The organism is Fodinicola feengrottensis (genome assembly GCF_039530045.1).
Taxonomy (GTDB): Bacteria; Actinomycetota; Actinomycetes; order Mycobacteriales; family HKI-0501; genus Fodinicola; species Fodinicola feengrottensis.
On sequence record NZ_BAAANY010000038.1, the window covers coordinates 93,002 to 208,344 of the forward strand.

The following is a 115,343-nucleotide window of genomic DNA, read 5'->3' on the forward strand; positions in this document are numbered from 1 at the left end:
CGCGCGGGGTGGCGCGTGGTTCCGGATGCCGGCGCTGGGCGGGGACATCGAGGTGCATCTCGGCGTCGAAAAGGACTTTGCGCCGGCTCGCAAGGCGCATCCTGGGCTGCTGGTCGACGACCTCGACGCGTACGCGGCTCGGCTCACCGCCGCCGGCTATCCGGTCGCCTGGGACGACGACTTTCCCGGGATGCGCCGGTTCTACTCCGCCGACTGCCACGGCAACCGGCTGGAATTCCTCACACCTGCTCCCTGACGACGGCGGACTGCCAGGAAGGGGCGAGGGACTCGGCGAGCAGCCGCCAGTGCGCGGTGCCGCCTGGATGAGGCCAGGCCGCCGTGCGTTTGCGGTCGCTCTCTATCTCGACAAGTGTTGAGCCGAAATACCGCTGGTTCCGCGCGTCGGCCTGGCCGATCTTGCGTTCCTCCAGGTCACGGCGGGGACCCGCGGGCATGATGTCGAGCCGCGAGGCCATCTCCCGCACACCGTCGGCGATCTTCTGTTGGGTCGCCAGCGCCCACTTCGTTTGTTGGGCGCGCTCATCGGCGGTCGCCGTCCGGTGCAGGATCAGCAGCGGGGGATCGGTCTCCTCGGCAAGTGCGGCGATCAGCCGATCGTGGCCGTCCAGCAGGACATATCCGTCCAGGCAGCTGGCCCACATCAGCAAGACGGGCGGCAAGGTGCCTTCTCGTACGAGTTTGCGATGCGCCTTCACTCGGGCGGCGTCCGACTCCGAAAGCCGGCGCAACGGCAGGATTCCTGACCAGCCGAGGCCGAACCAGTCCAGCTCGGCGGCTGGATGGTCGCGTACCAGCTCGTGTCGCAGCCAGGCGCTGACCGAGTGGCGGTCATGTCTGGCTGGCATCCGGGCCCGCAGGATCCAGTCGCCGCGATGCAGCGGCGTCAGCGCCGAGTCGAAGAGCCAGCCGGCGAACCGGTGCGCCCAACGTGCGTGCCATTCGGGCGTACGCGGCGGTGGGAAGCGACGAGCCTCGTCCGCTCGGATGGGCGGGATCGGGGACGAGTACGCGCCGGTGGCGTGCACGTCGACGCCCGCGTAGTGCCGCTCGATCACGCCCAGAAGTGCCACGTTTTCCGGCTGGGTGAGGAGAAACCGGTTGCCGGTGGCCACCTCGAACCGGGTCGACGGTAACCGCGGCTCGCCGACGGTCAGCCGTATCGCGTACTCATCGACGCCGGTGACCGGCACGCTCTCCCATCGCACGTACGACATTGTCTCCCAGATCGCCTTCTTGAGTGCCGCCGTGCTGGACTATTTTTCTTTATTGGCTGGCCGCTTCCGCTGACGTAGTTTGCCCGCTGTTGTTGGGGTCTTGACAGTGTGAGCCGAAACGCAGAGCATGGACGGCGGCCGATCCTATAGGCCGTACGATATAGCTTCCATCGCGCTGTTTTGGCTGCCCTCAACGACACTGATCGGATCGCTCCGGTCATGGAACGGGAGGAACCGTGACGAACCACCCGCGACGCCGCGTGCTGGGCATGGCATTGGGGGCGGCCGCTCTGGCTGGTGTCCCGGTGTTCGCCTCCGAAGCAGCCTCCGCCGAGGTCGTCGATCCGGTCCAGGGCCGGCCAGAAGCGGCCATTCCAGATCCGGTGCCGGTGTCGCTCGCGAGTTATTTCGACAGCGACGGCCTGGACACGGCGTCCGCGCATGACGGTGATTTCGACGGCTCTGGCTACTGTTTTCCCGGTGATCAGCTGCCGAGTGGGCGGGTAGTCGTTGACGGAGTTCCGTTCGACTTTCCGCTCTCGACGGCCGGTGTGAAGAACAACCTTGTCGCCCTCGGGCAGGTGATCGCGCTGGCGAAGGGAAACTATGTCAGCGCTGAATTCCTGGTCGCTTGTTCGTACGGCAGCACCGGCGGCCCGGCGATCGTGCATTACGCCGATGGGACCACGACCCAGGCTTCGCTGAGTGGCGCCGACTGGTATAGCGGCGACGGCCCGATCACCGCGCCTTTCCGTTACACGCCAGGCGGCGGCACCGATCAGCATCCGGTGTCCATTGGGACCGGCAGGGTGTGGATCGACCCGACGCGGGAAGCGGTCAGCATCACCATGCCCATCACGAACCCGGCCGTCGCTGGCCAGTCGAGCCTGCATGTTTTCGCGCTGAGCCTGCAAGCCGCGGTGGCGGGCAAGGCGATCGCCGTACGGGTGGCGAAATCGACGACCAGCCGGCTGACCGACGGCGGTGCGCAGGTCGTTGAGGCTACCGTGCTGAATCTGGGCACGACCTGGATAACCCCGGTTGACCGCGCGATGGTGACCGTGCAGGCGAAGAACACCTTCACGACGGCTCCCGCACTTGTTGCCTGGTTGGCGCCCGGCGAGGAGGCGCGCGTACGCATCGGCATCAGCAGCCACCCGTCCGTACCGGCCGGGACCGCCGTTTCGGGTCAAGTCATCGGGTACGACCGTGGCGGGATTCTCGACAAGCGACCGACTTCCCTGACGCTGGGGGTGCCGGACTACCAGCCGACGGACGCCTCGCTGGGAACGCATCAGTCGCCTTACTGGTTCAATGACGCCAAATTCGGCATTTTCATCCACTGGGGCGTCTACTCGGTGCCGGCCTGGTCGCCGCCAGGAAAGCAGTACGCGGAATGGTACTGGAACTGGATGCAGGACCCGAACAACGCCGTCTACCCGTACCACGCGGAGACCTATGGCAAGGATTTCAACTACGACGACTTCATCCCGCGGTTCACCGCGGAGAAGTTCGACCCGCGCAGCTGGCTGCAACTTTTCGTCGACGCTGGCGCGAAATACTACGTGCTGACCTCCAAGCACCACGAAGGTTTCGCGTTGTGGGACTCGCAGGTCTCCGGTCGTACGGCCGCCAAACTCGGCCCTCAACGCGACCTGGTGCGCGAGCTTTTCGCCGCCTCTCGGCGATACACCCCGCAGCTGCACAATGGCCTGTATTTCTCGATGCCGGAGTGGTTCAACCCCGACAACCCCTGGATGGGCCACCCGCCGCGGAACCCGTACACGCTGGAACCAGTGCCCTACACCGGCTATCAGTCCGGCCGCGACTTCGTTCACGACTATCAGGCACCGCAGATGCTGGAGTTGGTGCACGGCTACGACCCGGACATTATCTGGTGTGACATTGGCGGAGTCAACGACAGCCACCACGTGATGGCTGAGTATTTCAACCATGCCAACAAACCCGCGGCAGGTCGGCGTACGAGCAAAGAAGTGACGATCAACGACCGGTCCGGGATTTCGGTGCATGATTTCACCACACCGGAATACGCCACTTACTCGAACACCGTGGTGGCCAAATGGGAGGCCAGTCGCGGGCTGGATCCACGCTCGTACGGCTACAACCAGGCGACGCCTGACGACCTTTACATGACAGCCGAAGAAGTCGTGCACACCCTGGTGGACATCGTCTCGAAAAACGGGAACTTCCTGCTGGACATCGGCCCGCGCGGCGACGGCACGATTCCGGAGATCATGCAGCAGCGGCTACGAGAGACCGGCCGCTGGCTGAAAGTCAATGGCGAGGCCATTTACGGCACCACGTACTGGTCGCGGATGGCCCAGCTCGGCGATCTCCGTTTCACGGTCAAACAAAACGAGGCCTTCTACATCCATTCGCTGGTACGCCCCGGCTCGCAGCTGGTGGTGAACGCGCCGGTCCCCATTCGCGGCAGCGCCACGGTCACGATGCTGGGCTATCACGGTCGGCTGTCCTGGTCGCAGCACAACGGTTCGCTGCTGATCGACGTACCAGCCGCCGCTGCCGCCGCCGGCAACTATGCCTGGGTTTTCAAAATCGCCTGGCAGTGAAGCTGTCGCCAGCGGGCGGTCAGCCGGTGAGGCGGAGGCGGCGGGTGATGCGGCGCCGGCGGCGGTGGTCGACGGTCTGGTTGGCGAGTTCCGCGATCACGTCGGCCGGGTCGGTGGGCGGGTGGGCGGCGGCCCGGGCGGCGGACGTGGTGGGTACGCCGGTGAGCGCGGCCTGCAGGGCGGCCGGCAGGTCGCGCACGTGGCGTACCCACGGCACCCAGCCGGCCTTGTCCAGCGCGGCCGCGTTGGCGGCGCCGTGGCCCGGCACCGAGCGGTAGGTCACCGTCGGCAGGCCCGTGGCCAGCGCCTCCAACGAGCTGAGCCCGCCGGCGTTCTGGACGGCCACGTCGCAGCCGCGCAGCAGGGTGGCCATGTCGTCCACCCAGCCCAGCGCGATGGCACCGTCGGCTTCCAGATCCTCCCGTACGGAGGCGTTGCGGCCGCAGACCACGACAGCGCGGGCGAGGCCGGTGTCGGCGACCTCGCGGGCGGACTTGCGTACGTCTCCCATGCCACCAGCCCCGGAGACGAGCACCGCGAGGGGTTCATCCTGGGGGAGGCCGAACTGCGCCCGGGCCTTGCGTTTCTCCTCTTCAGAGGCGGCGGGGTGGAACGCGGCGGGCACCGCCGGTCCGCAGACCTGCACCCCCTTCGCGCCCCGGCCGCGGGCGTCCTCGGCGGCCACCTCGTGCAGCGCGAGGTGGAAGTCGACGCCGCTGGAGATCCACAGAGGGTGCACCGACATGTCGGTCAGGAAGGTGATGGCCGGGGCGTTCAGCCGGCCGCTTCGGCGCAGCCGGCCGAGGGCCTGGCTGGCCAGCGGGTACGTGGACACCACCGCGGCCGGCTCGGCGACCAGGTCGGCGGTCCGGCCGATGCTGCGCCGGGTGTCCTTGCGAGCCAGCGCGGCCGATGCCGCCCGCAGCATCCCGGCCACCGGGCGGCGCCCGGTCACGTTGGCGACCAGTCCCCAGGTGAAGGGCGCTACCCGCAGCGATGTCGTGTAACTGTCCCGCAGCAGGGCGCCGAAGCGGCCCGGCAGGAAGTCGAGGTAGTCGTACGTCTCGACGGTGAAGTCCATCGCGCGGAGCCGGTGTTCCAGCTCGTACGCCGCGCCGTCGTGGCCGCCGCCGACGCTGCCGGTCAGGATCACTATCCGCCGGGAATGCCGCGGATCATCGGAGCTCATGATCTGACACTGTGCCTTGTCCATCCGTCCCAGGTCTATCCGGGAGGACCCTGATTAGGAGGGTTTACGGCTGGGAGTCGCCGTTCGTTCACCCGCCGGCCGTCAACACGTCCGGCGGGTGTGACGAACATCTCGGACTCAGCCCGGCAGTCGGATCCCGGCGGCTCGCTGCTCGGCCATCCAGGTCTCCACGTCCGCGGACGTACGCGGCAAACCGGCCGACAGGTTCTCGGCGCCGGCCGCGGTGACCAGGATGTCGTCCTCGATCCGGACGCCGATGCCGCGCAGTTCTGCCGGCACCGTCAGGTCGTCGATCTGGAAGTAGAGGCCCGGCTCGACGGTGAGCACGTGCCCAACCGCCAGATCGCCCTTCGTGTACGCCTCAGCGCGCGCGTGCGAGCAGTCATGCACGTCCAGGCCGAGCGAGTGGCTGGTGCCGTGCAGCGTCCATCGCCGGTGCAGGCCGCAGTCCTCCTGCAGCGACTCTTCCGCGCTGACCGGCAGGATGCCCCAGTCTTCGAGACCCTCGGCGATGACCTTCATGGCGGCCTCATGGGCGGCCTTGAAGGGCGCGCCCGGCTTGACCGCCTCAATGCCGGCCTGCTGAGCCGCGTAGACGAGGTCGTAGACCCGCCGCTGGGTGTCGCTGTAGCGGCCGGAGATCGGCATCGTACGAGTGACGTCCGCGGTGTAGAAGTTGTGGTTCTCCACGCCCGCGTCCAACAGCAGCATGTCCTTCGGGTCGACGGTGCCGTCGTTCTGCGTCCAGTGCAGCGTGGTCGCGTGGGCACCGGTGGCAGCGATGTTTCCGTAGCCGACCGCGTTGCCGTCATGTCTGGCCCGCAGCCCGAAAACGCCGTCGATGAGCCGCTCGGAGAATCCGCGGTCCGAAGGCATCGCTCGTACGACATCGCAGAACCCGTCGACGGTCGCGGCGATCGCGTTCCGCAACTGCCCGATCTCCCAGTCGTCCTTGACCAGCCGCAGCTCGCTCAGCGCGCTCGCGAGCTCGTCGTCCCGCTGACCCTCGTCCGCGGCACCGACAATGCCGTCCACGGTCTGGTCGTACCCACGCAGCACGCGGGTGTGCGAAGGATCCAGCTCGGCCAGCGCTTTCTCCAGGTCGGCGATGTGCGCGGTCTCCAGGCCGAGCTGTGCGGTGGTCTCGCCCAGGCTTGGCCGCCGGCCGACCCATAGCTCGCCGTAGAAGCGGTCGCGGAAGAACTCGTCGGTATCTCGCGGCGAGCGGGGGTGGATGTAGAGGACGGGCGTGTGGCCGCCTTCGCTGGCCGGGTGCAGAACCAGCACCGCGTCACACTCGTGGTAGCCGGTCAGCCAGACGAAATCGCTGCCGGGCCGGAACGGGTAGTCGCAGTCGTCATTGCGCACCTTCAGCCGGCCGGTCGGGATCACAAGGGTGTCCCGGCCGAAGACGTGGCTCAGCGACTCCCGGCGGCGGCTGTGGTGCGGAGCTCCCTCGGTACGGGCCAGTCCGCGCAGCTCGGTGTCCGCCCAGCCGGTCCGCATGAAAGCGGCGAGCCGGGCGGGCAGGCCCTGGTCGTGGCTCGTCGTCCCGGTCTCTTCTTCTGTCGGCTCGTCGGTCATAAGAGCAACGTTATCGCGAGAGTTGGGCGTACGGCCGGAGAGAAGTCGACAGCGCCGGGCCAGAAATACCGGGTACGCCGCGTACCGGGAATTTTTCCCGGCTCGGACGGGCCGCTGACCCCTTCCGCCAGCGCCTTGGCTGCCCGACCATGAGCTGCGATCGCGTATCGACACAAACGTCGACAAGGGTGGCGAGAACGATGTTCAAGCTCATGCGCGCGTTCCTGGTTCTTGTCCTCGCGGCGGCACTGCTGTCCGTCACCGCCTCCAGTGCCTCGGCGTCCTGTGGCATCACGCCGTACGGCTTAATCGGCAACAAGTGGTACGCGCTCGGCGGCGAGGGGAGCCCGCTGGGCTGCGCCACCGAGGCCGAACACGACACGCCGGGTCGCAATGGCCGGACCCAGACGTTCCAGTACGGCCAGATCGTCTGGTCGCCCGACCAGGGCGGCAACATGATCGTCGCGACCTGGTCGATTGGCACCCGGGTCTTCGTCGACTGGGGTCCGACGGATCCGTTCGGCTACGATTTTTTCATCGTCCGCTGGGATGTGAATGGCTCCAACGTGGGTCAGACGGACATCAACAACGGGCCGCGCGGGTACGGCAGCTTCAGTTTTGACTCGGCGCAGGGCTGGTCGACGGTGGTGGTCGAGGGCTGCGACTCGCACGTCATCGGCTCGTCGACGTGCCGGCAGGGCTGGACTCCGCCGGCTGGTACGTACACGGCGCCGCCAGGTTCGTTCGGCATCTCCGCCGCGACCGATCCGGCGCACGCCTTCGACGGCCTTGACCAGCGTCGGGCCGCCGCCGTCGAGCACTTGGCCTGCACGCGGCTGTTGAACCCGGGTGGAGCGCACGCCGGCGAGAACGAAGGCGTCGAGATGGCCGCGCAGCTGGAGATGGCTCGCCGCTACGGCACCGGCTATCACTGTCGAGGCCAGCTGCCGAGCGTTCAGCTGGTCAACCAGTCGCTGATGGGCACCGGCGCCCATCCGACCGGATCGTCGTTCAGTTCGGCGATCTGCTCGCGAGACGGCGACTATGACACCTTCCTCAAGGGTTTGATGGTCGTCATCTACAAATACTGGGATCTGTTGTACGCCAACACTCGTACCCACATTCTGAACGACCTGCTGACCGAGAACGGGGCACATTCGGTCGACGACGAGAAAACGCCGGTCTGCGGTTACATCGATCTTCCTGAGTCGGAAAACCACCGGCTGCTGATCGAAAGTGCGCGCTATCTGTCGAATCAGAAGCTGTACGACGCGACCGGCAACGCGGCGTACGACAACAACGCCAACGGGATGCGCGCCTATCTTTTGGGTCAGCTGCAGAACTTCGCCAAGTTCGATTTCCTGGAATACAACGCGCGCCCGTACCAGCGCTATTCGATGGACGCGCTGCTGAACCTCTTTGACTACGCCAGGGATCCGTCCGTACGCACCGGTGCCCGGATCGTTCTGGACTACACCACCACGAAGTTCGCGGTGTCCAGCAACCAGCTCCGGCGGGCCGGGCCGTTCCGCCGGCTCACCAGCCGTACGGACGCGGTCAACCAGTGGTACTACGGGAACCAGTCCGATCCGCAGACGGCGTTCTTCCTGATGTGGACGGGACTCGCCGGCAATCTCGGCAACACCATCCCGGACTGGTTCACCAACGAGGCGGTGATCGTCGGGCTGTCGTCTTACCTCCCGCCGCCGGCGGCTGTCTATCGCGCGATGAACAAGGCGACCGGGCCGTACCAGGAGACGTTCTTTGGTGGCTATCGGCCACAACTGAGCTACGCCGGCGAGGATGCCGCTCCTGGCATCGAAATCTACTCCAGTTCGCCGTCTTTCCTGCTGACCGCAGGGGGAGTGTGGCTGCCCAGCGGCTACGGTCGGGACGAGTGGTACGACCGGATCGGCACCAACGAGAACTATGGCGTGCCGCAGTCGACGACTTTGATGCCCAGCGGTAACCATCCGTCCGTCTATCTGACCCGCGACCAGTTCATTCGCTTTGACGGCTACAGCGGCCGATCGCCCGAGGGCCGCGACAAGGTGAACACCTGCGTTTACGGCGGGTTCGCCTGTGGACTGCAACTGCAGGTGCCGCAAGTGTGGTGGAACTGCGCCGAAGTCTCGACCAGCGGAGTGTGGCAGTTCCTCAACCTCAACACGCCCGCCTGCGGCAATCTCGGCTTCTACGTGGTCGTCCACGGCTCCGCGCCGACCACGAACCCGGAGTATGGAACTGTCGGCTTCTTCGACGCTGTCGAGGCTTCAAGCATGAGTTTCGCTGACTTCCGTACGCACACGCTCGACCGGAACCCCGGTATGCCGGCCCAACTCGACCCGCACGCGCAATACACATTCGGCACCCCGGACGGCCACTACTACACCTTCCGGCTGGTGTCGCCCGGCGGCACGAACAACGAGCAGTTGGTGACGTGGGCCGATGGTCAGCAGCTGGGCGACTTCGGCAGCGCGCCGCTGGCCCAAGGCCCGTATCTGAGTTCCTCCGGGCACAGCGGCTACTTGGAGCTGTGGTGGCCCGAAGGGGGAGTACGAACAGTGCTCGACTTCAGAGACGCCCTCAATCCAGTCATTCGCTGATTTTGCGGCATGGACTGCGGTTGGGGTGGGGGTTGGGTTCGAAACCCTTAAAGGATTTTCGTCGAGTGCGGGACTTTATCCCGCACTCAACAACGGACCTGTTGCCGGTGGGACTGAATTACCCAGCCTCCAACTTTCGGGGTTCCTGGGCGCGAATTCGGTCAGCGAGATCAGGGCGGTTATGGCTGCGGAAAAGCTGGAAAAGTTGCCGGCTGACCTGTTCGCGGGCGGTGGGGTCGAGGTCCTGGTGGTCGAAGTCCGCGACGATTTGGGCCAAGCTGTCGCCGGGTTCGGCCGAGACGGCGGGTTGGCGTTGTTCGGGGGCGTAGCCGGTGGGCTGGGGTTTGCGGGCGAGTACGTCCCGTAGCTGGCAGAAGTGTTCGGCCACTTCCACCATTTTGTCGACTTTGTCGCGTTCGCCGTTGAACCACCAGGCGGTGGCGTGTACGGGGTCGCTGAGCAGGTCGGAGAGGTAGTTGATGGCGGCGCGTTCGTCGTCCCACTGCCACGTACGCTGCCAGGCTCTGCGCTCTGCGTCGCGGCGGCCTTGGGCGGCCTTGCGGTCCTCGTCGGCGACCAGGACGCCGGTGCATTCGGCCCAGGCGGCGACGCCGCTTTGTTCGACTGGGCGGGCCTGGCTGAGGTCCTTGCTGAGTTTGGCGCGCAGCTCTGCGGTTTCCAGCAGGGACGCCTTCGCGGCGATCGCCTTGACCCGGTCGGCGATGCCGCCGCGGGCGATCCACAGCGCGTTGCCGGCTCGCTGCACGGACGACTGCTGCTGGCGAGCGTTCCAGATCAGCAGCTCGATCTGGAAGGTGAACGGTGACTCGGCGCTGGGCGCGATCATTTCCCACTCGTCCGCGGCCGCCTCGATCTGGTGGTAAGCGGCCGCGTGCGGGACGGCCACCTGGGGCGCCGGCGCGGGCGTACGGTGCTCCGGCGGCGTCCCGGAGATCCGCTCCCACCACTGGCGGAGGCGGACGCTGCGGGGTTCAGGGGCGCTCTGCGGTTGCATCGGGGTCTCCTGACCGGGCGGGGAAGAGCTACCCGACCATCGTCGGGGCCTGGGCGGCCACGTTCTGTCCAGAAGTAGACACAACGGGTGAGAGTTTCTTGGTCGGTTCAGACGGCGTGTCGACTCAGACGCGCGCAGCCTCTCGCTCGATTGCCTCGACGTCAAGAAGCACTATGTGCGCTCGCCCGGTTTCCACCACCCCCTCCCGGCGCCAACGCGCCAGCGTGGACGCCACCGAGCTGCGGGCCAGCCCCAGCGCCACCGCGAGTTCGGCCTGGGACATCGGAATCCGGGCTGGCGACGGGTGCTCCGGACCTGCGCTGGCCAGCACCTCCAAGAGCAGTGAAGCCAGCCGGGCGGCGGTCGGCTGGTGGGCCAGCCGCCAGGTGTGCGCGGCGCTCTGCCGGACCTTGGCCATCAGGTAGCGGTCCAGCTCACGGTAGATCCGGTGAGTACGCAGGAAGTCCGCGAAGCGGTCCTGCGGCAGCGCGTACGCGACGCAGTGCTCGAGCGTCTGAATGGTGGCTGAGCGGGGCGCGTCATCCCGTCCGGAGAATTCGCCGATCAGGTCACCGGGTCCGCGTACGGCCAACAGCAGTTCATCGCCGGCCCGCTCGGCGTAGGACACCTTCACCCGACCGGCGACCAGCACCAACAGCCAGCCAGACTGGTCGCCCTGGCTGAACAGCCGCTGTCCCGGCTCGTACTCCCGATGTGCGCCGGCCTGCACCAACGCCGACCAGACCTCCGGGCGTACGAGTGCGCGGAAGCCCTGGACGGCACGTTCGGTGGCGGAGATGCCGCTCACCGCACGCACCGGTGAGCGCTGGCCATGCTGTCTTTCTATCGCTTCTGCGGGGCCGCCGACAGGACTTGCACGGTACGCATATCGGCCATGATGTCCACCTCAGCCGGCGCTCGGCCGCACATCTCGTCCGTACGCTGGGCACATGGCGTGGGCGACGGCTGATGAACCGATCCGGCCGGACACCGCCCTTGACCTCAGCCCGGCCCGGCGCGCGGTCGATGGGTTGGCCCGGGCCGGACAGCGGATCCCTGGCTCCGGACTCTTCCTGATCGGGGCCTTCAGTCAGTACGTCGGCACGGCGATCGCGGTCACGCTCTTCGCGGTGATCCCGGCACCGTCGGTGGCCTGGGCCCGCCTGACGGTCGCGGCGCTCATCCTGACGGCCTGGCGGCGGCCATGGCGGCTGCGCTGGCCGGCCCGGCGGTGGGCGTTGGCGGTCGGCTTCGGGCTCGCGCTGGCGTCCATGAACGTCCTCTTCTACCTGGCCATCGACCGGCTGCCGCTGGGCACCGCGGTCGCCATCGAGTTCAGCGGGCCGCTGGTGGTCGCCGCGGTGGGTGCCCGCCGGTGGCGGGACGCCGGCGCTGTCGTGCTGGCCATCGTCGGGGTGCTGCTGCTGGCCGACGTGAGCTGGGCGGGCAGCGCCCTCGGGGTGGTGTTCGCGCTGGGCGCGGGCACGATGTGGGCCGGCTACATCGTGCTCGGCTCGCGGGTCGCGGCCGCTGGGGACGGCGTCGACGGGTTGGCTGTCGGGCTGCTGGCCGGTGCGGTCGCGATGGCACCACTGCTCGCTGCCGGCGCGCTGCCGGCGATCCAGGACGGGTGGCTGCTGGCCGCGTGCGCCTGTGTCGGGCTGCTGTCCACAGCTGTTCCGTACGCGCTCGACCAGATCGTCTTTCGCCGGGTGGGGCGAGCACGGTTCGCGCTGTTGCAGTCGATGCTGCCGGCGACCGCCGCGGTGGTCGGCGTACTCGTCCTGCGGCAGATCCCGTCGCCGCCGGAGCTGGTCGGGGTGGCTTTGGTCGTACTGGCCGTCGCCACCAGCGCCAGCGGGCGTACCGAATAGCGCAGTGACGTACGCCCTTTCGCGGCGCCCCGGCCCGTCGGGGCGGTCCGGAGCCCGTGCGAGGATGGTCGAATGTGCGGCCTGCTTACCTTCATCAGCTCGTCTTCGGCTGCGGTCAGTCATCAGGACTCGATCGCGCAGGCGTTGGAAAGTCTGCACCATCGCGGCCCGGACGAGACCGGCGTGGTGCTCTCCGGCGACGACGTGGTGCTCGCGTTCAAGCGGCTGTCGATCATCGACGTGGGGGACAGTCACCAGCCGTTGGAATACCTCGACGGCCGGTATGCGCTGACCTCGAACGGCGAGATCTACAACTACCTTGAGCTGCGCGAGGAGCTGACCCGCGAGCACGGTGCCCAGTTCGCCACCAACGGCGACATGGAGACGGTCGCCGCCGCCTATCACTACTGGGGCCCGCAGGGCATTTCCCGGTTGCGCGGCATGTTCGCGTTTATCCTGTGGGATCGGCAGGAGAAGGTCGCGTTCGGCGCCCGTGACTTCTTCGGCATCAAGCCACTGTTCTACCTGGAGACCGAAGACGGTTTGTACGTGGCCAGCGAAAAGAAGGCGCTGATGCCGTTCTCCGCCGCCGCCAAGGCCGGCGACGCGGGCATCGACGCCGCCTCCTTGTCGCATTACCTGACGTTGCAGTATGTGCCGGAGCCAGCGACGATGCACCAGGACATCAAGCGCCTGGAGTGCGGGGAATCGTTTAGTTGGTCGCAAAAAGACGGTCTGTCGATCCGTCGCTACTACCGGCCGAGATTCCGGCCGGCGCCGGTTTCCGAGCCTGACAAGCTTTTCGGCAAGATCCAGGACGCCCTGCGAGAGTCGGTCGCGCTGCACCTGCGCTCGGACGTGCCGGTCGGCGCGTTCCTGTCCTCCGGCATCGACTCCACCGCGATCGTGGCGTTGGCCCGTGAGCACAAGCCGGACATCCTGACTTTCACGGCCGGTTATGACGTCGAGGGTTATTCGGAGATTGAGGTCGCGCAGGAGTCTGCCCGCTATCTCGGTGTCAAGTCGATCCCGGCGTATGTCACCGCGGACGACATGATGAGCCAGTTTCCGCGGATGATCTGGCATTTGGACGATCCGGTCGCCGATCCGGCGCTGGTTCCGCTTTACTTCGTCGCGAAAAAGGCCGCTGAGCACGTCACGGTGGTGCTTTCCGGCGAAGGTGCTGACGAGTTCTTCGGCGGCTACGGGATTTATCGCGAGCCGCTGTCGCTGCGCCATCTGCAGGCGCTGCCTGGCCCGCTGCAGCGCGGCCTGAACGCGCTGTCGAAGGTGATTCCCGAGGGCGTACGGGGAAAGTCGTATCTTGAGCGCGGCACCACGCCGATCGAGGAACGTTATTACGGCAACGCGCGGATCTTCACCGAGCGGGAGAAATCCAAGCTCATGAAGACATATGACCCGTCCGTCTCGTACACGCAGGTGACGGCGAAGCACTACGAGGACTCCGCAGGCTGGGACGACAGCACCCGGATGCAGTACATCGACCTTTACACCTGGCTGCGCGGCGACATCCTGGTCAAGGCCGACCGGATGTCCATGGCGCACTCGCTGGAGTTGCGAGTGCCGTTCCTGGACACCGGCGTTTTCGACGTGGCCGCCACGATTCCGCGCGAGCTGAAGGTCACCGACGAGGGCATCCGAAAGTACGCGCTGCGCAAGGCCCTGGACGGCGTCGTGCCTCCGCAGATCGTGAACCGCAAGAAGCTCGGTTTCCCGGTCCCGACCCGGGTCTGGCTGAAGACGCTGATGTACGACTGGGCCGCCGACATCCTTTCCACGTCGGCTGCCGGCGAGTTGCTGGACCTTCCGTACGTGCTGCGGTTGCTGGAGGCGCACAAGCGCGGCGACGCCGACTACAGCCGGAAGATCTGGACCGTGCTGGCGTTCTGTGTCTGGCACGCGATCTACGTGGACGGCAGCATCGACCCGCGTCCGGAGCGGGCCGTCTCCCGGTTGGCCAGCTAATACCTCATCAAGCAACGTGACATTCGTTGTTGATCTTGCATAGTTGGTCTACCTAAAACGGACATCGGTCTGAAATGTTCTTTTTGGGTAGACCAACTAAGCAAGATCAACAACTTCGAGGCCGTGACGGGGTAGGTCCGACAGTCGAGACGCAAGATCGAGGTCAAGCTGGCAGTCCTACGGCAGCCGTCCGTCGAGGGCGGCATAGGCGCGGCGGATGGCGACCAAGGAATGGTCGGCATTGAAAGGCGATCGCGCCGCGAGTTCGGCAGGACTCCGATCGTCCCCGTAGCCCTCGCGACATAGCCACTCGAGGGCGGCTAGCTCGGAGTGTTGGCGGTGCAGGAAGGAGAGGTCGACGACGGCGCCGTGGCCGGGAATGAGCTGCCAGGAGCCGGAAAGACGGCTGCCGAGGGCGGCCAGAGTGGCGGGCCATTCCAGCGGCCAGGCGTCGCCGAAGGAGGGCGGGGCGCCCTGTTCCAGGAGGTCGCCGCAGACAGCGACGTGGGCGTCCGGGATAAGGGCGACGAGATCGTGGTCGGTGTGGCCGCGGCCAAGGTAGGCGAGGGTGACTTCGCGGCCGCCCAGGTCGAGGGTGCGTTCGGTGGGGACGGCGTCGGTGGGCGGGATGGGCTCCACGCCGGCGAGTTCGTCGGCGAAGCCAGCGCCGGCGTGGCCGTAGTCGCTGATGGCCGCGGCGACCGGTTGGGCGGTGATGTCCCAGCGCCGGTGGGCCCAGATGTGGTCGGCGGCGAAGACCTCGTTGCCGTACCAGTGGTCGAAGTGGAAGTGCGTGTTGACCAGCTGCAGGGGCGCGGTGGTGGTTTCCCGTACGGCAGAGGCGAGCCGGGTGGCCTGGGCGGGGCTGGAGAGCGTGTCGATCACCAGCGCGGCGGTGTCGCCGACGACGACGGTGGCATTGACGTCCAGCACGGGTTCGCGCCAGACGTAGAGGCGCTCAGCGATCTCTTCCAGCATGGAAGGCAGTGTCTCAGGCTCGCCGAAGAAACCAGTCGCGATCGACGATGACGCGCTCGATGAGGCCCTCGGCGACGGTGCGGTCACCGTCCCGGACGGTGACGTTGAAGCGGAGCGTACGGCCGTCGACCTCGGTCAGTGCGGCGATCGCCTCGACCCGCCGGCCGACCGGCGACGGGGCCCGATGCCGCAGCGACACCTGTGTCCCGACCGAGGTCTGGCCTTCTTCGAGATGGCCGTCGAGGGCGGCGATCGCGGCCGCTTCGGCCAGCGCGACCACACGGGGAGTGGCCAGGGTGGGCACGTCGCCGGAGCCGGTGGTCAGCGCGCTGTCGTCGTCGGAGACGACGATGCTCTGCTGGCCGGACAAGCCGACGTACGGACCCATGAGGCCACAGCCTACTTAGTTGTCCGACAGTTGCCAGGCGACCCGTCGGGTGCTGGCCGACCTGCTGGAATCCGTTCAGCGGAACATCATGAAACGCCTGTTTTGCGAAGATATGGCGCAGCTTTTACCACACCGTCGGAGGTCGACACGCGCCGACACGCGCGAGAAAAATCGGACATTGTGTCGAATATGGGACTTAGATTGTCTCTTTGGTCGGATATGTGGTCTCCTGTCAACCACTGTGACAGGAGGTGTCTATGCGAGAGAACAGTAGACGAGTGCTGGTTGTGGCACTTGGGGTCTCTCTCCTCGGACTCTTCAGCGGGTTGCTTCCCTCGGTGGCGTCAGCCGCCCCCACCCCGCCGAACCCGACCAACCAGCAGCTCGACGCCAGCAGACAGCAGGTCGCGGCCGCGTCCGCCCAGGTCGGGGTGATCAACGGCAAGCTGGCAGCCGCCCAGTCGGCGCTCGCGGCAGCGCAGGTGCAGACCGAGGCCGCGATTGAGGCGTACGACACCGCTGTCTATGAGCAAGGCGTCGCCCAGAAGGCGTACACGACGGCCGCGGCGGCCCTGAAGGCTGCCCAGGCGGTGGTCGCCGCGCAGCGCACCCAGATCGACCATCTGGTGGCGGCGACCTACATGACCGGCGGTACGGACACCGCGGCGCTGCTGATGACCGGTGGAAACCCGGCCACCTACGGGCACGAGCTGGCGGTCCTCAACATCGTCAGCGGCGACCAGTCCAGCGCGCTGGCGAAGATGCAGCAGGCCCAGGGCCGGCAGCAGGAGTCCGCCAACGCGGCCACCGTCGCGCTGCGGGCCAGCCAGGCGGCCGCCAGCAAGGCCGCCGCGGCCAAGGCGGCTGCCATCGCCGCCATCGGTCAGCGCCAGCACCAGCAGGCCGCCATCCAGGCCCAACAGGCCACCCTCAACCAACAGCTGGTGGCCGCCCAGCGTACGGCCGGCCTGCTCAATCAGGCCCGTGCGGCGGCTAACGCGCGCGCTGCCGCCGCGGCAGCAGCTGCTGCGGCAGCGGCGGACAACGACAGCCCGCCGTCTCGCGGTGGAGGCGGTGGCGGTGGCGGTGGCGGCTACTCGGGCAACATCGGCGGCGCTCGCGGCACCATCGTCTCGGCGGCGATGAGCCAGCTCGGCATGCCGTACGTGTGGGCCGCGGCGAGCCCGCGGGTCGGGTTCGACTGCTCGGGCCTCTCCCTCTGGGCGTACGCGAAGGTCGGCATCTACCTGCCGCACTCCGCGCACCTGCAGTACAGCCTCGGCACCCCGATCTCGCGGAGCCAGCTGCAGCCCGGCGACCTGGTCTTCTGGTCGTACGGATCGAGCTGGACGACCATTCACCACGTGGCGATCTGGGCCGGCAACGGCAGGATCATCGAGGCCGCCGACTTCGGCATCCCGGTGCACCGGCGGACCATGTACTGGGGCGGCTACTTCGGCGCGGTAAGACTCCTCTAAGAACTCGGTTAACAGCCACGACCCATCGCGTTCGGGCTCCGGTCTTCTGGCCGGGGCCCGAATGTCATGTCCCGGGGGATTTGGGCAGGTCAGCGGCCCGGTATCGGCCCCATCGGATTCCGATTGTCACAGTGTCGTCTGTTCACAGTCGACCGTACGAGCCGGCGGCTGGTCTGATATTCAGACAGGAGGCCCCAAAGGACCCACCCCGACGCCGGCCGCTCCCAGCCAAACGTGTCAGGCTTGACGCCACATGCACGATCGGGGCGAGACACTTCTTTCTGGAGGGCCGACGGTGACTGAGCAGCACACCCCAGCGCAGGACGCGACCGAGCTCGAGCGGGTGCTCTTCGAGATCAAGAAGGTCATCGTCGGGCAGGACCGGATGGTCGAGCGGATGCTGGTCTGCCTGCTCTCCCGGGGACACTGCCTGCTCGAGGGCGTCCCTGGAGTCGCCAAGACGCTCGCTGTGGAGACCCTGGCCCGGGTCGTCGGCGGCACCTTCACCCGCATCCAGTTCACCCCCGACCTGGTGCCCGCCGACATTCTCGGTACGCGCATCTACAAGGCGTCCAGCGAGGCGTTCGACGTCGAGCTCGGACCGGTGTTCGCGAACTTCCTGCTCGCCGACGAGATCAACCGGGCGCCCGCCAAGGTGCAGTCGGCGCTGCTGGAGGTGATGGCCGAGAAGCAGGTCTCGATCGGCGGCAAGACGCACAAGCTGCCGACCCCGTTCCTGACGCTGGCCACCCAGAACCCGATCGAGCAGGAGGGCGTCTACCCGCTGCCCGAGGCTCAGCGTGACCGGTTCCTGATGAAGATCGTGGTCGGCTACCCGACCGACATCGAGGAGCGGGAGATCGTCTACCGGATGGGCGTCCGGCCGCCGCAGCCCAAACAGATCATCGACCCGGAGTCCTTGCTGCGCCTGCAGGCCGCCGCCGACGAGGTCTTCGTGCATAACGCGTTGGTGGACTACGCCGTCCGGCTGGTCCTCGCGACCCGGGCGCCGGCCGAGCACGGCCTGTCCGAGATCGCGAACCTCATCTCGTACGGCGCGAGCCCGCGCGCCTCGCTCGGCCTGGTCGCGGCGACCCGCGCGCTGGCCCTGATGCGAGGACGGGACTACGCGCTGCCGCAGGACCTGCAGGACGTGGCGCCGGACATCCTCCGGCACCGGCTGGTGATGTCGTACGACGCGCTCGCCGACGGCGTGCCCGCTGAGTACGTCGTCGAGCGAGTGATGGCCAGTGTGCCGCTGCCGACGGTGGCCCCCCGACAGAGCGCCGCTCCGCGCCGGCCGGTGCCGGTGTCGGCCCTGCCAGGTCAGCCGGCCCTGCCAGGTCAGCCGGCACTGCCGCAGCGGCCGGGGCCACAGCCGACCCTGGGCGGGCCGCCGCCGGTGCCGCCAGCGCCCGGCGCGCATGCCCGGCCGACCTCCGGCCAGCCCACCACTTCGCTGAACAAGACCGCTGACGGCGGTTGGGCAGCGGACACCGAGCGGCCGGCGTGAGACGACTGCGCTCGGTCGGCGCTGGTCGGGCCGACCCGCCCGCGGTGCCTTCGGCGCGACCCGGAAGCCGCCCACAGGACGCGATTGGCGGTGGCCCGCCGCGGCTGGACGACGACCGCGCCGAGGTGGTGCTGCGCCGACTGCAGCTGATGGTCACCCGCAAGCTGGATGGCCTGCTGCAGGGCGACTACCTGGGCCTGTTGCCCGGTCCCGGCAGCGAGAACGGCGAGTCCCGGGAATACCGGCCAGGCGACGACGTGCGCCGGATGGACTGGGCGGTCACCGCTCGTACGACCGTGCCGCACGTCCGGCAGACCATCGCCGACCGCGAGCTGGAGACCTGGCTCTGCGTCGACCTGTCCGCGAGCCTGGACTTTGGCACCGCACGCTGCGAAAAGCGTGACCTCGCCATCGCCGGCGCGGCGGCCATCGCGCACCTGTCCGTACGAGGCGGCAACCGGCTGGGGGCGGTGGTCGTCAACGGCGAAGGGTCCGTAAGACTGCCGGCCCGGCCGGGACGGCAGGCCGCGCAGGGCCTCCTGCGGCGGATCGCCCAGGCGCCGCGGGCCAAGCCGGGGGAGCCGACCGACCTCGCCGGCGCCGTCGACATGCTCAACCGGCCGCCGCGACGGCGCGGCCAGGCCGTGGTGATCAGTGACTTCCTCACCCCGGACGCGGTCGACCCGGCCACCGAGCCGAGCTGGGAGCGACCGCTGCGCAAGCTCGCGGTCCGGCACAACGTGTTGGCCATCGAGGTCGTCGACCCGCGCGAACTGGAGCTGCCGGACGTGGGCGTGCTGACCGTTATCGACACCGAAACCGGGCGTACCCATGAGGTCCACACCGGTGACAAGCGTTTTCGGGAGAAGTACGCTGCAGCGGCACTTTCGCAGCGTGCGGCCATCGCGGCGGCCATCCGCCGGGCGGGGGCCGGGCACCTGCGGCTGCGTACCGACTCCGACTGGCTGGTCGACATCGTCCGCTTCGTCGCCGCGCAGCGTCGCGGCCAGACCCGTGGAATGACTCGATGATCCGTTTTCTCAGCCCGTGGTGGCTGTTGCTGGTGCTCGCCGTGTTGGCGCTCGTCGGCGGGTACGTGTGGATGCAACTGCGCCGCAAGACGTATGCGGTCCGCTTCAGCAACGTCTCGATGCTGGCCCGGATCGCCCCGAAGGCGCCGGGTTGGCGCCGGCACCTCGCCGCGACCGCGTTCCTGCTGTGCATGCTGGTGCTCTCGACCGGGATGGCGAAACCGTCCGCGGACGTAAGGGTGCCGCTGGAGCGGGCGACGATCATCCTCGCGCTGGACGTGTCGCTGTCGATGCAGGCCACCGACGTGACGCCGAACCGCATCGACGCCTCGAAGGCGGCCGCGAAGCTGTTCGTCAATGAGCTGCCGGACACGTACAACGTCGGCCTGGTGTCCTTCGCGAAGGCGGCTTCGGTGAAGGTGTCGCCCACCAAGGACCATCAGCAGATCATGGCCGGCATCGACGCTCTGCAGTTGCAGGAGTCGACCGCGATCGGTGAGGCCGTTTTCACTTCGCTGGACGCGATCGCGAGCGTGCCGGCTGACGGCGCGCAAGGCCCGCCACCGGCCCGGATCGTGCTGCTCTCGGACGGCTACACCACCTTCGGCCGGCCGAACGACCAGGCGGCCGCGGCCGCCAAGAAGGCCAAGGTGCCGGTGTCGACGATCGCGTTCGGCACCCAGGAAGGCACTGTCGAGCTGTCTGGCCGTCAGGTGCCCGTACCAGTTGATCAGGACGCGCTGCACAAGCTGGCCACCGACACCGGCGGCCAGTATTACGACGCGGTCAGTGCGGACGCTCTGAAGAAGGTCTACAACGACCTGGGCAGCTCGATTGGCTACCGCACCGAGTCCCGCGAGATCACCCAGTGGTTCGTCGGCATTGCCCTGCTCTTTGGCTTCGCCGGCGCCGTCATGTCCCTCATCTGGACGCAGCGTCTGCCCTAACCGCACGGAGTCGGCGAGGGGACAAGGGGCGGATCGACAAGGTGGACGGCGCAGGTTTGTAAATCCCCTGACCATGGGGCGCGGGGCGTACGGATAGCCTGGCAGGTGGACTGAGCTGGGATGTACGTACGAGTGGAGGCGCATTGAGCCGGACCGTCCTTGTCACCGGAGGCAACCGAGGCATCGGACTCGCGATCGCGCGGGCGTTCGCGGAGCGCGGCGACCAGGTCGCGGTGACGCACCGCGGCAGCGGCGCGCCCGACGGCCTGTTCGGCGTCCAGTGCGACGTGACCGACGCGGCTTCGGTCGACGCGGCCTTCACCGAGGTCGAGGAGAAGTTCGGGCCGGTCGAGGTGCTGGTGTCCAACGCCGGCATCACCGCGGACACGCTGCTGCTGCGGATGAGCGAGGACCAGTTCAGCTCGGTGCTGGACGCGAACCTCACCGGTGCCTACCGGGTAGCCAAGCGGGCGACCTCGAAGATGCTGCGCAAGCGCTGGGGCCGGCTGCTGTTCATCGGCTCGGTCGTTGGTCTGACGGGTGGACCTGGGCAGGCGAACTACGCCGCTTCCAAGGCCGGGCTGGTCGGGCTGGCCCGATCGCTGGCTCGCGAGCTGGGCAGCCGGAACATCACCGCGAACGTGATCGCGCCCGGGTTCATCGAGACCGACATGACCGCGGTGCTCGGCGACGACCGCAAGAAAGCCATTCTCGAGCAGATCCCGCTTGGCCGGATGGCGAGCGCCGCCGAGGTCGCCGAGGTGGTCACCTGGCTCGCCTCCGACTCGGCGAACTACGTCACCGGCGCGGTCATCCCGGTCGACGGCGGCCTCGGTATGGGTCACTAACTCTTCTTCACTGACAACGAAAGGTGTGGCCCGTGACGGGGTTGCTCGAAGGCAAGCGGCTGCTCGTGACCGGTGTGCTGACGGAGGCGTCGATCGCTTTCGCGGCGGCCCGGATCGCCCAGCAGGAGGGCGCCCAGGTGGTGCTTTCCAGCTTCGGTCGGGCGCTGAACATCACCCGCCGGATCGCCAGGCGGCTGCCCACCGAGGCGCCGGTGATCGAGTTGGACGTGACGAGCGACGAGGACTACGCGGCGCTGGAAGGGCGCCTGCGTGAGCATGTCGACGGCCTCGACGGCGTCGTACACTCCGTGGCTTTCGCCCCGCAGAACGCCATGGGCGATGGCTTCGTTGACGTGCCGTGGGCCGATGTTGGCCCGGCCGTGCAGATTTCGGCCTGGTCGTACGCCGCCGTGACCCGCGCCTGCCTGCCGCTGTTCGGCGAGAAAGCCGCCGTGGTGGGGCTGGACTTCGACGCTACCAAGGCCTGGCCGGTGTACGGCTGGATGGGCGTGTCGAAGGCCGCCCTTGAGTCGACGAACCGCTATTTGGCTCGCGATCTCGGGCCTCGGGGCGTACGGGTGAACCTGGTCGCCGCTGGCCCGCTTCGTACCATGGCGATGCGGTCGATCCCGGGTTCGGAGCAGTTCGAGACCCTCTGGGAGACCGGCGCCCCGCTGGGCTGGAGCCTCACCGACACCGAGCCGGCTGGTAAGGCGATCGTGGCGCTGCTGTCCGACTGGTTCCCGGCCACCACCGGCGAGATCGTGCACGTCGACGGCGGCTTCCACGCCGTCGGCGCGGAGCCGCCGAAGTAGCCGTCCTGGCCCCGGTCCACCCGAGGTCGTTCGACCAAAGGGCCTTCTATATCAGGAACCAAAAAGCCCAGAATTGAACGGGAGAACCGTGCCCATTGGCTGCGGCGAACTCGGGTGTCGTGGTCCCGATCTCGCGCGACCTTCCCCATTCGTCGGTCGAAGGTGCCCTCGCGAAACGAGGGGAAGGAATAGGCATGAGCGACTTCACGTTACCCGAGCTTGCCAATAGCGTCGTAGACATAGTCAAGGCAATCATCGCAGATATCCGGCCTCGGCTGATCGAGTCCGCAGTCACGGGCAAACACGGCGAGAAAGACAACCTGCGGCACGACGATAATTTTCTGTCGGAGTTCGATATTCGGTTGCATAAACTCTATCGAAGCATGCTCGAGGAACGGCTGCCCGAGTTTATCTATGCATCGGAGGAGGCCGACCCGGAGGTCGTCGGCAGCAATCCGGATCCAGATCTGTTGGTCTTAATTGATCCGCTTGACACGAGCGAACTTGCGGTTCGCGCACTGCAAGGATACACGCACATAATGGTGTACTCGCGAAAACTTGCCAGGCCGTTAGTTGCGGTTGTTGGTGACATTTTCCATCACGTTCAATTGTACGTAGCCGCTCGAGATGTAGGCGGGGAAGATCACGCATGTATAGTCATGGCTGGAATGGACCCCATTCCAATGAATGTCCATCCGCTATTAGACGTGCCCTCAGCACTAGTGACCAACTATCTCATGCGACCTTTGGAAAGGTTTTTGCCACTGGCGACGCAGCGCCGCCTTATGGAAAGGCTAAGCGAGACGTCAGGCGACGGTAAGAGTCGTGGACGCATTGGTGTTGACTTCGGTTCCATCAGTCTCTGCCACGTCGCAGCCGGATTCACGGACGCTACGATCGAATTCGCGAAAGGGTTCGCCGTCTGGGATCTCTATCCAGGTCACTATATATTGCACGCCGCTGGAGGGGTCGTCATCGATCTGACGGGCCAGGCGATCCCGCTTAATTATCGTCTCGAGTCGCCTGGAGACGTTGCCGCCGCCATGGATCGGCGCCAAAAATTCATCGCCGCCAGCACGCCAGACCTAGCGAGCGACCTCCTGCACCTCCTCGACATCTGAGGGTGCGGCGTTATCCATCGTCGAGCATCGCGCGTACAAGTTCGGCTGCCTTCCCCAGGATGTTGGAGACCGACCCGAGTCGGTAGATCCTGGCCAGACGCACGCGATGAGGCATTGCGGCCGCTTGGCCGTCAGCGGGCGTGCCACATCTGGCGGGTCATTTCGTACTCGACCTCACCGTGGTCCGCGCCGGGCAGGGGCTCGTCCCAGTCAGGGAAATACGTACGCACATAGCGCATTCCGATGCGTTCCATCACGCCACGGGCCCCAGCGTTGGTGGCCATGGTCTGGGCGATTACCCGGTTTTGCCCGATGGTGTCGAAGGCGTGCTGCAACAGAACCAGGGACGCTTCGCTGGCCAGGCCCTGTCGCCAGAACCGCCGGGCGAGGCGGTAGCCCAGATCGCTGACGGTCGGGTCATCGGGCTGGTCGGGGCCGTGCGCCGGCGGCAGCATGAACAGCCCGACGAACTCGCCGTCATCCTCGCTGGCCGGCGGTGTCGAGCCACCGAACGCCATCCAGAACCCCAGGCCGTCCACCTTCTCCGTCAGGGCCATCCGCCGGCGGTGGGACGCGATGACCTCGTCCCTTGACCGCGGATGGCCGCCGAGGTAGCGGAGCACTTCCGGGTCGGAGTCGAGCTCGATCTCCAGTTCCAGGTGCCGGTCGGTCAGCGGGACCAGCAGCAGGCGGTCGGTACGCAGGATCGGTTGGGGCACCCGAAGACGATCGCAGATCGCGGTGCGGGCCGCGAGCGATTTCTACTGCGTGTAAAACTTGTGGGGTGACTGAGTCGTACGACGCGCTGCTGTTGCTGTCCTTCGGTGGCCCGGAAGGGCCGGACGACGTGATGCCGTTCCTACGGAATGTCGTCCGTGGCCGGGGAGTCCCAGACGAGCGGCTGGCCACGGTGGCCGAGCATTACCACCACTTCGGCGGGGTCTCGCCGATCAACGGGCAGAACCGCGAGTTGCTGGCCGCGATCCGCGCCGACTTCGCGGCCAACGGTCTGGAACTGCCGGTTTATTGGGGAAATCGAAACTGGAATCCCTACCTGGCCGACACCCTGCGGCAGATGCGAGAGGACGGCATTCGCCGGACGCTGGTTTTCGTCACGTCGGCCTATTGCTCGTACTCCAGTTGCCAGCAATACAAGGAAGATCTTGCCAAAGCGCATGCCGAGATCGGGCCGGGTGGACCGGAAACCGTGGTGCTGCGCCGATTTTTCAATCACCCCGGTTTCATCGAGCCGCACGTGGACGCCGTACGAGGTGCGTACGCGTCACTTTTGCCAGCGCGGCGGGCGAAAGCGCGGCTGGTTTTCACCGCGCACAGCATCCCCAGCCGGATGGACGCGCAGGCCGGACCGGGTGGGCACCTCTATTCGCGGCAGTTGCGGGAGGCGGCCCGGCTGGTCGCCGAAGAGGCCGCGCCAAACGCCCAGTGGGATCTCGTGTGGCAGAGCCGCAGCGGGCCGCCGCACGTGCCATGGCTGGAGCCGGACGTGAACGACCACCTCCAGGCGATCGTCGCGGACGGCGTCACCGATGTGGTGATCAGCCCGATCGGTTTCGTGTCCGACCACCTTGAGGTGTTGTGGGACCTGGACAACGAGGCCAAGGACACCGCGTACAAACTCGGCCTGGGCTTCGCGCGAGCCGCCACTCCTGGAGTGGACCGGCGATTTGTCGAGATGGTCCGGGAGTTGGTTCTGGAGCGTACGAGCGGGAGTGAGCCTCGTGCGCTGGGCACCTTCGGCGCTGGGCCGGACGCGTGCACCGAATCGTGCACAGTGGCGCTACTTGGCCGCTGAGTTCCGTGACCAGGTGTGACATCTGCGGCGTAGATGCGTTCTCTGTGGCGATAAGGGAAATCGCCTGACAGAAGGGTCGCATCATGCGTACTCGAGTCTTCCGTTCTACCGCACGTGCGGCGGTTGCCGCGACAATTGTTGGATTCGCCCTGTTGCTGGCTCCGGCGGCCTCGGTGGCAGCGCCGATCAATGCCAGTCAGGTGGCGACCAAGGACGTCAGCCCGAATATCTACGAAGCACCCTGTGACCAGGTTTCGGTGACCTTCCAGGTGCTTTCCGGTGGTAGCAAATGCTATGCGCTGGCCGGCTCGATAGGGACGGACTTCGTCTCCTATCGCATGTACGGCGGCGCGTTCTACGGCTACTTCTCGGTCAACACTCCGAACGGCTGCTACGTCATCAATTTCGCGCCGGATCAGCAGGTCGACATCCCGGACGGCTACGGCGTGGTCACCAGTGTCGTGATCACCAGAGGTGACTGGTAACCACGATTGACGTTTAGCACCTTGAAACCGGCGTTTCGCTCGTTTTTACCGATACAAGATGACGAAAACGTCATCTTGTATCGATAAATTATCAAACGGTCAGCGCCGACCCAGCGACGTCACATTAATCCGAAGCGGTGCCGGCGTGTCCGTGCTGAATACACCGCCGACCATGTCGTTGGTCAGCTGGTACGCACGATCGAACAGCTCGTACGTCCGCACAGACAACGGCGTGGTCAGATCGAACAGCCAATACCGGGGGATGCCGGCCTCGGCGTACTCGACCAATTTGGTGACGCGATCGGCGCAGCGCGAACCGGACGAGATGACCTCGACGGCGACGACGACCTGGTCCGCTGGTAGTCGAGGCGGATTCGTATCAAGAATCTCCGATGACGTGATCACCACGTCCGGGGCGCGGACGGTGGGTGGATGGGTCGCGTCGACGATGACCTCGACTTCGGGGATCGCCACCCATTCGACCGGCAGTTGACTGTTCAGCACTGCGGCCAGTTGGTGTCTGACGAATTGATGTCGCGGGGTTGCTTTGGGCGCCACGACAAGCATTCCGTCAACCAGCTCGACATGGCGGCTGGTGTCCTCAGGCAGCGCGTCCCACTCAGTGAGAGTCAGCAGATGGTTCGGCCACGCGACCATCACTGACATCCCGTCTTCGAGTTCTTGGTGCTTTCGCAAGGGAAGCGACACTACCAGGCCCACCTGGCCGGATGCGGTCAGCGAATGGGGGAGTTGTACGCGGCCAGTCGTGCCTGCCGGGCGGCGGCGGCGAGTGGCCGAAGCGCCTGGGCCCGCAGGTTGGCCTCTTGGGTGCTGGTCGCGCCGCCGTCGTCCTCGCCGGCCAGATCGACGATCCCGGCGACCAGTTCGGCCCGATGCAGGACACGCTCCGCGCGTGGCGAGTAGCCCGGCGGCAGCTCATGCGAGCGGCCGGCCTTTCGGAGGTCCATAAGGGCGTCGGCGAGCTCCGGCCGCCAGCGGGCCACGTCGAGGTCGACCAGCAGGTCGGTGGTCTGCAGGAGGGCTTGGGCGAGCTGCATTTCGGCTTCCCCGACCGTGCAGAAATCGTCCACCAGCGGCAGCGGGTTGAGCGGGTCGAAAACGATCGGGTGGCAGCGCCACACCACGGTCTCCCACTGCACCCCGGACCCCGACTCGCGCGAGGTCACCTCCGGGATCAGCCCGAACTCCGGGCAGCGAACCACCTCGCCGACCGCGAGGCCTGCCCGGGCCAGCCCGGAGGAGGCCGGCAGGCCACGCGGGTCACCGGGCACCGGCATCACCAGCCGGATGCTGTCCGGCGAGATCCGGGACAGCTCTTTGAGGGCATAGGGCAGCGGCACGGCGTGTGCCGCGCCGGGAAGGTCGGCGACCTCGTGCTCGCCGTCCTCGCCAAGCACTGCCGACACCACGTCGTCGTACGGCACCAGTCCGGTGCGCCACGACCGTAACCAGGCCACCATCCGGCCGGACCGAAGACTCACGTCATCAAGCGTAAGCAATGACGGCGCGTCAGCGTCGCTCCCGTCACCAGAATCGTTAGCGTGATTTCCGTGCGCAGCATGGATTACGGACCGGACATTATGGGCAAAGACCCCAAGGACCCGCGCCGTCGACGGATCGAGACGGTTCCGGCGGAGCGTGACCTGGTCGTCGAGGAGGCTGAGTCGGGCTTCTGCGGGGCCGTCATCTCCTGCCTCTCGGACCAGGTCGTGCTGGAGGACCGGCGCGGCAACCAGCGGATTTTCCCCTTGCTGCCAGCGAGTTTTCTGCTCGAGGGCAAGCTGGTGACACTCCAGCGGCCGGTACGTGAAGTGGCCGCGCCGCAGCCTCGGCGGACCGCGTCCGGATCGGTCGCGGTGCCGAACGCGCCGGCCCGGGTGGCACGGGCCGGCCGGATCTATGTCGAGGGCGTGCACGACGCGCAGCTGGTCGAGCAGGTCTGGGGCGACGACCTGCGGGTCGAGGGCGTGGTCGTCGAGCCGCTGCACGGCGTCGACGACCTGCCCGCGGTGGTGGCCGACTTCGGCCCCGGCAAGGGCCGGCGGCTCGGCGTACTGGTCGACCATCTGGTGGCCGGCAGCAAGGAAAGTCGCATCGTGGCCGAGCTGCGCAACCCGTACGTGCTGGTCACCGGCCATCCGTACGTGGACATCTGGGAGGCCGTGAAGCCCGCCTCGGTGGGCATCCGGGCCTGGCCGAAGGTGCCCCGTGGCCAGGACTGGAAAGAGGGCGTCTGCGCCGCGCTGGGCGTTTCGGACGTGCACGAGATGTGGCGCCGGGTCCGCTCTTCGGTACGCGATTTCAACGATCTGGAGTGGGAACTGCTCGGTGCGGTCGAGCGGCTCGTCGACTTTGTTCTCACAGAGGACTGAAGCCATTTTGTAAGAGCACAGCCGGGCCTGCGGTGGGATGATGAACTATGGCCTGGTTGATTTGGCTCGTGCTCGCGGCGGGGTTGGCAGTCGTCGAGATTTTCTCGCTCGACTTCGTCTTCATCATGCTCGCGGCCGGTGCGCTGGCCGCCGCCGGTGGCGCGGCGCTCGGCGCTGGTTTGCCGATCCAGCTGGCGCTGTTCGTGGCGGTCGCGGGTCTCGCCCTGGTGCTGGTGCGCCCGATCGCGAAACGGCAGATCAGTCAGGGACCGACGCTCCGGCATGGCGCAGCGGCCCTGGTGGGGGAGACCGCTAAGGTGCTCCAGCGGGTGGGACCGGAGTCCGGACTGGTGAAAGTGGCCGGCCAGGAATGGACAGCACGTCCTTTCGACGCCACCCAGCAGATCGAGATCGGTGAGACCGTACACGTCCTGAAAATTCAGGGCGCCACAGCCTTGGTGTGGAAGGAACCGTAATGGACTCTATCCTGGGTCTTTTGCTTCTGCTTTTGGTCGGCATAGCCGTAATTTTTGTGGTGGTGTCGCTGCTCCGGTCGGTACGGGTCATCCCGCAGGCCAGGGCCGCCGTGGTCGAGCGCTTCGGCCGCTATCTGCGCACTTTGGAGCCGGGCCTCGCGTTGGTGCTGCCATTCGCGGACCGGGTACGCCCGCTGGTCGACCTTCGCGAGCGAGTGGTGTCTTTTCCGCCGCAGCCGGTGATCACCGAGGACAACCTGCTTGTCAACATCGACACCGTCATCTACTTCCAGGTGACGGACGCGAAAGACGCCACGTACGAGATCGAGAACTTCATTCAGGGCATCGAGCAGTTGACCGTCACCACCCTACGAAACGTGGTCGGCTCGATGAACCTGGAGCAGGCGCTGACCGGCCGCGACCACGTCAACGGCCAACTTCGGGCGGTCCTGGACGAAACAACGGGTCGCTGGGGCATTCGGGTCAATCGGGTGGAGCTGAAGGCGATCGAGCCGCCGGCGTCCATTCGGGACTCGATGGAGAAGCAGATGCGCGCCGAGCGGGACCGGCGAGCCGCGATCCTCACCGCGGAAGGTGTCAAGCAGTCCAAGATTCTGACCGCACAGGGTGAAAAAGAGGCCGCGATCCTGCGGGCGCAGGGTGACCGGGAGTCCCGGATCCTGCAAGCCGAGGGTCAGGCGCGGGCCATCGAGACGGTTTTCCAGGCGATTCATGACGGCCGGCCCGATCCTGAGCTGCTGGCGTACCAATATTTGCAGATGCTGCCGCAGATCGCCCAGGGAGACGCCAACAAACTGTGGATCGTGCCGTCCGAGCTGGGTCGTGCGCTGGAAGGTCTGGGCAATGTCGTCGGCAAGCTCGGCGACGCGGCGAGTCAGCCGGCGGCCGCGCAGCCGGCGGCGCCACGGCCACCGGCCCTGAAGGACTCCGACGCGTATGTGGAGCGTCCAGAGGTGGTGGCGGCGGAGAAGGCGGTCGCCGAGGCAGCCGCGAACGTGGGCGGTCCGGCGATGGGAAAAGCCGGTCCGAACGGCCAGCAGGACTGACGTAGGGGTGGCCTTCGAAACCCTGACCGATCCGGACGATCCGCGGCTGGCGGATTACCGCTGCCTCACCGATGTCGACCTACGGACGGCTTTCGAGCCGCCGCACGGACTCTTCATTGCCGAGGGCGAGTTGGTGCTGCGCCGGGCCGTACGAGCCGGATACCAGCTTCGGTCGATTCTGGTGGACAGCAAGCGAACCGACGCGGTGGCCGATCTCGGCGCGGTCACCGGTGCGCCGGTCTACGCCGCCGACCAGCAAGTTTTGCAGGCCACCACGGGTTTTCACGTACATCGCGGGTTGCTCGCCTCGGTGCACCGGCGGCCGTTGCCGGCGGTCGCCGACCTGCTGGCCACCGCTGGCCGGATAGCGGTCATGGAAGATGTCAACAACCACACCAATATCGGGGCGATCTTTCGATGTGCGGCTGCTTTGGACATCAACGCCGTCCTGTTGTCGCCGTCGTGCGCTGATCCGCTTTACCGCCGGAGCGTACGGGTAAGCATGGGCGAGGTCTTCGCCATCCCGTACGCCCGGCTGGACGACTGGCCCGGTGGGCTGAAAGTCGTGCGGGACGCTGGTTTCCGGGTGTTGGCGATGACTTTGGCGCCGGACGCGGTCGATCTGGACAAACTGAGCGCCGACGATCGCCGGCGACCGGCCCTGCTGCTCGGCGCGGAAGGCCCCGGGCTGACTGCTGCCGCGGTCGCGAATGCCGACGTGGCGGTGAAAATCCCGATGAGCGGCGGCGTCGACTCGCTGAATGTCGCCGCCGCCGCCGCGGTCGCTTTTTGGGAAATCAGCCGCGACCGCTGAGCGTGCGAACGCGGACGCCGCAGGCGAGCGTGGCGGCGGCGAGCGCGACGACCGGAATCCAGTAGGTGCCTTCCAGTGCGGTGGTCAGCCCACTGCTGGCGATCCGCAAGCCGGTGGGTACGTTGGCCAGCCTGATCTGCAGCCAGGCCGCGACCACCGCGCTGGTGAGTGAGTTTCCCAGCGCCCGCAGGGTGTTCATGGTGCCGGACGCGGCGCCGGCCAGCGCCGGGTCGATGTGCGCCATCGCCAGGGTGCCCGGCGGCGCGTACACAATGCCCATGCCCACACCGAAAACTGTCAGTGCCGCCACCAAACCCTGCCAGTTCGTCAACGCCAGCGGCAGACCGGCGAGTCCGGCCGTCATCAGCAGCAAGCCGCTGAGCAACGGAAGAAATCCGCCGTACCGATCGGTGAGCCAACCCGACAGCCACGCGAAAGGCAGCGAGATCATCGGCGCGACCGCGATGATCAGGCCGGCCTCAAAAGCGCTCAGGCCGGCCACTGACTGGAGATAGATCGCGGTGAGGAACACCATTGCGGTCACCGAGCAGGTCAACGCCGCGCCGACGGCGGACATGAGCGCGAAACCAGGGGATCGCAGGACGGCCAGCGGGACCAGCGGTTCGCGGTCTCGCCGCTGGAACTGTACGACCGCAAAAACCACGAAGATCCCGAGCCCCACCGCGATGATGGCTCCAATGGGCTCAGCCCATTGCCGCGGTTCGCCTTCGATCAGCCCGAAAACGACCAGTGACAGGGCCGCGGTCAGCAGGACCGTACCCAGCAGATCCAGGCGCGGCCGCCGGACGCTGACCAGATTCGGCAGCCAAACAAAGGAGAACGCGAAGGCAACTGCCGCCACTAGGCCAGCCGCGCCGTAAATCCAGCGCCATCCGAGCGTGGACACGACCAAGCCGCCCAGCATCGGTCCGGCCGCGACCGCGAGGCCGGCGACGACGCCCCAGACTCCGAAAACTCGACCGCGTCGCTCCGCTGGGAAAATCCGGGCGATCATCGCGATGGCCTGGGGGGTGACCAATGCGGCCCCGAGGCCCTGCACAGCCCGGCCGAAGACCAGCCAGCCGACATCGGGCGCCAGGAAGCCCAGCACTGAGCCTGCGGTGAAACTCGCCAGCCCCAGCAGCTGCAGCAGTTTCGGGCCGTACAGGTCGCCGAGCCGGCCCGAAACTGGCAGGAGTGAGACGAAAGCCAACAAATATGCGTTGACAATCCACAGACTTCCGGACAGCGACGCGCCGAGGGACTCCGTGGTGGGCTGAATGGCGACGTTGACCATGGTCGCGTTCGCGCCGACCACGAAAACGCCCATCAGCAACATGGTGACCGTGATCCACGGATTCCGGGTCGGGGCCGTGCTCGGTCGGGTTTGGACGATGACGTTCATGAATAGAGGGTGCGCGTCGAGTGGCACATCTTTAAGATCCACTCTTATGGAGGAGACTTGGTCCACTTTTCGGGAGTTACTGCTGCCGGCAGTGGACGGTACGCGACCGGGGCGTGGCTTGGAGCGTACGCTGCGTGACGAAATCCGGGCCGACCGTCTGCACGCCGGTACCCGGCTTCCGTCGTCGCGTGACATGGCTGGGCAGCTCGGAGTCGCGCGCGGCACGGTCTCGGCCGCATACGACCAGCTGGTCGCTGAAGGCTATTTGGTCGCTCAGCGAGGTTCCGGGACGCGCGTCGCACCGCCCACAGCGCCGGAGCGTACGGACGACTCAGCGCCGACGCCAACCGCGCGGCGCGGTTCGTGGCGCTACAACCTCGGCCCGGGCCTGCCGTCGCTGGCGGCCTTCCCGCGGTCGGCCTGGTTGGCGTCCGTCCGCGCCGGGATGGCCGAGCTGCCGGATGCTGGCCTTGGCTACCCGGACCCGGCCGGGCTGCCCGGACTGCGTGCTGAGCTGGCGAAATATCTTGGCCGCGTACGAGCCGTGGTAGCCGGCGCGGACGACGTGATCGTCACGCATGGCACCTTCGATGCGTTCGGCTTGCTGTTCCACAGCATGCGTACGCAAGGTCACCGCCACGTCGCGGTCGAGGATCCGGGTGGCCCGGATCTGGCCGAGTTGCTGAGATTTCACGGTCTGGCGCCAGTGCACGTGCCGGTCGACAACGACGGTCTGCGAGTTGATGCGCTGGCACGTACCAACTGTCGCGCGGTAGTTGTCACCGCGGCGCACCAATACCCGCTCGGAGTCGCGCTTAGTCCCGAACGCCGGCGTGGACTTCTCGAGTGGGCCGGTGCGGTCGACGGACTGGTCATCGAAGACGACTACGACGCGGAATATCGCTACGACCGCGCTGCTTTGGGCTCTGTGCAAGGAATCGACCCGGGTCGGGTCGCGTACGTCGGCACTGTCAGCAAGACCCTCGCGCCAGCGCTACGCCTGGGTTGGTTGGTCGCTCCGCCGGCATTGCGTGCCGAGGCGGTGATCGCGAAATGGTTCGGCAGCCGCGGGTGCGGCACCTTCGAGCAGGCCGGATTCGAACATTTCCTGCGTACCGGCGGATATGACCGGCATTTGCGCAGCACACGGCCAGAATACCGACGGCGCCGCGACGCTTTCCTCGCGGCGCTGGCGAAACACCTGCCGGACTGGGAGCCGATCGGGATCGACGCGGGCCTGCACCTGGTGATCAGGTTGCCGGCCTCGTACGCGGACGCGGAAGTGGCCGCGTTGCTGGAAAGTCGCCACCAGATTCACCTGGCGGCGCTCTCGTCGTACACATCTGGCGAACCGCTTTTCCCAGGCGTGGTCACCGGTTTCGCCGCGCTGAGGCCGGATCGCTTCGACGAAGCGATCGCGGCCGTTGCCGCGGCGGTTAAAGCGGCGTGATGCCCCAGTTGCCGGTCCAGCGGTCGCCTGGCGCCAGAACGACGAGCCCGTCACCGGAGTTGAATGCGTTGGCAGGGCAGCTCATCGGCTCGATGGCGACCGAGGCGGGATGGTCTCCGAGCGCGTCCGGGGTGAAGAGCTGGATCCAGTCGAAGGCCGGGCCGAACCAGATTTTGGCTCCGCCTCCGGGATGTTTGACGCCGCCGACAGCTCGTCCGTCGGAATCTCTTTCCAGCGCGGCCAACCCGAGATCGAGGCCGACCTCGGTCAGCGGCCGGCCGGTACGCAGATCGTCCGGAGTCCCGTCGACCGGCTGGGTGCCGGTCGGGATTTTGTTGTCATCGACCAGAACCCTGAGCTTCGCCGGCACTCGTACGGTCACGTCCGCCCGGTCGGCGCCGTTGATGGACAAGTACGGATGAACGCCCAACCCGAAGGGTGCCACCTTGTCGCCGACGTTGACGGCCTCGTGCTCGGCCCGCAGGCCATCGGCGTCCAGCGTCCACGTGGTGCGTACGTCCAGCTGGAACGGATAGCCACCCTGCGGCGGCACGGTCCACGCCAGCGTCACCGAATTTTCGTTCTGCGAAAGACAGGTCCACCGCGACCAGCGGCCGAGGCCGTGGTTCGCGTTGTGCAATGCCGGCTCACTGATCGCGGCCTGATGCAGCTGTTCCATAAAGATGTAAGAGCCGCCGGCCAACCGGTTCGGCCACGGCACGAGAACTGCGCCCGCGGCACGTGGTGACAGCGCGTTTTCTGGGTAGCCGGCGACAATGTCCCGGCCGGCGGCGGTGTACGTCCGTAAACCGCCGCCGACTTCGACGATGACCGCCTCGGCGTCGCCGTACTTCAGGACAAACTGCTTACCCGACAGTGGTTCGCTCACGCTGACCACATTAGACGGTCAGGAGGAGCTTTCCGGTGGTGTGGCGGCCTTGCAGGTCTTTGTGCGCCTGACCGGCGTCGGCCAGGTCGTAACGGTGGCCGATCCGGATGGTCAGGGAGCCGTCGGCGATCCAGCTCATCAGCTCGTTCGTACGGGACAGCAGCTCAGCGCGGTCGCGGGTGTAATGCGGCAGCGATGGCCGGGTGAGGAAGAGACCCCCGCCGCTGTTCAGCCGCTGCGGGTCCAGTGGTGGAACCTGGCCGCTCGCGCCGCCGTAGAGCACCATGTAGCCGCGGATCGCCAGCGCGGACAGGCTCTCGTCGAAGGTTGTCTTGCCGACACCGTCGTAGACCGCCGCGACGCCTTTGCCCTCGGTCAGTTCCTTGGCTTTAGCGGCGAAATCCTCATATGTGGCGACCTCGTCGGCGCCGGCGCCGCGGGCCAGCTCGGCCTTCTCTGGAGTCGAGGTGGTGGCCAGTACGTGCCCGCCGCGCTTCTTGATGATCTCGGTGAGCAATAGCCCGACGCCGCCAGCGCCAGCGTGCACGACCGCCCAGTCGCCCTGCTGGATCGGGTACGTCGAGGTGGCGAGGTAATGCGCGGTGAGGCCTTGCAGCATGACCGCCGCCGCGTTCTCCGCACTGACCCCGGCTGGCACCGGCACGGCTTCGGCGGCCGGCACGGCGACCTGCTCCGCGTAGCTGCCGGCGGCTTGTTTCCAGGCCACCGTGTCCCCGACGGCGAAGCCGGACACCTCCGCGCCGACCTGCAGCACCTCACCGGCGCCTTCCAGACCGAGCGTGAACGGCGTCGGGATCGGGTAGATGCCGTCCCGTTGGTACGTGTCGATGTAGTTCACTCCGGCCGCCGCGGTGCGTACCAACAGCTGGTCCGGCCCGATCGTCGGCGGATCGAGGTCGACCACGGTCAAAACGTCGGCTCCACCGTGCTCAGGCACCCGCACTGCACGCATCTTCTGGCTCCTCCTCGATAATCGTCTCGCCAGGGCAAACACTACGACGGCCGGCGGTGTTCCGCCGCCGCGGTGCCTTACGGTGAGCATGGGAGGGTGCGTGCAGGAAGAACCCATCGATCCGGACGTCGACCTCAAAGTGCGGACCCGCCAAGGTCCGATCTTGCTGGCGATCGCCGCGGGTGGGGTAGTCGGCGCCGAGGCCCGCTATCTGCTGTCGGTCGCACTGCCGCACCAACCAACGGGCTTCCCGCTGGCCACCTTCATCATCAACGCGCTCGGCTGCCTGCTCATCGGAGTTCTGATGGTGGTTGTCACCGAAGCCTTCACGGTCAATCGGCTCGTACGACCGTTCCTGGGCGTCGGCGTGCTCGGCGGCTTCACCACCTTTTCCACGTACGCCTCGGATGTCGTGGCGCTCGCCGATCATGCCGCGGTCGGGGTGGCGGTGGCCTACCTGGTGACGACGCCGCTGGTAGCGGTGGCGGCCGCGTGGTGCGGTGTCGCGGTGACCCGCCGGGTGTTCGGGAAGTCTGCCGGATGACGGGCTGGAATTTGTTGCTGGTAGCCGTCGGCGCGTCCGTCGGTGCACCGCTGCGCTATCTCACCGACCGGTTCGTGCGGAGCCGGCATCCGTCGCTGTTTCCGTGGGGGACGCTGACGGTCAACGCGGTGGCGTCGTTCGTGCTCGGCGTGCTGGCCGGCGCGGCTCTGTCCGGTCCGGTGTTCGTGCTGGTGGGGACCGGTTTCTGTGGGGCGCTGAGCACGTACAGCACCTTCAGCTACGAGACCGTGCGGCTGTACGAGAAGCGGGCGAGCGGGCTCGCGCTGCTGAACGTCGGCGGCAGCATCTTCGCGGGAGTGATCGCGGTGGTGCTCGGGATGCTGCTGGGTGGGCTGCTGCGCTGAGGCGTTGTTCACGTCACTTACCTAACGATCGCTAAACGCGATACTGTGCGCTCCATCACTTCCAGCGGCAGGGAGCGGGCAATGACAGGTGAGGAACTGCTCGTCGAGCGGGATGGGCCGGTGTTGCGGGTGACGCTGAACCGTCCCGACCACCTGAACGCGGTTACCGCGTCGGTGCTCGACGGGGTGACCGAGGCGGTCAGCCAGGCCGCCGCGGACCAGGCGATCCGGGTGCTGGTGCTGACCGGTGCCGGCCGAGCCTTCTGCTCGGGCGCGGACCTGGCCGGCCCCAGCGGCGGCGACAGCACGCTGCATTCCGCGAACAGGGCCGTGCTTGCCTTGCGCGAGCTGGGAAAGCCGGTCGTCGCCGCGGTCAACGGGCTGGCCGCCGGGGTCGGTTGTTCGCTGGCATTGGCCGGCGATCTGGTGATGGCCAGGAATTCGGCCTATTTTCTGCTCGCTTTCGTCAATATCGGGCTGATGCCAGACGGCGGCGCGACCATGCTGGTGCCAGCCGCGATCGGGCGCGCGCGAGCGATGCGGATGGCGTTGCTGGCCGAGCGGATCCCCGCCGCGCAGGCCGCCGACTGGGGCCTGATCAGTCATGTCGTCGACGATGACTCGTACGACGAAGAAGTCGCCGCGGTGGTGGGAAAACTCGTGCAGGGACCGCCGCTCGCGTACGCTGAGACGAAACGGGCCATTAACGCGACCACCATTGACAACCTGTTGGCCGCGATCGATCGGGAGACGGCGGGACAGGCGGATTTGCTGCGCAGTCAGGATGTCGCCGAAGGGGTCGCCGCGTTCCTGGCCCGCCGGCAGCCCAAGTTCAGCGGCTTCTAGGCGATGCCGAGCCTGTCCGGTATCGAGCCGGCGACGGTGGGCCGGTGGCTCGCCGAAAATATCGACGGCTTGGTCGAGCCGGTCGAGTTTTCGTTGGTGTCCGGTGGACGATCGAACCTGACCTATCGCGTCACCGACGCCGTTGGTGTCGTACGTGCGCTGCGCCGTCCGCCCACCGGTGGGGTACTCAGTACTGCCCATGACATGCGCCGGGAGTGGCGGTTCGTGACGGCTCTGGCCTCGACCGAGGTGCCCGTACCGGAACCGTTGGCGTACTGCGCCGATCCGGCTGTCACCGGCGCCGAGTTCTACGTGATGGGATTCGTCGATGGGCTGGTGCTGGCCGACGAGGAAGCTGCCGCAGCACTCGCGTTGACTGCTCGACAGCAAGCGAGTTTTGGTCTGATTGAGGTGATGGCGAGGCTGCACGCGGTCGATCCAGTGACGGTCGGACTCGGTGATCTCGTACGCGAGGAGGGCTACGTCGAGCGGCAGCTGCGACGGTGGCGGCGGCAGCTGCACCAGTCCGGTTCGCCGGACCTCGTGCTGCTGGACCGTGTCCATGACGCGCTGTCCACGCACGTACCAGCGCAGCGAACGGGGATCGTGCACGGTGATTTTCGGCCTGGAAACCTGTCTTTTGGTTCAGACGGCCGGGTTTTGGCGGTATTTGACTGGGAGCTCGCGACAGTGGGTGAGCCGCTCGCCGATCTCGGCTGGCTGAGTGCGTCCTGGGGCCAGCCCGGCGATGATGTGCCGCCGACCATTGAGGGCCCGAGTACTGCGCCAGGTTTTCCCAGCAGGGAACAACTCGCCGAGCACTATGCGAAACTCTCCGGCCGGGATGTGTCGGAACTGCCGTTCTACGAGGCTTTCGCGCGCTGGCGAGGGGCGTGCATCGGCGCTGGCGTACGAGCCAGATACCTGGCCGGCGTGATGGGCGCTGACGGGTTTGACGCGGACGTACGAACCGAGCAAGAGCACACTCAGGCGACGATCGCGCTGGAGCTCGTGACCGCCATGGGTTACCTGTCCTGAAAGGATTTTCGATGGCCTGGGATTTCAGCACCGAACCGGAGTTCGCCGCGAAACTGGCCTGGATGCGTGATTTCGTACGAGACGAGATCATGCCGCTGGAAACGCTCGAGCCGGATCGTGAGCTGTTGGCGAAACTGACCGAGCCGTTGAAGGAAGAGGTGAAGCGGCAGGGGTTGTGGGCCGCGCATTTGCCGCCCGAGCTTGGCGGTGGTGGCTTCGGGCAGGTGAAACTGGGGCTGATGCACGAAATTCTCGGTGCTTGTGCCTATGCTCCCAGCGTTTTCGGGAACAACGCGCCGGATTCCGGCAATGCCGAGCTGTTGGCTTTGGGCGCCAACGAAGAACAGAAGCAGCGCTGGATGTATCCATTGTTGGAAGGAAAACTGCGCAGCGCGTTCTCAATGACCGAGCCGGGCGCAGGCGCCGACCCGACCCTGCTGACCACCCGGGCCGTACGGGACGGCGGCGAATGGGTGATCAACGGCCACAAATGGTTCACGTCCAACGGCTCGACGGCCGATTTCCTGATTGTCATGGTGGTCACCGATCCGGACGCGGCACCGCGTCGGCGGGCGTCGATGATCGTCGTACCAGTCGACACTCCTGGAGTCCGGATCCTGCGCGACATCCCGACCATGGGGCACCCGTACGAACGGACCGGCGAGCCCGGTGGGCATGCCGAGATCATTTACGAGGATGTCCATGTGCCGGTGGAAAATCTGATCGGGGAGGTCGGCGACGGTTTCGTACTGGCGCAGAAGCGGCTGGGACCGGGCCGGATCCACCACTGCATGCGCTGGCTCGGCCAGTCGCGCCGAGCGTTCGACATGCTCTGCGAGCGGGCGGTCAGCCGCTATGTGCACGGGTCGGTGCTGGCCGACAAACAGCTCGTCCAGGACTGGGTGGCCAGCTCCGCGGCGGAAATGCAGGCCGCCCGGCTGATGACGTTGCACGCGGCCTGGAAAATGGACACCGAGGGCGTAGCTGCCTCGTTAAGCGAGATCGCGATGATCAAGTTCTGGGGCGCTTCGGTGCTCTACAACGTGATCGACAGGGCCATTCAGGCGCACGGCTCGCTCGGCTACACCACCGACCTGCCGCTGGAGGCGATGTATCGGCACGCTCGCGCGGCCCGGATCTACGACGGCCCGGACGAGGTGCACAAGGTGACGGTCGCCCGTCGGATCCTGCGCGACTACCGACCAGCCGACGTGCCGACCGAGCACGTCCCCACCCGCCGAGAGGCGGCCCGCGCCAAATTCGGCTCCCTGTTGGACACGTACGCGTCCAACGAATAAAGCGGGACTGTGCCATGAACGGTGTTTTCGGCCTGACACGCAGGGCGACTCTCGCTGGCGGTGGTGAGCCCGGGTTCGCGGGGCGCCGTTCCTGCCGTTAGAACGGTGGTGGTGGGTATTCGTCGTTGGGTGTGACGTCGTACGTTCGTCCGGTGGGGCTGGTCCACAGGAATCGTCCTGGTGTGGGTTGGGTGACGGTCCAGCCGTGTTCTTTGATGTCGTTGTGGAATTTGCATGCTGGTCCGGTGCTGTCGTACGCGGTTTTACCTTCTGGGTCGCGGAAAGGGATGGTGTGGTCGAACTGGCACGTCGCCGCCGGCCTGTTGCAGGCTGGGCCGCAGCATCGCTGGTCCCGTGCGTTCACCAAATCCCGTAGTGCCTTGGTGGGGCGATAGCGCGTACGGCCATGGTCGATGACCACTCCGCTGACGGGGTCGGTGAGAATTCGGTACCACTCACTGCTTTCATCTCCAGCCAGTTCGCGGGCGCGTTGCGCGGTCATCGGACCATAGCCACTCAAAATAGCTGGGTTGTCGTCCAGACCCATCAGCGTGGTGGCGTCGACACGGAGTTCGATTTTGGTGCGTACGTTGCTGGGCACGCCCAGGCACAGATCGGTCAACGCATCCGCTCGCAAAGCGTCCATCGTCCGAGTCTCGTCTTTGGTTTTAAGGCTGCGGGCGATCGTGTCGATGCGACGGTAGATCGCCTCTGCGGATTCGGCGGGCAGGAACGCGCCCAGTAGAGCCATGCCGTCTTCGCAGGGTTGTTTTTCTACTCGCCTCTCGGCGACTAGTTTCTTGCGGCGGGTTTCGGCGGCGGCGGGGTCGATTTTGATGACCTCCCGGCGGGCCCTGTCTCGGATCGATCGAGGCGTCTTGGAGTCGGCGCCGGGTAGCACTTTCTCTTCGACTTTCTGTGCGTCTTCGGGTGAGAGGTGGCCGACCTGGTCCGCGAACGTGAACGCTTTACGCAGGTCAAGGTGACCGTGGGACATCCCGGCCATGGTGCCGGGGAGTTCGTGGACGAGTTGGTACGCCAAATTCAGTCGTTTCTGGGCCGCTGACAGGCTCCAGGTCAGCGAGGCGGCGATTTCACCGGCCGCGTATTTGGAGAATGGTGCGCCTACGGCGGGGCGGGCGTTGGTGAAGCGGTTCATGAACCGCATCTGCATCGCCTGGGTGTACGAAATCACCTTATCCAAGGTTTCGATCGCGGCCAGCGCGGTGTCCGCGTCGGCCCGGCCGTACCGGTCGAGTTCCTCCAGCATCTGCAGAGGAACCCAGCTCGGTGGCATGGTCCGCCACGGCTGCTTGTTCGGGTCGGTGAATTCTGGTCGCCTTCGTTTTTTGCTCATGACCCAATTTTACTGGTCGCTACCGACAGTCGGGGCGTCAGTTTTCGTTTCTGTGGATAAGAAACGGACCACTTAACCCCCCTGTGGACAACTTCCCTTTTAAAGCGCTCTGGCCCGATACTCAACTGCTTGTTTTCTACGAGGCGGTAATGAGGCCGCCCATACGTCTCCACGTGGTGCCACTGTGAAAATCAGACCTGACCCAGGACCTCGCCGGGCGACGTACACCACCGCACCGGTCTTCTTCGCAGCCGCGACAGAGGCGGAATATTCGTCGCTCTTCCAGCTCTGCCCGCCACAAACGGTCGCCCCGGCGACAGGCCCAGGTTGCGCAGCTTCATCTTTTCGTACGAGCCAACTAATCAAGATCAACATCTCAAAACAGTGTGGCGGTTGACATGCAGCCGTTCGGCTGCCTATCCTCTGAGGCAGCCGAACGGCTGCATGTGAGGATGGCGAATGGATGAGGTGTTCAAGGCGCTGGCCGACGCGAGCCGGCGCCGGCTGCTGGACAATCTGAACGCGCGGAACGGCCAGACGCTGCGTGAGTTGTGCGCGGGGCTGTCGATGGCGCGGCAGTCGGTCAGCAAACACCTGGCCGTCCTGGAAGCGGCGAACCTCGTCGCGATCGTGTGGCAGGGTCGGGAAAAACTGCATTACCTGAACGCCGAGCCGATCAACGCGATCGCCCAGCGATGGATCAACCAATACGACCGCGAGCGAGTTCGTGCGCTCGCCGATCTCAAGACAGCATTGGAGCTCGAGCCGATGGACGAGTTTGTCTATACGACGTACATCAAAACCACTCCGGAACGGCTGTGGCGGGCGTTGACGGAGCCTGCATTTACCCGTCGATATTGGCAGGCAAACTTTGAAACCGACTGGAAAGTCGGTTCGACGATGACCTGGGAGCAGAATGGCGCGATCATCGCCGATCCAGCCCAGGTCGTCCTCGAGTCTGATCCGTACCAGCGACTTTCGTACACGTGGCACACCTTCACCCCGGAGTTCGCCGAGGCGGTGGGGTTGGCCGAGGACGTACGGGCCGCCCTTGCCGCCGAGCGCCGGTCGAAGGTGACATTCCAGCTCGAGCCACTCGGTGAACTCGTGAAGTTGACCGTGCTCCATGACGGTTTCGAACCCGGTTCCGCGCTGCCGGAAATGATCGGTGGCGGCTGGCCACATCTGTTGTCCGGTTTGAAAACGTTGCTCGAAACGGGTGATCCGCTGCCAGCTATCCCATCAGGAAAGGATGAGGTGAATGTCTGATCTGCGATTGACGACCTGGTCGGCGACGGAGACGAGATGGAGCGCGGGATTGAGCTGAACGCTGTCGGTGACCGGCATCCTCGCGGGGTCCACTGACGCGGCAGTCGAATGGCCTACCTCGCTGCTTTCTGGCCGATGGCAGAGCCGCTGCGGGCGGTATCCGTTTGAACGCTAAACCGGCGGCCGGAAGGGGACACCGCTCGGGTGGTGGGTGGCGCAAAAGCGGCATGTCGTACGACGAGTATGGACACCCTAATGACCCGCCTATAGTCTGACGGCTGGTGACTTCGTCGGGTGAGCCACCTTCGGCCTTCCCGTGTTCAAAGGAAAAGTCGATGACATTGATCATGGGTGCGGTCGCGTACGATCCGAAGGTCGTCACCATCTGGAACGGCTTCCGGACGTGGCTGCGGGACCACGACTTGCCGTTCGACTACGTGCTCTACTCGAACTGTGAGCGGCAGGTGGAAGATCTGGTCGCTGGCCGGATCCAGGCGGCCTGGAACTCGCCGCTGGCATGGATCCGGTCCCAGCGGCTGGCGCGAAGCGGTGGCCGGGCCGTGCGCCCGCTCGTCATGCGCGACACTGACCGCGATCTCACCTCGGTGATCGTGGTGCGGAGCGACTCCGCGTACGAGAAGCCCGCCGATCTTAAGGACCAGGCCGTCGGGGTCGGTGCGGTCGACTCGCCGCAGGGTACCCTGATCCCGCGTTCTTTCCTGCGTACGGCCGGATTGACGCCTGGCGAGAACGTCACTATCCGGCGATACGACGTGGGTGTCGGCCTGCATGGCGACCACATCGGCGGGGAGCGGGACGCGGCTCGGGCGTTGATCGCCGGCGAGGTCGAGGCTGTCGCGGTGATCGACGCGAATCACCTGCTGTTCGGCCGGGAAGGCACTTTCCCCGCCGGTAGCACCAGAATCATCGGTCAGACAGCACCGTACGACCACTGCAACATGACGGTGGTCGACGGGTCCACGCCTGAGCTGGTGGCGACTTTTGGCGAATTACTGCTGTCCATGTCGTACGCGGACGCGGAGGTCAGGCCGTTGCTGGATCTGGAGGGTCTGACCGCCTGGCGGGAGGGGCGTGAGTCCGGCTACGTGCTGCTGGAAACGGCGGTGGACGAGGACGGTTTCTACGATGAGCAGGGGCGGGTGACCGCGGCGGAATACACGCCATGACCGACCACCTGCTGGACCTGGAGAACCTCGGTTTCGAGCGTGGGGCGCACATCCTGCTGCAACAGGCGCTGAAAACCCTGGATCCAGGCGAAGAACTCGTCGTCCACGGCACGGATCCGGCTCTGCGAGTGCATGTGGAGGCCTGGTGCCGGCGGTCCGGGCATCGGATCAGCCAGCGGCTCGACCCCGGTGCGGGAGAACCGGCGCGGATCGTACGAGGGCAGGCTGATCTGGATCGTTGGGCGGGGGCCCAACGAGCCGGCGGTGCGGCCGTCGAGGGCATCGTCAGCAGTCCGCCGACAGACTGGGGACTGGCCGCGCGAGGAGCCCTTGTCGAGGGTGGCGGACCGAAGACGCCCTTCGACATCACCGATCGCGACTTGGTGTGGGCGGAGATCGCCCCGGCACTCTACGCCCACGCTGCCTCCGCGCAGTGGGATCCGAACACCGCTGTTGACTGGAATGCGGATTTCGTGTTGCCGTCAGAGATCGAGCAGGCGGTCGTACAAGTGATGACCTATTTGGTAGAAAACGAGCAGGCCGCGCTGGTCATCCCGGCCAAGCTGCTGGCCCGGATTCACCCGCATTTCCGGGAAGTTCTGCAGCTGCTGGCGGTGCAGGCCGCCGATGAGGCGCGGCACATGGAGGTTTTCACCCGGCGAGCGTTGTTGCGTGGTAAGGAAATGGGTACGTCGTCGGCCAGTGGGCGAGAGTCGCTGGCCACCCTGCTGACCGAGGCCGAGTTCTCGATGGCGTCATTTTTGTTGTCGGTGCTGGGGGAGGGGAGTTTTCTCAATCTACTGGAGTTTCTCGACCGGCACGCGCCGGATCCGGTGACGCGTCAGGTCACCCGGCTGGCCCGCCGAGACGAAGCCCGGCATGTGGCTTTCGGAGTCGCACATCTCCAGCACCAGGCCGAAAAGGACCCGTCGGTGCGAAGCCGCATGCGGGCGGCGGTGGAGCGCAGGTACGCGGCGCTGGTGGACACCGCTGGGCTCAACCAGGACGTTTTCGACTCGCTGGTGATCCTCGCGGCCGGCGACTGGACACCGGCGGCGATCGCCAACGGCTATGACGCCGTACAGAAGCTGCAGTCGGAGATGGACGATGGACGCCAACGCCGGTTGGTGCACCTGGGTTTCCCTGCCGACGAGGCGGCCGACCTGTCCGCGCTGCACACCCGCAACTTCATGTGACGCCGGCGCGGTCCATGCGGGAGTTTGTCGCGGCTCGGGTGGATCAATTCAGCTGAGCCGAAATATTCAGTCCGCTGAACAGTGAATTCATGGGTGTGAACGTCTTAGTTTTTGTTGAATAAAAAGGGTGCTCGAAGGTCTTGACGGCCGATGTCCTGGACATGAAACTGAGGCACGTCATCCACGGGTGATCCGGGTCACTTTCAGCCTTCGCCGTCACCGGGGAGTGCCATGTCCAGGAAACGTCCCGCAAAGATCTTCTTGCTCCTGATCGCGATGCTCGCGACCCTGTTCACGGCTCCGCTGGCGACCACGCCCGCGGTCGCCGCGCCGGCCACCTTCGTCCATCCCGGCGTGCTGGTCAGCCAGGCCCAGCTGGACTTCGTACGCACCAAGGTAAACGCCAACGCGCAGCCGTGGAAAGCGGCCTACGATCAGATGATCGGCAGTGCGTACGCGTCTCTTTCGCGTACGCCAAAGCCGCGCTCGGTGGTCGAATGCGGCCCCTACTCGGACCCGAACCTGGGCTGTACGGACGAACGGCAGGACGCGATCGCCGCCTACACCGATGCGCTCGCGTGGTATGTCACCCGCAACACGAGCTATGCCACCGAAGCCATCCGGCTGATGGACGCGTGGTCGGCGACGATCACCAACCACACCAACAGCAACGCGCCGCTGCAGACCGGTTGGGCCGGCTCGGTGTGGCCGCGGGCCGCCGAAATCATCCGCTACACGTACACCGGCGGCTGGCCGAACATGAACCGTTTCGCCACCATGCTGCGCAATGTCTACCTGCCGGTGGTGATCAAGGGCAGCAACAGCAACGGCAACTGGGAACTCGCCATGATGGAGGCGGCAGTTGGTATTTCGGTGTTCCTGGACGACAAGTCGAACTACGACAAGGCGATGGCCAAATACCTGCTGCGGGTGCCTGCGTACGTTTACCTGACGTCGGACGGTTCGCTGCCCAAGACCGTCCCGGGTAGCGGGCTGAACACCAGCGCGCAGATCATCGGCTATTGGCAAGGTCAGAGCACCTTTGTCAATGGTCTGACCCAGGAAACGTGTCGGGACTTCACTCACACCGGCTACGGGATCGCTTCCATTTCCGATGTCGCGGAGACGTCTCGCATCCAGGGCACTGATCTCTACACCGGTGACACTGGCACTCGGCTGCGGTATGCGCTGGGTTTCCAGTCCCTGTACGAGCTGGGCACCGGGCCCCCTTCATGGCTGTGCAAAGGGTCGGTGAACCGTGGCCTCGGCCCAGTCACCGAGGTCGGCTTCAACGCGCTCAGCTTCCGGTTGGGCAACGCCATGGCCAACACCCAGACGCTGACGGAAAACAACCGGCCGGCGGGTACGAACAGCCTGTTCGTCGCCTGGGAAACCCTGACCCACGCACAGAATCCCAACTAGCGGTCAATGCAGCTGGGCAGCTGGGCGGGACATCTGCCCAGCGGCCCGGCTACATTGCCTTGTGACCTCAGCATCGTTCCGGCCACTCGCCGGCCCAACGCTAGAGTAGTGCCATGGGCCAGCCTTTCCCGCTTCCCAGGATTCTTGTGCCGGTGAAGCACATCGCCGGGATGGGTGTGCTGCTGACCGTGGAACTCTGGCCCCATCGGGTGAACCTCCGGATGACCGCGAGCGACGGCCGATCGGCGCTTGGCGTTGCCGATGATGGGGGGAACGGCATTTCGCGCTGTGTCGGGAGCTGGCTGGAGCTCGCATACTCCGGAGGTAATGGATCGGGTTTTCGTCCCTGGAGTCAGCGAAACGGCAACTTCACTGATAGTCCGGTCTGAGGATGAGGCGTACGGCAAGACTGTTGTGCCGATAGACGAGACCTCGACTCGGCTTCCCAGCGGCGCGAGCCTGCCAAGGGTTTTCGTTTGATGGAAGCACTGCCGGAGAGTGCGCTCACGTTCTTGACGATGGAGCTCTGGACGGACCGCATTCTGTTGCGCGCCGCACTTGAACCGACGGCTGCACGCGATCTACCGCTGTTGACAGTTTTCGATGATCTGGATACGGCCTATCGCCTGTCGGCAGGGCAGGTGGGTGGGAGTGGCTCTGAGGAGATAGTGGAGTGGAATTTGCGGCCAGGTATAGCGGCGGGGCGAGCTGGCTAGTCGTCGGATCCGTTCCCTTGGGCCGGCAGATCCGAATTCCCGTTTGAGAGCGGTGGGACAGCGATTAGCGTAGGTGGCATGAGTGAAGTCGAGATTCGGCCGGCTGTGCCGGCGGATGTGGCGGGGTTTGTGGCGTCTTCGATCGCCTTGTTCGCGGAGGACGCGGGCACCCGCGACCCGACGGTCAACACCGACTGGCCGCGCCAGCACGGTGAGCGCAGGTTCGCGGAGAATCTGCCGGACACCAACAGGCTGACGCTGGTCGCGGTGGCGGACGGGCAGGTGGTGGGGCATCTCACCGGGCTGTGGGCTGAGCCGAGCGAGATGCGGCCGGTCAGTGTCGCGACGCTGGCCAGCCTGTACGTACGGCCGGAGCATCGCAGCGGTGGCGTTGGGTTTCGGCTGGCGGACACGTTCCGGCAGTGGGCGCGGGAGCGCGGTGCCGATCGGATCGCGGTGACGGCGTACGCCACAAATCACGATGCGATCCGCTTCTATCAGCGGTTCGGATTTGTGCCGCTGACGACGGTGCTGGAGATGGCGCCCTAGTCTCCCGCTAGCGACTGTTGGAGATGCCGGCGCGGTCGAAGATCTGGTCGCCGCTGCGTTCCACCGCGATGGTCGCCGCGGCCGTGCAGGCCAGCAAGACGATGACCGTGCCGAGCAGGATGGGCCGCCGGCGAGGGGGTGGTGCCAGCAGCGCTCGTACGCGCCGGGGCACGTGCCCGCCGGCGGCCGCGAGGCCGGGGGAGACGCTGCGCCGGCGGGCGAGGGCTGCGGTCGCGACCGCGGTGGCGACGAGGCGGCGGTCGCCGACGACCGTGGCCGCGTCTTCGTCGGCCCACCGCTCCACCGCTTGCGCGATGGCCGTGGCAGTGGGTCTGAGCAGCGGGTTCACCCCGGCGGCAAGGTCGGCGACGAGCAGCCACCAGCTGTGTCGATGAGCCAGGTGCGATCGCTCGTGGGCCAGCAATGCGTGCCGCTGCTGGGCGGTCAGGACCCGTAGGAGGGCCGTGGTGATCACGATCCGGCCGGCCATTTCGGGCGTGGTGAAGGCATCCGCGGTGTCGCTCTCCACGACCGTGACGCTGCCCGGCGAGCCGAGACCGGCACAGCAGCGGCGCACCGCGAGCAGTGCGCGGCCTCGTTGGACCGCGACGACGACAGCGCACCCCGCGGTCCCCAGGACGACGGCGCCACAACCGGCGCTGACGATCGGTGGGAGGTCGGTGCCGGCGCGTACGACCGTGGGCGACCAACCGCCCCATTCCGCGACCTCGCTGAATTGTGCCAGCCCGAGGAAGGCCATCGCGCCGAGCGCGAAAGCGGATGATCCAGCGGTCAGCACGCTGCCGCAGACCAGTAGTCGTACGCCGCCGGCCGGTGGCAGTCGAGGTCCGACTATTGGCCCCACAACAGCGAAAATCGCAGTGGCGGCCAGGCAGGCGAGGACCGCGACGGTCATCGGTCGTCCGGTCCGAGCAGGTCGCCGAGCAGCTTCTCGTCGTCGGCGGACAGCTCATTGACAAACCTGGCCAGCACCCGGGCCCGGTCGTCGCGGGCGTCCAGCAGCCGGTGCATCCGCCGCGCGGTCAGCTCGGCCTGGTCGGCGACCGCGGTGTACGCGTACGCACGACCGGCTCGCTCGCGAGTGGCTATGCCCTTCTCCACCAGCCGGCCGAGCACGGTCATCACCGTCGTGTAGGCCAAGTCGCCGTCGAGGGCCGCGCGCACCTGGGCGGGCGTGAGGGGGTGTTCGGCGGCGACGAGGACCTGCCACACCTCGTCGGCCAGCCGCCCGTAGCCGCGACGATCGGTCGGCACCTGCGGTCCCCTTTCGACAGCGCCGAGGTTACCGGCTTTCGGCTTCCTCGACGTAAACACGCGCCGCGTACTTCTCCAGTGCCGCCTCGCAGGTTTGCAACGCCTCGGCGGTCGCCGCGCGGCCGGGTGCGCCGAAGACATCCCGGTCGACGATCTTCGCGAACCAGTTTCGCAGCTTGATCAAGTCCTCTTCGTTCTCTTCCAGCTCGGCGAAGGTGAAATGATTTGCCACGTATTCCTTTTCCAGTTGTGCGAGGAAATCCTGGCATTTGTCGGCGATTTCCTCGTACTCGTCGTCGCGCGCCGCCTGGAAGGCCGCGTGTACGTCGTGCTCGCCCACCAGCACCGAGCAGTTCATCAGCACGGCCGTGCCGGACATGCCGACGATCTCGTGCTGGAGTTTGCGCAGCGCCCGCTCAGCGGCCGGTCCGGCCGGCAGCGCGGCGGCGGCGCTCTGCAGATAGATGGCGCCCATGCCCTTCAGCCGCCGCCACACGGTCGCGCGCAGCCGAGTCGGCTCGGAAGGCACCTTATAAACCAGCAAAAGCCAGCCACGACTCTCGGTCACGGCCGCCGCCGCGCACGCCAGAGGCTCCAAGGGAGGACGAGCGCGACGGCCACCGGCAGCACCCACCAGGCGGGCAGGCCAAGACGGCTCAGTCCGTACGTGAGTGCCAGCGCGATGACGACCGCGACGGCGACTCGCCAATCGTCGCCGACCACGAAGTCGTACCAGAAGGCGGCGAATTTCCTCACGGGATGACCTCCAGCGGCGGTGAGGTGCGGTGGAGCAAGGCGGTCAGGCCGAGCGCGAGCAGCGCGATCACCGGAATGATGACCAAAAGCGCGGTGTCCGCTCCCGGCCATTGCGCGCCGGCGCCTTCGCCGGCCCAGAAAATCCCAAAGCCGGTGAGCATCACGCCAACGACGAATTTGAGGGTGTTCTCCGGGACACGGGCGAGCGGCGCCCGAATGGCGAAACCCGCGCTGGCGACCAGGGCCACGGCCACCAGTGCGGCGGCTGCGGCCAGCGGCACATTGTGCTGGTTGCTACCGAAAGTGAGGGCGATGAACGCGACTTCCAGACCTTCCAACAGGACTCCCTTGAAGGACAGGATAAAGGCGTACCAGTCCTTGACAATGCCGCGGGACTGGACGGTCGCGGTGGCCGCGGATGCCAGCTGCGTACGGAAAATCGCGTCCTCGTCGTGCAACGCCTTGTGGCCGCTGGCGCGGAGCACCGCTTTTCGCAGCCATTGCAGGCCAAAAACCAGCAGCAACCCGCCCACCACCAACCGCAGGCCGTTGAGTGGGACGGCTGTGAGGGCTGGCCCGAGGGCCGCGACGATGGCGGCGAGGGTGAGCAGGGCCGCACCAACGCCGAGGCCGGCGGACCGCCAGTGTCGGGCCGTGCCAGCGGCCAACACGATGGTCACCGCCTCGACCGCTTCGACGGCGCAGGCCAGGAACACCGCAACGAACAACGCTCCACCGGTCACGAGCACATCATAACAGTTGTTATATGTACCTGATGACGACCGTTCGGTATGGCTCTCAGGCTACTACAAGGTTCGTCGTAGTACAGTCTACGACAATTGTTGTAGTAACACTGGTGGGGAGTCGCGTCTATGGGGCCTGACAGCACGCTTTTCTTGCAGATCAACCAGTTCGCCGCGGCCACTCCCTGGGTGCACGGCTTTATGGCCGCGTACGCGCTGTGGGGCGGCTTGGTCGGGCTGGTCCTCGTGTTGGGGTGTTGTTGGTGGCGGGTACGCCGCGAACGGGATGGCTATCGGTCGATGGCCGGCGTACTGGCCACCGGTCTTTCCGGCGTGGTCGCGCTGGCGGTGAGCAGCTACCTGCTCGGCCCGCTGATCAACCGGCCGCGCCCGTTCGTGGCGATGCCGCATGTCCTGCAGCTGCTGCCGCATGCCGCCGACAGCTCGTTTCCCAGCGATCATGCGATGGTCGCCGGGGCGCTCGCCGCCGGCATCTTGCTGATCCACCGCCGGCTCGGGTTGGTGGCGGTGGTTTTCGCCTGCCTGCTCGCATTCGCGCGGGTCTACGTCGGCGTGCACTATCCGAGTGACGTGATCAGCGGGCTGCTGATCGGGTTCGCGGTGACGGCGGCGCTGATGATTCCGCTGGTCGCCGCGCTGGCGCCACTACTGGTGAGGCTGGCGCGTACGCCACTGCGTCCACTTTTGGTGGCCGGCGTAGTACGCGACGAGTAGTACGCGACGTGTACTATCCCTCTCGAGCCTCACCGGTGAGGTGTCCTTTCGAGAGAGGGTTTCCTTGACTCGCACCCGACTGGCCTTGTTCGTGTCAACTGTCACAGCGGTCCTGTTCACCGTCTCCGCGTTCGTGACGACGCAGGTCGATTCGGTACGTGCGGTGAGTCCGTGGCAGGACGACCCGTACGACTCTGTCGTGTCCTTTAGCGAATTTTTGGTGCCCACACTGGTAGTTCTGCTAGTGGCGAGAATGTGTCTCGGTCTGTCCGGCCGGATCTGGCAGTTATTGCGGTCCGTCCTGTTGGCCACGCTGCTGGTCGCGCTCACGGTTGCCGCGGACGCGATGGCCGTGCTGGCCGGCGCTGATCGAGTTCACTGGACCGCTGGAACACAGTGGCTGGGGTACGGTCTGGTGGCCTTGGCCGCGCTCGCGGTCGTCAGCTTTTTCCTGCAGAGGTTGGCGTTCCGGGGCGCCGAGCCGGACGGCGACTGGCTCGGGGATGCGGTGACCGTGTTGGCGTGGCTCCGGATCCCGGCGGCCGGCGCCGCCGGGTTTGTGCGGCGGCACTTCACCTTCAGTGCTCTGTTGGTGGCCGCGGCGGCGAGCCTAGTGGTGACCGGCGCGCTGGCGGTGGGCGAAGGTGGCCTCGATCCGCTTCTCTTCGCGGTAGCGGTCTTGACTTACGCGGCTGGGCTGTTCGCCTTCTGCATGATGGCGAATGGGGTTTTGCGGATCGTTCCACGTCCGGCAAGGCTTGGCCGTACGGTCGTGGGTTTCGCCGCGTTGGGTGCGCCGGCGGCCTTCGCGTTGCGCGACGCCGGCTGGGTTTTGATGGGCCACGACAGTGAAGTTCGTACGGCTGCGCAGTTGGCTGGGATCGTGGCCGTCGGCGCGGCGAGCGGGGCGGTGGTGGGATTTCTCGGCTGGTGCGTGCGCGGTTGGCGGATAAAACGCCGCTGGGTCAGGGTGGTGACGGCTGTGGCGCTGACGCCCGTGTTGCTGATTGCCAGCTATGTCGCGGCGGTGACCGTCGCCCGAGCCCAGCCGTCTGCGCTGCCGGCGCCGACGGGTTTCTTTACAGTGGGTCGAAAATTGCTCGACTGGACGGACGGCAGCCGAGTCGACCCGCTCGCGCCGGTGCCAGGAACCCGGCGGGAGTTGTCGGTCTGGCTGTGGTATCCAGCCGCGCGAGCGACCGGCGCCGCTGGGCCGTACGCACCGGGGCTGTGGTCCCAGCTGCATTTTCCGGTCCTCGGGCCGGGCCTCTTCGAAGGGAGTTTCGGCCTGCTGCAAGGTCATTCGTACGACGGTGCGCCGGCCGCCGGCGGAAAGTTTCCGCTGGTCGTGCTGGAGCCCGGAATGGGTCTGTCCGCGGCATATTTCACCACGATCGCGGAAAACCTGGCAAGTCACGGATATCTGGTCGCCGGCATCACGCCGACCTACAGTGCCAATCTGACGGTCATCGGTGGTCGTACGGTCACCAGTACCACCGCTGGCAATCCAGATGACCCAGATGCGGTCCAGGGGACCCGACTCGTTGACCTCTGGGCCGCTGACGCCCGTTTCGTGGCGGCGAAACTGGGCGGTGGCCGGGTCGTCTACATTGGACACTCATTTGGCGGCGCCGCTTCGCTGCAGGCATGTCATCTCGATGCTCGATGCGGCGGTGCGGTTGACCTGGATGGTGCCCAGTTCGGGAGTGTCGTCAAGGGCGGCGTGCAGGCGCCGATGATGATCCTGGGCAGTGCGAACTCTTGTGTGACCGGATTTTGTCAACCGGCCAACGGGCAGGAAAGTGAGCAGCGCACGATCGCCCGGTCGCTGCTGACCGCGAGCACTGGCCCGACCTGGCGTTACAGCATTTCCGGCACCCAGCATTTCAATTTCACCGACTACGCGGCCTTTTATCTGGCGCCGCCGGTGAATACGTTGATCCCGCTGGGTCCCATCGACGGCGATCGAGGGCTGACCATCGTGAATGCGTACGTGGTCGCATTCACGGACCATGTCGTTCGCGGCACGGCCGAACCACTGCTCACCGGTCCGTCCGCACGTTATCCAGAGGTGCTGCCGTCCGGGCGGTGAGGTGAGGTGAGGTGGCGCAGATCGCGCAGAGTAGCGACGAATGCCAACACCAGCAGCAGGATGCCGGTCCCGAGGGCGGCCCCCAACAGGTCGAAACGGCCGCCCGCCACCGAAGAAGCCACGATCACCGAGCCGGGGACGGCGAGCGCCACCGCCACCACCGTGATGCCCAGCAGCAGTCGGGTGGGAGAGGGCGGCACCGTGACTTCGTCTTGCAGTTCGGCGAAAATCCGGCAGCTCTGGATGCCGCCGGCGATCAGGGCGAGCCACCAACACAGGAGGGCGGTGATGCGTACGACGGCCGGCACGGTGGCGGCGTCCACCGAGTTGGCGAGCACGGCCACCGCGGCTCCGAGCGTGGCCGGCACGGCCAGGCCGCGGGTGGCACGCCGCGCGATCGTGGTGATCGTGGCGAAAGTCCAGTGAGGCATGGGCGCGAGCAGGGCCAGCCCGACCAGCATGGCCACGTCGGCGGTGGCCAGCGGCCAACCACGCGCCGTCCCGGTGGGGAACACAGCGTCCAGCTCGCCGACCACATGCCCGAGCAGCCAACCTGAAAACGCGACAATGAGCGCCATCGCGGTCGCGCGATATCGACGCTCCACATTCGACGTGGCCGGCCAGATCACTGGATGCAGCCAGCTGTCGGCGATCCCGAAGAGCAGGCTTGGCCACGACTTCGGTCCGGTACGGCCGGCTTCGGCCGCCAAGTCGGAGCCCCAGCGGTCCCGAAAAGGCCCCGGATAGAGCCTGACCAGCAGATGGATGACCGTCATGCCGGCCGCAACCCGAGCTGGCGCAGGCCCACCTCGGCTACCCGTGCCATCGACCGCAGTTCACGTTCGAGCACCTCGCGACCGGCGAGGGTGAGCCGGACCGGACGCTGACGGCCGCTCTCGCCGAGTGCCTCGATCAGCTCTTTCGCCTCCAGTCGGGCCAAAGCACCATAAAGACTGCCCGGCCCGAGCCGCTCGCCGTTCAGTTCCTCGATCGCCGTATTGATCGCGTACCCATGCAGCGGACCACCGGCAAGCGCGCAGAGCACCAGCGTCTGGGAGTCGTTGGCCTGCAATGTCCTTCTCTTTTCCTCGGCGGACCCTCAGGTCATGGTACGCCCCAAGTAGTACGTGGCGAGTATTAGCGTCGCGACAGCACGCGGACCGCCCATGCCGTCGCCGTACCCAGCAGCGCGGCGAGAATCAGCCCGGCGACGAGATGGAAGAACCCAGCGCCCCAGAAATCCTGGAGAACGAAGGCCCGCAGGTCCGTCATCCCGCTGCGTGCGAAGTCGTCGTACGTGCCCTCGGCTCGCCAGACCCGGTCGATGTTCGTGCTCGTACGGAAGAAGTAGTAGCAGAGCAGCACGGTCGGATACCAGACGAGATATTCGGTGATGGCGTTGGAGAAAGCCGCGGTCACGCCGGCTCGTACGGATCCGGCTCGTACGCTCGCGATCACAGCGGCGACAACGCTTGATCCGGCGAAACCCGCCACGATGATCCAGCCGATCGTGACGCTGGCGTCGGTTACCGCTGGACTCAGATATTCCGCCAGGCCTTCGGCGCCGTAGAGGAGCCCGGCGATCGCCCCGACCGTCACGCCGGTCCGCACCGCGACCGGTTCGGCGCGCCGGAGCGACACCGGCCCGTACCCGACCGCCAGCACGCAGAACGCCTGGGCCACGGCCACTCCGGCGAGGCCGAGCAGGCCGCTGCCGCGGGCCGCGGTAGGCGTGAAAACGAGGCCGAACGCGGCCAGTGCCAGTTCCGCGCATGCCGCCACCAGAACCCATGCGACCGGCGGGGCTTTCATGGCCGGCACAGTACCGCCCTGGCCGGACGCGGCCAGGTGCTGACCGGTGCTGTCGTCGGGGGCGGTCAGTTGCCAGGATGGAAGGCGTACCGCCTGGTCGCCAAATGTGGGTGAGCCTTGGAGGACATCGACGTCTGTTCCATGACGTCACCCGGGAAGTGGGTTCCCGGTGCCTTCCTTGGTCAGTCGTGTCCTGCGGGTTTTCGCCGTCAACCTCAGCACTCTCGGCGCCGGTTTCGTCGCGTACGCATTTTTCCAGTGGTATTCCGGCTAGCTCAGAGCTGGCGGACACGTTTCTCGTACGCGCCACGGGCGGCCTGGTCCGGGGTGGCCAACACCCGCGCGGCGCCGGTGGCCCGTCCCAACGCTTCGGCCCAGCGGCGCGGAAGCAGGGTCGCGGACAAGTAGAGAAAGCGGCCCGAGCGGGGAATCCACCGGTCGAAGCGCGGTTTTTCGATCGTCTTCGCGATGGCCGCAGCCACGTCGGCGGCCTGGACCGTACGAGCGCCGCGGACCCGAACCAGGCCGGCGCCGAGTTCGGTGTTGACAATCATCGGGATAACACAGGAAACATCGATGCCGGTGTCGGCCAGTTCGGCGCGGGTCGCCTCGGTCAGGCCAATCACCGCGTATTTGGTCGCGCTGTAGGTGGCGGCGCCGGGAAGCGCGACGCGACCCACGCCAGAAGACACGTTGATGATGTGGCCGCTGCGGCGGGGAAGCATCCGGGCGATCGCGAGTTTGCTGCCCAGCAAAACCCCGTGCAGATTCACGTCGACAATCCGCCGGGTGAGGTCGTCGCTTTCCTCGGCGAAGGATCCCAACGGCATGATGCCAGCGTTGTTGACAAGTACGTCCAACGGTCCCAGTTGGTTTTCGGTTTCGTCCAAGAAGTGAGCGAAAGACGACCGATCGGTGACGTCGAGCTGCATGCCGACGCAGCCCAGCTCGGCGGCGACCTTGCCGGCCAGCTCGCCGTCCAGGTCGCCGATCGCCACCCGCGCGCCAGCGGCCAGCAACGTCCGTGCGGTGGCGAGGCCGATACCGCGAGCGCCGCCGGTGATCGCGACGGTCTTTCCGGTGATCACATGAACCTCCGCAGCATCCGCAGCTTGCTTTCCGTGTACGGCGGATAAAGAACGGCGAGGTCGGGCCAGATGGGCTTGCGTAGCACCGATTTGCGGTGGCTGAACGTCTCGAATCCCCATTTGCCGTGGTAGCTGCCCATGCCGCTGACGCCTACCCCACCGAACGGCAACTGGCTGACCAGCACGTGGAACATCAGGTGGTTGATGACCGTCCCGCCGTTGCTCACCTCGGCGAGCACTCGCCGCTGCGCCTGTTTGGAAGACGAGAAGAGGTACGCGGCCAGCGGTTTAGGTCGCTGACGTACGAAATCAATGGCGGTGTCGAGCGAGTCGACGGTGAGAACCGGCAGGATCGGCCCGAAGATCTCCTCGGTCATCACCGCGGAATCATGGTCCGGATCGACGATGATCGTCGGCTCACACCGGCGAGTCGAGGAGTCCAGGGTGCCGCCGGTGACCGTACGGCCGCCAGAACTGTCCAGGAGACGTTTCAGCCTGGTCGCCTGCCGGTCGGTGGCCAGCGGCACGCCTTTGCCATCATCCGTACGGAAAGCCGTGATCGCGGCGGCGATCTTGTCGACCAGTTGGTCTCGTACGGGTTCTTCGACCAGCAGGTAGTCCGGTGCGATGCAGGTCTGGCCGGAATTCATCAGCTTCGCCCACGCGATCCGCTTGGCCGCGACCGCGATGTTGGCGTCCGCGGTCACAATCACCGGGCTCTTGCCGCCCAGCTCCAGCGTCACCGGAGTGAGGTGTGGAGCGGCCGCGGCCATCACGGCCTTGCCGATTTCCGGTCCACCGGTGAAGAAGACGTGGTCCAGAGCCTGATCGATCAGTTCCTGTGTCTCGGCGACGGCTCCTTCCACCACGGTGACGGCGGTCGGGTCGAGATATTCCGGGACCAGCCGGGCCAAAGCCGTGCTGACGTGTGGGGCGTGCTCGGACGGCTTGAGGATCACGGTGTTGCCGGCCGCGAGCGCACCGACCAGCGGCGCGAGCGTGAGGTGCACCGGATAGTTCCACGGCCCGATGATCAGGACCGTCCCCAGTGGCTCGTACGCATACCAGGCACGGCCCGGAAGTGCGCCAAGTGGCAGCCCCACCCGTTGGTCGCGCATCCACTTTCGCAGGTTCCCGCGGGCGAACGCCGACTCGGCCGTGGTCGGCGCCAGGTCGACCAGCCAGGACTCGGCCGCCGACCGGCCCAGGTCTTTCTCCAGCGCCTGCGCGAAATCGCTTTCCCGCTCGGTGAGCATCCGCTCCAGCGCGGTGAGCTGCGCGAGTCGCCAGGCAGGGTGTCTCGTACGACCACTGCGGAACGTCGTTCGCAACTCGCCGACCCGATCGGCGATGGACGACGACGTTTCTTTGGTCAGCATCAGGACCTCCTGGGATGGCCGTCGCGGGCGAAAGCCTTTCGCGCCTGCGGGAGATAGCGTACGGCCTCGGGCAGCAACCGCCAGACCGGATCGGTCCGCCGGACCAGCGCCCCGAAGCGTCGATAGCGCCGCTCGTCGGCGGCTGTCCAGGGCAGCTTGAGTTGTTCGCGGGTGGAGGGTGGCATCCCGCCGGTGGTGAGGAACGCGGCCACCGCATTGGCCGGCGGCCGGACCGTACGCCACAGCCAGCCCGGCATTTTCGGTGGCGCCGGCAGCCCTTTGGTCACGTAGCCGACACCGTAGCGGGCCGTTTTGTGCGCCACGATCCCGTCGTCCAGCATCTTCTGCCAGTACGCCTGGAAAGCCGTCCAGTCAGCCGGCATTGTGCGATCGCTCACCCCGTACATCCGAAACCAGACCTTGGACTCCCGATAGATCTCCTCCTTCTCCGTCAACGAAAGGGGGCGAACGAAGGTCTCGATCCCGTAGATCATGTTGTCCAGAAACGTGGCGTGCGCCCAGTAGTACGTTTCTGGGTCGAGCGCGTGATATCGCGTGCCGTCCGGCATTTCGCCCTTGATCTTCAGGTGAAAGTCGCGCACTTGGTGCCCGGTCTGGCGAGCCCGGGAACCGCCGTAGACGGTGTTCAGGATCGGGCCGACCGAGCGGCGCAGGCGAGCGAGGGTCTCGGAGAAGAAGACTGAATGATCCAGCACGCCCTGGCCCAGTGCGGGCAGCATGTTCTGCAGCACGCCGGCTCGGGGCCCGACCAGCAGCATCCGGGTGTCGCCGAAATACCGCCAGGTCAACGAATCCGGGCCCAGTGGTGCCGTCTCGCCAGTCGGGTTGGTGAAATCGAAGGGCATCCGCTTTATGCCGTTGATGAAGTTCGACAGCAGCGCCTCGGGCTCGCCGACCGTACGAATATCCGGCAGCCGGGTGAAAACCTCTCGCAGCAGCACGGTGATTTCCCGGCGAGCCAGGTGCGCGCCCAGGCAGTAATGCGGGCCGGGGCCACCGAAACTCAGGTGCCGGTTGGGGGAGCGGGTGATGTCGAAGCGGTCTGGATCCTCGAATACTCTTTCGTCCCGGTTAGCCGAGTTGTAGAACAGGACGACCTTGTCGCCGGCGTGGAATTGCGTGCCGTTCAGGTCGCAGTCCTGCGTGACCGTACGACGGAACTGGATGACCGGCGTGGCATACCGCAGGATTTCCTCGACCGCGCCGGCGATGTGGCCGTCGAAGTTGGACAGCAGCAGGTCGCGTTGATCCTGGTGGATGGTGAACAGATGCAGGGCGTGCGCGAGCGCGGTCCGCGTCGTTTCGTTGCCAGCGACCACCAACAGGATGAAGAACGATCCCAGTTCCTGCGGGGTCAGCGACTCGCCGTCGACGTTCGCGTTCACCAGCCGGGAAATCACGTCATTGGTGGGCTGTCGTCGACGCTCCTGGCCGAGCCTGCGCACCAGCCCGAAAAGATCCCGCCCGGCCCGGATCAGCCGCGCTGAGGCGAACATCATCTCGGTGCGCCCGACAGTGCCGGCCAGCAGCCGGTCTCGGGACAGGCCGATGTACTCCGGATCGGTGTTGCCCAGGATCACGTTCGTACGGCTGACAATCCGCCGGTGGTAGCGCTCCGGGATGCCGAGCAGGTCGCAGATCACCTCGACCGGCAGCCGGGCGGCGACCTGCTCGACGAAGTCACGCGGTCCGGTGGCGATCAGGTCGTCGACGATCCGGGTCGCCCGCCGTTGCAGGTCCGGTTCGATGTTCTCCAGCGTGCGCGGGGTGAACGCCTGCGCCACCACCCGGCGGATTTGCGCGTGCCGCGGGTCGTCCATGTTGATCATCGAGCCGAAGTACGGCGCGAGCCAGCGCGGCATATCGACCATCGCGTTGGCCGTCGGCTCGTTGCTGAACAGCTTCGGACGGTGGCTGGCCTCGGTCACGTCGGCGTGCGTGACCAGCGCGTACGCCCCAGTGCCAGAAGGGAACAAGGGCACTTTGGGGATGTCGAAAAAGGCCGGTTCGGGCTCGGCGCGTAGTCGCGCGAAAGCCGCCAGCCGCTCCGCTTGCGGCCGAACCCAGAACGCGAGCGTCATCAGGTCCGGCTGCGGCCGGGTCGAAGGAACAGCTGTCGCCGTCATCGTCGCCACCTTCCTCTCGTATACAGATATCAAACTTTGTCTCTCTGTATCAAGAGGCTGGTCGATCCGATATGCTCGGACCCCCATGAACTCGTACGACGCACCCGCCGACGACGAGCTGACCGCCCGGATCCTGGACGCGGCGCTCGCGGAGCTGCGTGACTACGGCCTGAAACGCACCAGTGTGGAGAACGTGGCCCGGCGGGCCGGTCTGGCCCGCGCCACCATCTATCGGCGCTTCGCGAACAAACCGGAGTTGGTACGGGTAGTGGCCGTACGCGAGGTGAGCCGGATGATGGAGCACGTCACCCGGCGAGTGGCCAGTTTGCCGACGGTCCAGGAACGGGTAGTGGAGGGTTTCGTGGCCGGCGTACGGCTGGCCAGGGACGACTCCCTGCTGACCAAGCTGCTGGCCTCCGAGCCGGAGACGACTCTTCCTTATTTGACGGTGGATTCCGAGGGCGCTCTCGCGGCGATCCGATTGTTGCTGGTCGCGCAGCTGATGGACACCCCGGAGCCGCTGGGCCTGGCCGACCCGGAGGCGACCGCCGAGGTGATGGTTCGGCTCGGCCTGTCTGTTCTTTTCGCGCCCCGCGGCCACATCCCGCTGGATACCGAAGAGGATCTCCGCGCCTTCGCGACCACTTTTCTGCTTCCGCTGCTGCGCTGAGGTGACGCCTGTACCTACTGGTAGGTATAGTGGCCGTCATGAGTACGTCCGAGCGCCTGATCGAAAGCACCCGCGAACTGCTGTGGGAGCGCGGATATGTCGGCACCAGCCCGAAAGCGATCCAGCAGCGTTCTGGTGTCGGCCAGGGCAGCATGTATCACCATTTCGACGGCAAGCCGGACCTGGCTCGCGCCGCGATCAGCCGTACCGCGGCGCAGATGCGCGCGCAGATCGACGCTCAGCTTTCCAGGCCCGGGACGGCGATGGAGCGGATCACCGGCTATCTCCGCCGCGAGCGGGACGTGCTCAAGGGCTGTGCGATCGGCGGCCTCACCCAGGACCCGGAGATCATCGCCGACGACTCCCTGCGCCAGCCGGTCGACGAGACGTTGCGGTGGCTGCGCGGGCGCCTCGCCGAGGTGCTGGCGCAGGGGCGTGACCAGGGCGAGATAGCCGCGACGCTCGATCCCGCCGCGACCGCCACCGCGGTCGTCGCGGTCCTGCAGGGCGGCTATGTGCTGGCCCGCGCGGCCGGCTCGGCCGAGCCATTCACCGTTGCTGTGGACGGCATCCTCGGCTTGCTCGCGTCCGCGTGAACCACCGGGCGGTTCGGCGGGACGACGATCGATCGACCGATCAGCGATAGCGGCAGATTCGAGCTGTGAGGTTTGACCCGGCCGGTTGGCGGGAACCCCCAGAGCGAAGGCGAGGCTTCGCTGAAAGGGGTGGCGCGTGCCGGCAACGAGAGCCGCGAAGGGGGACCTGGTGGCGGGTCGCTATCGGCTCGCCCGGCGTGTCGGCAGCGGCGGGATGGCCGAGGTGTGGCAGTCGGTGGACAGCCGGCTCGGCCGGCAGGTGGCGGTGAAACTGCTGCATGAGGCCTGTTCGGCCGACGAGCAGTGCCTGGACTGGTTCCGCCGGGAGGCGCGGGCGGCAGCGCGTGTTCACCATCCCGGCGTCGTGCAGGTGTACGACTACAGCGAGGGCGACGAGGTGCCGTACCTCGCGATGGAGCTGGTCGACGGGCCGACGCTGGCCGGCGAGCTTGGGGTGCAGGGGCCGGTGGGCGGCAGCCGTACGCTCGGCATCGTCTGTCAGGTCGCGGAGGCGCTGCAGGCCATCCACGATGCCGGGGTCGTGCATCGCGACATCAAGCCGTCCAATCTGTTGATCGCCGCCGAAGTCGCCGTGAAGATCGCCGATTTCGGCATCGCGCAGGCAGTCGACGAGTCGCCAGTCAGCGGACCCGGCCAGATCACCGGCACCGCCACCTATCTCAGCCCGGAACAGGCCCGTGGCGAGCAGACCACGCCCGCGTCCGACCTCTACTCGCTCGGCGCCGTGGCGTACGCGTGCCTGACGGGTGAGCCACCGTTCGTACGCGACACCCAGACCAGCACCGTGAAGGCGCACGTCGAGGAGGATCCGCCGATGCTGCCGCTGACCGTACCGGCACCGCTGCGCCGGTTGGTGACTTCCTTGCTACGCAAGGATCCCCGGCATCGGCCGACGTCCGCGGCCGCGGTGGCCGGCGCCGCGGAGAGGCTGCTCGCCGCCGAGCAGGCCGCTGGCCGGCACCGCCGCTCGTCGCGCCCGCCGCGGCCGGTGGCCCGGCTGCGGCACCGCCGGATTCGCTCGCACGCGTGTCAAATCAGCGCTTTCTGACAGATGTCATTTGTTTTCCCTGTGATTCAGGAGTACGTCAAGGGCACACCGCCTAACCTGAGGAATGGGGATGCGAATGTCCACTGCAGTCGCGCCTGCGTACCGTCGAGGCAAAACCGTCCTGCGCTGGCTCGTGGTGGCCGCCGCCGGGCTGATCATGGCGATCCCGGCCCAGCCGGCCGCCGCCGCGCTGGGCGGGCCGCCGGGATTGGACGTGTCCAACAACAATCCGCCAGTGAACTGGAGCTCGGTGAAAGCCAGCGGGCAACAGTTCGCGTATGTCAAAGCCACCGAGAACCTTAACTTCATCGACGGGACTTTCGGCGCGAACTACGTCGGCGCGTACAACGCTGGAGTCCCTCGCGGCGCGTACCATTTCGCCATCCCGGACGCCTCCACAGGCACTGCACAGGCTGACTATTTCCTTGCGCACGGTGGAAGATGGTCGCGAGATGGGCTGACCTTGCCGGGCGCGGTCGACTTGGAATCCCGCAGTGGCCATGCCACGTGCTATGGCAAGAGCCAGGCTCAGATGGTGCAGTGGATTCGGGATTTCACCACCGAATACAAGGCGGTGACCACCCGGGACGCGGTGATCTATACAAGTAAGGGCTGGTGGGACCCGTGCACCGGCGGCAGCAACGCCTTCGCCGCCACCAATCCGCTCTGGGCGGCCAGTTGGGGCGGTTCCAGCCCCACAATGCCCAGCGGCTTCGGCGTCTACACGTTCTGGCAGTGGACCTCGACCGGCAGCGTTCCCGGCACATCTGGCAACACCGACCTGGATGTCTTCAATGGCGACAGCGCCGGCCTCGGCCGGATGATCAACGGCGGCTGATGCCGTACGTTCAGCAGGATCCACGCGAAGGTGACGTTGTGGGGTGGAAAAATGGGCATTCCATCCCTGCAACGTCACCTTCGCGGTGGGTTTAGAGCTTCTTGAAATACCAGCGCTGGCAGGGGCCGCCCCAGTACGTCCAGGTGATCACGTCGGCGCCGGGGTTGGCGTCGCAGCCGGCGACGTCCATCGAAAGGCCGGTGCCGAGTGAGGACACGTTGTAGCTGCCGGTGGTGCCGCTGGGCTCGATCCGCCAGAGTTGACAGTCGTCCGCGTCATTCTCCGTCCAGATGGCGACTTCGCCATGTGGCAGTTTCGAGCAGCCGGTGATATCCAGTGGTTTGTTGGCGTCCGGGTCGATAATTCGGTAAACGTCGTCGCCGAGGCTCTGTAGTTCCCAGCCCTGGCACGGACTTCCCGGCACCCAGTCCCACATTCGTACGTCGCCGCCATCTTGTTGCTGGCAGTTTGTCACGTCCAGCACCATGTTGTGATTGGTGTCGGTCTCGATCCGGTAGCGGGCGGTGCCGTTCTCGCCGAGTTGGGTGGCGTTGTACGTCGGGCGCAGAATCCACTGCTGGTTCGAAGCCTGACCGCAGGTGTCCTGCTGCACCAGATCGTAGTCGTCGAGGCCGGCATTGGCGACAGTGGCGCACTTTCCACTGTGCGCGAACCGTAGTTGTACGACCGTGTCGGAGCTGGCCCCTTCGACGTACTCGATTTTCACCTGCTGCCAGGCGAACGGCTCACCATTGCCGGCGCCGCAGTCATACTGCTGGACCTGGACGTTGTCGTCCTGGCTGCCGTTGACCACATCCGCGCACTTGTTTTGGCTGTGCATCGGCATGATGCTGTATTGGTCTGTGCCGCCGATGGAATCGAGCCGGAACCGGGCGTTCAGGTCGACCGGCAGGCAGGTGTATTGGATAAAAGGTGCGCCATTGTCCAGGCTCACGTGCGAAACATTCAGGCACTTGCCGCTGTTACGGTTGACCAGCTCGTATTCTCGGTGTTCCAGGTCGAACTTCGGCCCGGCCGAAGCATCTACCTCACCATCCCACCCGAGGGTGGAATCAGCGAACGATGTTCCGGTGGAATGGAAGCTGTAAACCTGTTGGTGTCCGGCCGCGCCGCCGCCAAGGACGATCGCCGCGTCGGCTTTGCCGTCTCCGTCATAGTCACCGGCGGTGAAGATGGCCTGGGACAGGTCCGTCGCACCGCTGCGGCGCAGCCAGGAGGAACTCGTCAGGCTGGTACCGGAGGACTGGAAGACGGTCAAGCCGTAGTCGGTTGCCGCGTATTCGTAGAGCGCGACAATGTCGTCCTTGCCGTCGCCGTTGACATCGGCCACCACTGGTTTGGCCTTCTCCCAGCAGAATCCGTTCGCGCCGGAGTCGTAGACCTTGCTGGCGGCGGAAAAGGAGGTGCCGGTGGAAGTGTAGAGGTCGACCTCGGTCTGGCAGTTACCGAGGCTGCGCATACTCATCAGGTCGGCTTTGCCGTCGCCGTTCATGTCGCCGATCAGCGGGCTGCTCTGCGCCCAGGTGGTGCCGGCCGCGGACATGCCCCAGTTGGCCGGTGCGGAGAAATTGTTGGAGGCCAGGAAAACCAGCGCCTGCCAGGTGCCGTCGGCGTTGGCGTTCTGGACCACCAGGTCGGTCTTGCCGTCGCCGTCCACGTCACCGCTGACGATCCGGGCGGTGCTCAGTGGGAAGCCGTTCGGTCCGCTGGTCCACGAGTATGGCATCGCGTTGTAGCCGAGGCCGTCGGACATCAGCAAATAGAGCCAGATCTGCCGGCCGGAGCCCTCCCGGAAGATCGCCATGTCCGTTTTGCCGTCGCCATCGAAGTCACCCTGGACCGTACGAGTGCGATAGAGCGCGAAGCCGCCGCCTTCGTTGCTGTGCCAGCCCATCACGCCGTTGACGAAGCCGCTGCCTCCAGACGTGACGTTCCACACGGACGTACTTCCGAAGCCTTGGTCGAAAACCGCGGTCACGTCCGCTTTCCCGTCACCGTTGGTGTCGCCGCGTACGTGTTTTACCGTGCTGTTGCGCAGTGCCACCAACAGCCAGCCGTCGCTGACGTCGCTGACGTTGCCGGCCCTGTCGACGGCCTGCACGTAAAGCCGGGCCGTCGGCAGGCCAGTGGTTGGCGGGGTGACGGTGATCGGCACGGTCGCGGTGCCGTCGGTGGCGGCGTTGACGCGCTCGTTCACCTTGTCACGTGAGAAACCGTAGTTGTACGCGGCGACATCGGTGTCGCCAGTGGCCGGACTGAAGGTCACCTTGCCGACCGTACGGGCCGGAATGACCGCCGAGCCATTCGGATAGTCGGTCGATTGGATCTGCGGAACGTTCGGACTCACCGAGTCGACGAGAAAATAGCAGTCGTCAGTGGAGGGTCCTTGGACCACGGCGTCGGTGGTAAAGGCGTGATAGTGATAAACCGTGTTTTCGCCGAGGGTCGCGGCGGGCACCGGTGCCCACGAAAATGACGCACCGCTGACTGTCGGACCCACGTGGTCCTGGTAGACAACGGCTCCTGATGAATTGAGAATCTGCAGCGTAGTGGTAATGGAGTCGCCGGCGTCGGGATCGTCTCCGGTGGCGGCGAACTGCGGGGAGGCGGTGTCAATCGCGGTCGGTGCTGTCGCGGTTCCGCAGGGCATCGGCCGTACGAGATTCAGTCCGCGCGGGACTCGCGGCGGATTGTTGTACGTGATGGACATGACCGCGGAGGCTGGGTCGAATTTCTTCCACTGGGATTCGCTGGCACTGTTGCAGCCGCTCTCATTTGGCGCCTTCAGCCCCAGCGAGATCGAGGTGGCTCGGCTGTTCGCCACCGCTTGTACGCTGTTTTTCAGGTTGTCGCCAAGGAATGACATCGGAGTCGTGGTGTTGTGCGCGGCCGCGGACCGCTCGTCGAGATAGGAACCCCAATAGCCGCCGGTGTTGTCCCAGTCGAGTGCGGCATTGGGATCCAGGTCCGGCAGCTGGAAGAGGTCGACCGGGGTGGCGCCGCTGGTCGGACTCCAGGTGAGGTTGACAAACATCTTCGCGTCGGTGATCTGGCTGCCGGCAATGGTCTGGGCGCCGTTCACGGTGGAGAACTGGAACATCGACCGATAGATGTAGCTGGAGCAGCCCCATGCATAGCCAACCTTCGCGCCACCGTCGCTGCGATCGTAGTTCCAGCCCGACTGGTTCCCCATCCCATTGCTCACGTGCAGCCAGCGGATCATTCCACCGCTGAGTGATGGGTCGATATAGAGCGGAAAGTGGGCCGCAGGATTGGTCAGCATGGTTTTGTCCGGTGACACTTGGAATGCGTAGTTTCGCGAAGGGGCCGTGCCGGCTTTGACTGCCTGCTTGACCAAACCGCCGCCACTTAAAGTGAGCGCGACCGGTGCGTGCCGAGGGGCCGGCAGCCCGCCGAGTGCCGCCGCGGCAGCTTTCTGGTCGGCAGTGGTGGGAGCCGGTGGCGTGTCCCACATGTTCGGTGTGGCTGAGCTGAACACGACCTTGCCGGAACTGTCGGCCGCAATCGTCGTTCCGTCTGGTTTTCTGGTCAGGGAAAGCCCGGTCGCGGTCATCGGATAGCTAAGCGAGGTTAATGCCGGATTTACCGCGGCGGCCCGATTTCGTACGACCAACAGGTGCGAGAAGCCGCCGTCGGCGTAAACCTGCACCTGGAGATCCACACCGGGCAGGACGTTCGGATAGGTGGCGGTGTCGCCGGCCAGTACGGGTGTGGGAAGGCGGCCCGACCATCCCAGCTGGATGTGCGCGTTTGGATTGCCGAGGGTCAGCAGGGAGGTGCTTCCGCCTCCGGTAAGGACAATCGGTGTGACGGTGGCCGCTGGCCGGATCGTTCCGTCTGGCAGTTTATGCAGCGTGGTGTCGGGCGCCACCCAACTGCTGCCGCGTCGTACCCGTACCGGTACGGCGTGTTGTTCGAGCGTCTTCGTGCCGTCCGGATTGGCGAACACCTCGCCTGTTTCGGTACGCAGCGTGGTCATCTCCACGCGTTTGCCGGTTGTTCGCGCGGCTGTCATCGCCGTCGCCTCCGGCGAAGCGTGCGACGGAGCCAATGGGGCGCTCGCCGTGCTGTGTGTCGAGCTGCCGGTGGAATGAGCGCCCACCGATGAATAAGTGGCGGTTGGTGATCCGGTAGCCGGAATGGCGAGTACGATTGCCAAAACTCCGGTCATTAAACGCCAGCTATACTTGGCCATACGGGCGCCTCACTTCAGCCGTTTTTTACTTGTCTCGCTGGGTGTTCTTCCCAGTGGACAGTTCGCTGACCACTGTGCCGCTGATCGGTGTTAAGCGCTAAAGCTCCGATGATTATCGAAGTAATGGAACCTGGCCGATCCGAATGCGACCCTCACGACCGTGCCTTGTCGGCCGGTAGGAGGACCGCCATGCCCGCATTTCCCAAGACAACCCATCGACGGTTTTACCGTTTGGTTCAGGCGAGCGTCGCCGCGCTCACAGCCGCGGCCCTGATCCTGCCCGCACCGGATGCGGCGGTGGCCGGCCTTCTCGGCAGTTCGCGAGATCAGGTGGCAAAACCGCAGCACGAGAAGTCTGTTCCGATCACCAAAACAAGCGTCAAGCCACAGCCTGTGGACGCTGGCGCCACGCTGGACGTGAAAAAGGCGCCCACGGTGAGCTGGCCAGCGCCGGCCACCGCCGACGCGACGGTTGCTCCGGCTGTTCAGCCAGCGGCCAAGTCCGCGAACGCGGTTCCGCAGTCGACCACCGCGGCGAGCCAGGCCGGCGCTTTGCCGGTGTGGGTGAGTGCACCGGCGAAGGCCGCCACCGCCGCCACCTCGGCAGCGACCGCCTCGCCCCCCAGTCGGGTACGAGTGGAGTCGTTGGGCCGCAAGGGAAACGCCCTGTGGCTGCGGGTGGGCCGCAGTGATGGTGTGAAGCAGGATGGGCAGGTCCACCTGCAGGTCAGCTATCAGCAGTTCCGGAATGCCTTCGGCGGCGACTGGGCCAGCCGGCTGCGGTTGGTACGGCTGCCGGACTGTGCGGTAGCGGCCCAAGCCGCGGTGGATGCTGGAAAGAAGGCGCCTACGACAGCTGGCTGTGTGCCGCAGACACTGCTCACCCAGAACAACGGAGCCGGTGTGTTGAGCGCGGACGTGGCCGCGACCGCGGATGGCGCCACGCCGGCGACCTACGCCGTCCAGGCGGCCGCTTCCGGTGGCTCTGGTGACTTCACCTCGACCGCCCTGAGCCCCAGCGCCACCTGGCAGGTGGGCGGCTCTTCCGGCGACTTCAACTGGTCGTACCCCATGGGGGTGCCGCCGAGCGTTGGCGGGCCGGCGCCGCAGTTCGGCCTGGACTATTCGTCGGGCGAGGTGGACGGCCGTACGTCCACCACGAACAACCAGCCGTCGTGGGTCGGCGAGGGTTTCGAGCTCGCGCCGGGCGGATCGATCGAGCGCCGCTATGCGAGCTGCTCGCAGGACACCGGTGGCAACAACGGCACCAAAACTACCGGCGACCTGTGCTGGAAGACGGACAATGCGACCTTTACCCTGAATGGCAAGGGCGGCGAGCTGATCCAGGACGACAAGGACCAGTCGTGGCACCTCGCCAACGACGATGGTACGAAGATTCAGCGAGCCACTGGCGCCGCGAACGGTGACAACGATGGCGAATACTGGATTGTCACCACCAAGGACGGCACGAAGTACTACTTCGGCCTGAACCACCTACCCGGATACGATAATCCGGCTATTCCGGCGGCGCAGAAGAGGGAGACGAAGTCAGCGTTCACCGTGCCGGTCTTTGGCAACAATGCGGGTGAACCCTGCAACAAGCCGGCGTTCGCCGACTCGTCGTGCTCGCAGGCGTACAAGTGGAATCTGGACTACGTCGTGGATCCGCACGGCAACACGATGAGTTTCTTCTACGACACCGAAACGAACAACTACGGGCGCAATGACACCGCGACCGCGGTCAGTTCGTACGTACGAGGCGGCAACGTCGCCGAGATCGACTACGGCCAGCAGGACGGCCAGGTCTACAGCCAACCGGCGGTGGCGCGCGTTTTGTTCACCACCGAGGAACGCTGCGTGCCGGGCAGTGCCTGCACGTACAGTCAGCCGACCACCTATCCGGACACACCGCTCGACCAGATGTGTACGAGTACGACCAACTGTGACCTTAAGTTCAGTCCCACCTTCTTCACCACCAAAATGCTGTCCAAGGTGACGACTCAGGTATGGCGAGGAACGGCGTTCGGGGACGTGGATTCCTGGACGATGCGGCATTCCTTCCGTGATCCCGGTGACGGCACTCGGGCCGGTTTATGGTTGGAAGCGATCACCAATGCCGGCCTGGTGGGCGGCAGTATCCAGACACCCGAGGTGAATTTCGACTCGGTGCAGATGGCGAACAGGGTGGTCGGTACGAACAATGACAACCTGCCGCCGATGAACTGGCTGCGGGTACACGCGGTGAACTACGGCACCGGTGGCAGCCTGACCGTCACTTACTCCGATCCTGACTGTTCCGCGACCGACCTTCCAACGCCGGACTCGAACACCCGACGCTGTTATCCGATGCAGTGGACGCCGCCGACACAGACCACCGAAAGAACGGACTGGTTCCACAAATACGTGGTCACCCAGGTGGTGGAGACCGACCGGTTCTCTGGAACCCAGCCCATTGTGACGCAGGTGCAATATCCGGGTCCGGCGGCGTGGCGGCACGACGACGAGGACGGGTTGGTCCCCATTGGCCAGAAAACCTGGGCACAGTGGCGCGGTTACAACGATGTGATCGTGCTGAAGGGCAGCAATCCGGCCACTCAGACCAAGACCGAGTCGCGGTATTTCCGTGGCATGGACGGTGATCTCAAGTCGGACGGCACCCACAAGTCGGTTTCCATTACCGACTCGACTGGCGGGCAAGTTCCTGACCAGGCACCGCTGGCCGGCCAGATGCGGGAGCAGCAGACATTCAACGGCACGGCGATGCTCGACCAGACCATCACCGACCAGTGGGTGTCCGCGCCGACCGCGACCCGTGTTCGCCCATGGGCGACGACGAGCGCGTTTCAGACCCAACAGGCCGGAAACCACCAGACGGAGAGCCTGGACACTGGCGGCACCCGGCAGAGCGCGGCGACCAACACGTACGACGGAAACGGCGTGCTGACCGCGTCGAATGACCTCCATGACATCAACAATCCGAACGACGACACCTGTACGCGCTACGAGTACGCGAGTAACGCCACCCTGGGGATCGCCGAGAAGCCGACCCGACAGACAGTGGCTTCGGTTTCGTGTGACAAGACTCCGACGCAAAGCCAGATTGTCAGTGACACCAAGACCTTCTACGACAACGCGACCTCGTCTGACACCCCGCCCACCAAGGGAGACGTGACCAGGACCGACCGGCTCTCCGGCTTCGATTCCAGCGGCAATCCGACCTACCAGACGGTAAACACCGCGAAATATGACGCGCTCGGCCGGTCCGTCGAGGTTGATGACGCTTTCAACAACAAAACGACGACGACGTTCACGCCTGCTGGTGCCGGGCCGCTCACCAAGGCGGTGACCACCGATCCGAACGGTGGGGTCACCACCACCGAGCTGGAACCGGCCTGGGGCAAGGAAACCGGGATGACCGACCAGGGCGGCCTGCGTACCGAGGCGACTTACGACCCACTTGGTCGCACCACTGACGTGTGGCTGCCGGGCCGCGCTGGTTCCAGCACACCGGCCGGGGATCCAGCCGCCAAGGCAGGTAAGAACATCGCCGGCAAGGCGGTCACCGCGGATGACCCATCGGTGCCGAATATGCACTACTCGTACACTCTCAGCGACAGTGCGGCGAATGTGGTGACAACCCAGACGTTGCAGACCGACGGTTCGGTGCAGACCACCTACGACCTCGCCGACGGCCTGTTGCGGAAGCGGCAGACCAAAGAGCCGGCTCCTGGCGGCGGTCAAACCCTGACCGATGTCTATTACGACGACCGCGGCCTCGAGGTCAAGGACAACGGTCCGTATTACAACTCCGAACCGCCGACCGACGTGTTGGTGGTGCCGGACGACAAGTCGGTGCCCACTCAGAAGACCCTGCAGTACGACCAGGCTGGCCGACCGACTGTGGAAAGCTTCGTGTCGCTGGGGAAGACGCAATGGTCGACGACGCACACGTATGCCGGTGACCGGGAAAGCGTGACGCCGCAGCAGGGCGAGACGCCAACCACCAGCATCAGCGACGTGAAGGGGCAGTTGACCGAATACCGGGAGTTCAAGGGAAGTACGACGACCGGGAGTTACGACAAGACCGCCTACACCTACACGCCGACGGGACAACTGGCCAGTGTCACCGACCCGGCCGGGAATGTGTGGAGTTTCAAGTACGACGTACGGGGCCGCAAGATCGAGGACTCGGACCCGGACAAGGGCGACACCAAATACACGTACAACGATCTTGACCAGATGACGAGCAGCACCGACGCGAACGGCAGCACCGTCGCGTACACGTATGACAGCGTTGGTCGCAAAACCGGGGAGTACGCGGGATCGACCAGCGGCACCAAGCTGGCCGAATGGACTTACGACACCTTGGAAATGGGATCGCCGAGTTCGTCTACCCGGTGGGTGAACGGAAACGCGTACACGTCCCGGATCACCGGCTACAGCCCGCAGGGCAAACCGTTGGGTACCGAGGTCACCATTCCCGCCTCGGAAGGAAAACTTGCCGGCACGTACGCGACGAGTTCCACCTACAACCCGGATGGCGAGGTCAAGACCTCAACGCTTCCCGCGGTGCCGGAGGCCGGCCTGCCGGCCGAGACCATGAGCTATGGCTACGATGACAACGATCTACCGACGACGGTGTCATCGAACCTCAGCACTTACGTACGGGACACCAGTTACACGCCGTACCAGGAGGTCAGCACCATCGCTTTGGGCTCCACCAGCGGTAAAGAGGTAGACCTTCTCTACGACTACGAAACCGGCACCCGCCGGCTCAGCCACGCCACCACGCTCACCGAGTCGACGACGGCTTCGGACGTGCATTATTCGTACGACCAGAGTGGCAACATCACCAAGATCGCCGACACTCCGTCGCAGACCCCGCAGGCGAACGACACCCAGTGTTTCAACTATGACAACCAGCGGCGGCTGACCTCGGCGTGGACTCCGTCCAGTGGTGACTGTTCGGCCGCGCCGAGCGCCAGCACCTTGGGTGGCCCAGCACCGTACTGGGAAGGGTGGTCTTACGACGTTTCGGGTAACCGCAAGACCGAAACGAACACCTGGGCGACCGGCTCGACGACCGCTACCTACAGCTATCCCGCGGTTGGGCAGGCCCAGCCACACGGGGTGAACCAGGTGACCACCACCGGCACTGGAATGCCGGCCGGCGGCAAGGTCGACAACTATTCGTACGACGCCACCGGAAACCAGATCCAACGCGTTCTCGGAGGTGCGCAGGAGAAGTACACGTGGGACGCGGACGGCAACCTGACCAGGGTCGCCAACGCGGACGGCCGGAACACCGACTTCGTGTACGACGCGGACGGCAACCGGCTCCTGCGTCGGGACACCAGTGGGACCACGCTTTACCTCGGTGACACCGAAATTCTGTTGAAGACCGACGGGACCACGCTCAGCGGCACTCGCTACTACCGGCACGGTCAGCAGGTGGTGGCGGTACGGACCGACGGCAAGCTCGACTGGCTCGGCGCGGACCAGCACGGCACCTCGCTCACCGCGATTGACGACACGCAGGACCAAAACATCACCAGGCGGTGGCTGGACCCGTTCGGCAACACCCGCGGCGCGGTCGCGACGAACTGGCCCGGGCAACGCGGATTCGTCGGCGGGACAACGGATCCGACCACCGGGTTGACCGATCTCGGGGCCAGACAGTACGACCCGACATTAGGCCGTTTCATTTCTGTTGACCCGCAGGCGGATTTCACCAACCCGCAGAGCCTCAACGGTTATGCGTACGCGAACAACAACCCGGTGACCTTCACCGACCCGTCCGGGACCTCGTGGTTCAGCAGCATTGTCTCGGCCGTGACCACCGTGACGCAGGTGGTGGTCGACCGTGTGGTGGACACGGTGAAAGCGGCGGTGCAGGTGGTCGCCCCGGTGATCAACTGGGTGCAGAACAAGGTGAACCAGGCCATCGAGGCCGTCAAGACCTTCGTGCAGAAGACGATCGAGGTCGTCAAACAAGTAGTCAAGACGGTCAAGAAAATCGTCAAGAAGGCCATCAAGATCGCCAAGAGAGTGGTGAAGGAGGTCGCGAAAGTCGCCAAAAAGGTGGCGTCCGCGACGAAGGACTTCATCAAGACGGCCGCTAGACAGGCCGGCGCGTTGGCCACCAAAGTCGCTGGCTCGATAGCCAGAGCGGCCACTGATGCGGCCCAATGGACGTGGAACCATCGAAACGAGATCCTGCACAAGGCGGCGAACATCGGCGCCGGCATTCTCGCCGGGGTCGCGGCGACCGCGATCTGTGGGCCAGCGGCACTGCTGTGCGCGATGGCGGTGGGTGCGATCGCGGGCGGGATCGGCAGTGCCGTGCTCAACACCGCCGCTGCAGAGGCGACCGGGGAGAAGGTCGACGCGGACAAGGTCGCGGGGTGGGGACTTAGCGGGATGATCAGCGGTGCCCAGTCCGGGTTGATGAGCGCGGCCGGCAGCAGTTTTGGTTCGAGTGCCTGGAAGTACGCCAAGGCTCCGTTTGCCCGCGGATCCACTGCCAAGGAGGCATTTGGGGCCGCCACGAAAGCCATCGGTGAGGGCTGGAAGAAGATGGCCGACATCAGCAACTACAAGTGGATCGCCCCGAAGGAGATCGACTCGTTCCTGAAGTAGCCAGATATCGGCGGCCCCGGACGTGTGTCTCACGTCCGGGGCTGTTCGTTGTCAGTCGCGCCGGGCTTTGATCGTCAGGTATCCCACAAAAACGGCGATGATGATGGTCAACCCGAGGCTGACCGTGCCGGTGCCCCAGTCCAGGCCGCCACGGCTGACCGGGAGGCCCATCCAGTCGGCGACAGACGCGCCCAGCGGCCGGGTCACGATATATGCCAGCCAGAAGGCAAGAATGCCGTTCACCCGCAGTTTCCAGTACGCGAGTGCCGGAATGGCGATCAGGACGGCGAAAAGACCCGCGGACGCCAGGTAGCCCAACCGCATGGTCGTGGCGGTCAGGTCTCCGGCGGCGGTGCCCAATGCGAACGTGGCCATCACGGTGGCCCAGTAGAAGACCTCCCGGCGGCGGGTGAAAATGCTGTGGATGGAGAGGGTTTTCTCACTGGCGTACCAGGTCGCGAAGACGGCTGCCAATACGAGGACGAAGAAAGCGGTCGACACGGCGTACGGGACGCCGAGCACGACATGCAGCACATCGGCCGCCATCGTCCCGAAAACGCTCACCATCACCACGGCGAGCCAGTAAATCCAGGGGACGTAACGCCGGAGCACCAACTGCAGCAGCAGCGCGGCGACCAGGCCGGCGCCGGCGATGCCGACCGCGATCGGCGGATCCACGTGATGGGCCAGGTAGTCCGATGTCGTCTCGCCCATACCGGTGGTCAGCACCTTGACGATCCAGAAGATCGCGGTCGCTTCCGGGACTTTCTGGATTAGCCGGCTGGTCGGCGACAGGCGGGGAATCTGTTCGAGATCGCGACTGGTCACCACGGCAGAATGTCACCGCTCCAAGCCCAACCGGTGATCAGGGTCTGAATTGACCTTTTCTTTGGATAGTCAAAGGTGACCGTCAAGCCAGTCGGCTCGGTCTGAGAGAATGGCTGGCGAAACAGTGCATTGAGGGGGTGCGGAGAGGAATGCAGGGCGGTCTCCTGGTAGTTGAGGATGATCAGGTCATCGGTGACACGTTGGTCCGGAGCCTGACGGCCCACGGGCACCGGGTCGACTGGGCGGTCACCGCGGCCGAGGCCCTCGATGCCGTACGAACCACCGAATACGCTTTGATATTGCTCGATTTGGGGCTTCCCGACTTGGACGGTGTGGAGGTCGCCCGGCGGGTACGGGCGCTGCGGCCGGCCTGCGTGATCGTGATGCTGACCGCGCGGCAGGACGAAATCGACGTGGTGCTCGGGCTGGAGGCCGGCGCGGATGACTATTTGCCGAAGCCGTTTCGGCTGGCGGAGCTGCTCGCGCGGGTACGGGCTCACCTGCGCCGCGGGCCGGCGACCAGGCCCGACGAGCGGTTGCCGGACCGCGTCCAGGTGGGCGCCTTGACGGTCGACACGGCGGCCCGCCGCTGCCTGGTCGGCTTGACCGAGGTGCTGCTGCGGGCGCGCGAATACGACGTGCTGGCCCGGCTGGTCTTCTCGGTCGGTGAAGCGGTCAGCCGGGAGACCCTGATGAACGACGTGTGGGACGAGAACTGGTTCGGTTCCACCAAAACTCTGGACGTCCACATCGCCGCGGTCCGACGCCGGCTGGCCGATGCCGGCGTACGCGCCGGGGTGAGCCCGCCGACGATCAGCACCCTGCGCGGGCACGGATACCGGCTGGAGAAAACGGAATAGGCGGGGACGGGTGAAATGGCCACCCGCCCCCTCCGGCCCCGGGTCGTGGTGGCTTCCTTCCCCCGGGGTGGTCACCAGTGGACGCTACAAAGAGGCCGGCCAGCGGCAGGTTAACGGACGGCAAGAAAATGGCTCGCAAGAGGCGAAAGGCGGGCAGCGGATGCGCCAGCAGGTGAGGCTCGCCGCGGTGCTTGCCGCCCTGATCGCGGTCGCGGTTTTCGCCGTTCCGCTCGGTGCGGCGGTCTATCGGCTGTTCGTCGACGAAGAGCGCGGCGAGCTGGCCCGGATCGCTGGTACGAGTGTGGCCGCGGTCGCCGCCGATCCGGCCTTCCGGCGTGACGAGGTTTCGCTGGGCGGGCTGCGGCTGCCGCCGGTGGAGGGCGACATCACCGTCGCCGTTTACCGCCGCGATTCCCGGCTGCTGGCCGGGCCGCCCTCTGCAGTGGCCGGCGGCCTGCTGCCGGTCGCAGCCGCTGGCCAGACCGCCGAGGTTGAGACGGCCGGGCAAGTGGCCATCGCCATGCCGGTTCCGGGCGCCGGGCGTACGGCCGCGATCGTCGTCGTCACGTCGTCCAAGCACGATGCGGTGACACGTACCGGCTGGACCTGGGCCGCGATGGCCTGCCTCGCGCTGCTCGCACTGGGCACGGCGAGCCTGGTCGCGGGCCGCCGGGCCAGCCGGATCTCGGCACCGCTGGGCCGGCTCGCTGGCTCGGCGCGAGCGTTGGGTGACGGCGACTTCAGCGTACGGTCCGCCGGCAGCGGCATCGTCGAGATCGACACCGTCGCCGCCGCTCTCAACAGCACCGCGGAGCGTCTGGGCGACCTGTTGCGGCGGGAGCGGTCTTTCTCGGCGAACGCGTCGCACCAGTTGCGTACGCCGGTGACCGGCCTGCGGTTGCTGCTGGAGTTGGCGCAGAGCGACCCGGATCCGGCCACGGTCGTACGCGCCATCGGTGTCGTTGACCAGCTGGAACGGACTATTGATGACTTGCTCGCGATGGCCCGCAGCGGTGCGCCCCGGGTGTTGCTCGACATTGATGCGTTGCTGAAAGAAGTGCGGGATGCCGGCATCGGCCCGTTGAGCGCGGCCGGCCGCGGCCTGCGGATCGAACGCGACCCGGAGTTGCCAGCCGCGACCGGAACCCTCGGCGCGGTCCGCCAGGCGGTCGCGGTGCTGGTCGACAACGCGACCGTGCACGGCGCGGGAACGATTGTCGTACGCGCCCGGGATGCCGGCGGTGCGGTCGCCATCGACGTCCAGGACCAGGGATCTGGCCTTGAGCAGGACGCCTTTGACTCGTTCGGCGACGGCCTGCGGCTGGCCCGGGACCTGGTCGAGGCGGACGGCGGCCGGCTGGCGCTCACCAGGTCAGGTCCTCAGCCAATTTTCACCCTGCTGCTGCCCGCTTAACCGAGCGTTAACCATCGGCTGCCCGAGCGTTTACTAAGCGCTCGATAACCTCCCAAAAATAAGCTGAGGCTAACCAACCTGTGGAGGGCCGATGTGGGCTGACGCGTTGCCCAATCTGGTGATTGGGCTGCGGGAAGGGCTGGAGATCGGGCTGGTGGTGAGCATTCTGCTCGCCGCAGTCCGGCGCGTCGGCGGGGGCGCGACAACCCGGCCAGTCTGGCTCGGAGTGCTGGCCGCGGCCTTGCTGAGCCTGGGCTTTGGTGCGGTGTTGACCTTCTCCCGGGCCGAGCTCAGTGCTCGCGCGCAGTCGATCTTCGCCGGGTTGTTGAGCGTGGCCGCGGTGGCGCTGGTGACTTGGATGATTTTCTGGATGCGCCGGACCGCCCGCGGCCTCTCCGGACAGTTGCGGGCCAAGGTGTCCGATGCAGTGACGGTCGGAGCCGGTGCACTGGCCGCGACCGCATTCATCGCGGTCGCTCGGGAAGGCCTGGAGACGGCGTTGTTTGTCTGGACGACTGTGCAGGCGTCCGGCGACACGGTCGCGCCGCTGGCCGGCGCGGGGGTCGGGATCGCCGCGTCTATCGGCCTGTGTTGGCTGCTCTACCGCAGCAGCGTCAAGATCAATATCGGCGTTTTTTTTGCTCGTACGGCCATCTTGTTGATCCTCATCGCGGCCGGCGTGCTGTCGTACGGGCTGGGGGAGTTGCAGACCGCGGGATGGTTGCCGGGTCACCTCTGGGTCGCCTTCGACCTCTCCGGAGCGATTTCCACCGACGCCTGGTGGGTGTCGATCATCGCCGGCATCACCAATCTGGCACCGGCGATGACCTGGCTGCAGGTCGGCGCCTATGTCGCGTACGGGACGGTCGTCCTCGCGGTTTTCCTGCGTGGCCCAGTCAACCCGCCGGTGCCAAGGACCGCTTCGCGGCCGATCCGTCGCCGCCGGTGGGCCATCGTCGCGGTCGCGATCGTGCTGCCCCTGCTGGCCGTAGGGGCATTCGCGGCCCTCGCTCCCAGTGGAGTGGGGCCAAGCCAGCAAATCACCATCACCGCGTCGGGGTGCGCCTCAGACTGGAAGGGTGGCACCGCCGGCCCGCAGACCTTCACGGTCGTCAACAAATCCGGCCACGGCGGCGAAATCTACCTGATCGAGGCGATCAGCGGCGCGGTCATCGGGGAAATCGAAGGCCTCGGCCCCGGCACCCGCCGGTCGCTGTCGGTGAACGTCGGCGCCGGCTCGTACGCGTGGCGATGCCTGATCCCGGGCCAGTCGAGTCAGCTTTCGCCGGCCGCCCAGCTCCGGGGCCAGGCCGCCAGTACGGGCGCACCGGCCGCCGTGCTGCCAGTCACCGAAACTGACCTGCGCGGCCCGACGGACGCCTACCGGTCGTACGTCGAGCCGCAACTTTCCCAACTTGCCAATGAAACCAGCATCCTGGAGCAGCAGATCAGTGCCGCAAACCTGACCGCCGCCAGGGGGACCTGGCTGCAAGCGCAGCTGACCTGGGAGCGGGTGGGCGCCGCGTACGGGAGTTTCGGGGATCTGGCGGACGCGATTGGCGGGCTCCCGCACGGACTGCCGACGGACCCGAATTTCGCCGGGTTGCATCGGATCGAATACGGGCTGTGGCACGGCCAGAATGCGGCCGAACTGAGTCCGTACGCGGTGAAACTCACCAGCGAGGTGGCCCAGCTTCGCCAGCAACTGCCGAAGCTGACCGCGGACCCGACCGATCTTCCGTTGCGGGCACACGAAATCCTTGAGGACGCACAGCGTTTTCACCTCACCGGGTTGTCTGATTTCGGGGCCAGCGCCGGGTATCGGAAAACGCTCGCCGACGTGGACGCGACCAATGCGGTCCTGGATCGGCTGGCACCGCTTTTGCAGGCCCGTCGAGCAAACTTGCTGCCGCTCGCGCGTACGCAGCTGGGGGAGTTGGGGACGGCATTGATGGCGACTCAGATCAACGGCGATTGGTTGGGTCCGATGCAAGTGCCGTTGGCGACTCGGCAGCAGGTGGACGCCCGGCTCGGTGCGGTCCTGGAGACGCTGTCCGCGGTGCCGACGCTGCTCGAAGTCCGGCAAAACTAGTGACCGACAGGAAAGGACGATGATGAGCGTCAGTAGGCGGCGGTTCCTGCAGGGAGCCGGGGCCGGCGTCGCCGGCACCGCGTTGACCGGCGGACTGCTCGCGGCCGGCGCTCAGGCCGATGCGCAGGCCGCGACCGTGCCGACGGTTGGCGAGGTCGTTCCTTTTCACGGCCCCCATCAGGCCGGCGTCTTTACTCCACACCAGCGGTCCGCGGGGTTCGCCGCTTTCGACGTGACCGCGCCGAATCGTGCCGCTGTGGTGGATCTTTTTCGTACCCTGACGGAAAGAGCCCGTTTCCTGACAGTCGGCGGTACGCCCGCGGACCTCGGCATCGGCTCGCCGCCGTCAGACAGCGCGATCCTCGGACCGCAGGTGCCGGCCGACGGCCTGACCGTGACAGTCTCCGTCGGCGCATCCCTTTTCGACTCCCGTTTCGGCCTGACAGCGAGGAAACCGGCCAAACTCGTCCCGATGCCGGCATTCCCGAATGACGCGCTCGATCCGGCCTGGTGTCACGGCGACCTGATGCTGCAGATCTGTGGCAACGGCCCGGACACCGTGCATCACGCCCTGCGGGACCTGATGAAACACACCCGCGGCGGTCTGCAGCCACGCTATCGAATGGACGGTTTCGCTTCGGTACCACGGCCGGCTGGCACGCCACGCAATCTGATGGGCTTCAAAGACGGGATTTCCAACCCGACCGTGACCGACGCCGACCGACTGGTCTGGGTGCCACCGGGGAACCCCGAGCCGGCCTGGGCGGCGGGCGGCTCGTACCAGGTCGTCCGGTTCATCAGGATGCTGGTCGAGTTCTGGGATCGGGTGTCCATCAACGAACAGGAGTTGATGTTCGGCCGGCGGCGCGACACAGGCGCGCCGCTGGACGGCAGCGCGGAGTTCGACCAACCTCGGTTTTCCGCCGATCCGCACGGAAAAGTGATCCCACTGGACGCGCATATCAGGCTGGCCAACCCGCGTACCGCGGCCACCGACACGACCCGCATTCTGCGTCGGCCGTACAACTACGACGCGGGCGTGCTGGCCAACGGAAACCTCGACGCCGGCCTGATTTTCTGTTGCTACCAACAGGATGTGCGGCGCCAGTTCGAAACCGTGCAGAGCCGGCTCAAGGACGAACCGCTGGTCGACTACATCCTTCCGTACGGCGGCGGCTATTTCTTCACGTTGCCTGGTGTGAAAGACAGTTCGGACTGGTTCGCCAGCGGTTTGTTCGGCTGAGGCAACCGGCTGTCACCGCACGTGGATGACCGGCAGCAGCTCATGGAGGTCCGTGATCGCGAGATCGCCCGGGTGGCCGCGCAAGGCGGCGACCTGGGCACCGGCGCGGCGACCGGCCTCGATGCCCGGCAGCGAGTCCTCGACGACCAGACACCGCCGCGGCGACACGCCAAGGTGAGTGGCGGCGAGCAGGTAGCCCTCAGGATCGGGCTTTCCGACACGTACGTCGTCGGCCGTCACCAGGATCTGTGGGGTGATGCCAGTCGCCTGTAACCGGGCCTCCGCGAGCCGCCGTCCAGCGCTGGTCACGACCGCCCACGGTGTCCCGAGCCGGTCGAGTTCGGCCAGCAGCTCGTACGCACCGGGCAGCGGCTTTGTGCCGTCGGCGTCCGCGACCTCGCGGTCGTTCTGCCGATCCACCTCGAGGCGTACGGCATCGTCGTCCAGCCACGGTGCGAGGTGGCGAATGGTGGCGCTGATGGGCCGTCCGTACGCGGCGGCCAGCACCGGCTCGGGCGGCAGGTCGTGGTCCGCTGCCCACTGCCGCCAGGCCAGCTCGACGGCGGCGTCTGAGCCGACCAGGGTGCCGTCCATGTCGAAAAGCACGGCGTCGATGTCTCCCATGCCGGCAATTATCCCTGTTCGTAGCGCGCCGGTCCGGGCGCCTTCGCATCGGGAACCGCCGAGTGGCTGACGTACAATTTCGCCGAATTGCCACCCGAAGCGAAATGGCGACATCAATGAGCGTGTTGGACGGCATTGTGGCCGGCGTACGTGTGGATTTGGCGCAGCGGGAGGGCGAGGTGACCCTCGCTGAGCTGCGGTCGCGGGTCGCCGACCGGCCCGCGGCGCTGGATCCGCTGCCGGCCTTCCGGGCGCCCGGGGTGTCCATCATCGCCGAGGTGAAACGCAAAAGCCCGAGCAAGGGCGCGCTGGCCGAGATCGCCGACCCAGCGGATCTGGCTGCCCGCTACGTGGGCGGCGGCGCGGCGGCGATCAGTGTGCTGACCGAGCGGCGGCGGTTCGGCGGCAGCCTTGCGGACCTGGACGCGGTCCGAGCGGCGGTCTCGATTCCGGTGCTGCGTAAGGATTTCATCGTCACGCCGTACCAGCTGTGGGAGACGCGTGCGCATGGCGCGGACCTGGTCCTGCTGATGGTGGCCTGCCTGGAGGGCGCCGCACTCGGTGACCTGCTGGGGCTGGCCACCGAGCTCGGGCTGACCGCTTTGGTGGAGGCTCACACCGCTGACGAGCTGGACCGAGCCTTGGAGGTCGGCGCTCAACTTGTCGGGATCAACGCCAGAAACCTGAAAACACTCGACGTTGACCGCGCGGTCTTTGGCAAGCTCGCGCCCCGCATTCCTGAGGGTGTCGTACGGGTAGCCGAGTCAGGCGTGGCCGAGCCGGCAGACGTCGCCGAATACCACGGCTGGGGCGCCAATGTGGTGCTGGTGGGCGAGGCGCTCGTACGCGCGGGTGATCCAGGAACGTCGATCGCGCACTTTATCGCGGCGGCTGAACGCTGATCAGCCGTTGCCCAAGACACCGCCGACGGTCTTGAGAAGCGCCTGCAGCATGCCAATGACCTCACCGAGGACATCGCCGAGGTTGGGCAGGCTGGGGACGTCCGCCTGAACGGTGTGCACGGTGCTGACGGGCGCCGCTTCGGCCGGCGTTGCCGTCGCTCCGACGAACAGCACTGACACCAGGGAAGCTGCCACGATCGCTTTGCGCGCTGTCTGTCTACGCACGGGATGGGTCCTTTCCGTGAGCGGTCATCGGGATACAACATGCGATATGCAGGGAGTTCCACCGAGGCGGTGAAGTGCTCCTGCCTCGCAACTGACGCTTACGTCATACTCAGCGTAACCGAGCTGCCACCATTTGTCTGTATTTCTGGGGCACTGAGATGTTTAATGATGATTGTCGGGTTGGCTATTCGGACAATTAACAACATTTCGGGCAGCGGCTCGACGGGCGGCCCAGGCGGTGACTCCCACGCTCACCAAAGCGGCGGCCAGAATCGCGCCGCCTTCGGCCGGGGTGAGCAGCCGGGTGCCGGTGCCGATGGCCACCGCGGCGACCGGTACGCCCAGTTGCGCGCCGGCCAGGATGGCCAGCGGGAGCGGCTGGCCGAGCAGCCGGGCCATCGCGTGCACGCTGATAGAGGCGATCGCGAGCAGAGTGGCCAGCCCGAGCATCCGCGGATCGCCGGCCAGCGCCCGCAGATCGAGGGACGCGCCGAGCCACACGAAGAAGACTGGGCCGAGGAAGCCGTCCGCGACGGCGAAGAGCTGCCGGGCCAGCCGGCGGGGCTCGCCGGTGGCAGCCAGCCCGAGCCCGATCACGAAGCCGGCCAGCATCACCGAGACGCCGACCAGCTGGGCGAGGCCGGCGAGCCCGAAGACCGCGATCAGGGCGACTCGCAGCTCCAGCCCGAAATTCCGGTTCTTGCTGACCTCGTGCGCCTTCCCGACCAACCCACGTTTGCGCAGTTGCCAAAGAACGAACCAGAAAACGGCGCCGCCGCCGGTCACCGCGAGCACCCCGAGCGCGGACCGGCCGGCGTTCCCGGGATCCTCCGCCAGCGGGAGCGCGATGATGCAGACCGTGTCGGCGATCGCGACGTGCACGATGGTCGCCAGCGCTGCCGGTGTGGACAGCTCGTACTCGCTGATCACCGGCATGATCAACGCGGCCGAACTGGAGGCCAGCAGGACGGCGTAGAGCAGTCCGTGTCCAGTGCCGGTGATGGCCGCGACGCCGAATCCTGTCGGTACGGCCAAAACGCCGACTCCAGCGGCCAGCAGCGCGCCTCGTCGCAGGGCCACTCGCAGCGCCGGATCGCGTAACGGCACATGGCTGCCGGCCACCAGCATGACGAGCGCGAAACCGGCTGAGGCCAGGAACGACAGCACCGGCTCGGTCGGATCCACCCACTGTAAGCCGGTCCGGCCGACCAGCACGCCGACCACGATTTCCCCGACAACTACCGGCAAACGTGCGCGTTTCGGCGCGGCGAGCAGCGGGCCGGCCAGCCCGGCGGCCAGCACCAGGGCAATGGTGAACAGATTCAAGAGCGACGCCTGGGCCGGACGAAACCGCGGACCACCGAGCGCAGGATGAGGACGAAGCCGAAGAACCCGATCACATATCCGGCGAAGGCGTCCAGCCTTACGTTCGGCGCGATGAGCGGGCCGGCGTCGGTGACGACCAGCACGATCGCACTGACCACCGCGGCCACCGCGACCAGCGCGCTGACGCCGTCGGTGACCAGGCTGGCGAGGAACACCCGGTCGTCCGGGTCGGCGAAGGGCCGGAACCGGACCGCCAGCCGGCCGCTTTCCAGATTCGCCGTGATGGCCTCCAGCCGGCCCGGTATTCGCCTGCTGACGGCCAGAAAAGCGGCCATCCGGCTCTTGGCCGCAGCGGCCAGCTGTTCCGGCGGGAAGAGTTCTTCGCCGAGCCTCGGTGCGATCGAACGGGCGTAGGCGACGAGGTCGAACCGCGGGTCGATCAGGGTCAGCGCGCCTTCAAGGGCGGTGATCGTCCGGAACGCGGCCGCCACATAAGGCGGGACGCCGAGCCGGTAGACCCGTACGACGTCCAGGAACTGGGTGAACACCCCAGCGCCGGTCTGGTAACGCATGGACGTGACGACCGCGCCGAGATCGCGGCGCAACGTCCGCATGTCCAGGCTCTCCGGCGCCTCGGCCAGGAGCAGCAGCGCGTCGGTGGCGGCCGCGTTGTCGTCGTTGTCCACCGCCTGCAGGAAAGCGGCCAGCGCTTCCCGCGTCTCGCGGTCCAGAACACCGACCGAACCGAAGTCGAGCAGCCCGATCGTGCGGTCCTCGCGCAACATCAGGTTGCCCGGATGCAGGTCGGCGTGAAAGACGCCGTGCACCAGGATCTGCCGGAGCACCTCGTCGCACAGGTTCGCGGCGAGCGCCCGTCGGTCGCTGTCTGGGATTTTCGCCAGGGCGGACGCGGCATCGCCGACCGGCACACCGTCGAACCGCTGCATGGTCAGGATCCGTTGGCCGCACAGTGTCGGGAAAACCAGAGGGACAGCCAACAACGACTCGCCGGACGCCTTCCGGATCATCTCCATGTGCCGGTGTTCGGTGCGGTAGTCGAGCTCGTCCCGCAACGACTGGGCGAAGCCTTCGGCGAGTGCGACCGCGCCGAGGTCACGGCCCCAGTCCGTCCGGGTCTCGATCCAGCTCGCCAGCCTGACGATGATGTCGACATCGGCGCGTACCTGCGCCTGCGCGGTCGGCCGCTGCACCTTCACCACGACGTCAGTGCCGTCCGCCAGCCGGGCCGCGTGCACCTGGGCCACCGAGGCGGCGGCCAGTGGTTTCGGATCTACCTCGGCGAAAAACGTGTCGATCGGGCCGCCCAGCTCGGCTTCGATGACAGCTCGGATCTCGTCCCATCGCACTGGCCGAGCCCGGGTCTGCAGGTGGGACAATGCCTCTACATACCGATCGGGCAGCAGGTCGCGGCGGGTGGACAGCAGCTGACCCAGCTTCACGAAGGTCACGCCGGCCTCGTTCAGTGCGGCGACCAGCGCCACCGGAGTCCGCTCCAGCTCCGGCTGGGACACCCGGCGACCGCGCAGCACCCGGGACAGGCCATGCCGGGAGGCGATCGACAGGATCGCCAGATATCGCCGGGTCCGGCGCCGCCGCCCGACCAGGTCGCGGACCAGCCTGAGTGGGTTGGGAACGCTGCCGGTCGGCCAGATCGCCTCCACCGCCACCAGCGCGGCCACTCCGAAGGCGAACAGCCAGCCGAAGGCCAGCAGGATGAAGGCGGCCGCGACCAGCACGGACACGCTGAGATGGTCGGGCCCGCCGCGCAGTCCAGCGGCGGCGGCCACGAAGGTCGCGAACGGCGAGCTGCCGGCGTAGACGACCAAGCCGACCACGAACGTACGCGGCCAACCGACCGGGGTGCCGAGCACCCGGCGCGCCACCATCCCGGCGCAGACCGCGAAGAGGGCCGCCGCGGCCACCACCACGACCGTCTCGATCACCACCGCGTTCCCCCTGGTTCGACGCCTGAGGACAGTTTGTCGCAGGGGTGTGACCTTCCGGGCGCGCACCCCGGGCAGTGGCTCAGATGAGGAACCAGCCGAGGCTGAGCAGGCCCGCGGTCACGCTGTAGATCGCGAACGGCGTGAGCGTACGAGTCTCGAAATACTTGGTGAGGAAACGGAGCGAGACATACGCGGCCACGCCGGCGACCGCGCTGCCGGCGAGCACCTGGCCGAGGATGCCGTGCCCGGTCGGTCCGGCCAGCTCGGGCAGCTTCAGGACCCCGGCGGCGAGGATGACCGGAGTGGCGAGCAGGAAGGCATACCGCGCGGCGTCCTGGTGCGGAAGCCCGCGCAAGAGGCCAGCGACCATCGTCGAACCGGACCGGCTGATGCCCGGCAGCAGCGCGAAAACCTGCGCCGCGCCGACGCCGACGGCCTCCCACCAGGTCAGTCGGGCAAGCCGCCGGTCCGACTCCAGTGCGGCGGCCGCGTCGCCGCCGTGCGCGGACACACCGCCCTCACCAGCGACACTGTTCGAGGAGACATAAACCTGCGCTCGAGCGCCCCCCGGTGGGTGGTTGGCGGCGCCGACCGGGGTCGGCCGCGGCGACTCCGTCGGTTCGGTGGACAGCGACCGGCGGGTGCGCAACCGCTCGACACTGAACAAAACCAGCCCGTTCAGGGTCAGGAACAGCGCGGCCGGGATGGGTTTGCCGAGCGTACTGCGGAAAAGGTGGTCCAGTGCGAGGCCGGCCAGACCCACCGGGATGGTGCCCACGATCAGCAGCCACGCCAACTTCTGTTCGGTGGTCACTATCTGGCGGTAGCGCAGCGAGCTGAACAGGCCGCCGGCGATCCGCAGCCAATCCCGCCAGAAGAAGATCACCAGGGCCGCCGCGGTGGCCACGTGCGCGGCGATCAGGAAAGTCAGATAAGGCGAGTCTTTGGCGGTCACGTCCAGGTTCGTCGCCCAGTCGCCGCCAATCCAGGCCGGGATCAGAATGCTGTGTCCGAGACTGGACACCGGGAACAGTTCGGTCACCCCCTGCAGCAGCCCGATCACGATCGCCTGCAGGTAGGTGAGGTGCGGCATATCAGCTCCATTGCTGCAAAAAGTCGTTCCGTCCGGGTGACGTTCGGCGCCGAGCAGATGGTACCTAGTGGTCAGGCCGAGCCCAGGGCGGCCCGTACCCGCTCCTGGAGCACCGGGATCACGTCACTCTCGAACCACGGATTCCTGGTCTGCCACCGGAAGTTCAGCGGTGACGGATGCACCAAGGGAATGATGTCCGGCAGATATTCCTGATAAGCCTTCACTGTCTGTGTCAGGTTGGGCTTCAGTCGGTCACGCAGGTAGTAGTTTTGGGCGTACGAGCCGATGAGGATCGTCAGTCGCCGGTGCGGTAGCTCGGCCAGGATCCGCGGGTGCCATTTCGGCGCGAATTCCTTGCGTGGCGGCAGATCGCCGTGATCGCCTTTGCCGTGGTAGTAGAAGTCCATCGGCAGCAGCGCGATCAGCTTCGGGTCGTAGAACTCCTCGTCGGTGACCCCGAGCCACGAGCGCAGCTTGTCGCCGCTCGGGTCGTTCCACGGCTTGCGGCTTTCCTGCGCCCGTTTTCCTGGCGCCTGACCGATGATCACTATCCGCGCGGCTGGTGCCGCGGTGTAGAGCGGAAGGTAGCCGGCCGTGCCCACCGCCGCGTTCGCGGGATCGTCAACGATCTCCTGGTAGATCCTGCTCAGCCGGCTCATCCGGACAATATGCCACGGAGCCGGCAGCGGCCTATGCGTTGGTCCCGCGTACGACCTCAAGGTATTCGGCGATGGCGTCCCGGTTGCGGATCAGGCACTCGACCCGGGCCGTCATCCGGTCCCGCTGGTGCTCCAGGGTGGCGATCATTTCCGGTGTGGCGTCTGGAAAGTAGATCACCCGCGGCTTGTCGAGGCAGGGCAGGATCTGCTTGATGATGCGGGTGGGCAGGCCGGCGTCGAGCAGCCCGCGGATCTGCATGACCCGGTCGACGAACCGCTCGTCGTAGTCCCGGTAGCCGTTGGCGCAGCGGTTGGCGACAATGAGCTCCTGTTCCTCGTAGTAACGCAGTAACCTGCGAGGCGTGCCGGTACGCTCCGACAGCTCTCCGATGCGCATGTGCGCCACCTCATATCCGGGCGGATTGACCCTCACATCAATGTGATGGTTCGAGCATACTGTCATGCGAACCCACACCGTCGTACGAGCCGATCCGACCACCAGGTCGGCCCTCCCGTTAGCCGCCTTGCTGGCGCTCGCCACCGCCGTTTTTGTGACCAGCCTGACCGAAACGCTGCCGGCCGGCCTGTTGCCGGCGATGAGTGCCGATCTTGGGGTCAGCCTGTCCGCCACCGGCCAGACTGTCACGATCTACGCGGTCGGCACGGCTCTCATGGCGATCCCGCTGACCGCGGCCACCGCGCGTTGGCGGCGCAAGCGGCTGCTGCTGGCGGCGATGGCCGGATTCGCGGTCGCCAACACGGTCACCGCGGTCTCGACGAACTACTCGCTGACCATGGTGGCGCGGTTCGTCGCCGGAGTCGCCGCGGGCGTCGCCTGGGCGCTGCTCGCCGGCTACGCTCGCCGGCTCGCGCCCGCACACCTTCAGGGCAGGGCGATCGCGATCGCGATGGCCGGAATTCCGGTCGCGCTGTCCCTCGGGGTTCCGGCTGGTACGTTCCTCGGCCAGGCGTTCGGCTGGCGACTCGCGTTCCTGCTGATGACAGTGCTGACCATCGCTTTGCTTGTTTGGATCGGCTGGGCGGTCCAGGACTTTCCTGGACAGCAGCAACGAGAGAAGTCCTCGATGTCGCAGGCGTTGCGCGTACCAGGAGTGGCGCCGGTCCTGTTCGTCACGCTGTTTTTCGTGCTGGCCCACACAATTCTTTACACGTACATCGCCACTTTGCTGGCACGGCTGGGATTGGGCGGCTCCGTTGACCTGGTGTTGCTGGTCTTCGGCGCTGCCTCGCTGCTGAGCATCTGGCTGGTCGGCGTCCAGATCGGTCGTCGGCTGCGTACGCTCACCGTTGCCAGCGTTGTTCTTTTCGCCGCCGCGGCAACCATTTTGGCTCTGTTGGGCGGCAATCCCGTCCTCGTCTTTGTCGCGGCGGCGTTGTGGGGACTCGGCTGGGGTGGCGCCCCGACGCTCCTGCAGACCGCGGTGGGCGATGCGGGCGGCGAGTCGGCCGACGCGGCGCAGGCCATGCTCGTCACGTTGTGGAATGTCGCGATGGCCGGCGGGGGAGTCATCGGCGGGTTGCTGTTGGCCGGCCTCGGTGCGTCTGCGTTCCCCTGGAGCGTCTTGTTGCTGCTGATCCCCGTGCTGGTGGTGGTTCTTGCGGCCCGTATGCACGGCTTCCCGTCACGAGACGTACCGTAGCCTTATGCCCGAGTCCCGCGAGCTGGCTGAACTGCCGTACGCGCCTTATTTGGTGGCCCCCGACGGGGAGCTGGAGCAAGGTGACGACTATGACACGGTGCATTTCCAGGACGTGAGTTTCACCGACGTGAAAGCCGGCAACACGCGGTTCGCCGAGTCGGCCTTTTCCTCAGTGGACTTCGGAAACGGCCATTTTCGGCGGGCCAAGTTCAACGACGTCTGGATACACACCGGGCAGTTCGTGGGCACCGATCTGGTCGAGACGACCTGGCTGGACACCGAGATCATCACCAGCGTGCTGGCCGGCGCGGCGATGTTCGACGCCGAGCTCACCAGGGTGAGTTTCTTCGGCTGCAAAATCGTGTCCGTGAACCTGCGTAACACCAAACTGCGAGAAGTCGCCTTCGTCAACTGCAAGCTCCGGAGCGTGGATTTCGGTGCTGCCGCCCTGACGAAGGTGACTTTCCCCGGTTCGTCCCTGGAAGAAGTCGAATTCGAGCGCGCCAAGATGAGCAAAGTCGACTTCCGCGGCGCCGCCGAGCTGGGGCTGCACAGCGGACACGGCTCGCTCAAGGGCGCGACTATCAGCAGCCTTCAGCTGGTTGATCTAGCGCCGGCGTTCGCGCAGGTGCTGGGGGTGACGGTGCAGGACTGACCGGCTTGTCGCGGCCGCCGGTACGTTCGGCGCCGATGCCGGCGGTCACCACGAAGGCGATCCCGGCGAGCGCCGCGAGATCTGGCACCTGGTGCAGCGCGAGCAGGCCGATGACCAGCGCGATGGCCGGCTCGAGGCTCATCAACGTGCCGAATGCGGCGGTGGTGAGCCGGCGCAGGGCCAGCAGCTCGAGGCTGAATGGGATCACCGGCAGCAGGATCGCGAGGCCGGCGCCGGCCAGCAGTATCTGCCAGTTGAGCCGGTCGAAGACGAACGGGCCGGCGACCAGCGTCGCGACCACACCGGCGACCGGCATCGAGATGGCCAGCCCACGAATGCCCGAGACCTCGTCGCCGACCCGCTGGGTGAGCAGGATGTAGGCAGCCCAGCAGACCGCCGCGGCGAGCGCGAACCCGATGCCAATCAAGTCGATCTGGCCGCGCCATGGCTGGGTGAGCAGCACCACGCCGACCGCGGCGAGAATCGGCCAGCGTTTCTGGCCGCCGCGACCGCGGCTGACCGCAACGCCCAGCGGACCGAGAAACTCCAATGCGCTGGCCGTCCCCAACGGCAGTCTGGCCACCGCACACATAAAGAACAGCGTGACGGCGGCCGTCACCACCCCAAGTGCGATCCCGGTCAGCAGGCCGGCCCGGCTGAAACCGGACAGCCGCGGTCGTACGACCACCAGCAGCAAGACCCCCGCCCAGGCCAACCGCAGCCACGCCGTACCCAACGGTCCGAGCTGCCCGATCAGTCCGACCGACACGGCCAGTCCGAGCTGGACGCACGTCATGGACGCGAGGGCCATGGAGGCGCCGGCACGCGAGCTGGAGAAGGTCATGTTCGAAGTAGACGATGCGAAATCATCCATGTCCACGTGCTGATTCTGGACAAGTCGTTCGGGTTTGCTGAACAATTGGGCCGTGGAGACCCGTCGCCTGCGGTTGTTGCTCGAGCTGTCCCGCCTTGGCTCGATGCGAGAGGTCTCGGATGTGTTGGGCGTCACGACGTCGACGGTGTCGCAGCAGATCGCGGTGCTGGGCAGGGAAGTCGGCGCGGACCTCATCGAGCCGGACGGTCGCCGCGTACGACTGACCCCCGCTGGGCGGCGGCTAGCCGATCACGCGGTGAAAATCCTCGCCGCCGTCGAGGCCGCGTACGCGGACCTGGACCCGGGCGCCGAGCCGACCGGCTGCCTCCGGGTGGCCGGATACGTCACCGCGATCCGCCGGTTCCTGCTGCCGATCGTCGCCGACCTTGCCGTCACCCACCCAAAACTGGAGCTGCTCATGTACGAGCACGAGCCGGTCGAGGCGTTCACCTTGCTGGCGGCCGATGACCTCGACCTCGCACTGGTCTACGACTACACGCTCGTACCAGCCTCGATCGATGCGACCGTCGAGCTGACCCCACTGCACACTGCGTCCTGGGGGTTGGGAGTGCCGGCGGAGTCCACCGCCAGCGGCAACGCGCTGGCGGTTTTTGGCCAGTTCCGGGATGAATCCTGGATCGTGAACTCCCGCAACACCGCCGATGAGAACGTCGTTCGCGCGATCGCGTCGCTGGCCGGCTTCGAGCCGCGGATCGCGCACTACATCGATGGCCTCGAACTCGTCCAGGAGCTGATCGTCGCTGGTCTTGGGGTGGGGCTGCTGCCCATCGACTGGCCGACTCTGCCGGGCGTACGGCTGCTCCCGCTCGCCGAACCGGCGGTCACTTTCCGTTCGTACGCGGCCATCCGGCAAGGACGCGGTACCTGGCCGCCGCTGGCCCTGCTGCTTGCTCGGCTGAGGGCGGCTATTTGATCAGAATGTTCAAGAAAATGACCAGCAACCCGAGAACCGCGTGCGCGGCGCTGATCAGCACCGCACCGCGCCACCGGTAGCCGCCCAGCCGCGCCGCGGCGAGGCCCCAGCCGATCAGCAGTACGACGTTGAGCGCGAGCGCGGTCGTCGTGTACGCCTCGCCGGCCCAGCCGCTGAGGCCGGCGACCAGCAACACGACCAGGGTTGGCAGGCAGGCAGCCACAATCGGGACGCCACTGAGCACGTCGTCAAGCAGATCGCGCCAGAGCTGATGGGTCGGCCCGCCGGCTTGGTGGGTCGAGATGTGTTTGGCGTAGCCGCGGGTGACGGCCGCGATGACCACCGTGATGAAGATCCACTCGGCGTCGTACCCGGGGGAGTACGTGCCTGGCTGGTGATCCAGTGCGGCCAGCAGCGCGCTGGTCACGACCGTGCCGTACACGCCGCCGTAGAGCGCGTTGGAATCCAGCCACTTGCGAGCGGTGTCGATAGTCCTGCCCCCCCATGCGAACGGTGTCCCGCCCGCAATTATGCGGCAGAGCGTCAGATGCTGGACCGCCACATCCAAGTGGTTACCGCACCTTGGGGCGGGGGACGAGGCCGACCGCGTGCAGGAAGGCGGCCGCGAGGCAGCAGAGGGCGCCGGCCAACAGGACGCCGCCGATGGCGTCGCTGAACCGGTGCCAGCCGGCAACCATCGTCGCGACCGCGACAACAGACACGCCGACGGCGCCGGGAAGGGCGATCAGCCAGCGTGCCCACCCGGGCAGCGCGAGCATGAGGGCGAACAGCAAGGCGGCCGCGGCCGCCACATGGCCGCTCGGAAAGCTGTTGTGCAAGGTGGAATCCATCACGTCGAAGTCTGGCCGGGTGATGATGGTCTTGAGGACGGTCGCGCCAGCCACTGAGGCGAGTACGACGCAGATGCCGGCCACCGCCGCCCATGGCCGCCGGCACAGCGCCCCGACGAGCAGGATGACCCCGAAAAGGACCGCCAGCAGCCTGATGTTGCCGACGAACGACAGCAAGGTGGTCGCCTGGTCTGCGAGTCCGTGGGCGCCGAAGCCCTTGGCGTCGGCCAGCAGCACTCCGTCGACTTCTTGACCGGCCGTGGTCCAGATGAAGGCCAAGGCGGCGAAAGCGAATCCCACTAGCAGGACCAGTGCGGTCACCAGCAGCCATCCGGCGGAGGACTCTCGCCGCGGTGTCGTGTGATATGGACGTACGGGCTGTCGACCGGTCGCCGGCAACACTGAACTTGTCGTCATATGCCCAATACTGGGCAGGGTATTCGTCTGTACGGTCCACGCGATGTCATCGTTGTGTAACAAGACTTCACAGGAGCCCGAGAAACCCCGGATCCGCGCCGTCGAACTGTTGGCTGACATCCGACGACATGCCGAGCACCTCGTGCATCGGTACGGCGCGGCGACTGGTGGCGGACAGGTCCTGGCGGCCTTCTTTCGACCACAGGAAAGGCACCACGCTGAGCCCCTCGGTGAGACCGACCGCAGCGGACTCGGTTTCCCAGCCAGGCCAGCGAAGGTCCTGGTAGAACTGATTCGTACGCCCCGACAACAACCACGACAACCAGGCGCCATAGCCGGCGCCGAGTGACTCCCACCGCAGGCTGTCCGGTGCGAAGTACGCGATCTCGCCGGGTGCGCCGCGGCCCCACGCCTGGCTGTCCATGCCATTCAGGCTGAACACCCCGCCGAGCACGTCGTGCCCGACCACGAGGCTGCCTGAGGGCGGTGTCGCGTCGTCATCGGAAATGCCGTTTACGCTACGGAGGCTGGGAAAGTCGGTAGCGCCACCATAGATCCGCACCCAACCGTGGTCCAGCAGAATGCCACCGCAATGCAGGGCCATCGCACCCAGCGGCGACCGAGCGGTGACCTGCAACCAGTGCAGGCAAGCCGAACCGTGTTCTTCGTCCGCTGGAAGGGTTTTCACCGTCAATGGACTTTCCGAGATCTCCGCCATAATCGTCGGCCACGCCGGCTCATCGACCTCAGTCAGTTCCGTCAGGCTGCGCACGTCCCCAAGCCTAGTTCCGTCGGTTCAGAGACTGCCGTACGGCCGCACGAGAGGGCGTCTCGGCGGCCGTACGCATCAGGAATTGACCTATTCGGCGGCCTGCTTTTCCACCGCTGCCTTGACTTGCGCGACATGCGGGTCGGTACGAGCGTCGTACCGCCACAGTGAAGGCAGCGCGGCGCTCAGCGTGCCAGCGGTGATCAGGGTGGCGAGGCCGCCGATCCACAGCGCCGGTCGGATGCCGAACCGGGTGGCCAGCGCGCCGGCCCGCAGGTCGCCGATGGCCGGACCGGCCGATCCGGTGATCAGCTCGATGCCGGCCAGCCGGCCACGCATGCCGTCCGGGATCGACTGGCTCCAGATGATCCCGCGGAACACGTCACTGACCCAGGTCGCCGCGCCGGAGATCGCCAGCATCACGATGAGCACCCAGATGTTGGGCACCAGGCCGGCAATCGTCACTGCCGCGCCGCAGATCACCGCACCGAGCAGGATCATTCGCCCGTGCCGGTGCACTCGGCCAGTCCAGCCGCTGGTCAGGCCGGCGACCAGGCTGCCGGCGAACATCGCCGAATAGAGCAGGCCGAGCGCCCACAGCGCGTGAAGTTCGGTTGCCAGGAAGGGAAAGAGCGCGATCGGCAAGGCAAGCACGGTGGCCGCCATGTCTGCCGCGTACGTGCCGACGAGTTCCGGTCGGCTCCACGCATAGCCGATGGCCCGGCCCACCCCGCTAAACGACGGCGACTCCGCTTCGGGGGAGGCTGGCACCGGGCGTACGAGCAGAAGCAGCGCGATGGAGATCGCGAAACTCACCGCGTCGACGGCGAATGCCGTGCGTACGCCAAAACTCGCGATCGCGACGCCGGCGATCGCCGGGCCGACCACCCCCGCCACCGTCCATCGCGCGGCGGTGACGGAGATCGCGGCGGGCAGCTGGTCGTGCGCGACAATCCGCGGGGTGACGGCTTCCAACGAGGGTTGTTGGACGCCTTGCAGTGCGGCGGTGGCCGCGGCCGCGACGTACAGCGGCCAGATCATCGGTTGACCCAGCAGCGCGTTTCCCAGCAACCCCAACGCGACCAGGCTGAGACCGAGCTCGGTGGCGAGGATGACCTTGCGCCGGTCGAAGGCGTCCGCGATCGCCCCGCCATACAGTCCAAAGAGGACCACCGGGATCAGCTCGGCGGCGCCGAGGGCGCCGACCGCCAGCGCCGAGCCGGTGATTTGCGCGACCTGCAGCTGCAGCGCGATCAGGGTGAAGACCGACCCGATGCTGGTCACCAGGCCGGACGACCAGACCAGCCGGAAGTCGCGGGAGACCCGCAGTGGGGTCAGATCAGGGAGCAGGCCGCGCAAGCCCGCTCGCTTGTCAGCAGTGTCGTTTTTCGTGCCGTCCATTGAGCGAAGGTGTCCATTCGTGCGTACGGAAGATGTCAGTCGTCATATCCGCGACGCACCTCATAGGACCCCACTTCGCTCGGCAGCAGACAGCCCGAGCCACGATAGCCACTCTGCTCGGATCGCGCATCTCGATTTACCAACTCGGACGCTGGACGTACTTTTCTTTCGGCAACTAACTGAACGAGGCTCTGTAATGGCGCGTTACGAGAATTTGGACGGGTCCGTCGAATCGCACGGAGAGTGTCCATCGTGGCCACATGAGGACATTCCTAGATCATATATCCGATTTCCGGTTGGAGAGACTCTTCGCTGCTCAGCGGCCATTCGCGATCTTGGCTGGTCGGGATCCGGCTATTTGAAGCCCTCCGTCAAATTCCATCGGACGCGTTGACAGTGGACCGGTCGCTGTTACATTCCCGGCAGATATCCGATATCCCATCTTTTCCGTTTCGCAACCCCCCGCTTGCGACCGCTGGATGAGGAGGATCATGAACCGGATTTCCCGGTGGATGGCCACGATCTTGGCTGCCACTACGGCCCTCGCGATAGTGGCTGGCGTGTCACCCGCGCGCTCGTCAGCCGAAAACACCCCCAGCACCGACTGGTCGGTCGCGGTGGTGGAGTCGACCATGGCGCGCTACACACCGAGCACGATCGGCGGCTGGTCCTACCCGGTCGGGCTTTATCTGTACGGCCAGTACCTGGTCTACCAGCGTACGCACAACGCCCGCTATCTGAGCTATATCAAGAGTTGGGTGGACCGATTCGTCGACGCGTCCGGAAACATCAACCAGAGCTTCGACAGCCTGGACAGCATGATGGCCGGGCGGCTGTTGGTGATCATGTACGAGGAGACCGGGCAGGCCCGTTATCGTACGGCTGCCGCCAAAATCCGTAAGAGACTCACCACGTACCCACGCACCTCAGATGGTGGCTTCTGGCATGCCACCGCGAGCAGTCGGGCGCACCAGCTGTGGGCCGACGGGGCTTTCATGCTGAACCCGTTCCTCGCCGAATACGGCCGGGAGTTCGGCGATTCGGCCTACACCAACGACGAAACCACGAAACAACTGCTTGTCTATGGCACCCATCTGCAGGTGGCGAACGGCCTCCTGCAGCATGCGTACGACGAGTCGAAGACCCAGAGTTGGGCCGATCCGCGGACCGGGCTGGCGCCGGAACAGTGGTGCCGGGCGATCGGCTGGTACGCGATGGCCACGGTGAACATTCTCGACATCGTCCCCGCCACCCAGCCGCGCCGAGCGCAGTTGCTGACCATCCTGGGAAATCTCGCCGCTGGAATGGAACGCTACCAGGATCCGGCCACCGGCCGGTGGTTCCAGGTGGTGAACAAGGGCACCCGCGCGGGCAACTGGACCGAGACTTCGTGCTCCAGCATGTTCTCGTACACGCTGTCGCGGGCGGCCCAGCAGGGCTACATCGACCCGCATTACACGGCGGTGGCGCAGCGTGGATATCAGGGCGTGCTCGGCAAAATCTCGCTCGGCTCGGACGGCCGAACCAACCTGACGGACATCTCCATCGGTACGAATGTCGGCGACTACGCCTACTACATCGCGCGCACCAAGGCGACCAACGATTTCCATGGACTGGGCGCCTTCCTGATCATGTCTGAACAGTTCAGAGGACGATGATGACCAACGAATCTCGCACATTCTCCCGGCGGACGGTGTTGAGCGCGGCCGTGGGCGGCGCAGCGGCGGTCGCGCTGCCTGGTGCTGCGCAGGCCGCCGGGACCTGGACACTGCGTTGGTCACCGGACGCGGCCAAGGGCGGCCTGGCGGCCTTCGAAACCGTCGAGGACGACCGGGCCCACTCCCATCCGGCCGGCCATCCGCATATTTTCCCCGAAGGCAACAACTTTCGCTTCACCATGCACACAGTCGACCGGGACACCAGCACCGACCGGAAGCGGCAGGAAGTCACCGGCAACCGCACCGGCACCAACTCGTACTTGCAGTGGAAATTGGGCGAGACCTGGCGGCTGACCTATTCGTTGTTTATCCCGAGTTCCCTGAAGGCGACCACCACTTTCACCCACATCATGCAGATGAAGCAGCCCGGCGACGGAACTTCGCCGATTATCGTCCAATCACTGCGCCGCAACGGCAGCACGCCGACGATCGAGCTGAAGGTCGTCGGTTCTGACACGCTGGTCGGGCGGACGAACCTCGCCCCGTTGCAGGACAAATGGATCGACATCGACTTCCAGCTCAAGATTGGCAACGGCAACGCCGGCACGGTGCGGTGGATCGTACGCTCCGGCGGCACGACGGTGATCGACGCCAACAAGACGAGTGTGGACACGTTCCTGGCCGATCGGGTACGCCCGAAATGGGGCATCTACCGCTCACTTGGCGACACCTCGGGGTCGCTGCAGAACTGCTATCTGCTGCTCTCCAACCTGCGCTGCTACCAACTCACCGGAGCGTCTTCGTGAAAAGACCCTGGCTATTAGTGATTCTCGCGTTAGTGCTGGTGGTGGGGCTCGTTGAGCCGACTGGCTTCGCGGCTGGGGCGGCGACGGTTTTCAACGTACGTGACTACGGCGCCACCGGGAACGGGTCGACCAACGACAGTACGGCGATCAACAAGGCGATCACCGCTGCGAACGCGGCCGGCGGCGGCGTCGTACGAGTGCCGGCCGGCACGTACAAATCCAGCAACTCCCTGCATATGAAGAGCAATGTGACGCTTCAGCTGGATAGTGGATCCACGATCAAGGGATCGAATGCGAAAGGTTACGACGCGGCCGAGTCCAACGCGTACGACAAATACCAGGACTATGGGCACAGCCACTTCCACGACGCGATGATCTGGGGCAGCGGCCTCACCAATATCGGTTTCGTCGGGGCCGGCACGATCGATGGCGGCGGCAACCTCATCACCGGCAATCCGGGCGCTGGTCAGGCCGACAAGATCATCTCGCTGACGCGCTGCGACAACCTGACCGTCAGTGGCATCACGCTGCGCCGAGGCGGGCACTTTGGCATGTTGATTAACGGCTGCACCAACGTCACGTCCGACCATCTGACGATTGACACCGCCGCTGACCGCGACGGCTGGAACGTCATCAGTACGACCAAAGTCACGATCACCAACGCCACCATCGCGGCCAATGACGATGCGCTCGTTTTCAAAAGCGACTACGCGTTGGGTGCCAAGCTGCCCAACGGCAGCGTCAGCGTCAGCGTGACGGACTCGCAGCTGTCGGCGCGGTGTTGCAACGCGCTGATGTTCGGTTCCGAGACATGCGGCGACTTCACCGGCTACACCTTCCAGCACATCACCATCACCGGCGCGCAGAAATCGGGGCTGGGCATGGTGTCGATGGATGGCTCGACCATCTCCGACGTGCATTACCGTGATATCACCATGACTGGAGTGCGGTCGCCGATCATGCAGAAGATCGGCACCCGAAAACGATGTGGAAACAGTCCGGGTGTTGGTCACATCAGCAACATCACGTACGACGACATCACCGCGACTGGCGCCAGTCCGTCCTTCAGCCCGACGCTGTGGGGTGAGTCCGGCGCGAACCGGATCGACGGCGTCACCTTCACCAACGTGAACATCACCGTGCCAGGTGGAAACGGCACGATGAGCACGGGAGTGCCGAGCAACGACGCCACTGACTACAACCCGAACAGCATCGGCGCCCGGCCGGCTTTTGGCTGGTACGTGCACAACGCGAACAACATCAAGTTCGTCAACAGTTCGGTACGGTTCGCGGCCAACGATGGCCGGCCCGCGGTCATCGTCAACAACGCCAGCGGGATCACTTTCGACCATTTCACCGCCCAACGCGGTTCCAGCAGCCCGTACGACTTCGGCTTCCAGACCGTGGCGGGCTATTGCGTCAGCAACAGTGCCACCACCAGCGGTGGCGCGCTGCGTACCAATGCCACCGGTTCGACCATGTCCTGTCCAGAGCGGAGGCCGTAATGGGACGGAAAATGCTAGGGGTGCTCGCTGCCCTGGTTCTGGCCGTCGGCCTGGTTCCAGGCCCGGCCCAAGCCGACCTGCAGAATCCGCGACAGGCATTTCTGCGAGGTGCCGTCGCTGGCCTTTTCCTGCACTGGGGCGAACGCACGGCACCGGCGCATACCAGCTGCAGTGGCTGGGAGTCCGATGTCACCAACGGTGGCTGGACACCGAACTACTGGGTGTCCGAAGCGCAGAAACTGCATGCCCAATATCTGGTGCTGGCGACGTTCCACAGTCGCCTTGGCTATGCGAGGCCCTGGCCGTCGGCGATTCCGGGCAGTTGCAGCACCAAACGCGACTTCCTGGGGGAGCTGATCGCGGCCGCCAAGGCCAACGGCCTGCGAGTCATCCTTTACATGACCGACGACCCGCAGTGGCACGCGGACGGTGGCCACGAGTGGCTCGATTCCAAGGCCTATTCGACCTACAAAGGTAAGACCGTCGATCTCACCACCCGGGACGGTTTCGGGCAGTTCTCGTACGACAACTTCTTCGAGGTCATGAACCGGTATCCGGACCTCGGCGGCTTCTGGATCGACAACGACAACGACTACTGGTTGAGCCACAACCTCTACGCCCAGATCTATCAGAAGCGTCCGAACTACACGATCAGCAACAACAACGAAGACACCCCGATCATGGACATGATCAGCAACGAGCAGAAAACCGGCATGACGCCGTCGTACGACTATCCGCAGGCTGTTTACACCGCCGCGCCGCGGCTGACCGAGGCCGACTTCAAACTGCCGTCGACCGGCGCCTGGTGGTACGACGGCTCCAACCCGACAGTGGACCGTACGCTCACGCTGGGCCGATTGATTACCAACGCTGGCTCTTCCGTCAAAGCGTTGATGGCCGAAACCGCCCAGGTCAACGGAAAGTTCCCGAGCAACCAGGAGTCTTTCAACACCTTCGCCAACAGCTGGCTGAACCCGATCTGGGAGTCCCTGTCCGGCACCGAAGGTGGCGGCTACCTGTACGGCGGGATGCAGCCCGGCGCCTGGAACGACGGCGCGTACGGCGTCACCACGGTCTCCAAAACGGATCCGGATACGCAGTACATTCACGTCGTCACCAAGCCGTCGACCAGCACTCTGAAGATCCGCGACAACGGCACTCGGGTGACCAGTGTACGGAACCTGCGGACCGGGGCAGCGATTTCCTTCAGCCAGGGCGGCGGTTCTCTGACGCTGACCGGGCTCAGCGGCTGGGATCCGTACGACACCGTTTTCCAGGTCACCACCGCCGGCCGGGAGGGAATCGACTCGGCGTCGATGAGCGCGACCGCTTCGGCGAGCGGGCACCCCGCGTCGGCGGCTGGGGACGGTGACTACCTCACGTACTGGGACAGCAACAAAACTCTGCCGGTGTCACTGCGCTTCGACCTCGGCTCGGGCAGGAAGATCCAGTATCTGGGGATCAACCAGCGTGAGGATTCGGTGAGCTACGCCAGATCCGCGACCGAACAGTCGGCCCGGATCAAGAACTACAACGTCTATTTCAGCTCCGACGGTAAGAACTGGGGGAGTCCGGTCAAGTCCGCCACCCTGCCGAGCCGCCGGGGGGTGCAGTTCATCGATTTCGCTGGGACAACCGCGCGGTATGTGCGGCTGGAGGTTCTCAACACGTACGCAGCGTCCAGTGATTCGGCGCATTACCAGCAACTCCGGGTCGACGAGGCGTGGATCGGCTCGTCGTACGTCACTGGGAGCGGAGCATGAGACGCCTGTTTGCGGCAACTCTCGGCCTGGCCTGCGTGCTGAGTCTGTCGCCCGTACCAGCGGTCGCTTCCGATAATGGGCTGTCGATCCGGCCCGCGATGGGCTGGAGTAGCTGGAGTTGGGTGCGTCGGACACCCACCGAGGCCAAGATCAAGGCGCAGGCGGCCGCGATGAAGAGCAGTGGTCTTTCCGCGCACGGCTTCGTCTCCATCAACCTCGACGATTTCTACCAGAAATGCGACGCGAATGGCTTCCAGGTGGATGGCAACGGCCGCTGGCTGGTGGATCCGGCCAAGTTTCCCAACGGCATCAAGGCGCTCGCCGACTACGTCCACGGTTTGGGGCTAAAATTCGGCTTCTACGTGACGCCCGGCATCGCGCAGAACGCAGTCACCGCCAATACTCCAGTCGCTGGGACTTCGTACCACGCGAAAGACATCGCGGACACCTCGAAAACCGAGAAGAACTACAACTGCAAGCATATGTACCGGCTGAATTACAGCAGCCCGGGAGCGCAGGCGTTCGTTGACTCATGGGCCGCGCAGTACGCCTCCTGGGGCGTTGACTACCTCAAGATCGACGGTGTCGACGCGACCACAATCGATGACATACAAGCGTGGGCCAGCGCCTTGCGCAAGACCGGTCGGCCGATCACTTTCGCGTTGTCCAACAACTTGCCGATCGCCAACGCGGCTACGTGGAAGCAGCTCGCCAACAGTTGGCGGACACAGGGCGATGTGGAGTGCTATTGCGGACCCGGCCCAAACGGCAGCGGTTATCCGCTGACGACCTGGTCCCGGGTGACCGGTCGGTTCGCCTCCGCCGCCAGCTGGCAGCAGTGGGCCGGTCCGGGCGGCTGGAATGACCTGGATTCGCTGGAACTGGGCAACGGCGACCAGGTCGGGCTGACCGCGGACCAGCGCCGCTCGTATTTCACGCTGTGGGCGATGGCCGCCTCGCCGCTGTTGCTCGGCACCGACCTGACCGCGCCGAACAGCACGGACATGGCGATGCTGACCAATGACCGCCTGATCGGTGTCGATCAGGATGGGGCAGCGGCCGGCCGGATCGTCACCAGCGGCGTCCAGCAGGTGTGGCGCAAGCGCGAGGCGAACGGCGACTACGTGGTGGCGTTGTTCAACACCGGCACGTCCGGCAACGCGACCGTCAGCGTCAAGTGGTCCCAGGTCGGCTTCAGCGGCAGCGCCGATGTCACCGACCTGTGGTCCGGCGGACACGTCGGTACGGTCGCCGGCTCGTACGCCGTGACCCTCCGGCCAGGTGAGACGCGGCTGATCCGGGCCAGGGTTTTGAGTTCCCAGTCCAGTGTCGGAAGGCAGGGCAGATGAAACACAGGAGAATCCGTCAGGTCGGGGTCCTTTTGGTGGCCCTGCTGGCCGCCAGCGGACTGCAACAGGCCACTGCGGCGGCCGCGGCGACTACGGCGTACGAGGCTGAGAACGCCACGATCGTGCAGGGCACAGTGGCGAATAACCACACCGGCTTCACTGGGACCGGTTTCGTCGACTACACCAACGTCACCGGCTCGTACGTGGAGTTCCACGTCAGCGTGGCCGCGGCCGGCAGCAGCTCGCTGACCTTCCGGTATGCCAACGGCACCACCGTCAACCGGCCGATGGACATCGCGGTCAACGGCACGGTGGTGGCCGCCGGAACCGCCTTCCCGGCCACCACCAACTGGGACACCTGGGCCACCAAGGCGGTGAACGCGCAGCTCACCGCGGGGTCCAACACGATCCGGGCCACCGCGACGACGGCGAACGGCGGGCCCAACCTCGACGACCTGACCGTCAGCGGTGCGACCGACAGCCAGCCGCCGACCACGCCTGGCACCACGTCCTGCTCCGATCTCGGCGAGAACCAGCTCACGCTGCACTGGGGCGCGTCGACCGACAACATCGGGGTCGCCGCGTACGACATTTACGACCACGGCAACAAGTTGGACGAGGCCGCCGGGACCGTCACGTCCAAGGTCCTCACCGGGCTCGCCCCGAACACCACGTACACGCTGGCCGTCACAGCGCGTGACGCCGCTGGGAACGCCTCACCGGCCACCTCACCGCTGACCTGCACCACCTTGCCCAGCAGTGACAGCACTCCGCCGACCGCGCCGAGCGGCCTCGGGCAGTCCGCGGTGACCGCCACCAGCGTCAACCTGAGCTGGACCGGCTCGACGGACAACCGGGCGGTGACCTCGTACGACGTACGCAGCGGCACGACCGTCTATAAGAGCGTGACTGGTACGCCGCCGGCCACCTCGACGACAGTCACCGGGCTCGCCTGCAACAGCCCGTACACGCTGAATGTGGTCGCGCACGACGCGGCCGGAAACACGTCGGCGCAGAGCAACACGGTGTCTTTCACGACGAATGCATGTAGCAGTGACGGCGGCGTACCGTCCTCGATCACCACCATTTCCACCGGCTGGGCGATCCCGTGGGGCACGTACTGGATGCCGGACGGACAGACCGCGCTGGTCACCGAACGTGACAGTTTCAAGGTGTTCAAGGTGACCCCGAGCGGAGCTAAGACGCAGGTCGGCACGGTCCCGAACGCGGTCACCACGAACGGCGAGGGCGGCCTGCTCGGCGTCGCGATCGACCCGAACTGGGCCACCAACCACTACATCTACCTCATGCACACGGCGTCCGAAGGCAACCGGATCGTCCGCATGACGTACAACGGCACCTCGCTCACTGGCTACACGATTTTGCTGCAGGGCATCAAAAAGAACCAGTATCACAACGGCGGCCGGCTGGTGTTCGGGCCGGATGGTTACCTGTACGCGAGCACCGGCGAGGCCGAGACACCTGATTTGGCCCAGGACAAGAACTCCCTCAACGGCAAGATCCTGCGGCTCACCACCGCGGGCCAGCCCGCGCCGGGCAACCCGTTCGGCAACTACGTCTACAGCTACGGCCACCGCAACCCGCAGGGCCTCGCTTTCGACCGCAGCGGCCGATTGTGGGAGGCCGAGTTCGGCAACTCCAAGTTCGACGAGCTGAACCTGATCAAGCCGGGTGGCAACTATGGTTGGCCGACTTGTGAAGGCACCTGCAGCGTTTCCGGAATGACCAACCCGAAGGCCACCTGGCCCACCGGTCAGGCGTCGCCGAGCGGCATCGCGATCGTACGCAACGTTGTCTATATGGCCGCGTTGAAGGGCGAGCGGCTCTGGCGGATCCCGATCAACGGCGACAGCGAGAACGTCGGCACCCCGTCGGCGTACTACGTCGGCACGTACGGACGCCTGCGTACGGTCACCAAGGTGCCCGGCGCTGACCAGCTGTGGCTGTCCACCACCAACTGCGACAACAACGGCAACCAGCCGGACGGTTCGGACGTGATCTTCCGGATCTCGATCACGTAGCTGCGCTTCAGCGGCCGCCGAGGGGGTGAGACAGGAAGAACTGCCAGAGGATCTCGGTGGCGGAAATGGTGTGGGTAGCCGATCCGGGACCGCTGTCGACGAGTTCACCAGGCCAGGTGTGGCCGGCGCCGGCGATCCGGTAGTGCACGACGGCGGCGTGTCCAGCGCATCCCTGGAACGCGATTTTGGTGACATCGCTGCCAATGGCGGTGCTTGTCGGGGAGCCGCAATGGTCATGGTTCGCCCAGCCCTGAATCCAGTCCATCATGGCCGGGAGCGGTTCGCCGTGGCTGCTGGCCTCACCGTTGTAGTTGACGGTGGGGTCGGCGGTGCCGTGGAAGTCCACCAGGGACACCGGAGTGCCAGGTTCGCAGCCTTCGCGGGTTTCCGGATAGAAAGCGCCGGCTACTGTGCCGAAAGCGGCGATGCGATGGGACAGCCGGCAGCCAAGCAGAGCGGTGAAACCGGCGCCGTTGGACTTGCCGGTGGCATAGATCCGGGCTGGATTCACACAGAGCGTGGCCTGCAGGTGATTCAGCAGGTCGCTGGCGAAAAGCACGTCGTCCGACGGCGGCTGGTACGGCGCGCCCTGCCACGCTGTTTCGTTGCTCTCGCCCGGAAGGCCGACCGGATACACGACGATCGCGTCCAGCGCGTCGAGGCCGGAGAAGGCCTCGACGTCGGTGCCGTTTCCCTTGCGGCCGTGGAATGCGAGGATGACCGGTAGCGGTTGGGTGGGGCGGTAAGTGGCCGGAAGGTGCAGCAGGTAGGAGCGCTGGTATCCGCCCGATACGAGCGTACGCACCACTGTCTCGCCTTTGGACGCGTCCGGGGCGTGCAGGCATCCCGTTGTGGGTACGGGGAAATCGACCACGCCGACAGGTGGGCAGCTGGCCATTGCGGTGGCGAGCGCGATCGCCATGACAATGCGAGTAAGCATCACGGCACCTCGTTCAGAAAGGCGCGCAGCCGTGGGCTGCTCGGCGCATCGAAGAACTGATCCGGTGGCGCGGCCTCGATCAGGTGGCCCTGGTCGAGGAAAACCACCTGCTGGGCGACTTCGCGGGCGAACCGCATCTCGTGGGTGACGACGATCATCGTCATGCCCTGCGCGGCGAGGTCACGCATCACCGCGAGCACTCCCTTGACGAGTTCCGGGTCCAGCGCGGAGGTGGCCTCGTCGAAAAGCATGACTTCGGGTTTCATGGCAAGAGATCTGGCGATCGCCACTCTTTGTTGCTGACCGCCGGAAAGCTGCGCCGGCCGGCGGTCCTGGAGGTCGGCGAGCCCGACCGTTGCCAGCTGCGTACGAGCGACTTCCACTGCCTCATCGCGAGACTTTCCGAGCACCTGACGAAGAGCGAGGGTGACGTTGTCCAGCACGCTGTGGTACGGGAAAAGATGGAATTTCTGGAAGACCATGCCAACGCGCGTACGAATCCGGTCCACGTCAGCGCCCGGGTCGGTGATCGCGTCCGTACCGATCAGGATGCGGCCGGAATCGGGGCGCTCCAACAGGTTCGTACACCGCAGTAATGTCGACTTGCCCGATCCCGATGGCCCGATCACACACGTCGTGGAGCCGCCGGGAATGTCCAGCACGATGTCCCGCAACACTGGAGTGTGGCCGAATGATTTGCTGATCCGCTGATATTTCACCGCGGTACGGGAAGACACCGCACCCTGGGTGGTGGAGGTCTTCATGCCAGCGCCTCCGCGGTCCGTACGGGCCGGATTTTTCGCCGCGGAGACTGGGGTTCGCGCATGCGCCGGTCCCAGGCGTTGACGACGTAGGTGAGCGGGACAGTGATGGCGAGGTAGAGCAGCCCGGCCGCGACCAGCGGGGCGAGCGAGGCGTTGTTGACCGCGCTGTCCTGGGCGAGCGCGAACATTTCCCGCTGCCCGGCGGCAAGTCCGAGCAAGTACACCAACGCGGTGCTCTTGACGACCAGGATGAACTGCCCGGTCAGCGCCGGCAGGATCCGCCGGACACCGATCGGGACCACGATCAGCCGCAGCGTTCTCAGGTGCGACAGGCCGAGGCTGCGGGCGGCTTCCACGATGCCGGAGTCCACGCTCTGGAAGCCGGACCGGAAGATCTCGGCCATGTACGCGCCTTCCATCAGCCCGATCGCCAGCCCGGCGTAGCCGTACGTCCAGGTGCCGAAGATGGTCAGGCCGGCCAGCGGAAGACCCTGGCCGATCAGATAAACCGTCAGGATGTGCGGCAGGCCGCGCAAGATGTCCACATAAACTCGGCAGGGCAGCCGTACGACCCGAAGCCTGGACATCAGTCCGGCGGCCACCAGAATTCCCACGACCAGGCCGATGAGGCTCGCGAGCACTGCCAGCAGCAGGGTGTTGAGCAGCCCTTCCGTCAACAACTGGGCCAAAGTGCTGCCGATCAGCGGCAGGTCGAAGAAGGTGTCCAGGAAGCGTTTCAGGCCGTCCATGGCAGTTCCTACCTCACGAGCCGGCTGGACGCTGGTGCATGCCGGGGTAGGCGGCCAGCATGGAGGCCGGGATCAAGACGCCCGGCGGATTCCATTTGGCGAAGAGTTTCGTGTACGTGCCATCAGCGATGATCGCGGTCAGCGCGGAGTTGAGTGCCTTTTTCAGCGCCGGTCGGTCTTTCGCGACCGGGAAGGAGGTTTGCGCGGTGGTGATCGCCGGGCTGGCGCTGAAGTCGGGGTGCTGGGTGAGCAGTTGCGCGGTGGTCGTGGTGCCGGTGAACAGGCCGTCCACCTGGTGGGCCGTCAGCGCGTTGGCGCTGGCCGCGATGTTCGGGAACTCCTTGACGGTGATCCCCGGCATTTGCTTCTGCAGCAACGGAATCAACTCACTGCCTCGGGTGATCGCCACCGTCTTGCCGTTAGCGGACTGGATAGTGGGCAGCTGAGCGGATTTGCGCGAGATCAGTTGCGCCTGACCAAAAGACACCGCGCTGGTGAAGTCGGTGACCTGCTGGCGCGGGGGAGTGACCAGGGTGCCGAAGGCTGCCGAGTCGTACGTGTGGTTGCGGACATTGGGTAGCATGCTGGCGAAGTCGGTGGACACGTACGAGACGGTGACACCCATCTTCTTCGCCATCGCCTGGGTCAGCTCGATCATGAACCCGGCGGGTTTGCCGTCCTGGACGAAGGAGGTAGGCTTGTCGTCCGAGCGGAAGGCCAGTTTCAGCTGGCCGGCCGTGATGGTGCCAAGCTCGTTCCGGCCGGCGCCGCTAGCGCCGCCGCAGGCAGCCGTCGAAAGCGCGGCAAAGGTCGCTACGGTCGCGAGGATGAAACGTCGTCGGGGCAGTGCCGCATTCATGATGCCTCCACGTGAATGCTCGGCGGGTACGGGCTGGGCAGGCGAGCCGGCAGATTGGCTAGTTCTCCGAGGAATGTGGCGATCCGCTCGACAGCGGTCTGAATGATCCGCTCGCCCGCCTCGAGGGACGCCTGCCGTGCGTCGCCGAGATTTCCGGTACGCGACAGGACGTCGTACGCCTGCGGGAAATGGATGCCGGGATGTGCGCGGCTCAGCTGTCCGGCGGGATCGAGATCCGCCAGGTCGGCGCTGCCGCGCTCAAGACGCTCCGGGAAGACCAGGCTCGGATCCACGAACATGGCCTGGGACGTCTCGATTTCACAGCTGTGGCCGCGAACCTGGCTGGTGGCGAGGTCGGCCACCACGTCGGAAACGACTGCGGTGATGCCACTCCAGGCGATATGTAAGTCGGGAAAGTCCGCGCGCAATCGCGAAACGGCGACTTCCACGGCCGCATTGTTGCCGCCATGGCCGGTCAGCACGAACACTTTCCGCCAGCCGTGCCGATAAAGGCTGTCGACCAGCTCGTGCACCACTTGTTGCAGCGTCACGGCCGACAGCGTCAGGGTGCCCGGAAATGCCATGTGATGCTCGGAAACCCCGACCGGAATGACCGGTGTGACCACCACCTGCGGGCTTAGTCGCTGGGCCACCACATCGGCCACCACCTCCGCGCGAGTGGTGTCGGTCCGCATCGCCATGCCAGGCCCGTGCTGTTCGCAGGCGCCCAGCGGCACGATCGCGATCGGCGCACGGTCGGCCAGCGCGGCTATTTCTGGCCAGGTCAGGTCGGCCAGCCGGTGGGTACGGTCGGTGTGCATAAATCACCCAGTTCTTCGCAGTCCGAAAGGGAAATCAGGCGATGCGAGCCGCGATGTCGGACCGCAGCTGACGCAGGTGGTCGCGGGTGAGCCGTTCGGCGCCGGTCGCGTCGCCGGCTCGTACGGCCGCGAAAATGGCCTGGTGCTGGTCGTAATCGCGGCGCCGGTCGTCGATGAGCAGCCGCACCATCCGCTGTTCGCGGCCACGAACCGCCAGCAGCGAGTCCACCACCTCGAACAGCACCTGGTTGCCGCAGGCGTGGGCCAGCTCGCGGTGGAAATTCAGGTGCGGCTTGGCGTCCGTACGGTCCTGCAACGCCGTGTCCAGCGCCAACTCCAGTTGCGCGAGGTCGTCGTCGCTACGGTGTTGTGCCGACAGAGCCGCGATGCCCGGCTCGATGATGAGCCGAGCCTCGACCAACTGCAGGACCATGTCGTCCTGGATCGGCGCGGAGTTGGGATTGGGCAGCAGCGTACGGAAAATCCCGCGGCCGACGTAGACGCCCGAGCCGTGCCGCAACTGCACCGCGTCGGTGGCTTGCAGCCGACGCAAGGCCTCCCGCATCGTCGGTGGTGTCACCGAAAACCGCGCCGCGAGGTCGCGGACCGTGGGCATCGGGTCGCCGGGCCCGAGGTGCTGGTCCGTGATCAGGTCCAGCAGGCCGGTGACGAGCCGCTCGGACAGGGTGATCGGTTCGGTTCCCGCCATGGCGCCTCCCACCCTCGGTCTCGGCAGATTGACTAAATCACTTAGTTAATCCCGGGTCAAGGGTGGGAGGAAGCATGACGCGGATTTAGTTGTTTTCGCAGAGCTCCCGGGCCTGGTCCATGGTGGTGTACGCGGCTTCGGGGCTGCGCCGGCCGAGACCACAGGCGGCGGCCACATCGACAGGGTGGCCGACGGCGTCCTCGATCATCGCGAGGATCCGCCGCTGCTCGTCCAGCGATCGGCCTTCGTGCAGGAAGCCGGCGACGAAAGGCGTGCTGGGCGGCAGCCGGAGGCCCGCGAGCGGGCGGTAGAACTCCGGATCCAGCGACGGCGGCTGGTCGCCCTGGGCGAGCGGCGCATGCACGTAGTCCAAGGGCCGGCCCGCCGGCCAGCGGGCGGCGACCGCGTTGGCGAGCTTGACCAGCGGTGCGGCCGTACGCAGCTTGCCCAACGCCTGGTGGCCGAGGTCGCCGAGGCACAGGTGCACCCCGAAGCGGGCGCCGGCCGGTGCCGCCTTGGCGAGTTTCACGACGCTGGCGGCCATCCAGCCGGCGGCGAGCCCCCGTAGCGGCGCGGGCGCCATGGTCACCGACACCGTCTCGGCCGGGACCTCCAGCTGGAAGACCACCTCACCATGGGACTCGGCGTGGATCTGCCGCAGGTCACGCAGGGTCGCATCGGTGAAGGCCGGCCGGGTTCGCAGCATTCGGGTCGGGCCGGTGGCGAACATCGCCAAGTTCAGGTCGCCGGGGATGCCGACCTGGTACGTCGGCCGCACGCCGGCCTCCTCGGTCAGCCGGTCAAAGACGGGCCGGCTGTCTCGGTACGCGGCGAGGTAGCCGAGGTCGAGCTTGTCGCCGGTGAGCTGATGGCCTTTGCGTACGCGAAAATGCAGCTGGCTCTTGTAGTCGTGCATATCGCCGTCCTTGGCCACCTCCAGGTCGGGGTGGTCGCGGAAGCCGCGGATCAGCCCGACGATCCAGACCCGCCGGCTGCCGGTCTCGCCGTCCGGCAGCCGCCGCAGGTGCGGACCGAGCCGGTCGAGCGCGGCCCGCATCGCCTCCTCGGTGGAGTCCCCGGGAAGGGTGCCAATCAAGACCGCATGCCGTGACGCCATAAGTGACCATGCCCTTAAGCCAGTGGGGAAGATCCAAAGAGGGAGAAATCTGCCATATCACTGCGCTGGCGTACAGGGGCTTAGGACCGAAAAGTTCAGATCAGGGTGCGACGCTCGCGCCTTGGATGTGGTGGCGTTTCATCGCTTCGGCCACGAAACCGCTCGCCTTCATCTCCTGGACGAAGGCGGCCAGTAGCGCCTGCGCGTCGGCGCCCCGGCTGCTCGGCGTGCCCATCGCCTGCTGGATCACCATGAAACGCCCAGGCAGGACGCGTACGCCCGGAGCTCGTAACGTCTCGCCCTCGAGCACCTGCCGGATGCCGGCGGCCACCTCGACCTCGCCGTTGCGCAGGGCCGCGAGCGCGGCCGGCGCGCCCTGCAGTCGGACGATCTCGGCCTGGTGCAGCTCACGGGTCAGGAACAGGTCGTACGCGCTGCCCGAACCGACCGAAATCCGCTGGCCCGGGCAGTCCACCTGGGCGTTCTCGGTGAGCGCCGAGGACTCCGGAACGAGGTAGCTGCCCTCGATCAACACGTACGCGGCGGTGAACCGGAGGCCCTCGCCACGGGCCGGATCGATGGCGAAGAAGCCGATGTCGGCCTGTTCGCCGCGGACCGCCTCGACCGACGCCGCCGCCTTCTCGAACACCACCAGCTCGACCGGCAGCCCAAGCCGGCGGGCGAATTCACTGGCCAGATCGATCGAGACGCCAACCGGGTCGCCGCCGGTCGCCGGCCGGTTGGCCAGGATCGGGTTGCCGACGTTGATGGCGGCCCGCAGGGTGCCAGTTGGCGCGAACGCCTCGACCAACGCGGGAGTAATGGCCTGCTGCGAAGTCACGAGAAGAACCTTACGCAAGGCCCCATCAGCGCCGGCGACTGCCGAACAGCCCGCGCTCCCGGCGGGTGGAGGCGTGCGTACGCCCTGTTCAGCGCCCGGCATCGGCCCACCCGGGCCACCGAGATCCAGGACGTACTGGCCGCGCAGCCGACCGTCGACTGATTTTCGGGCGCGGGATTCTGGGCTGCGGGCGGAGATCCAAAGGTGGGTGAGGCGCCGGCCGGATTCTGGTTAGCTGTGGGCACTTGTCCGAGGCTTCGGCGCGTACCGTTAAGGATCCCAGATGCCCCAGTTGTCCGGCGCGCATGCGGTGATCACCGGTGGCTCGAGCGGGATTGGGTTGGCTACCGCGCATGCATTCGTGCGGCGGGGAGCCACCGTGTCGCTGATGGCTCGCGGCAGCGAGCGCCTGGAGGCAGCCGCGGCACAGCTCCGGCAAGAGGGTGCCACCGTCGCGACCGCGGCGGTCGACGTGTCGGACGCTGACGCCGTACGTGCCGCCGTCAAGGAGGTGACAGCGGCGCAAGGGCCTTGTGATGTCTTGGTGGCTTCGGCCGGTCAGGCCCGGCCGGGTCGGTTTCTGGAGCTGGACGACGCCATTTTCCGGGACATGGTCGAGGTGGACTATTTTGGTGTCTACCAAGCGATTAGGGCGGTCGTACCGTCGATGGTCGAGCGCCGGCGGGGTTCGATCGTGGCGATTTCCTCGGCCGCCGCGCTTGTCGGCATCTACGGCTACAGCGCGTACGGGCCGGCGAAGTTCGCTGTTCGCGGTTTGATGGAATCGTTGCGCGGCGAGTTGAAACCGCACGGCGTCCATGTCGGCTGCGTTTTCCCGCCGGATGTGGACACGCCTCAACTTGTCGAGGAAAACCAGTGGAAACCGGCCGAGACCGCGGCGATCAGCGGCACAATCAAGCCGATCCATCCGGACCGGGTCGCGCTTGCCATTGCTCGCGGGATCGAACGGAACAAGTTCGCGGTTTATCCCGATGCCGGTACGGCGGCGATCGCCCGGCTGATACCGCTCGCCGGATCACTCTGGCGGCGGTTCGAGGACAGCCGCATTCGCTCGGTCACGAGGAAATAGCGGCTGAACTCAGAGCAGCGTGACGGTGCCCTTCGCCCCGTCCACCCGGATCCGGTCGCCGGTGGTCAGCCGGCTGGTGGCGGTGCCGCAGCCCACCACCGCCGGGATGCCCAGCTCGCGGGCGACGATCGCGGCGTGCGAGAGCGGAGCCCCGACATCGGTGACAATGGCCGCGGCGCGGGGGAAAAGTGGCGTCCAGCCGATGTTCGTCACGGTGGTCACCAGAATTTCGCCAGGCTGCAACGCATCGCCCTCTTCCACGGTGCCTATCACCCGCGCGAGGCCTTCGACAATGCCGGCGGCGCCCGGAAATCCGGAGATCTCACGGCCGGTGACGGGCGCCGGAGCGGACGACTCGTGGTAGATGTCGTTGCGTCGGTGCGGATCCGCCGCCCACCCCGGTGGGTCGAAATGGCCGCGGATGTAGGTGGGATAGGGCGGCAAGGTGCGATAGAGGTGGTATGCGGCCCGTCGACTCGGCACCGCCGCGAGTGGCGTCTGGTCACCGGCCAGTACGGTCAGAATCTCCTCGATAGGCAGGAAAAACAGGTCGTCGCCCCGGCCGGTCAGCGCACCGGCCCGTACGACGAATGCCCGCAACACCCAGAACCCACGGACCATTTCCGATCGGGCCCGCTCGCGAGAGCGCGCCCCCATGGCGGCTCGGTCGAGGCGGCGACGGATCCGATCGGCCTTGCTCGGGTGCGCGACCCGCAGCCGCTGCCAGGCTTCGTCGCGGACTTTTGCCTGCCGCTCCAACAGATCCTCGGGATCCTGCGCGGCGCCGCCGAGTTGCCGGTCCAGCCAGGCCGGGTCCTCGGCCGGCCGCGACACCGACACCTCGAACTCGTCCGCGCACCGATGACCCCAGGTGCGCGCGTACGTGTCGCGGTCCAGCTGGCCGCGCTTCAGCCGGGCCAGACCGAGGACCGGTCCAAGGCTCGCCAACTCGCCGGAATCACCGTGCAACCCGGTCAAAAGCGTGTTCGCGTCCGCATCGCCGACCAGCTTGGGCAGCGACCGACGCAGCTTCGCCGACTGCCCGATGCCGGTACGGGCGCCCGCATCCAGCGTCTTGCAGACGATCCGCAGCATCGCGTCCACATCGGACTTCCAGAGCGCCAACAGGTCCGGCGGGGTCGACGTTTTGCCGATGTATTCTCGCAGTTCTTCGCATCGGGCCGGATTCGTCTTCAGGAGGTTCGCGAGTTCCTTTCGGTACGCACGCCCCTGTCGCAGGAACCCGATAGCGGTCGCGACCGCGGCCCGTACCACCGCTGGCCGGGACATCGGCAACAACGGCACCTCAACTTCGGCCGGTAGCCGGCCAAAAGTCTGCTCGCTGGTGCGCCGGACCAGCGAGCCGAGACCGACCGCGACACCGGCGGTGATCGGCAGGCTGAGATTCAGGTAAAACCGGCCACCGATGTTGCCCGACGACGGGTGACCGCCGAGCACCGAGTCCGACAGCGTCCGTACGAACGACCAGGTGACCGGGGTCATCACCGACGGCACCGCCTCACCGACATTGACCGAGGTCCACAGGTAATCGCCGCGAAGGCTGTCGTTCCACACCTCGATCGGGGTGCGCAAGTGGGTGATCGGCCGGGCCTGCAAAATGTATGACTGTCCATTGTGGACGGCCCATTCCACGTCCATCGGCAGGCCGTAAAGCCGCTCGATGCGCTCGCCCAGCGCTGCCAACTCGGCTGTACGCGCCTCGTCCAACACGGCCGCGTGCCGCAAGTCGCCCGGTGTCGGCTCCTCACGGGTGCCGTCCGGCGTACGCACCGTCATCACGGTTTTGTCTTGTACATTACGGGAGATCTCCCGGTGACTGCCGCGAGCCAACACGTACGTGTCCGGGCTGACCTGGCCGCCGACCACGGCCTCGCCGAGTCCCCAAGCCGCGTTCACGACGAGTTCGTCGCGGGCGCCGGTGACTGGGTTAGCGGTGAACAGCACGCCAGCCGCGTCCGCTGGCACGAGTTGCTGAACGACGACTGCGATCGCCACGTCCGTGGACGGAATCCCGTTACGTCTGCGGTAGTCGACGGCCCGCGCTGTCCACAGCGACGCCCAGCACCGTCGTACGGCCACGAGCAGGGCACCAGGCCCGACGACGTTGAGAAAGGTGTCATGCTGGCCGGCGAAAGACAGCTCTGGGAGGTCCTCCGCGGTCGCCGACGACCGGACCGCCACCGGTATGTCGTCGCCGAGGGCTTCGTACGCCTGAAGAATCGCGGCCGCCACGTCCGCCGGCAGGTCGTGGTTTTCGAACGCGGCAAGGACATCGGCTTCTGGTGCTGCCTTGATTGCCGGGCCGAGCCCTTCGGCGACGAAGGCGCGATAGGCATGGGTGGTGACGTGGAATCCCGGTGGGACCGGCAGCCCGGCCCGGCCGAGCCGGGCGAGCGACGCGCCCTTGCCGCCAGCGGTTCCCAGCTCCGCGGATTCGTCGGCAAGAGGCAGCACGAGCGCGTTTTCGGTCACCCCAAAAGCCTCGCAGGCCACTTGATGACTCTCCAATGACCCAGCCCGATGGTGCAAGTCGGCTACGTCACTGGAGTTGCCGTACGCGTCGCGGTGACCACCACCGCTGTGTAGTCCATTTCGAAGGCGCCGCCGGCCGCGTCGATGACGGCTCCGATGCCGTCGGCCAGCTTTTGTTGCTGTTCTGGCGAAAGCGTGCCGTGGCCACCGAAGGTCGCCAGCTGGTCCAGCCATTGGTCTCGGGTGTACGACCGCGCCCAGTCGTAGCGCCACTGCTCGGACTCGGTGAACGCCCCCGCCTCCCGCATCCCGTCGGCCGCTCTGTCGAACAACGCCGAATACCCCTGCAAGCTGGGCATCGGGCCGCGGCTCATCGGGGAGTCGGGCAACACTTCGCGATAGACACGGGAAAATGCGGCCGCGATCTCCGGCGACGACTGGAAGACGTACCAGAACAATGCCAGCCGGCCCCCAGGTCGCAGCACTCGCGCCGCCTTCGCCGCGCCGGCCACCGGGTCCACCCAATGCCAGGCCATGCCGGCGACGACGGCGTCGAACGTACGACCGGCCGGCTCCCAGGCCTCGAAGGTCGCCACCTCGGCGGGCACTCCGGTGCGCCTCGCGAGGTCGGTCATCCGTTGGTCAACATCGACTCCGAGGACTTGGCAGCCGGCCGCTTGGAACTGGCGGGCGACGATTCCGGTGCCGCACCCGACGTCGAGTACGTAGGGACCGGGGCTGGCGGCCACGATCCGGGCCACCATGGCGTCCGGGTAGCGAGGGCGGGCCCGGTCGTAGCGCTCGGGGTCGGTGCCAAACGACTCGGCGTACTGGCGGACCTGATGCGGTTTGAGCTCGCGCTCCGGCGGTAGGGTGACCATCCGCCCACTTTAAATGGGCGGCCGCCCACTCGACAAGCCGGAGCGCTCCGATCAGGGATGAAAGAATGCGTGGCATGCCAACTGGGGTAGCCATGCGGGACGCGCGGGAGCAACTGTTCGAGGCCGCCGAGCGCATTCTGCTGCGGGCGGGACCGCAGGCCCTGACCAGTCGGTCGGTCACCGCCGAAGCGGGCTGCGCCAAGGGGGTGCTGCACCGGCATTTCGCCGACTTCGACGCCTTCCTGGCCGAACTCGTCATCGATCGCGCCGCCCGGATCCAGTCGCAGTCCGCCGCACTGCTCGCGGCCGCTGGGACTGGCACTGTCGCCGGCACTCTCACCGGCGTCCTTATGGACCTGTTTCAGTCGGTCGCGGTGGCGATCGTCGGCCTGATCACCTTCCGGGATGACCTGCGGGCCAGGCTTCGCCAGGCCTGGCCGACCGGGGTGCCCGTACTCGCCGAAGCGACCGCCATGATCCGCACTTATCTCGCGGCCGAGCGCGACCTTGGCCGGATCGCGCCGGGTGCCGACATCGCGATGCTGGCGCCGATGCTGATCGGCACCGGGCACCTGCTGTTCGCCGACCGGGAAGGACCCACGCCGGACCGGGAAGCGGTCGCCAAGGTGGTGACCGCCGCGATCGCGGGAGTGGTCTGTCTTTGATTTGGCACGGCGGCTCCGGTGCAAAGACAGAACCACTAGCTCGAACGTATGTTCGATGAAAGGGTAGGGTGGTGACTATGCCGCCCGATGCCCTCCTCGATCAGATCGTTCGCACTCAGCGCTTCACCTTTGGAGTCCCTGACAAGTTCACTGTTACCGCGGATGGCGCGGTGGTGCTGTTCCTGCGCAGCAAGGCCGGCGACGATCCGGCGGACTGCTTGTGGGCGCTCGACGTCGACGCCGGCACCGAGCGCCTGCTGGTCGATCCGATCGACCTGCTCGGCAGCCGGACGCAGGGCATCGGCGCGTACGCGCTCGCCGAGGCCACTGGCCAGATCGCGTTTACGCTGGCTGGTGGCCTGTGGACGGTGCACCTGGAGGGCGGCCCGGCGCAGCAGCTGCCGACCGAGCGGCCGGTGGCCGACCCGCGCCCGGATCCCACCGGCCGCCGGATCGCCTACGTGAGTGCGGGCGTGTTGCGGGTGGTCGATGTGGACGGGATGGGCGACCGTACGATCGCGGCCCCGGATGGGCCGGAGGTCACCTACGGTGTTGGCGAGCTCAGCGACCGTGGCTTCTGGTGGGCCCCGGACGGCATCGGGCTGCTGGTCCTGCGAGTGGATCCGGCCGGCGTCGAGCAGCGGTATC

The 115,343-nt window shown here is 66.2% G+C and carries 102 protein-coding genes (2 of these 102 running past the window's edge); 53 read left to right on the plus strand and 49 right to left on the minus strand.

The genetic code is table 11. The annotated features are described in order from the left end of the window. A protein-coding gene (locus ABD301_RS36055; protein ID WP_344314639.1) for a VOC family protein crosses the window boundary here: on the plus strand, positions 1–256 show its 3' portion. 110 nt of this gene lie to the left of the window's left edge; only the last 256 of its 366 coding nucleotides appear in the window; its start codon lies off the left edge, out of view; its stop codon occupies positions 254–256. Here ABD301_RS36055 and ABD301_RS36060 read toward each other — a convergent pair. Then, complete coding sequence (locus ABD301_RS36060) at positions 240–1,226, minus strand: hypothetical protein (RefSeq protein ID WP_344314640.1); 987 nt, start codon at positions 1,224–1,226, stop codon at positions 240–242. The genes ABD301_RS36055 and ABD301_RS36060 overlap by 17 nt on opposite strands. A 245-nt stretch (positions 1,227–1,471) precedes the next feature. Between ABD301_RS36060 and ABD301_RS36065 the strand changes: the two genes are divergently transcribed. Continuing rightward, complete coding sequence (locus ABD301_RS36065; protein WP_344314642.1) at positions 1,472–3,826, plus strand: alpha-L-fucosidase; 2,355 nt, start codon at positions 1,472–1,474, stop codon at positions 3,824–3,826. Between the two features lie 19 nt (positions 3,827–3,845). Here the strand turns inward: ABD301_RS36065 and ABD301_RS36070 are convergent, their stop codons facing one another. Next, positions 3,846–5,015: an MGDG synthase family glycosyltransferase gene (locus tag ABD301_RS36070; protein ID WP_344314644.1), complete on the minus strand. Its 1,170-nt coding sequence runs from the start codon at positions 5,013–5,015 to the stop codon at positions 3,846–3,848. Positions 5,016–5,153: 138 nt separating this feature from the next. After that, entirely contained in the window at positions 5,154–6,620 is a 1,467-nt protein-coding gene (locus ABD301_RS36075) for an aminopeptidase P family protein (RefSeq protein ID WP_344314645.1), read from the minus strand. 200 nt (positions 6,621–6,820) lie between these two features. Between ABD301_RS36075 and ABD301_RS36080 the strand changes: the two genes are divergently transcribed. Further along, the gene (locus ABD301_RS36080; protein ID WP_344314646.1) at positions 6,821–9,226 is read left to right on the plus strand and encodes an LGFP repeat-containing protein; all 2,406 of its coding nucleotides are present in this window, start codon (positions 6,821–6,823) and stop codon (positions 9,224–9,226) included. A 118-nt stretch (positions 9,227–9,344) separates the two neighbouring features. Here the strand turns inward: ABD301_RS36080 and ABD301_RS36085 are convergent, their stop codons facing one another. Together ABD301_RS36085 and ABD301_RS36090 are read right to left on the minus strand one after the other, a co-directional pair. Continuing rightward, positions 9,345–10,241 carry a hypothetical protein gene (locus ABD301_RS36085; RefSeq protein ID WP_344314647.1) on the minus strand — a complete coding sequence of 299 codons (897 nt, stop codon included), beginning with the start codon at positions 10,239–10,241 and terminating at the stop codon, positions 9,345–9,347. A 124-nt stretch (positions 10,242–10,365) separates the two neighbouring features. Then, entirely contained in the window at positions 10,366–11,049 is a 684-nt protein-coding gene (locus ABD301_RS36090; RefSeq protein WP_344314648.1) for a Crp/Fnr family transcriptional regulator, read from the minus strand. Between the two features lie 142 nt (positions 11,050–11,191). On the opposite strand from ABD301_RS36090, the gene ABD301_RS36095 reads away from it, so the two are divergent. Further along, positions 11,192–12,115, plus strand: a complete 924-nt coding sequence (locus tag ABD301_RS36095) for an EamA family transporter (protein WP_344314650.1) — start codon at positions 11,192–11,194, stop codon at positions 12,113–12,115. Positions 12,116–12,187: 72 nt separating this feature from the next. Then, positions 12,188–14,101 (plus strand): asparagine synthase (glutamine-hydrolyzing), encoded by a 1,914-nt coding sequence (asnB, locus tag ABD301_RS36100; RefSeq protein ID WP_344314652.1) that lies wholly within the window; start codon positions 12,188–12,190, stop codon positions 14,099–14,101. A 177-nt stretch (positions 14,102–14,278) separates the two neighbouring features. Here the strand turns inward: asnB and ABD301_RS36105 are convergent, their stop codons facing one another. Next, a complete protein-coding gene (locus ABD301_RS36105; RefSeq protein WP_344314653.1) occupies positions 14,279–15,079 on the minus strand; it encodes an MBL fold metallo-hydrolase in 801 nt (266 codons plus the stop codon). Positions 15,080–15,092: 13 nt separating this feature from the next. Further along, a complete protein-coding gene (locus tag ABD301_RS36110) occupies positions 15,093–15,467 on the minus strand; it encodes a thioesterase family protein (RefSeq protein WP_163568953.1) in 375 nt (124 codons plus the stop codon). A 257-nt stretch (positions 15,468–15,724) separates the two neighbouring features. Between ABD301_RS36110 and ABD301_RS36115 the strand changes: the two genes are divergently transcribed. The 7 genes from ABD301_RS36115 to ABD301_RS36145 all read left to right on the plus strand — a co-directional run bounded on the left by ABD301_RS36115 (position 15,725) and on the right by ABD301_RS36145 (position 23,220). Then, positions 15,725–16,945: a C40 family peptidase gene (locus tag ABD301_RS36115; protein WP_344314655.1), complete on the plus strand. Its 1,221-nt coding sequence runs from the start codon at positions 15,725–15,727 to the stop codon at positions 16,943–16,945. Between the two features lie 253 nt (positions 16,946–17,198). Further along, positions 17,199–18,458, plus strand: a complete 1,260-nt coding sequence (locus tag ABD301_RS36120) for an AAA family ATPase (protein ID WP_425552014.1) — start codon at positions 17,199–17,201, stop codon at positions 18,456–18,458. A 149-nt stretch (positions 18,459–18,607) separates the two neighbouring features. Beyond that, complete coding sequence (locus tag ABD301_RS36125) at positions 18,608–19,489, plus strand: DUF58 domain-containing protein (protein ID WP_163568971.1); 882 nt, start codon at positions 18,608–18,610, stop codon at positions 19,487–19,489. Continuing rightward, positions 19,486–20,436, plus strand: a complete 951-nt coding sequence (locus ABD301_RS36130) for a VWA domain-containing protein (protein WP_344314659.1) — start codon at positions 19,486–19,488, stop codon at positions 20,434–20,436. Before ABD301_RS36125 ends, ABD301_RS36130 begins: the two co-directional genes overlap by 4 nt. 143 nt (positions 20,437–20,579) lie before the next feature. Further along, positions 20,580–21,284, plus strand: a complete 705-nt coding sequence (gene fabG / locus ABD301_RS36135; protein WP_163568951.1) for a beta-ketoacyl-ACP reductase — start codon at positions 20,580–20,582, stop codon at positions 21,282–21,284. 32 nt (positions 21,285–21,316) lie between these two features. Continuing rightward, positions 21,317–22,099, plus strand: a complete 783-nt coding sequence (gene fabI, locus ABD301_RS36140) for an enoyl-ACP reductase FabI (protein ID WP_163568950.1) — start codon at positions 21,317–21,319, stop codon at positions 22,097–22,099. A 194-nt stretch (positions 22,100–22,293) separates the two neighbouring features. Next, the gene (locus tag ABD301_RS36145; RefSeq protein WP_344314661.1) at positions 22,294–23,220 is read left to right on the plus strand and encodes an inositol monophosphatase family protein; all 927 of its coding nucleotides are present in this window, start codon (positions 22,294–22,296) and stop codon (positions 23,218–23,220) included. A gap of 131 nt (positions 23,221–23,351) precedes the next feature. On the opposite strand, the gene ABD301_RS36150 is transcribed toward ABD301_RS36145, so the two are convergent. Further along, positions 23,352–23,939 (minus strand): GNAT family N-acetyltransferase, encoded by a 588-nt coding sequence (locus ABD301_RS36150; RefSeq protein WP_344314662.1) that lies wholly within the window; start codon positions 23,937–23,939, stop codon positions 23,352–23,354. Positions 23,940–24,004: 65 nt separating this feature from the next. Here ABD301_RS36150 and ABD301_RS36155 point away from each other — a divergent pair, with 65 nt between their 5' ends. Next, positions 24,005–25,033 (plus strand): ferrochelatase, encoded by a 1,029-nt coding sequence (locus ABD301_RS36155; protein ID WP_344314663.1) that lies wholly within the window; start codon positions 24,005–24,007, stop codon positions 25,031–25,033. An 83-nt stretch (positions 25,034–25,116) separates the two neighbouring features. Continuing rightward, positions 25,117–25,518: a hypothetical protein gene (locus ABD301_RS36160; protein ID WP_344314664.1), complete on the plus strand. Its 402-nt coding sequence runs from the start codon at positions 25,117–25,119 to the stop codon at positions 25,516–25,518. A gap of 99 nt (positions 25,519–25,617) precedes the next feature. Here the strand turns inward: ABD301_RS36160 and ABD301_RS36165 are convergent, their stop codons facing one another. After that, the gene (locus ABD301_RS36165) at positions 25,618–26,214 is read right to left on the minus strand and encodes a Uma2 family endonuclease (RefSeq protein WP_344314665.1); all 597 of its coding nucleotides are present in this window, start codon (positions 26,212–26,214) and stop codon (positions 25,618–25,620) included. 38 nt (positions 26,215–26,252) lie between these two features. Beyond that, complete coding sequence (locus ABD301_RS36170; protein WP_279580653.1) at positions 26,253–27,020, minus strand: hypothetical protein; 768 nt, start codon at positions 27,018–27,020, stop codon at positions 26,253–26,255. Between the two features lie 78 nt (positions 27,021–27,098). Here ABD301_RS36170 and ABD301_RS36175 point away from each other — a divergent pair, with 78 nt between their 5' ends. Genes ABD301_RS36175 through ABD301_RS36190 form a run of 4 tightly spaced genes read left to right on the plus strand, consistent with a single transcriptional unit; the run spans position 27,099 to position 30,268 of the window. Continuing rightward, the gene (locus ABD301_RS36175) at positions 27,099–27,911 is read left to right on the plus strand and encodes a DUF3097 domain-containing protein (protein ID WP_344314783.1); all 813 of its coding nucleotides are present in this window, start codon (positions 27,099–27,101) and stop codon (positions 27,909–27,911) included. Positions 27,912–27,958: 47 nt separating this feature from the next. Continuing rightward, the gene (locus ABD301_RS36180; RefSeq protein WP_163568947.1) at positions 27,959–28,387 is read left to right on the plus strand and encodes an NfeD family protein; all 429 of its coding nucleotides are present in this window, start codon (positions 27,959–27,961) and stop codon (positions 28,385–28,387) included. Then, positions 28,387–29,454, plus strand: a complete 1,068-nt coding sequence (locus ABD301_RS36185; protein WP_344314666.1) for an SPFH domain-containing protein — start codon at positions 28,387–28,389, stop codon at positions 29,452–29,454. The genes ABD301_RS36180 and ABD301_RS36185 overlap by 1 nt, the downstream gene beginning before the upstream one ends. 7 nt (positions 29,455–29,461) lie before the next feature. After that, positions 29,462–30,268, plus strand: coding sequence for a TrmH family RNA methyltransferase (locus tag ABD301_RS36190; protein ID WP_279580652.1), 807 nt, complete (start codon positions 29,462–29,464; stop codon positions 30,266–30,268). On the opposite strand, the gene ABD301_RS36195 is transcribed toward ABD301_RS36190, so the two are convergent. Beyond that, complete coding sequence (locus tag ABD301_RS36195; protein WP_344314667.1) at positions 30,252–31,673, minus strand: MFS transporter; 1,422 nt, start codon at positions 31,671–31,673, stop codon at positions 30,252–30,254. The genes ABD301_RS36190 and ABD301_RS36195 overlap by 17 nt on opposite strands. A 46-nt stretch (positions 31,674–31,719) precedes the next feature. On the opposite strand from ABD301_RS36195, the gene pdxR reads away from it, so the two are divergent. After that, positions 31,720–33,123: a MocR-like pyridoxine biosynthesis transcription factor PdxR gene (pdxR, locus tag ABD301_RS36200; RefSeq protein ID WP_344314668.1), complete on the plus strand. Its 1,404-nt coding sequence runs from the start codon at positions 31,720–31,722 to the stop codon at positions 33,121–33,123. Here pdxR and ABD301_RS36205 read toward each other — a convergent pair. Then, positions 33,110–34,012 carry an aldose 1-epimerase family protein gene (locus ABD301_RS36205; RefSeq protein ID WP_344314669.1) on the minus strand — a complete coding sequence of 301 codons (903 nt, stop codon included), beginning with the start codon at positions 34,010–34,012 and terminating at the stop codon, positions 33,110–33,112. The genes pdxR and ABD301_RS36205 overlap by 14 nt on opposite strands. A 10-nt stretch (positions 34,013–34,022) precedes the next feature. Further along, entirely contained in the window at positions 34,023–34,985 is a 963-nt protein-coding gene (locus ABD301_RS36210; RefSeq protein ID WP_344314670.1) for a quinone oxidoreductase family protein, read from the minus strand. Positions 34,986–35,085: 100 nt separating this feature from the next. Here ABD301_RS36210 and crcB point away from each other — a divergent pair, with 100 nt between their 5' ends. From crcB to ABD301_RS36235, 5 genes are all read left to right on the plus strand, one after another. Beyond that, on the plus strand, positions 35,086–35,529 hold the full coding sequence (gene crcB, locus ABD301_RS36215; RefSeq protein WP_344314671.1) for a fluoride efflux transporter CrcB: 444 nt from the start codon (positions 35,086–35,088) through the stop codon (positions 35,527–35,529). Further along, the gene (locus ABD301_RS36220; RefSeq protein WP_344314672.1) at positions 35,526–35,894 is read left to right on the plus strand and encodes a fluoride efflux transporter FluC; all 369 of its coding nucleotides are present in this window, start codon (positions 35,526–35,528) and stop codon (positions 35,892–35,894) included. The genes crcB and ABD301_RS36220 overlap by 4 nt, the downstream gene beginning before the upstream one ends. Before the next feature lie 81 nt (positions 35,895–35,975). Further along, complete coding sequence (locus ABD301_RS36225) at positions 35,976–36,740, plus strand: enoyl-CoA hydratase (protein WP_344314673.1); 765 nt, start codon at positions 35,976–35,978, stop codon at positions 36,738–36,740. A 3-nt stretch (positions 36,741–36,743) separates the two neighbouring features. Continuing rightward, on the plus strand, positions 36,744–37,778 hold the full coding sequence (locus tag ABD301_RS36230; protein WP_344314674.1) for a phosphotransferase family protein: 1,035 nt from the start codon (positions 36,744–36,746) through the stop codon (positions 37,776–37,778). 11 nt (positions 37,779–37,789) lie between these two features. Continuing rightward, positions 37,790–39,076: an acyl-CoA dehydrogenase family protein gene (locus tag ABD301_RS36235; RefSeq protein ID WP_344314675.1), complete on the plus strand. Its 1,287-nt coding sequence runs from the start codon at positions 37,790–37,792 to the stop codon at positions 39,074–39,076. 97 nt (positions 39,077–39,173) lie between these two features. On the opposite strand, the gene ABD301_RS36240 is transcribed toward ABD301_RS36235, so the two are convergent. Then, positions 39,174–40,433: a DUF222 domain-containing protein gene (locus tag ABD301_RS36240; protein WP_344314676.1), complete on the minus strand. Its 1,260-nt coding sequence runs from the start codon at positions 40,431–40,433 to the stop codon at positions 39,174–39,176. A gap of 459 nt (positions 40,434–40,892) precedes the next feature. On the opposite strand from ABD301_RS36240, the gene ABD301_RS36245 reads away from it, so the two are divergent. The 5 genes from ABD301_RS36245 (at position 40,893) to ABD301_RS36265 (ending at position 46,772) form a co-directional block, all read left to right on the plus strand. Beyond that, complete coding sequence (locus ABD301_RS36245; RefSeq protein ID WP_344314677.1) at positions 40,893–41,702, plus strand: ArsR/SmtB family transcription factor; 810 nt, start codon at positions 40,893–40,895, stop codon at positions 41,700–41,702. Between the two features lie 335 nt (positions 41,703–42,037). Then, complete coding sequence (locus ABD301_RS36250; RefSeq protein WP_344314678.1) at positions 42,038–42,889, plus strand: phosphate/phosphite/phosphonate ABC transporter substrate-binding protein; 852 nt, start codon at positions 42,038–42,040, stop codon at positions 42,887–42,889. Next, positions 42,886–44,085, plus strand: coding sequence for a ferritin-like domain-containing protein (locus tag ABD301_RS36255; protein ID WP_344314679.1), 1,200 nt, complete (start codon positions 42,886–42,888; stop codon positions 44,083–44,085). The genes ABD301_RS36250 and ABD301_RS36255 overlap by 4 nt, the downstream gene beginning before the upstream one ends. A 231-nt stretch (positions 44,086–44,316) precedes the next feature. Next, positions 44,317–45,507, plus strand: coding sequence for an alginate lyase family protein (locus ABD301_RS36260; protein WP_163568937.1), 1,191 nt, complete (start codon positions 44,317–44,319; stop codon positions 45,505–45,507). A 794-nt stretch (positions 45,508–46,301) separates the two neighbouring features. Continuing rightward, positions 46,302–46,772, plus strand: coding sequence for a GNAT family N-acetyltransferase (locus ABD301_RS36265; protein ID WP_163568936.1), 471 nt, complete (start codon positions 46,302–46,304; stop codon positions 46,770–46,772). Positions 46,773–46,779: 7 nt separating this feature from the next. Here ABD301_RS36265 and ABD301_RS36270 read toward each other — a convergent pair whose 3' ends face one another. Genes ABD301_RS36270 through ABD301_RS36290 form a run of 5 tightly spaced genes read right to left on the minus strand, consistent with a single transcriptional unit; the run spans position 46,780 to position 49,546 of the window. Next, complete coding sequence (locus tag ABD301_RS36270) at positions 46,780–47,688, minus strand: M56 family metallopeptidase (protein WP_344314680.1); 909 nt, start codon at positions 47,686–47,688, stop codon at positions 46,780–46,782. Further along, complete coding sequence (locus ABD301_RS36275) at positions 47,685–48,047, minus strand: BlaI/MecI/CopY family transcriptional regulator (protein ID WP_344314681.1); 363 nt, start codon at positions 48,045–48,047, stop codon at positions 47,685–47,687. Before ABD301_RS36275 ends, ABD301_RS36270 begins: the two co-directional genes overlap by 4 nt. Before the next feature lie 28 nt (positions 48,048–48,075). Beyond that, positions 48,076–48,615: a Chromate resistance protein ChrB gene (locus ABD301_RS36280; RefSeq protein ID WP_344314682.1), complete on the minus strand. Its 540-nt coding sequence runs from the start codon at positions 48,613–48,615 to the stop codon at positions 48,076–48,078. Beyond that, positions 48,612–48,803: a hypothetical protein gene (locus ABD301_RS36285; protein WP_344314683.1), complete on the minus strand. Its 192-nt coding sequence runs from the start codon at positions 48,801–48,803 to the stop codon at positions 48,612–48,614. Before ABD301_RS36285 ends, ABD301_RS36280 begins: the two co-directional genes overlap by 4 nt. After that, on the minus strand, positions 48,800–49,546 hold the full coding sequence (locus ABD301_RS36290) for a COG4280 domain-containing protein (protein WP_344314684.1): 747 nt from the start codon (positions 49,544–49,546) through the stop codon (positions 48,800–48,802). The genes ABD301_RS36285 and ABD301_RS36290 overlap by 4 nt, the downstream gene beginning before the upstream one ends. A gap of 129 nt (positions 49,547–49,675) precedes the next feature. On the opposite strand from ABD301_RS36290, the gene ABD301_RS36295 reads away from it, so the two are divergent. Together ABD301_RS36295 and ABD301_RS36300 are read left to right on the plus strand one after the other, a co-directional pair. Next, positions 49,676–50,281 carry a phosphatase PAP2 family protein gene (locus ABD301_RS36295; protein ID WP_344314685.1) on the plus strand — a complete coding sequence of 202 codons (606 nt, stop codon included), beginning with the start codon at positions 49,676–49,678 and terminating at the stop codon, positions 50,279–50,281. Between the two features lie 91 nt (positions 50,282–50,372). Next, on the plus strand, positions 50,373–52,373 hold the full coding sequence (locus ABD301_RS36300) for an alpha/beta hydrolase (RefSeq protein WP_344314686.1): 2,001 nt from the start codon (positions 50,373–50,375) through the stop codon (positions 52,371–52,373). Here ABD301_RS36300 and ABD301_RS36305 read toward each other — a convergent pair. The 6 genes from ABD301_RS36305 to ABD301_RS36330 all read right to left on the minus strand — a co-directional run bounded on the left by ABD301_RS36305 (position 52,343) and on the right by ABD301_RS36330 (position 58,799). Then, positions 52,343–53,149 carry a hypothetical protein gene (locus ABD301_RS36305; RefSeq protein ID WP_344314687.1) on the minus strand — a complete coding sequence of 269 codons (807 nt, stop codon included), beginning with the start codon at positions 53,147–53,149 and terminating at the stop codon, positions 52,343–52,345. The two genes, ABD301_RS36300 and ABD301_RS36305, sit on opposite strands and share 31 nt — an antisense overlap. Beyond that, entirely contained in the window at positions 53,146–53,445 is a 300-nt protein-coding gene (locus tag ABD301_RS36310; RefSeq protein ID WP_163568929.1) for a PadR family transcriptional regulator, read from the minus strand. The genes ABD301_RS36305 and ABD301_RS36310 overlap by 4 nt, the downstream gene beginning before the upstream one ends. Positions 53,446–53,510: 65 nt before the next feature. Beyond that, positions 53,511–54,185, minus strand: coding sequence for a hypothetical protein (locus tag ABD301_RS36315; RefSeq protein WP_344314688.1), 675 nt, complete (start codon positions 54,183–54,185; stop codon positions 53,511–53,513). Positions 54,186–54,460: 275 nt separating this feature from the next. Next, positions 54,461–55,273 (minus strand): SDR family oxidoreductase, encoded by an 813-nt coding sequence (locus ABD301_RS36320; protein WP_344314689.1) that lies wholly within the window; start codon positions 55,271–55,273, stop codon positions 54,461–54,463. Then, entirely contained in the window at positions 55,270–56,652 is a 1,383-nt protein-coding gene (locus tag ABD301_RS36325) for an aldehyde dehydrogenase family protein (protein WP_279580638.1), read from the minus strand. The genes ABD301_RS36320 and ABD301_RS36325 overlap by 4 nt, the downstream gene beginning before the upstream one ends. Beyond that, positions 56,652–58,799 carry a cytochrome P450 gene (locus tag ABD301_RS36330; RefSeq protein ID WP_344314690.1) on the minus strand — a complete coding sequence of 716 codons (2,148 nt, stop codon included), beginning with the start codon at positions 58,797–58,799 and terminating at the stop codon, positions 56,652–56,654. The genes ABD301_RS36325 and ABD301_RS36330 overlap by 1 nt, the downstream gene beginning before the upstream one ends. Positions 58,800–58,884: 85 nt before the next feature. On the opposite strand from ABD301_RS36330, the gene ABD301_RS36335 reads away from it, so the two are divergent. The 4 genes from ABD301_RS36335 to ABD301_RS36350 all read left to right on the plus strand — a co-directional run bounded on the left by ABD301_RS36335 (position 58,885) and on the right by ABD301_RS36350 (position 61,972). Next, entirely contained in the window at positions 58,885–59,469 is a 585-nt protein-coding gene (locus ABD301_RS36335) for a TetR/AcrR family transcriptional regulator (RefSeq protein ID WP_344314691.1), read from the plus strand. Between the two features lie 38 nt (positions 59,470–59,507). Then, positions 59,508–60,065 (plus strand): TetR/AcrR family transcriptional regulator, encoded by a 558-nt coding sequence (locus tag ABD301_RS36340; RefSeq protein ID WP_344314692.1) that lies wholly within the window; start codon positions 59,508–59,510, stop codon positions 60,063–60,065. A gap of 136 nt (positions 60,066–60,201) precedes the next feature. After that, entirely contained in the window at positions 60,202–61,134 is a 933-nt protein-coding gene (locus ABD301_RS36345) for a serine/threonine-protein kinase (protein WP_344314693.1), read from the plus strand. Positions 61,135–61,210: 76 nt separating this feature from the next. Then, on the plus strand, positions 61,211–61,972 hold the full coding sequence (locus ABD301_RS36350; protein WP_344314694.1) for a GH25 family lysozyme: 762 nt from the start codon (positions 61,211–61,213) through the stop codon (positions 61,970–61,972). A 91-nt stretch (positions 61,973–62,063) separates the two neighbouring features. Here the strand turns inward: ABD301_RS36350 and ABD301_RS36355 are convergent, their stop codons facing one another. Beyond that, positions 62,064–66,029: an RICIN domain-containing protein gene (locus tag ABD301_RS36355; RefSeq protein WP_344314695.1), complete on the minus strand. Its 3,966-nt coding sequence runs from the start codon at positions 66,027–66,029 to the stop codon at positions 62,064–62,066. Between the two features lie 411 nt (positions 66,030–66,440). Between ABD301_RS36355 and ABD301_RS36360 the strand changes: the two genes are divergently transcribed. Then, positions 66,441–72,848 (plus strand): RHS repeat domain-containing protein, encoded by a 6,408-nt coding sequence (locus ABD301_RS36360; RefSeq protein WP_344314696.1) that lies wholly within the window; start codon positions 66,441–66,443, stop codon positions 72,846–72,848. Positions 72,849–72,899: 51 nt separating this feature from the next. Here the strand turns inward: ABD301_RS36360 and ABD301_RS36365 are convergent, their stop codons facing one another. After that, entirely contained in the window at positions 72,900–73,676 is a 777-nt protein-coding gene (locus ABD301_RS36365; RefSeq protein ID WP_279580632.1) for a COG4705 family protein, read from the minus strand. Positions 73,677–73,825: 149 nt separating this feature from the next. On the opposite strand from ABD301_RS36365, the gene ABD301_RS36370 reads away from it, so the two are divergent. The 4 genes from ABD301_RS36370 (at position 73,826) to efeB (ending at position 79,285) form a co-directional block, all read left to right on the plus strand. Next, positions 73,826–74,536, plus strand: a complete 711-nt coding sequence (locus ABD301_RS36370; protein ID WP_163568914.1) for a response regulator transcription factor — start codon at positions 73,826–73,828, stop codon at positions 74,534–74,536. A 160-nt stretch (positions 74,537–74,696) separates the two neighbouring features. After that, positions 74,697–75,950, plus strand: coding sequence for a HAMP domain-containing sensor histidine kinase (locus tag ABD301_RS36375; protein WP_344314697.1), 1,254 nt, complete (start codon positions 74,697–74,699; stop codon positions 75,948–75,950). Positions 75,951–76,041: 91 nt separating this feature from the next. Further along, positions 76,042–78,042, plus strand: a complete 2,001-nt coding sequence (efeU, locus tag ABD301_RS36380; protein WP_344314698.1) for an iron uptake transporter permease EfeU — start codon at positions 76,042–76,044, stop codon at positions 78,040–78,042. A 22-nt stretch (positions 78,043–78,064) separates the two neighbouring features. Continuing rightward, positions 78,065–79,285: an iron uptake transporter deferrochelatase/peroxidase subunit gene (gene efeB / locus ABD301_RS36385; protein WP_344314699.1), complete on the plus strand. Its 1,221-nt coding sequence runs from the start codon at positions 78,065–78,067 to the stop codon at positions 79,283–79,285. Positions 79,286–79,297: 12 nt separating this feature from the next. On the opposite strand, the gene ABD301_RS36390 is transcribed toward efeB, so the two are convergent. Then, positions 79,298–79,909 carry an HAD-IA family hydrolase gene (locus ABD301_RS36390; protein WP_344314701.1) on the minus strand — a complete coding sequence of 204 codons (612 nt, stop codon included), beginning with the start codon at positions 79,907–79,909 and terminating at the stop codon, positions 79,298–79,300. 116 nt (positions 79,910–80,025) lie between these two features. Here ABD301_RS36390 and trpC point away from each other — a divergent pair, with 116 nt between their 5' ends. After that, a complete protein-coding gene (trpC, locus tag ABD301_RS36395; protein WP_163568911.1) occupies positions 80,026–80,811 on the plus strand; it encodes an indole-3-glycerol phosphate synthase TrpC in 786 nt (261 codons plus the stop codon). Here the strand turns inward: trpC and ABD301_RS36400 are convergent, their stop codons facing one another. The 6 genes from ABD301_RS36400 to ABD301_RS36425 form a co-directional block, all read right to left on the minus strand. Continuing rightward, positions 80,812–81,036: a hypothetical protein gene (locus ABD301_RS36400; protein WP_163568910.1), complete on the minus strand. Its 225-nt coding sequence runs from the start codon at positions 81,034–81,036 to the stop codon at positions 80,812–80,814. It lies immediately after the preceding gene. A gap of 162 nt (positions 81,037–81,198) precedes the next feature. Beyond that, positions 81,199–82,362 carry a cation:proton antiporter gene (locus ABD301_RS36405; RefSeq protein ID WP_344314702.1) on the minus strand — a complete coding sequence of 388 codons (1,164 nt, stop codon included), beginning with the start codon at positions 82,360–82,362 and terminating at the stop codon, positions 81,199–81,201. Beyond that, positions 82,359–84,329 carry an ABC1 kinase family protein gene (locus tag ABD301_RS36410; RefSeq protein WP_344314704.1) on the minus strand — a complete coding sequence of 657 codons (1,971 nt, stop codon included), beginning with the start codon at positions 84,327–84,329 and terminating at the stop codon, positions 82,359–82,361. The genes ABD301_RS36405 and ABD301_RS36410 overlap by 4 nt, the downstream gene beginning before the upstream one ends. Before the next feature lie 79 nt (positions 84,330–84,408). Next, complete coding sequence (locus tag ABD301_RS36415) at positions 84,409–85,422, minus strand: undecaprenyl-diphosphate phosphatase (protein ID WP_344314705.1); 1,014 nt, start codon at positions 85,420–85,422, stop codon at positions 84,409–84,411. Positions 85,423–85,493: 71 nt separating this feature from the next. Then, on the minus strand, positions 85,494–86,081 hold the full coding sequence (locus ABD301_RS36420) for a uracil-DNA glycosylase family protein (protein WP_344314706.1): 588 nt from the start codon (positions 86,079–86,081) through the stop codon (positions 85,494–85,496). A gap of 31 nt (positions 86,082–86,112) precedes the next feature. After that, positions 86,113–86,478: a MerR family transcriptional regulator gene (locus ABD301_RS36425; protein WP_163568906.1), complete on the minus strand. Its 366-nt coding sequence runs from the start codon at positions 86,476–86,478 to the stop codon at positions 86,113–86,115. A 64-nt stretch (positions 86,479–86,542) separates the two neighbouring features. Here ABD301_RS36425 and ABD301_RS36430 point away from each other — a divergent pair, with 64 nt between their 5' ends. Then, positions 86,543–87,742 (plus strand): MFS transporter, encoded by a 1,200-nt coding sequence (locus tag ABD301_RS36430; RefSeq protein ID WP_344314707.1) that lies wholly within the window; start codon positions 86,543–86,545, stop codon positions 87,740–87,742. Between the two features lie 4 nt (positions 87,743–87,746). After that, positions 87,747–88,397, plus strand: a complete 651-nt coding sequence (locus ABD301_RS36435; RefSeq protein ID WP_344314708.1) for a pentapeptide repeat-containing protein — start codon at positions 87,747–87,749, stop codon at positions 88,395–88,397. Here the strand turns inward: ABD301_RS36435 and ABD301_RS36440 are convergent. Continuing rightward, positions 88,327–89,241 carry an EamA family transporter gene (locus ABD301_RS36440; protein WP_344314709.1) on the minus strand — a complete coding sequence of 305 codons (915 nt, stop codon included), beginning with the start codon at positions 89,239–89,241 and terminating at the stop codon, positions 88,327–88,329. The two genes, ABD301_RS36435 and ABD301_RS36440, sit on opposite strands and share 71 nt — an antisense overlap. Before the next feature lie 82 nt (positions 89,242–89,323). Here ABD301_RS36440 and ABD301_RS36445 point away from each other — a divergent pair, with 82 nt between their 5' ends. Beyond that, positions 89,324–90,205 (plus strand): LysR family transcriptional regulator, encoded by an 882-nt coding sequence (locus ABD301_RS36445; protein WP_163568905.1) that lies wholly within the window; start codon positions 89,324–89,326, stop codon positions 90,203–90,205. Here ABD301_RS36445 and ABD301_RS36450 read toward each other — a convergent pair. From ABD301_RS36450 to ABD301_RS36465, 4 genes are all read right to left on the minus strand, one after another. Then, the gene (locus ABD301_RS36450; RefSeq protein ID WP_344314710.1) at positions 90,198–90,773 is read right to left on the minus strand and encodes a hypothetical protein; all 576 of its coding nucleotides are present in this window, start codon (positions 90,771–90,773) and stop codon (positions 90,198–90,200) included. The genes ABD301_RS36445 and ABD301_RS36450 overlap by 8 nt on opposite strands. 4 nt (positions 90,774–90,777) lie before the next feature. Continuing rightward, complete coding sequence (locus ABD301_RS36455) at positions 90,778–91,473, minus strand: phosphatase PAP2 family protein (protein ID WP_344314711.1); 696 nt, start codon at positions 91,471–91,473, stop codon at positions 90,778–90,780. Between the two features lie 67 nt (positions 91,474–91,540). After that, positions 91,541–92,245 carry a DUF2625 family protein gene (locus ABD301_RS36460; protein WP_163568903.1) on the minus strand — a complete coding sequence of 235 codons (705 nt, stop codon included), beginning with the start codon at positions 92,243–92,245 and terminating at the stop codon, positions 91,541–91,543. Positions 92,246–92,332: 87 nt separating this feature from the next. Beyond that, on the minus strand, positions 92,333–93,643 hold the full coding sequence (locus ABD301_RS36465; RefSeq protein ID WP_163568902.1) for an MFS transporter: 1,311 nt from the start codon (positions 93,641–93,643) through the stop codon (positions 92,333–92,335). A 491-nt stretch (positions 93,644–94,134) separates the two neighbouring features. Between ABD301_RS36465 and ABD301_RS36470 the strand changes: the two genes are divergently transcribed. The 6 genes from ABD301_RS36470 to ABD301_RS36495 are packed head-to-tail and all read left to right on the plus strand — an operon-like array spanning position 94,135 to position 102,766. Then, a complete protein-coding gene (locus ABD301_RS36470; protein ID WP_279580619.1) occupies positions 94,135–95,301 on the plus strand; it encodes a glycoside hydrolase family 88/105 protein in 1,167 nt (388 codons plus the stop codon). Continuing rightward, entirely contained in the window at positions 95,301–96,107 is an 807-nt protein-coding gene (locus tag ABD301_RS36475; RefSeq protein ID WP_344314712.1) for a heparin lyase I family protein, read from the plus strand. Before ABD301_RS36470 ends, ABD301_RS36475 begins: the two co-directional genes overlap by 1 nt. Positions 96,108–96,124: 17 nt before the next feature. Further along, a complete protein-coding gene (locus ABD301_RS36480; RefSeq protein ID WP_344314713.1) occupies positions 96,125–97,612 on the plus strand; it encodes a glycoside hydrolase family 28 protein in 1,488 nt (495 codons plus the stop codon). Between the two features lie 20 nt (positions 97,613–97,632). Continuing rightward, positions 97,633–99,375 (plus strand): discoidin domain-containing protein, encoded by a 1,743-nt coding sequence (locus ABD301_RS36485; RefSeq protein ID WP_279580615.1) that lies wholly within the window; start codon positions 97,633–97,635, stop codon positions 99,373–99,375. After that, a complete protein-coding gene (locus tag ABD301_RS36490) occupies positions 99,372–100,724 on the plus strand; it encodes a glycoside hydrolase family 27 protein (RefSeq protein ID WP_344314714.1) in 1,353 nt (450 codons plus the stop codon). Before ABD301_RS36485 ends, ABD301_RS36490 begins: the two co-directional genes overlap by 4 nt. Next, positions 100,721–102,766 carry a PQQ-dependent sugar dehydrogenase gene (locus tag ABD301_RS36495; RefSeq protein WP_344314715.1) on the plus strand — a complete coding sequence of 682 codons (2,046 nt, stop codon included), beginning with the start codon at positions 100,721–100,723 and terminating at the stop codon, positions 102,764–102,766. The genes ABD301_RS36490 and ABD301_RS36495 overlap by 4 nt, the downstream gene beginning before the upstream one ends. Positions 102,767–102,773: 7 nt before the next feature. Here ABD301_RS36495 and ABD301_RS36500 read toward each other — a convergent pair whose 3' ends face one another. The 8 genes from ABD301_RS36500 to ABD301_RS36535 form a co-directional block, all read right to left on the minus strand. Then, positions 102,774–103,706 carry a CE1 family esterase gene (locus tag ABD301_RS36500; protein WP_163568897.1) on the minus strand — a complete coding sequence of 311 codons (933 nt, stop codon included), beginning with the start codon at positions 103,704–103,706 and terminating at the stop codon, positions 102,774–102,776. Beyond that, a complete protein-coding gene (locus tag ABD301_RS36505; RefSeq protein ID WP_344314716.1) occupies positions 103,706–104,470 on the minus strand; it encodes an amino acid ABC transporter ATP-binding protein in 765 nt (254 codons plus the stop codon). Before ABD301_RS36505 ends, ABD301_RS36500 begins: the two co-directional genes overlap by 1 nt. Beyond that, entirely contained in the window at positions 104,467–105,219 is a 753-nt protein-coding gene (locus ABD301_RS36510) for an amino acid ABC transporter permease (protein WP_344314717.1), read from the minus strand. Before ABD301_RS36510 ends, ABD301_RS36505 begins: the two co-directional genes overlap by 4 nt. Before the next feature lie 13 nt (positions 105,220–105,232). Continuing rightward, entirely contained in the window at positions 105,233–106,078 is an 846-nt protein-coding gene (locus ABD301_RS36515) for an ABC transporter substrate-binding protein (protein ID WP_163568896.1), read from the minus strand. Then, the gene (locus ABD301_RS36520) at positions 106,075–106,899 is read right to left on the minus strand and encodes a creatininase family protein (RefSeq protein WP_163568895.1); all 825 of its coding nucleotides are present in this window, start codon (positions 106,897–106,899) and stop codon (positions 106,075–106,077) included. Before ABD301_RS36520 ends, ABD301_RS36515 begins: the two co-directional genes overlap by 4 nt. Before the next feature lie 34 nt (positions 106,900–106,933). Further along, the gene (locus ABD301_RS36525; protein WP_344314719.1) at positions 106,934–107,608 is read right to left on the minus strand and encodes a FadR/GntR family transcriptional regulator; all 675 of its coding nucleotides are present in this window, start codon (positions 107,606–107,608) and stop codon (positions 106,934–106,936) included. An 85-nt stretch (positions 107,609–107,693) separates the two neighbouring features. Continuing rightward, complete coding sequence (locus tag ABD301_RS36530) at positions 107,694–108,725, minus strand: hypothetical protein (protein ID WP_163568894.1); 1,032 nt, start codon at positions 108,723–108,725, stop codon at positions 107,694–107,696. 100 nt (positions 108,726–108,825) lie between these two features. Further along, positions 108,826–109,566: an ABC transporter substrate-binding protein gene (locus tag ABD301_RS36535; RefSeq protein ID WP_344314721.1), complete on the minus strand. Its 741-nt coding sequence runs from the start codon at positions 109,564–109,566 to the stop codon at positions 108,826–108,828. A gap of 283 nt (positions 109,567–109,849) precedes the next feature. Between ABD301_RS36535 and ABD301_RS36540 the strand changes: the two genes are divergently transcribed. After that, the gene (locus ABD301_RS36540; RefSeq protein ID WP_163568893.1) at positions 109,850–110,656 is read left to right on the plus strand and encodes an SDR family oxidoreductase; all 807 of its coding nucleotides are present in this window, start codon (positions 109,850–109,852) and stop codon (positions 110,654–110,656) included. Between the two features lie 9 nt (positions 110,657–110,665). Here ABD301_RS36540 and ABD301_RS36545 read toward each other — a convergent pair whose 3' ends face one another. Then, positions 110,666–113,149, minus strand: coding sequence for a PEP/pyruvate-binding domain-containing protein (locus ABD301_RS36545; protein WP_344314722.1), 2,484 nt, complete (start codon positions 113,147–113,149; stop codon positions 110,666–110,668). A gap of 62 nt (positions 113,150–113,211) precedes the next feature. Next, positions 113,212–114,030: a class I SAM-dependent methyltransferase gene (locus tag ABD301_RS36550; RefSeq protein ID WP_344314723.1), complete on the minus strand. Its 819-nt coding sequence runs from the start codon at positions 114,028–114,030 to the stop codon at positions 113,212–113,214. A gap of 74 nt (positions 114,031–114,104) precedes the next feature. On the opposite strand from ABD301_RS36550, the gene ABD301_RS36555 reads away from it, so the two are divergent. Both ABD301_RS36555 and ABD301_RS36560 read left to right on the plus strand, forming a co-directional pair. Beyond that, positions 114,105–114,695, plus strand: coding sequence for a TetR/AcrR family transcriptional regulator (locus ABD301_RS36555; RefSeq protein WP_163568892.1), 591 nt, complete (start codon positions 114,105–114,107; stop codon positions 114,693–114,695). A 77-nt stretch (positions 114,696–114,772) separates the two neighbouring features. After that, a protein-coding gene (locus tag ABD301_RS36560) for a S9 family peptidase (RefSeq protein WP_344314724.1) crosses the window boundary here: on the plus strand, positions 114,773–115,343 show its 5' portion. 1,481 nt of this gene lie beyond the right edge of the window; 571 of the gene's 2,052 nt are visible here — the first part of the coding sequence; its start codon is at positions 114,773–114,775; the stop codon falls past the right edge of the window.

Excerpts from the sequence above, each read along its gene's own strand:
- ABD301_RS36070 (WP_344314644.1), bottom strand. The coding sequence starts at position 5,015 with ATGAGCTCCGATGATCCGCGGCATTCCCGGCGGATAGTGATCCTGACC.
- ABD301_RS36075 (WP_344314645.1), bottom strand. The coding sequence starts at position 6,620 with ATGACCGACGAGCCGACAGAAGAAGAGACCGGGACGACGAGCCACGAC.
- ABD301_RS36080 (WP_344314646.1), top strand. The coding sequence starts at position 6,821 with ATGTTCAAGCTCATGCGCGCGTTCCTGGTTCTTGTCCTCGCGGCGGCA.
- ABD301_RS36085 (WP_344314647.1), bottom strand. The coding sequence starts at position 10,241 with ATGCAACCGCAGAGCGCCCCTGAACCCCGCAGCGTCCGCCTCCGCCAG.
- ABD301_RS36095 (WP_344314650.1), top strand. The coding sequence starts at position 11,192 with ATGGCGTGGGCGACGGCTGATGAACCGATCCGGCCGGACACCGCCCTT.
- asnB (WP_344314652.1), top strand. The coding sequence starts at position 12,188 with ATGTGCGGCCTGCTTACCTTCATCAGCTCGTCTTCGGCTGCGGTCAGT.
- ABD301_RS36105 (WP_344314653.1), bottom strand. The coding sequence starts at position 15,079 with ATGCTGGAAGAGATCGCTGAGCGCCTCTACGTCTGGCGCGAACCCGTG.
- ABD301_RS36110 (WP_163568953.1), bottom strand. The coding sequence starts at position 15,467 with ATGGGTCCGTACGTCGGCTTGTCCGGCCAGCAGAGCATCGTCGTCTCC.
- ABD301_RS36115 (WP_344314655.1), top strand. The coding sequence starts at position 15,725 with ATGCGAGAGAACAGTAGACGAGTGCTGGTTGTGGCACTTGGGGTCTCT.
- ABD301_RS36120 (WP_425552014.1), top strand. The coding sequence starts at position 17,199 with ATGCACGATCGGGGCGAGACACTTCTTTCTGGAGGGCCGACGGTGACT.
- ABD301_RS36125 (WP_163568971.1), top strand. The coding sequence starts at position 18,608 with ATGGTCACCCGCAAGCTGGATGGCCTGCTGCAGGGCGACTACCTGGGC.
- ABD301_RS36130 (WP_344314659.1), top strand. The coding sequence starts at position 19,486 with ATGATCCGTTTTCTCAGCCCGTGGTGGCTGTTGCTGGTGCTCGCCGTG.
- ABD301_RS36145 (WP_344314661.1), top strand. The coding sequence starts at position 22,294 with ATGAGCGACTTCACGTTACCCGAGCTTGCCAATAGCGTCGTAGACATA.
- ABD301_RS36160 (WP_344314664.1), top strand. The coding sequence starts at position 25,117 with ATGCGTACTCGAGTCTTCCGTTCTACCGCACGTGCGGCGGTTGCCGCG.
- ABD301_RS36175 (WP_344314783.1), top strand. The coding sequence starts at position 27,099 with ATGGATTACGGACCGGACATTATGGGCAAAGACCCCAAGGACCCGCGC.
- ABD301_RS36180 (WP_163568947.1), top strand. The coding sequence starts at position 27,959 with ATGGCCTGGTTGATTTGGCTCGTGCTCGCGGCGGGGTTGGCAGTCGTC.
- ABD301_RS36185 (WP_344314666.1), top strand. The coding sequence starts at position 28,387 with ATGGACTCTATCCTGGGTCTTTTGCTTCTGCTTTTGGTCGGCATAGCC.
- ABD301_RS36195 (WP_344314667.1), bottom strand. The coding sequence starts at position 31,673 with ATGAACGTCATCGTCCAAACCCGACCGAGCACGGCCCCGACCCGGAAT.
- pdxR (WP_344314668.1), top strand. The coding sequence starts at position 31,720 with ATGGAGGAGACTTGGTCCACTTTTCGGGAGTTACTGCTGCCGGCAGTG.
- ABD301_RS36210 (WP_344314670.1), bottom strand. The coding sequence starts at position 34,985 with ATGCGTGCAGTGCGGGTGCCTGAGCACGGTGGAGCCGACGTTTTGACC.
- ABD301_RS36220 (WP_344314672.1), top strand. The coding sequence starts at position 35,526 with ATGACGGGCTGGAATTTGTTGCTGGTAGCCGTCGGCGCGTCCGTCGGT.
- ABD301_RS36225 (WP_344314673.1), top strand. The coding sequence starts at position 35,976 with ATGACAGGTGAGGAACTGCTCGTCGAGCGGGATGGGCCGGTGTTGCGG.
- ABD301_RS36230 (WP_344314674.1), top strand. The coding sequence starts at position 36,744 with ATGCCGAGCCTGTCCGGTATCGAGCCGGCGACGGTGGGCCGGTGGCTC.
- ABD301_RS36235 (WP_344314675.1), top strand. The coding sequence starts at position 37,790 with ATGGCCTGGGATTTCAGCACCGAACCGGAGTTCGCCGCGAAACTGGCC.
- ABD301_RS36240 (WP_344314676.1), bottom strand. The coding sequence starts at position 40,433 with ATGAGCAAAAAACGAAGGCGACCAGAATTCACCGACCCGAACAAGCAG.
- ABD301_RS36245 (WP_344314677.1), top strand. The coding sequence starts at position 40,893 with ATGGATGAGGTGTTCAAGGCGCTGGCCGACGCGAGCCGGCGCCGGCTG.
- ABD301_RS36250 (WP_344314678.1), top strand. The coding sequence starts at position 42,038 with ATGACATTGATCATGGGTGCGGTCGCGTACGATCCGAAGGTCGTCACC.
- ABD301_RS36255 (WP_344314679.1), top strand. The coding sequence starts at position 42,886 with ATGACCGACCACCTGCTGGACCTGGAGAACCTCGGTTTCGAGCGTGGG.
- ABD301_RS36260 (WP_163568937.1), top strand. The coding sequence starts at position 44,317 with ATGTCCAGGAAACGTCCCGCAAAGATCTTCTTGCTCCTGATCGCGATG.
- ABD301_RS36265 (WP_163568936.1), top strand. The coding sequence starts at position 46,302 with ATGAGTGAAGTCGAGATTCGGCCGGCTGTGCCGGCGGATGTGGCGGGG.
- ABD301_RS36270 (WP_344314680.1), bottom strand. The coding sequence starts at position 47,688 with ATGACCGTCGCGGTCCTCGCCTGCCTGGCCGCCACTGCGATTTTCGCT.
- ABD301_RS36295 (WP_344314685.1), top strand. The coding sequence starts at position 49,676 with ATGGGGCCTGACAGCACGCTTTTCTTGCAGATCAACCAGTTCGCCGCG.
- ABD301_RS36305 (WP_344314687.1), bottom strand. The coding sequence starts at position 53,149 with ATGACGGTCATCCATCTGCTGGTCAGGCTCTATCCGGGGCCTTTTCGG.
- ABD301_RS36315 (WP_344314688.1), bottom strand. The coding sequence starts at position 54,185 with ATGAAAGCCCCGCCGGTCGCATGGGTTCTGGTGGCGGCATGCGCGGAA.
- ABD301_RS36325 (WP_279580638.1), bottom strand. The coding sequence starts at position 56,652 with ATGCTGACCAAAGAAACGTCGTCGTCCATCGCCGATCGGGTCGGCGAG.
- ABD301_RS36330 (WP_344314690.1), bottom strand. The coding sequence starts at position 58,799 with ATGACGGCGACAGCTGTTCCTTCGACCCGGCCGCAGCCGGACCTGATG.
- ABD301_RS36335 (WP_344314691.1), top strand. The coding sequence starts at position 58,885 with ATGAACTCGTACGACGCACCCGCCGACGACGAGCTGACCGCCCGGATC.
- ABD301_RS36340 (WP_344314692.1), top strand. The coding sequence starts at position 59,508 with ATGAGTACGTCCGAGCGCCTGATCGAAAGCACCCGCGAACTGCTGTGG.
- ABD301_RS36350 (WP_344314694.1), top strand. The coding sequence starts at position 61,211 with ATGTCCACTGCAGTCGCGCCTGCGTACCGTCGAGGCAAAACCGTCCTG.
- ABD301_RS36355 (WP_344314695.1), bottom strand. The coding sequence starts at position 66,029 with ATGACAGCCGCGCGAACAACCGGCAAACGCGTGGAGATGACCACGCTG.
- ABD301_RS36370 (WP_163568914.1), top strand. The coding sequence starts at position 73,826 with ATGCAGGGCGGTCTCCTGGTAGTTGAGGATGATCAGGTCATCGGTGAC.
- ABD301_RS36375 (WP_344314697.1), top strand. The coding sequence starts at position 74,697 with ATGCGCCAGCAGGTGAGGCTCGCCGCGGTGCTTGCCGCCCTGATCGCG.
- efeU (WP_344314698.1), top strand. The coding sequence starts at position 76,042 with ATGTGGGCTGACGCGTTGCCCAATCTGGTGATTGGGCTGCGGGAAGGG.
- efeB (WP_344314699.1), top strand. The coding sequence starts at position 78,065 with ATGAGCGTCAGTAGGCGGCGGTTCCTGCAGGGAGCCGGGGCCGGCGTC.
- ABD301_RS36390 (WP_344314701.1), bottom strand. The coding sequence starts at position 79,909 with ATGGGAGACATCGACGCCGTGCTTTTCGACATGGACGGCACCCTGGTC.
- trpC (WP_163568911.1), top strand. The coding sequence starts at position 80,026 with ATGAGCGTGTTGGACGGCATTGTGGCCGGCGTACGTGTGGATTTGGCG.
- ABD301_RS36415 (WP_344314705.1), bottom strand. The coding sequence starts at position 85,422 with ATGCCGCACCTCACCTACCTGCAGGCGATCGTGATCGGGCTGCTGCAG.
- ABD301_RS36420 (WP_344314706.1), bottom strand. The coding sequence starts at position 86,081 with ATGAGCCGGCTGAGCAGGATCTACCAGGAGATCGTTGACGATCCCGCG.
- ABD301_RS36425 (WP_163568906.1), bottom strand. The coding sequence starts at position 86,478 with ATGCGCATCGGAGAGCTGTCGGAGCGTACCGGCACGCCTCGCAGGTTA.
- ABD301_RS36430 (WP_344314707.1), top strand. The coding sequence starts at position 86,543 with ATGCGAACCCACACCGTCGTACGAGCCGATCCGACCACCAGGTCGGCC.
- ABD301_RS36435 (WP_344314708.1), top strand. The coding sequence starts at position 87,747 with ATGCCCGAGTCCCGCGAGCTGGCTGAACTGCCGTACGCGCCTTATTTG.
- ABD301_RS36440 (WP_344314709.1), bottom strand. The coding sequence starts at position 89,241 with ATGACCTTCTCCAGCTCGCGTGCCGGCGCCTCCATGGCCCTCGCGTCC.
- ABD301_RS36455 (WP_344314711.1), bottom strand. The coding sequence starts at position 91,473 with ATGACGACAAGTTCAGTGTTGCCGGCGACCGGTCGACAGCCCGTACGT.
- ABD301_RS36465 (WP_163568902.1), bottom strand. The coding sequence starts at position 93,643 with ATGGACGGCACGAAAAACGACACTGCTGACAAGCGAGCGGGCTTGCGC.
- ABD301_RS36470 (WP_279580619.1), top strand. The coding sequence starts at position 94,135 with ATGAACCGGATTTCCCGGTGGATGGCCACGATCTTGGCTGCCACTACG.
- ABD301_RS36475 (WP_344314712.1), top strand. The coding sequence starts at position 95,301 with ATGACCAACGAATCTCGCACATTCTCCCGGCGGACGGTGTTGAGCGCG.
- ABD301_RS36490 (WP_344314714.1), top strand. The coding sequence starts at position 99,372 with ATGAGACGCCTGTTTGCGGCAACTCTCGGCCTGGCCTGCGTGCTGAGT.
- ABD301_RS36495 (WP_344314715.1), top strand. The coding sequence starts at position 100,721 with ATGAAACACAGGAGAATCCGTCAGGTCGGGGTCCTTTTGGTGGCCCTG.
- ABD301_RS36500 (WP_163568897.1), bottom strand. The coding sequence starts at position 103,706 with ATGCTTACTCGCATTGTCATGGCGATCGCGCTCGCCACCGCAATGGCC.
- ABD301_RS36505 (WP_344314716.1), bottom strand. The coding sequence starts at position 104,470 with ATGAAGACCTCCACCACCCAGGGTGCGGTGTCTTCCCGTACCGCGGTG.
- ABD301_RS36510 (WP_344314717.1), bottom strand. The coding sequence starts at position 105,219 with ATGGACGGCCTGAAACGCTTCCTGGACACCTTCTTCGACCTGCCGCTG.
- ABD301_RS36515 (WP_163568896.1), bottom strand. The coding sequence starts at position 106,078 with ATGAATGCGGCACTGCCCCGACGACGTTTCATCCTCGCGACCGTAGCG.
- ABD301_RS36520 (WP_163568895.1), bottom strand. The coding sequence starts at position 106,899 with ATGCACACCGACCGTACCCACCGGCTGGCCGACCTGACCTGGCCAGAA.
- ABD301_RS36525 (WP_344314719.1), bottom strand. The coding sequence starts at position 107,608 with ATGGCGGGAACCGAACCGATCACCCTGTCCGAGCGGCTCGTCACCGGC.
- ABD301_RS36530 (WP_163568894.1), bottom strand. The coding sequence starts at position 108,725 with ATGGCGTCACGGCATGCGGTCTTGATTGGCACCCTTCCCGGGGACTCC.
- ABD301_RS36540 (WP_163568893.1), top strand. The coding sequence starts at position 109,850 with ATGCCCCAGTTGTCCGGCGCGCATGCGGTGATCACCGGTGGCTCGAGC.
- ABD301_RS36550 (WP_344314723.1), bottom strand. The coding sequence starts at position 114,030 with ATGGTCACCCTACCGCCGGAGCGCGAGCTCAAACCGCATCAGGTCCGC.
- ABD301_RS36555 (WP_163568892.1), top strand. The coding sequence starts at position 114,105 with ATGCCAACTGGGGTAGCCATGCGGGACGCGCGGGAGCAACTGTTCGAG.